Here is a 113,419-nt window from a genome sequence, read left to right as displayed (position 1 = left end):
CGCAGGGTCACCTCCCGCAGCAGATGAACCAGGTCCATCCCCGCCGGTTCCTCCGCCAGTTGCTCCCCCGATTCCTCCGCCGGTTCCTCCCCCGGTTCCCCCGCCGGTTCCTCCGCCGCTTGCTGCCGCGCCATCCACCGCCGCCCTTCTTTCCGGTCTTTCCGGACTCCCGCATTATTACCTCGCTCAGCGAGATACTTGCCGAGCGAGGCAGTAGCCATGGGCCTCGTGCGTCTCTTCGTCCCGTTCCGGAGGTGCACCATGACAGCAGACACCCCTGCGCACACCCCCACCGCGGCCTTTCGCGAGGCCTACGAGCAGGCCATGGCGCTGTGGCCGGTCCCGGTGGAACGGCTCGATCTGCCGTCGGAGTTCGGCAGCACCCGGGTCAATGTCTGCGGCCCGGCCGACGGCCCGCCGCTGGTGCTGCTGCACGGCGGCGGCACCACCTCGGCCGTCTGGTACGCCCTCGCCGCCACGCTCGCCCGTACGCACCGGGTCCATGCCGTGGACCAGATGGGCGGGCCGGGGCTCAGCGCGCACACCGGGCGGGCGCTGCGGCGGCCGGAGGATCTGTTCGACTGGCTCGACGGCGTGTTCAGCGGGCTGGGGCTGTCGTCGGCCGCGCTGCTCGGGCACTCGTACGGCGGCTGGCTCGCGCTGAGTTATGCCGTCCACACCGCCGGCGGGGGTTCCGCCCCAGGAGCCCGGGGGCGGGTGAACCGGCTGGTGCTGCTCGATCCGACCCAGTGCTTCGCGGGTTTCCGGCCGTCGTATCTGCTGCGGGCGCTGCCGCTGTTCGTACGGCCCGGGGAGCGGAGCACCCGGCGGTTCCTGGAGTGGGAGACCCGGGGTGCGCCGCCGGCACCCGCGCTGGTGCGGCTGATGGGCCGGGGCGCCGTCGAGTTCCGGGCCGCGAAGGTGGTCACCGGGCCGCGACCGGACGCCGCGCGGGCCGGAGCGGCCGTGCCGACCCTGCTGCTCCTGGCCGGGGACAGCCGGACGCACGATCCGCGCCGGGTCGCGGCGCGGGCCGAACGGACGCTGGCGAGCGTACGGATCGCGACCCTCGCGGGGACCACGCACCACTCCCTGCCGTACGCCGACGCCGACGAGCTCGGCCGCCAGGTGCTCGGCTTTCTGCCCACCCAGCTTCCCGGCGGGACGCCCTGACGGCCGGGCGCGGGGCCGGCCGCCCCGGAGGTCAGCCCTCGGCCCCCTCCGCGATGGCCGCCGCGACCTCCGCCGTACGGGCCTCCTCCTCGGCCGCGAAGCGCTCCGCGTCCAGCTTCTCGGCGAGTTCCTCGTCCTGGGCCATCAGCAGATCGAGGTTGGAGTCGCCCATCTCGAAGACGCCCATGTCCACATAGGCACGCTGAAGGCGTTCGCCCCACAGGCCGATGTCCTTCACACACGGCACGATGCGGCTGAACAGCAGCTTGCGGAAGAGATGCAGGAATTCGGAGCGCTCGGTGAATTCGGCGGCCTCCTCATGCGGAATGCCGAAGTTTTCCAGGACTTCCAGACCGCGCAGCCGGTCGCGCATCAAATAGCAGCCCTCGATGACGAATTCCTCGCGTTCGCGGAGTTCGGCATCGGTGAGCTGCTTGTAGTAGTCGCGCAGCGCCATGCGTCCGAAGGCGACGTGGCGCGCCTCGTCCTGCATGACATACGCGAGGATCTGCTTGGGGAGCGGCTTGGTGGTGGTGTCGCGGATCATGCCGAAGGCGGCCAGCGCCAGGCCCTCGATCAGGACCTGCATACCGAGATACGGCATGTCCCAGCGGGAATCCTTGAGGGTGTCGGACAGCAGCGCCTGGAGATTGTCGTTGACCGGGTAGAGCATCCCGATCTTTTCCTGGAGGAAACGGCTGTATATCTCGGCGTGCCGCGCCTCGTCCATGGTCTGGGTGGCGGAGTAGAACTTCGCGTCGAGATCCGGCACGGATTCCACGATCCGCGCCGCGCACACCATCGCGCCCTGCTCACCGTGCAGAAACTGGCTGAACTGCCAGGAGGTGTAGTGCTGACGCAGCTCACCCCGGTCCTTCTCGGTCATTTTGTCCCAGTACTTGGTGCCGTACAGGGACATGGACTCATCCGGGGTGCCGAGCGGATCCTGGGGGTCGACCTCCAGATCCCAGTCGATCCGCAGATTGGCGTCCCACTGCTTGTCCTTGCCCTTCTGGTAGAGCGCGAGCAGCCGTTCGCGGCCGTCGTCGTAGTCCCAGCTGAAGCGGGCCGCGCCGGAGGCGGGCACCTTCCACACGGGGTCGCCTGGGTCCTGTACGTAGAGATCTCGGGTCGACACGGACGCCTCCTCGGCTCGCCAAACGCCTTGTCATGGGCGGTCGTTGGCAGGCTCACACGTTCCTTACCGAAGGGTCAATAAGTCGTGCGCAGGGGATTGACGAGCTTGCTGACGCGCAGTCTCATAAGAGTTGACCGCGGGTAGGACCGGCCCCGACCCCAGTAGCGAGGTAGCCACAGCCATGACGAGCGCGCCCACCGCAATGACCGAGACGGACACCGACGTGCTGCGGGACGCCCTCGGTCTGCTCAAGGACCGCGAGCAGGTCGCCGAGCGACTGCTCGACTCCTCCGCCAAGCACTCCTTCGACCCCGACACCGAACTCGACTGGGACGCGCCCCTCGAAGAAGGCAAGTGGTTCTGGCCGCCGGAGCTGGTCTCGCTCTACGACACCCCGCTGTGGCGGAAGATGTCCCTGGAGCAGCAGCAGGACCTGTCGCGGCACGAGGCCGCCTCGCTCGCCTCGCTGGGCATCTGGTTCGAGATCATCCTGATGCAGCTGCTCGTACGGCACATCTACGACAAGCCGGTGACCAGCGCGCACGTCCGCTACGCGCTCACCGAGATCGCCGATGAGTGCCGGCACTCCAAGATGTTCGCGCGCATGATCCAGAAGGGCGGCGCGCCGGCGTACCCGGTCTCCCGCCTCAACCACAATCTCGCCCGCATCCTCAAGACGGTCTCCACCACCCCGGGGTCGTTCGCCTGCACCCTGCTCGGCGAGGAGATCCTGGACTGGATGCAGCGGCTGACCTTCCCGGACGAGCGGGTGCAGACCATCGTGCGCGGAGTGACCCGTATCCATGTCGTCGAGGAGGCCCGGCACGTGCGCTACGCCCGCGAGGAGCTGCGCCGCCAGATGGTCACCGCGCCGCGCTGGGAGCGGGAGTTGACGCGGATCAGCTCCGGTGAGGCGGCCCGGGTGTTCTCCGTCGCCTTCGTCAATCCCGCGGTCTACACGCAGGTGGGCCTGGACCGGCGCGAGGCCGTCGCCCAGGTCAGGGCCAGTGGCCACCGCCGCGAGGTGATGCAGTCCGGTGCCCGGCGGCTGACCGACTTCCTGGACGAGATCGGCGTACTGCGGGGTGTGGGCCGCAGGTTGTGGCGGAGCTCGGGCCTGCTGGCCTGAAGCGGGCGGCATGGACCCGGTAGACCCCGAGCACCTGTACGAGCCGACATCCGGGCCGGTTACGCTGCTGTTCATGAACGGCAGCGGCACCGCCCCAGCAGTACCCCGACCCGCCTATCGCAGGCTGAGCGTGGAGCAGCGCCGCAGCCAATTGCTCACCGCCGCGCTGGACCTGTTCGCACAGCGCGCGCCCGAGGACGTCTCCCTGGACGATGTCGCCCTCGCCGCCGGGGTCTCGCGGCCGCTCGTCTACCGCTACTTCCCCGGCGGCAAGCAGCAGTTGTACGAGGCCGCGCTGCGCAGCGCGGCCGACATCCTGGAGCGCTGCTTCGCCGAGCCGGACACCGGGCCGCTCACCCAGCGGCTGTCCCGCGCGCTGGACCGGTACTTGGCGTTCGTCGATGAGCACGACGCCGGGTTCAGCGCCCTGCTCCAGGGCGGCAGCGTCGTGGAGACCACCCGCACGACCGCGATCGTCGACGAGGTACGGCGGGCCGCGGCCGACCAGATCCTGCGGCATCTGGGCGAACCGGAGCCGGGCCTGCGGCTGCGGATGACCGTCCGGATGTGGATCACCGCGGTCGAGGCCGCCTCGCTGATCTGGCTCGACGAGGACAAGCAGCCGACCCTCGACGAGCTGCGGAACTGGCTGGTCGACCACTTCATCGCGCTGCTGACCGCGACCGCGGCCGGGGACCCGCAGACCGCCCGGGTGACCCGGGCGGCGCTGAAGCTGGAGACCTCCGACGGCCCGGCCGGCGATCTGGCCCGCCGTACCCTGCCCGTCGTGAGCGACGCCGCGCATCTGCTCTGAGCCGCCGGGCCGGGACGGTGTGACACTGAGACCGTGAGAAGCGAGAACACCCTCTTCGTCGGCGGCCCGCTGGACGGCCGGGTCCTGCCCGTCCTGCTCGGCATGACCGGCCAGCCACCCAAGACGTACGAGGTGCCGGTGCCGAACGACAACGACCGGCCGCCGACGGTCCACGTCTACCGCCGCATCCCGGCAAGGGTGAACCGCCTGGGCCTCCCCAGCGGCTGGAAGTACGAGTACGACCCAGCCGGCAAACCCTCCACCGGCCCTAAGTGGCCCTGGCGAAAGCCCCACTGACCACCGAAGCCCCGCAGAAACTCACCGGCCGCCACCCCATATGCCCCACTCCCCCACCAGGGACAGCCGCGGCAACCACATGAGGTGGCGGGCCGGAGGGGGTGGTGTGCGGGACGTAAAGCGAAGCAGTCCCGCACACCACCCCCGGAGGCCCGCCACCGCCACCACAACGAACCCCGCGCCGCGGCGGCATCCCGCAAAAAACAACCCTCCCCACCGAAGGTGGGGAGGGCCAAGCACGGCGGTGCCACCCGCCCACGTGGGAAGAAAGCCCCCACCGCAGGTGGTTTTCAGCCGGTCAACGAACCCAAATACGCATTCGTCTTCTCCGGCTCATAGAAGAAGTTCTCGAAGTCGGACGGATCGTTGAACCCGTTGGCGAAACGGTCGGCGACCGGCTGCAGCTGACCGGCCGCGCCGATGAGGTTCAGAATGTGCTCCGGCGGCGGCGCCAGCATCGCGTTCGTCCACTTGGTGACGTGCTGGGCGGTGGTCCAGTAGCGCTCGAAGGTGGTCCGCATCCAATCCCCGTCGAAGGGCCGGTCACCGCGCTCGACGATGGAGGCGAGGTAGGAGGCGGCACACTTGGACGCCGAGTTGGAGCCCTGGCCGGTGATCGGGTCGTTGGCGACCACGACATCCGCGACACCGAGCACCAGACCGCCGGAGGGCAGCGTGCCGACGGGGTTGCGCACGGTGGGGGCGTAGCGGCCGGCCAGCGTGCCGTTGGCGTCGGTCAGTTCGACCTTGGTGGCGCGGGCGTACTCCCAGGGCAGGAACTTCTCCATCAGTTCCAGCGTCGTGGCGAGGTGCTCATCGGGGTCCTTGACGCCCTGGAAGACATCCAGCGGGCCGCCGGGTATGCCCTCCCAGAAGAGGATGTCGGCGCGGCCGGAGACCGTGTACGTCGGCATGACGAACAGCTCACCGACACCGGGCACCAGGTTGCAGCGCACCGCGTCGTAGTCGGGGTGCTCGGGGCGCGGGCCCAGACCGTGGACGTAGGCGACGGCCAGTGCGCGCTGCGGGGCGTCGTACGGGGAGCGCTCGGGGTTCCGGCCGAACATGGACACCAGCTCGCCCTTGCCGGCCGAGACCAGCGTCAGGTCGTAGCGGCTCGCGAAGAAGTCGAGGTCGGAGACGGCCGCGCCATGGATGACGAGCTGACCGCCGCGCTGTGCGAAGGTCTCCATCCAGCCGGCCATCTTCACCCGCTGGTCGACGGACTGGGCGTAGCCGTCCAGCTTGCCGACCCAGTCGATGGCGCGCTGCGAGCCCTCGGGCGACTCGTGGCTGCCGGGCGCGGCGACCGAGACGCCGAGGCCCTCGATGCGCGGGGCCTGGCTCTCCCAGAAGTTGATCTGGAGGTCGCGCTCGTGCTGGAGCGCGGTGTCGAACATGCACTGCGTCGACATCACCCGGCCGGCACGGATCTCGTCGGCGGTGCGGTTGGACATGAGGGTGACCTCATAGCCCTGCGACTGGAGACCCAGGGCGAGCTGGAGACCGGACTGGCCGGCTCCGACGATGAGTATTTTCCGCATGGCGGGCTCTTCTCTATTACTGCTGGTTCTTCGGAGGTGAGTGTGGGGGGGGGGAGGGGCGCGACCCAACGGGTCCGGTTACTCCGGTGCGGTCTCCAGTGCGTGGCCGACCAGTGCGAGCAGCGACTCGATCACCGTGGTCCGCTTCCGCGCATCCATGATCACTACGGGTACCTGCGGCGGCACGGTCAGCGCGTCGCGGACGTGCTCGACGGCGAAGGACTCGGTCCCCTCGAAGTGGTTGACCGCGACGACGTACGGCAGTCCGCAGCTCTCGAAGTAGTCGAGCGCCGGAAAACAGTCCTCCAGGCGGCGGGTGTCGGCCATCACGATCGCGCCGATCGCGCCGCGCACCAGGTCGTCCCACATGAACCAGAAGCGCTGCTGTCCGGGCGTGCCGAACAGGTACAGCACCAGTTCCTGGTCGAGGGTGATCCGCCCGAAGTCCATCGCGACCGTGGTCGTGGTCTTCTCCGGGGTGGCGGTCAGATCGTCCGTATCGGCGCTGGCCTGCGTCATCACCGCTTCGGTCTGGAGCGGGGTGATCTCCGAGACCGATCCGACGAACGTGGTCTTGCCGACACCGAAGCCGCCCGCCACCACGATCTTGGTGGCGATCGGTGCCCGCGAACGGTCCGTCTGCCAGCTCTGCAGCCCCGCGTCGGCGGCCGTGGCCGCCGGGTCGGCCTGACCCACGGAACCGGCGGTCGCCGTCGATCCGGCCGATATCGTGTCAGAGCCTGTGAAGTCCACTCAGCACCCTTTCGAGCAGCGCGCGGTCGGGCCGGCCGGTGCCGTGCCCGGTGCCGTAGACGCGAATCTTTCCCTGGTCGGCGAGGTCGCTGAGCAGTACACGGACCACGCCCAGCGGCATCTTGAGGAGCGCGGAGATCTCCGCGACCGAGCGCATCCGGCGGCACAGCTCGACGATCGCCCGCATCTCCGGCATCACCCGGTCGCCCCAGCCGCCGGAGGTGAGCTCGCGGCGCTCCTCGGGCGCCTCCAGCGCGGCCACGAACGTCTCGACGAGCAGCACATGGCCGAACCGTGTCCGTCCGCCGGTGAGCGAGTACGGCCGCACGCGCGAGGGTTTCCGGTCCCCACGTACGGGGAGTTTTGGACTACTACTCACTGGGCGCTCTCCATCGACTTGCGCAATTCGCTGCGGAGTTCGGGGGTGAGGACATGGCCGGCCCGGCCGACGAACAGCGCCATGTGGTAGGCGATGACGTTCATGTCGCAGTCCGGGGTGGCATGCACACCGAGCAGCGAACCGTCGCTGATCGACATGACGAACAGGCTGCCCTCGTCCATCGTGATCATCGTCTGCTTGACCGACCCGCCGTCCATGAGCTTCGCGGCACCGTTGGTGAGACTGCCGAGCCCGGACACGATGGTGGCCAGATCCGCGCTGGATCCCCGCGGGCCGTCAGTCCCCGGCTGTGCCACCTCGTCCGCCCGGCCGGGGTCGGACGACAGCAGCAGCAGGCCGTCGGAGGAGACCACCGCGACCGAGCGGATACCTGGCACCTCGTCCACCAGGTTGGTCAGCAGCCAGTGCAGATTTCGTGCCTGGCTGCTCAGGCCTTGTCCGTAAGCAGTGGGCGCTTGCGCATTCAATCGCGTGCCTCCTCGACAACGTGGCTCTCTCCCGGGGCCCCCGCTCCGTCGGTGTCCGTCTGTGGGATGGTCTGCTCCGCTGTACTTCCCGCAATCTCGGCCTCGACTTCACGTCGGCCGACTCGCGCCCCCGCCTGAAAACCGCCGAGCCGGCGCCGCAGCGCCTCGGCGTTGGCCGCTCCGCTCTTGCGCGGGGCGGCGGGCGCCTGTTGCTGCGCCACGACCTTGGGCGTGCGCTTGGGCAGCCCCATCTCGGTCGTCCGCTGCTTCCCCGCGGGCGGGGCGGCAGCGGTCTGTGGGTCGGCCGGTGTGCCGGCCGGGGACGCGTCGGCCGGTGCCGCCGCGTCCGTGGGTGCCGCGTCCGTCCCGGCGCGCGTGTGCTGGTCCGGACCGATGGCGTACGGATCGGCCGCGGGCGCGTCGGACGTGTCGGGCCCGGAGGCCGGGGCGGCATGCCGTCCGGTGTCCGCGGGCGCCGGTTCCCCTGCCGGGAGCGGCTCCTCCTCGGGGCGCACATGCTCACCGCTGCCGCTGGTGGTCGCGCCGTACGGGCCGGGCGACCGCGGGCCGTACGGGCTCGGTTCGGACGCGGCGTACGTGGTGGGGCCGGACGGCTGCTGCGCGGCGGGCGCCGGTGCCGGTTCGGCCGGGGCGCCGAGCCCGGCGGCGTCGATCGCGCGTTCCGCGGCGGCGACGAACGGGTCGGCGGCGGGCGTCGGGTCCGCGTCCGCAGTGCCCTCCTGGCCGCTGCCCGGTACGGCGTCAGGCCGCTCACCGGCCCGGGGGGTGTCCTGGGCCGGGACCGCGGCGGGGGCCGCCGCGCCGTCCACCGCGGCCGCTTCGGCCCGCGACGCCCGCGCCGGCAGCGCGTTGGAGTTCGCCTCGGCGACCGAACCGGGCAGGCTCGGGGTGTGCGTCACCTCCCGGGACGCGGTGGCCGAGGAGGCCGTCGGACCCGGGCGGGTGGGCAGGATCGAGCCGGGCAGCACGATGACGGCGGTGACGCCGCCCTGCTTGGCGTCCCGCAGCTGGACCCGGACACCGTGCCGGGCGGCCAGCCGCACCACGACGTACAGCCCGAGGCCCAGCGCCTCGTCGATGGTCTCCGAGGACGAGGCGGCGTCGACGTCCGCCAGCCGCTCGTTGAGTTCGGCCATCCGCTCCGAGGTCATCCCTATGCCCTCGTCCTGGACCGAGAGCATGACCTCGCCGCTCTCCAGCAGCCAGCCGGACAGCTCCACATGGGCGTTCGGCGGCGAGAACGCGGTGGCGTTCTCCAGGAGTTCGGCGACCAGGTGGCTGAGGTCGTCCGCGGCGAACCCGGCGACCTGGGAGTGCGGCGGCAGCGACTGGATGCGCACCCGCTCGTACCGCTCGATCTCGCTGATCGCGGCGCGCAGCACATCCAGCAGCGGCACCGGGCCCTGGTGGTTGGTGCTGTGCTGTTCCGCGCCCGCGAGGACGAGGAGGTTCTCGCTGTTGCGGCGCATCCGCGCGGCGAAGTGGTCCAGCTTGAAGAGGGTTTCCAGCCGCTCCGGGTCCTGCTCGCTCTCCTCCAGCGACTCGATGACGTTGAGCTGGCGCTCCACGAGACCGAGGGTGCGCAGCGAGAGGTTGACGAACCGGCCGTGCACACCGTTGTGCAGGGCGGCCAGCCGCTCGGTGAGATCGGCGATCTCCTCCTTGAGCGTCTCGCCCTGCTCCTGGAGCACCTCGCGCTCGGCGACCAGCCGCTGCCGGCCGCCGATCAGCCGCTTGCGCTCGCCCTCCAGTTCGGTGGTGCGCCGCGCCAGCTCGCCGACCTGGGCGTGCAGCGCGTTGACGGACCGTACGGCGGCGGCGAATTCGTCGTTGCGGCCCTTGTAGGTGATGGGCTCCTCGTGCGCGGGGTCCGCGGCCACCCGCTTGGCGCCGATCCGCAGCGCCGCGAGCGGCTGGGTCAGGGAGCGGGCGGCCCAGACACCGACACCGACGGCCAGCAGCAGGCACAGCGCTTCCAGACCGATGCGGATCTCCAGCTCCGCCACCTCGTCGTCGCGCAGCGCGCCGAGCCGCTGGATGTCGGCGGTGGCCATGGCGGATTCGACGCCCCGCATCAGTCCGACGCGGGTGGTGAGGGTGCTCTGGACCCGCTGGCGGCTGAGCCGCAGATCGAGGGCGTCCAGCCGGGGCTGGTCGGTCAGCCGGGTCAGATAGCGCTCGGCGGTGTTGACCTCCGCGCCGTTGACGGTGCGGTCGTAACGGTCCTGGCCGGCCTGGCTCGCGGTCTGCCGGAAGTCGCCCAGCGCGCCCTGTTCCCGGAGGTGGGCGACCTGGGCGAGGGTGGTCAGCCGGGGCTGGCTGCCGCCCGCGTTGAGCCCGGCGAGCAGCAGGGCACGGGTGCCCGCGGCCTGTTCGGCGGCGCGGCCGAGGGCGGGCAGCGCGCGGGTGTCGGCGTCGGCGGAGTCCGCGCGGGCCGGCAGTCCACGGGCGATGTCGTCGCTGATCGCACCGAGTGCCTGGAGGGCCTCGGTGTAGGCGTTATAGGTCTGCTCGGCCGATCCGGGCCCCGACAGCGCCTTTTGACGGGTTTGCGGCAGTGCGGCCAGCAGCTTGGCGGCGGTCCGGTAGACGGCGGTGTCGCCCGAGGCGTCCTGGGCCTCGGAGCGCAGCTCGTCGATCTGCCGGTCCACACGGGCGCGCTGGGGCCGGGCGGCCGCGGCGCCGTCGGTTCCGGCGCCGCCCGTTCCCGCGGCGGTACGGCTGCCGCGTCCGGTGGCGGCATACGCGGTCATGGCGTCGCGTTCATCGGCGAGGGAGTGCGCGAGCGCGATGGCGCGGGCGTTCAGCTCGGCGAGATCGACCAGTTGCTGGCCGGTGTTGGCGTGGTCGGCCGTCGCCGCCAGGCCGGGGGCGCCGGCGCCGATGACGGCGGCGGCCACCACGGCCACCGCCCCGACCAGCCGGTTGCGCACTCGCGCGGGACGCCGTCCCGTGGGCTCCTCACTGCCCGTCGTGTCCGGGCCCTTACCAGGAGCCGAGCCCGTGCCCGTTCCCGGGATCGAACCGGCCGGTGAACCCGGCTTCCCTGCGCCGCCTCGAAGCCGCATCTTCCGCACCGCTGCTCGCATTCCTGTCTCGCCTGCTCACGCCCTGTGGCGTCGCGGACCCGGCTCGCTCTCCGCTCGCGGAGCGGACCTGCGCGAGGACCGCAGCAGCGCACACTTCCGCGAAGGGAAACAGCCCGGCTCTGCGCGTCGCGACGAATGTCCTGACCTCACCCCAATGATCCGGGCAACGACCATTCCACCGGCGCCGCGCAGTGGCTCGGCAACACATGCCCGGCCACCTGAAGGAGTGAACATCACTCGGAGTTTGACCATCAACTTCCGCGCACCCGCGATTTCTGCCGCAACCCCTAGCAACCCCCGAACGGGTTTGGAGATGCGTCCCGGTCCTGGAAGGATGCGCGCCCGCATGCCGCCGGCCCGCTGACCCGTACTCCCGGTAAGCCCCCCGGCCGACCGGGCGCCGACGCCGCCGCGGGCCCCCGCCGACCGGGGCGGGACCCCCGCCTCCGGCAGACTTCCGGCTATGCACATCGCACTCGCCACCGAGCCGGGCGATCCCCAACGCCCAAACGAGGACTACGCATCGGTAGCCCTGCCGGCCTCCGGTCAGGGCGGAGCTCTGGTCCTGCTGGACGGTGTGACACCGCCGGAAGGGGACTACGGATGTGCGCACGGGGTGCCGTGGTTCACCGCGCGGCTCGGTGGCGCAATGCTCGAACTGTCGGTTTCACACCGGGATATGACGCTCCCTGAGGCTCTCGCCGCGGCCATCTCCCGGACAGCTGACGGCCACCGGGGCACCTGTGACCTTTCTCACGTCCGCACTCCGCAGGCAACCGTGATCGCCGCGCGGTGGTCCGGGGTCACCGTGGAGTACCTCGTCCTGTCCGATTCGGTGCTCCTTCTGGAGCGGGCGGACGGCTCGGTGGATCCGGTGCTCGACTCCCGGCTGGACGAACTGCCGCCCGCGGTCCGGGACCTGCGGGCCGCCGTACGGGCGCTGCCCCGCGGTTCGGCGGAACGGGCCGCGGCGGGGCGGGAGTACGGCCGCGCGGTCGAGGCGCTGCGCAATGCGGAGGGCGGCTTCTTCACCGCTGCCGCCGATCCGGCGGTGGCCGCCCGCGCGGTGACCGGCAGTACCCCGCGCGCCGGCCTCCGCTCCCTGACCGCCCTCAGCGACGGCGCGAGCCGCTGGGTCGAGGTCTTCCGGGAGGGCTCCTGGGCGGGCTGTGTGGCCCTGGTGTCCCGGCAGGGTCCCCAGGCGCTGATCGACCGGGTGCGGGCCGCGGAGGCGGCGGACCCGGCGTGCGCGGCGTTTGCGCGCGGCAAGGCGCGGGACGACGCGGCGGTGATTTTTGTGGCGCCGTGACAACCACCGGCGGGCGGGTTTCCTTTCCTGTCGCGGGGGAACGGCCCCGCGGCGGTACGGTCCGGCGGCGGTCGCCACGGCTGCGACCAGGGGTTTCCGCGATGTCCCGCCGCTCTTGCGGGGCTGACGCGGAACCCGGTGAAACGGCGGCCGCTACGCCTCGTCGCCCTCCTGCTCCGCGTTCAGCCTGTGCAGCAGCCGGGCGAGTTCGGCGACCTCGCCGCGGTCCCAGGAGGCGAGGCGGCGGGCGTACCGGGCGCGGCGGCCGGTGCGGACGCGGGTGAAGCGCTCGCGGCCCTCGTCGGTGATGCGCACCAGGACCGCGCGGCCGTCCGCCGGGTCCGGTTCGCGGGCGACGAGTCCGAGCTTCTCCAGGGCGTGCAGCTGGCGGCTCATCGTGGCCTTGCCGACCCCGAAGTAGCCGGCGAGGTCGGTGGCGCGCTGGGAGCCGGCATCGGCCAGCCGCACGAGGAGGCCGTATGCGGCGGGCTCCAGATCGGGATGCACCTCTCGTGCCAATTCGCCGGAAGAGGCACGCGCCCGGCGGAGAAATACCGCCAATTCACGTTCCAGGGCGAGAAATACGTGGTCCACACCAGTCGGCTCGCCGTCCGCCGTCGTCCCGTCGGCTCCGGTGTTGTGCACGTCAGCGCCCATTCCCGTGTTTCCTCACCTGAAAGTTTCCGCCATCGGCGGCCGAAGCCGCAGCTCGGCCAGTATTTCGCAGGATTAGACCAACGGCAGCCCAGCGACCCTCTTTTGTCACGTCGGTCTACGCGCGTACCGTGATTTCTGGCATGGCCATACCAAGCGGCCCGGGTATCCGCCGCGTGTCATGCACCTCGCACATCGGTGTCTCTGCACGCCTGCGCCATGCCGTCAGCTCCTCTCTCCGCTCCTCCCCCCTCAGGTCATCCCCACCGAGATCTTCGGAGGCACGTATGTCCGTGCTCAGATCCGGCTCCCCCCACCGCCCCGCACGCTCCCTCGCGACCGTGGCCGGGATCCTGCTCACCCTCGTCTCCCTCCTCCTCGGCCTGCCCGGCACCGCCGGCGCCGCGGCCGTGAAGCGCGCACCGGAACCCACCCACCCCGGTCAGGACTGGGCCGGTTCCCAGATCGCCCGGCACGAGGGCACGGCGGCCGGCGGCGCACCGCCGGCCGCCGCGCTCGCCTCCGTCGAAGGGGTGGACGTCAGCAGCCACAACGGCAATGTCGCCTGGTCGACCCTCTGGAACAGCGGCGTCCGCTTCGCCTATGTCAAGGCGACGGAGTCCACCAGCTACACCAATCCGTACTTCGCGCAGCAGTACAACGGCTCCTACAACGCCGGGATGATCCGCGGCGCCTACCACTTCGCCACCCCCAACACCTCCAGCGGCGCCGCCCAGGCCAAGTACTTCGCCGACCACGGCGGCGGCTGGTCCAAGGACGGCAAGACCCTGCCCGGCGCGCTCGACATGGAGTACAACCCCTACGGCGCGACCTGTTACGGGCTGAGCGCGGCCGGCCTGGTCAACTGGATGAAGGACTGGTTCGCCACCTACAAGGCGCGTACCGGCCGGGACGCCGTCCTCTACACCTCCACCAGCTGGTGGAAACAGTGCACCGGCAACTCCGCCGCCTTCGGCGCCGTCAACCCGCTGTGGATCCCGCGCTACGGCTCCTCGGCCGGTGAACTCCCGGCCGGCTGGGGCTTCCACACCATCTGGCAGTACACCTCCACCGGCCCGACGGTCGGTGACCACAACCGCTTCAACGGCTCGATGGACCGGCTCCGGGCGCTGGCGAACGGCTAGCACACCCCGGCGAACGGCCAGGACGTCTCCGCACACGCGGACGCGCCCCGAGACCGGCGCGGCGGCCGGTCCGGCCCCTCTGCGGGAGCCGGACCGGCCGTCGTCGTCCTCACGCCGCGGCCGGGACCTCAGACGCCGCCCCGTTCGACGCCGGTGTCAGCGCCAGCTCCAGCACCTGGCGGACATCGGCGACCGGGTGGACCTCCAGGGAGGCGAGGATCTCGGCCGGCACATCGTCCAGGTCCGGTTCGTTGCGCCGGGGGATGATGACGGTGCCGATGCCGGCCCGGTGCGCCGCCAGCAGCTTCTGCTTGACCCCGCCGACGGGCAGCACCCGCCCGGTCAGCGAGACCTCACCGGTCATCGCCACATCCGGCCGGACCTGCCGGCCCGACAGCAGCGAGGCCAGCGCCGTCGTCATCGTCACGCCCGCGCTCGGCCCGTCCTTGGGGACCGCGCCCGCCGGTACGTGCAGATGCACTCCGCGCTCCTTCAGGTCGGCGACCGGGAGCTCCAGTTCCGCGCCGTGGGAGCGCAGGAACGACAGCGCGATATGCGCGGACTCCTTCATCACGTCACCGAGCTGGCCGGTCAGCTGGAGCCCGGACGCGCCGGTCTCCGGATCGGCGAGTGAGGCCTCCACATAGAGCACATCGCCGCCGGCGCCGGTGACCGCGAGGCCGGTGACCACACCGGGCACCGCGGTGCGCCGCTCGGCCGGGTCCTGGGCCGACTCGGGGGTGTGGTGCGGCCGCCCGATCAGCGGGCGCAGCTGGTCCACTCCGACCGTGAACGGCAGCTTCCGCTCCCCCAGTTCGTGCTGTGCGGTGACCTTGCGCAGCAGCCTGGCGACCGTGCGCTCCAGATTCCGTACGCCCGCCTCGCGGGTGTATTCGCCCGCCAGCTTGCGCAGCGTCTCGTCCTCCAGGGTCACCTCGCCGGGCTCCAGACCGGCCCGCTCCAGCTGGCGCGGCAGCAGATGGTCCCGGGCGATGACCACCTTCTCGTCCTCCGTGTAGCCGTCCAGCCGGACCAGCTCCATACGGTCGAGCAGCGGCTCGGGGATGGCTTCGAGGACGTTGGCGGTGGCCAGGAAGACCACATCGCTGAGGTCGAGTTCGACCTCCAGGTAGTGGTCGCGGAAGGTGTGGTTCTGCGCCGGGTCCAGGACCTCCAGGAGGGCGGCGGCCGGGTCGCCCCGGAAGTCGGAGCCCACCTTGTCGATCTCGTCGAGCAGCACCACCGGGTTCATCGACCCGGCCTCCTTGACGGCCCGGACGATCCGGCCGGGCAGCGCGCCGACGTACGTACGGCGGTGGCCGCGGATCTCCGCCTCGTCCCGGACACCGCCGAGCGCGACCCGGACGAACTTGCGGCCCATGGCCCGCGCCACGGACTCGCCGAGCGAGGTTTTGCCGACCCCTGGCGGCCCGACGAGCGCCAGCACGGCTCCTCCGCGACGGCCGCCGATGAGACCGAGGCCCCGCTCGGCCCGCCGCTTGCGGACGGCCAGGTATTCGGTGATCCGCTCCTTGACGTCCTCCAGGCCGGCGTGGTCGGCGTCCAGGACCTCCTTGGCGCCGGCGATGTCGTAGGCGTCCTCGGTCCGTTCGTTCCACGGCAGTTCGAGGACGGTGTCCAGCCAGGTGCGGATCCAGGAGCCCTCGGGGCTCTGGTCGCTGGACCGCTCCAGCTTGTCGACCTCCTTGAGGGCGGCCTTGCGGACGTCCTCGGGCAGGTCGGCGGCCTCGACCCGGGCGCGGTAGTCGTCGCCCTCGTCCTCCGGATCGCCGTTGAGTCCGGCGAGTTCCTTGCGGACCGCCTCCAGCTGCCGCCGCAGCAGGAACTCCCGCTGCTGCTTGTCGACGCCTTCCTGGACGTCCTTGGCGATGGACTCGGCGACGTCCTGCTCGGCGAGGTGCTCACGCAGCGCCTCGGTGGCGGACTTCAGCCGTGCGACCGGGTCGACGGTCTCCAGCAGCCGGACCTTCTGTTCGGTGGTCAGGAACGGCGAATAGCCGGAGTTGTCGGCGAGCGTCGGCACGTCCTCGATCTGCTGGACGCGGTCGACGACCTGCCAGGCGCCGCGCTTGCGCAGCCAGCTGGTGGCCAGCGCCTTGTATTCCGTGACGAGTTCGGCCACCGCTCCGGGCAGCGGATCGGGGACCTGCTCCTCGACGGTGGTGCCCTCCACCCAGAGCGCGGCACCGGGCCCGGTGGTGCCCGAACCGATCCGCACCCGGCCCAGGCCCCGGATCAGCGCGCCGGGATCGCCGTCGGACAGCCGCCCGACCTGCTCGATCCGCCCGAGCGTGCCGATCCCCGCGTACTCCCCGTCGATGCGGGGCACAAGCAGCACCCGCGGTTTGTTACCCGAGGAGGCGGCGGCCTGTGCGGCCTCCACCGCCGCCCGTACGTCCGCGTCGGACAGGTCCAGAGGCACCACCATGCCGGGGAGCACGACCTCGTCATCGAGGGGCAGCACGGGCAGAGTGAGCGATGTGGACGTCGAAGCCATGATCTCCCCTTCGGCAAGCAAGTTGAGCTTTACTCACTCAATGCCGTTGGGCCGGGGGATGTTCCCCCGGGTGCGTTCGCTGTGAGCGATCAGGGAGTTGCCGCCGCCGGGCGGGGCCGCGGCGATCCGGGGGCACGGCCGGGCGCGCACCCGTTGATCAACGACGGTCCGGCGGGGAGCGAGCCGGACCGCAGCGGGCTCGCTACCAGTGAGCGGGGCGGGTCAGGGTCTGCGGCAGCTCGGTGGCGGCGTCGCCCTTGGCCGCATTGAGCTGCGACTGGGTGAGGAAGAGGGCGCCGGTGAGATCGGCGCCGGAGAGGTCGGCGGCGCGGAGATCGGCGCCGATCAGGTCCGCGGTGCGCAGATCGGCGCCCTTGAGGTCGGCGGCGATCAGGTAGGCCCCACGGAGGTTGGCGCCCCGGAGGTTGGCGCCCTTGAGGCGGGCCCCCACGAGGTCGGCGCCCCGCCGCTCCTTCTTGCGGCCCGGGATCCCGGCCCGTACGAGTTCGCTGGTGCGCAGCAGGAGGGCGTTGACCTCGCCCCGGTGGGCGGGCACGTCCAGCCCGGTGAGCTCCTCGGCGCCGGCGCGGGTGAGGCGTTCGGTCTCCTCCAGGGCGGCGCGCAGATCGGCGTGGACCGGGCGGGCCGCCGGCCGGCTCAGCGCCTCGGCCAGGTACCAGAGGAGTTCGTGCAGCTGCCGCATGACGGGGAAGACGTCGAACATCTGCCGGGCGGTCCCCGGGGCCTGCCGCCAGTCCTGCCCGCCGAAGGTGACCTGGGAGACCTTCTGTCCGGCGCCGAAGCAGTCGAAGACGGTGCAGCCGGAGAAACCGCGCGGGCGCAGCTCGCTGTGGATACCGCAGCGGAAGTCCGTCCGCAGGTTCGGGCAGGGCCGGCCGGCGTCCTTGTCGATCGCGAAGTCCGCCGAGGCCGCGAACGGCAGCGCGACACAGCACAGCCCGAAGCAGCTGCCGCAGTCGGACTGCAGGCCGAGTTCCCCGACGTCCGGAATCGATGGCTTGCGTTCTGGGGACAAGGTGCGTGTACTCCTGCGACCGGCGGGCACCGCACGAGCCGTGCCCGGAAGGGACCGCCATTCTCCCAGCCGGCGCAGAGCCGCCGCGCCGGGCCGGTTCCTCTCGCTGCGGCCGGGGCCTTCCCGGCGCTCACCGGGCGTTGTCAGTGGTCGCCCCTAGCCTCGGGACCATGAGCATGATCGGAGAGTACGCGCGTGTCACTCCTGCCGAACTCGACCGCGCCCTGGGCGATCCGGAGTGGGCGCTGAAGCTGGTCAGCGGGCGGATGGAAGCCGAAGCCGCACAGTGCCCGGAGCCCGCGCCGGCGCGCTGCCTGGACATCGACAAGGCCTGGGACGCCCTCGGGTTCCTGCTGCGCCGCACGTCCTTCCCGGTGGACATCGTCCATGGCGAGGAGGCCGTCCCGGAAGCCGACGACTGGGGCTACGGTCCGCCCCGTTACCTCACCCCCGAGCAGGTGCGAGGCGCCGCGGAGGCGCTGGCGGGGATATCCGCGGAGAGCCTGACGGCCGGTGTCGGCCCGGCGGACCTCGCCGCGGCGGAGGTGTATCCGGTGATCGTCTGGGAGCGGGGCGAGCCACTGGACTATGTCAGCGCGCACTACGAGCTGTTGCGGCCCTTCTTCCGCGCGGCGGCGGACGAGGGGGACGGCATGCTCATGTGGCTCGGATAGCGGCGGACGGTCCGGGCGGATCCGCGCGGAAAGCCCGTCGCGACCGTCCTCACACCCCGTCATGACTGCTACCTTCACCGCATGTTGCAGCGGATGTCCGGAGTTTTCATCGGCGCATTCTTCGGGACGGTCTTCGTGGTCGCCAACGCCCACGACCCGCTGAATCCGGCGATCGGTATCGCCCTCCGGGTGCTCGCGGTGCTCACCTTCGCCGGGCTGCTCACGCTCGCGCTGCTGGCGGGGCGCCGCGGCCGGCCCGCGCCGGACGATGCCGAGGCACCTCAGGCGGACTGGTTCCGGGGGAAGTTCGCGTTCGTCGTGGGGGCCGAGGCGGTGCTGCTGATCGGCGGCAATCTCGCGCTGCGGGCGGCGGGCGCTCCCGAGCAGACCGCCGTGGCCTGGATCGCGCTGATCGTCGGTCTGCACTTCGTCGCGCTGATGGCGGTCTGGAAGCGGCGCAGCATCGCCGTCCCCGGCGCCACGCTGACCGCGCTCGGCGCGACCGGTCTGGGCATGGCGGCCACCTCCGCCGTGGCCTGGGTGCCGTTCGTCAGCGGAGTGCTCTCCGGTGTGGCGCTCCTGGGCGGCTGCGCCTACGCGATCACCCACACCTACCGGTCGACGGCGCGGCCGTAGCTCCTGCCGTCCGGACCGGCCGAGCCACGGGACGCCCGGCTTCCGCATGCTGCTGTCAAGCCGCCGGAATACGGCTCATTCGCCCAGGTGAGTACGGAGCCGCGTGCTCACCCGGCGTCGTTGTCTCCGGCCATGTCGTACTCGTCGACGTCGAGCGCGGCGCCGGTGGCACCGAGGAAGTCCAGGACCCTGCGGTCCAGATGCCAGCCGAGGAGGTTGGGGACATCGGCGGTGCCGGGCCGGGCGCGGTCGGTGTCGTTGAAGCGGCGCACCACTTGAAGCACTGCTCCGCCGCCGGTGCCGGCCAGATGCCGGGTGAGATCGGCGATGCGGTCCGTGTGGGCCTGGAGCCTGTCGAGAATGCGGGTGATCTGCTCGTCGACGCGCAGGCCCGGTTCCCGGCAGACGACCATCCACGAGTGATCGACCGGAACCGTCACCGGCTCGGTGAACCGGCTGCCGCGAACGGTTACCTCGTCAGGACTGATGCCCAGCTGGGAGGTCATGTCGTCCGCCGAGGTGTGCCGGCTGAACAGCGCGAAGTAGGCGTACTGGTCCGGTGCCATCCCGCAGAGGATAGCCGCGCGGGAAGTGGGCCGCCTGTGGTGATGCGTGCCCCGGCAGTCAGGCAGCCGCGGTGACCGGAGGTGCGCGCCACACCCAGCCCCCTGGGCGACCCCACCCTGCGCAGAGCTCGGCCAACTCGCACAAGGCAGAGCCGCCTGACGCTCAGTACGTCCGCGCGCCCCGCAGGGCGGGGTGGCCCAGATCGCCGAGGAGCGGCGCGGCCGCGGCACGGTGGTCGCGCCAGCGGCGCAGCAGCGGCCAGCTCGCCACGCCCAGGGCGAGCGAGAGCAGATGCCCCCAGTCGCTCAGCGGGTCCACGTAGGCGAGCAGATCCGTCAGGGCCACATAGCCGACGCCGGCCAGCAGAGGCCAGCGCGACCAGGCGGGCAGCAGGCCGGCGAGGGCTCCGGTGCAGGTCATCACGCCGAAGCTGATGCCGTAGTCGAGGCGGTGCAGCGAGCTCTCCGGCAGCCGGCCGGCGGCGACCGAGAAGGCGACGGGCAGTTCGGTGGCGAGGGTGGCGAGCACATGGCCGCCGAAGAAGACCGCGACGGTACGCAGCGCGCCGACCCGCCGCTCCAGCGCCGTCAGGACGAAGAGGAAGGCGACGGCGTACCCGGAGGCCATCCCGCCGGCGATCCACAAGGCGCTGGCGACCAGCACCAGCAGCGGGGCCTGGGCGAGATGGACGACATCGGTGCTGGAGCCGCGCAGGAGTTCGGAGACCAGCCCCGGGTCGGCGTACTCGGCGAAGAGCGAAGTGGCCGCGAGGAGCACGGCGTAGCCGAAGGTGAAGGGGGTGCCGAGGGGGGTGGGGAGCAGCCTCCAGGGCCGCCAACGCACCGCCGCATCAGGGGTGTTCGGCCCTTCCGCAACGGCGCCGGCCCGGGCCGTCCGGCCCCCGCGCTGCCGGGGGATGCCGGCCAGCAGGCCCGGCGTCCCGCCCGGACCGGTGTCCGGTCCCGGCGCGGCGGCCGGTTCACGACCGGTCCGTATTCTCCCTGCGGTTCCCAGCCAGCTCACAGTCCGAGGCCCCTTCCGTCCTGGCGCATCCGGTGAGCCACGCCCGTGTCCCTCGGCCGTGAATCTCTGCCCTGCTCTACGTCCCGGACCACCCTGCACGCTCAACCCATGAAGAACCTGTGAGAGTGATATCCATCACATGAGGCAACCGTCAGCAGATACTTCACGTCCGGGTATCCGGCGGCGAATACCGCCCAAAAGCGACCACCGAAGCGGCACCCGAGCGACCGCCCCAAAGCGTTGGACCGGCGCACCCCGTATTGGCCACCATGGCGCCATGGCTCCCGTGACACCGACGCAGGCAACGACCGGCGCCCCCGAGGCCCCGCGCACGCTCGACCGCCGCGAGGGTCCGTACGGCGAGGTGGTGCTGCGGCAACGGGCCGAACCCCCCGCAGCCCCCGGAACCGACGGCTCCGGCACCCCCGGGTCACCGGTGATCTACGAGATCATCGCCAACGGCTGCTTCCTGATGGACACCTCCGACGGCCGGTCCGAGCGGCTGCTGATCGACGCCGCGCTGGACGCGCTGCCGGCCGGCCGCCCCCGCCCCTCCGTGCTGATCGGCGGCCTCGGCGTCGGCTTCTCCCTGGCCCGTGCGGCCCAGCAGCCGCACTGGGGCCGGATCGTCGTCGTCGAGCGCGAGGAGGCGGTCATCGACTGGCACCGCACGGGCCCGCTGTCGGCCGTCTCGGCGGCCGCGCTGGCCGATCCGCGCAGCGAGATCCTGCACACCGACCTGGTCGCCCATCTGCGGACCGACGCGGACCAGGACACCTACGACGCCCTGTGCCTGGACATCGACAACGGCCCCGACTGGACCGTCACCGAGGACAACGACAGCCTCTACTCCCCCGACGGGCTCGCCGCCTGCCGCGACCGTCTGACGCCCGGCGGAGTGCTCGCCGTCTGGTCCGCGCAGCCCTCGCCGGCCTTCGAGGACGCACTGCGAAATGCCGGTTTCAGCGGGGTACATACGGAAGAGATCCCCGTTGTCCGAGGCGTCCCCGACGCGGTCCATCTCGCGCGGAAGGGCGCGTAGCCGACAGTCACACCATGCCCGTACGCTGCTGCCCAGCAATACGCGACCACGCAGGGGACATGCAGGGGCGGGCGATGGACCAGACTCAGACAACGCAGGGCGGCGCCGCCGCGGCCACGCCGGGAGCCCAGCGCCGGGTCCTGGTCGTGGAGGACGACCCGACGATCGTCGAGGCCATCGCGGCCCGGCTGCGCGCCGAGGGCTTCCAGGTGCAGACGGCCACCGACGGCCCGGCCGCCGTGGACACCGCCGAGGCCTGGCAGCCCGATCTGCTGGTCCTCGATGTGATGCTGCCGGGCTTCGACGGCCTGGAGGTGTGCCGCCGGGTCCAGGCGCAGCGCCCGGTGCCGGTGATGATGCTCACCGCCCGGGACGACGAGACCGACATGCTGGTGGGCCTCGGCGTCGGCGCCGACGACTACATGACCAAGCCGTTCTCGATGCGGGAGCTGGCCGCCCGGGTGCATGTCCTGCTGCGCCGGGTCGAGCGCGCCGCACTGGCCGCCCACACCCCCCGCAGCGGCATCCTCCGGCTGGGTGAGCTGGAGATCGACCACGCCCAGCGCCGGGTCCGGGTGCGCGGCGCTGACGTCCATCTGACGCCCACCGAGTTCGATCTGCTGGTCTGCCTGGCGAACACCCCGCGCGCGGTGCTCTCCCGTGAGCAGCTGCTGGCCGAGGTGTGGGACTGGGCGGACGCCTCCGGGACCCGTACGGTCGACAGCCACATCAAGGCGCTGCGCCGCAAGATCGGCGCCGAGCGGATCCGCACGGTCCACGGCGTCGGATACGCCCTGGAGACCCCGTCCGCATGACGCGGTGGCCATGCACCCCCCTGCGCGAGCTGTGGCAGCGGGTCTGGGAGGGCCTGCGCCCGCTGGACCCGTACCGCTCGGTCAAGGCCGCGCTCGGGGCACTGGTCAGCGTCTCGGTGATCATCACCACACTGCTGGTGTTCGTCGCGATGCACTCGGCGACCGAGCTGCGGGTGATCACGATCTTCTCGATCATCGCCTCGCTGCTGATCACCCAGTTCGTGGCCAACAGCCTGACCGCCCCGCTCGACGAGATGACGGACGTCACCCGGTCGATGGCGCACGGTAACTACAGCCGCCGGGTCCGCTCGGAGCGCCGTGACGAGTTCGGCGACCTGGCGAACGCCTTCAACCGGATGGCCGCCGACCTGGAAGCGGTGGACACCCACCGCAAGGAACTGGTCGCCAATGTCTCGCACGAGCTGCGCACCCCCATCGCCGCGCTCCGTGCCGTCCTGGAGAACGTCGTCGACGGCGTCTGCGAGCCGGACCCGGAGACCATGCGCACGGCGCTGAAGCAGACCGAGCGGCTGGGCCGCCTGGTCGAGCACCTCCTGGACCTGTCCCGGCTGGACAACGGCGTGGTGCCGCTGCACTCCCGCCGCTTCGAGGTCTGGCCGTATCTGTCCGGGGTGCTCAAGGAGGCCAACATGAGCCGGGGCGCCGCCACCCTGTCGGGGCTGTCAGGGGTGGCCGGCTCCGGCACCCACACCCGTACGGACGTCCATCTGCACCTCGATGTCTCGCCGCCGGAGCTGACCGCGCACGCGGACGCCGAGCGGCTGCACCAGGTCGTCGCCAATCTCATCGACAACGCGATCAAGCACAGCCCCCGGCACGGCCGGGTCACGGTGCACGCACGGCGGGGCGAGGGGCCGCAGAGCCTGGTGCTGGAGGTGCAGGACGAGGGCCCCGGCATCCCCGAGGCGGAGCGCTACCGGGTCTTCGAGCGGTTCAACCGCGGCGGTCCGGCCCCCTCGGGCCCCGGCACCGACGGCGGTACGGGCCTGGGCCTGGCGATCGCGCGCTGGGCGGTGGACCTGCACGGCGGACGCATCGGCGTGGCCGAGTCGCCGCGCGGCTGCCGGATCCGGGTCACTCTTCCGGGGCTGGAGTCAGCTCGAAGCTGACGGCCGCTGACGTAGGGTCGATGGTGGAAACACTCCGCAGCGGGTGTGGTGGCGATCACTCGTACCCGCACAGAGGCAAACTTCGTGTGTTTCCCGCCAAGTCATGCCCTGAAACCCGACCGGGAATGTGACGTACGCGACGAGTACCCCTCCCGGCCTGCACCAAGGGTCACAACAGGCGTAGCCTTTATTCCCGCTGTCCACCACCTTAGGAAGCGGAAGAGGGCGGTTGCCGCCGTGTCGCTACAGTCCCCCAACAGCTCGAGCATCTCGACCGACCAAGAGGGGCAGGGTAAGAACCCTGCTGCTGCGTTCGGTCCCAATGAGTGGCTCGTCGACGAGATCTACCAGCAGTACCTCCAGGACCCGAACTCGGTAGACCGAGCCTGGTGGGACTTCTTCGCCGACTACAAGCCGGGCGGCGCCACCGCGCCGAGCCAGCCGGCGGAGGGTGCTGCCCCCGCTCCGGCCGCCCCGGCGCAGGCGTCCGCGCCCGCAGCGGAGCCGAAGCCGGCCGCCGCCGAGCCGGCCACCCCGGCGAAGCCCGCTGCGAGCGCTCCGGCACCGGCCAAGGCCGCTCCGGCCAAGGCTCCGGCGAAGGCCGCTGCGGCCAAGCCCGCCGCGAAGCCGGCCGCCGAGGAGGGCCAGGCCCCCGCCGGTCCCGAGTTCATCACCCTGCGCGGCCCCTCGGCCGCGGTGGCGAAGAACATGAACGCCTCCCTGGAGCTGCCGACGGCCACGTCCGTCCGCGCGGTCCCGGTGAAGCTGCTCTTCGACAACCGCATCGTGATCAACAACCACCTCAAGCGCGCCCGCGGTGGGAAGGTCTCCTTCACCCACCTCATCGGGTACGCGATGGTGCAGGCCCTCAAGGCCATGCCGTCGATGAACTACTCCTTCGCGGAGAAGGACGGCAAGCCGACGCTGGTCAAGCCCGAGCACGTCAACCTCGGTCTGGCCATCGACCTGGTGAAGCCGAACGGTGACCGCCAGCTCGTCGTCGCCGCCATCAAGAAGGCCGAGACGCTGACCTTCTTCGAGTTCTGGCAGGCCTACGAGGACATCGTCCGCCGGGCCCGTGACAACAAGCTGACGATGGACGACTTCACCGGAGTCACCGCGTCGCTGACGAACCCCGGCGGCATCGGCACCGTCCACTCCGTGCCGCGTCTGATGCCCGGCCAGTCCATGATCATGGGCGTCGGCGCGATGGACTACCCCGCGGAGTTCCAGGGCACCTCCCAGGACGCCCTGAACAAGCTGGGTGTCTCCAAGGTCATGACGCTGACCAGCACCTATGACCACCGGGTGATCCAGGGCGCCGCCTCCGGCGAGTTCCTGCGCATCATGAGCCAGCTGCTGCTCGGCGACAACGAATTCTTCGACGACATCTTCAAGTCGCTGCGGATTCCGTACGAGCCCGTCCGCTGGCTGCGGGACATCGACGTCTCCCACGACGACGACGTCACCAAGGCCGCCCGGGTCTTCGAGCTGATCCACTCCTACCGGGTCCGCGGCCACGTCATGGCCGACACCGACCCGCTGGAGTACCACCAGCGCAAGCACCCCGACCTCGACATCACCGAGCACGGCCTCACCCTGTGGGACCTGGAGCGCGAGTTCGCGGTCGGCGGCTTCTCCGGCAAGTCCATGATGAAGCTGCGCGAGATCCTGGGCGTGCTGCGTGACTCGTACTGCCGCACCACCGGCATCGAGTTCATGCACATCCAGGACCCCAAGCAGCGCAAGTGGATCCAGGACCGGGTCGAGCGCTCGCACAAGTCGCCCGAGCGCGAGGAGCAGCTGCGCATCCTGCGCCGGCTGAACTCCGCCGAGGCGTTCGAGACGTTCCTGCAGACCAAGTACGTCGGCCAGAAGCGCTTCTCGCTGGAGGGCGGCGAGTCCGTCATCCCGCTGCTGGACGCGGTCATCGACTCCGCGGCCGAGTCGCGCCTCGACGAGGTCGTCATCGGCATGGCCCACCGCGGCCGCCTCAACGTCCTGGCGAACATCGTCGGCAAGTCCTACGCGCAGATCTTCCGCGAGTTCGAGGGCAACCTCGACCCGAAGTCGATGCACGGCTCCGGCGACGTGAAGTACCACCTGGGCGCCGAGGGCACCTTCACCGGTCTGGACGGCGAGCAGATCAAGGTCTCGCTCACCGCCAACCCCTCCCACCTGGAGGCCGTGGACCCGGTCGTCGAGGGTGTCGCGCGCGCCAAGCAGGACATCATCAACAAGGGCGGCACGGACTTCACGGTCCTGCCGATCCAGCTGCACGGTGACGCCGCGTTCGCCGGCCAGGGCGTGGTCGCGGAGACGCTGAACATGTCCCAGCTGCGCGGCTACCGCACCGGCGGCACGGTGCACGTGGTCATCAACAACCAGGTCGGCTTCACCGCAGCGCCGGAGTCGTCGCGTTCGTCCATGTACGCCACCGACGTGGCCCGCATGATCGAGGCGCCGATCTTCCACGTCAACGGTGACGACCCCGAGGCCGTCGTCCGCGTGGCCCGTCTGGCCTTCGAGTTCCGCCAGGCGTTCAACAAGGACGTGGTCATCGACCTGATCTGCTACCGCCGTCGCGGCCACAATGAGTCGGACAACCCGGCCTTCACCCAGCCGCTGATGTACGACCTGATCGACAAGAAGCGCTCGGTGCGCAAGCTCTACACCGAGTCCCTCATCGGTCGTGGCGACATCACACTGGAAGAGGCCGAGCAGGCGCTGCAGGACTTCCAGGGCCAGCTGGAGAAGGTCTTCACCGAGGTCCGCGACGCCACGACGGCCCCGGCCGTCCCCGAGGTGCCGCAGCCCAAGGCCGAGTTCCCGGTCTTCGTGGACACCGCGATCTCCCAGGAGGTCGTCAAGCGGATCGCCGAGTCCCAGGTCAACATCCCCGAGCGGGTCACCGTCCACCCGCGTCTGCTGCCCCAGCTGCAGCGCCGCGCGGCCCAGGTCGAGGACAACGCCATCGACTGGGGCATGGGCGAGACCCTCGCCATCGGCTCGCTGCTCATGGAGGGCACCCCGGTCCGGCTCGCCGGCCAGGACTCCCGCCGTGGCACCTTCGGCCAGCGGCACGCGGTGCTCATCGACCGGGAGACCGGCGACGACTACACGCCGCTGCTCTACCTCTCCGAGGACCAGGCCCGCTTCAACGTCTACGACTCGCTGCTCAGCGAGTACGCGGCGATGGGCTTCGAGTACGGCTACTCCCTGGCCCGCCCGGAGGCGCTGGTCATGTGGGAGGCGCAGTTCGGTGACTTCGTCAACGGCGCCCAGACGGTCGTCGACGAGTTCATCTCCTCGGCGGAGCAGAAGTGGGGCCAGACGTCCGGCGTCACCCTGCTGCTCCCGCACGGCTACGAGGGCCAGGGCCCGGACCACTCCTCGGCCCGCATCGAGCGGTTCCTCCAGCTGTGCGCGCAGAACAACATGACGGTCGCCGCGCCGACCCTGCCGTCGAACTACTTCCACCTGCTGCGCTGGCAGGTCCACAACCCGCACCACAAGCCGCTGGTCGTCTTCACCCCGAAGTCGATGCTGCGTCTGAAGGCGGCGGCGTCGCGGACGGACGAGTTCACGACGGGCGGCTTCCGCCCCGTCATCGGCGACTCCACGGTCAAGCCCGAGGATGTCCGCAAGGTCATCTTCTGCTCCGGCAAGGTCTACTACGACCTGGAGGCCGAGCGCGAGAAGCGTGGCGCGCACGACACCGCGATCGTCCGTATCGAGCGCCTCTACCCGCTCCCCGGCAAGGAACTGCAGGCGGAGATCGCCAAGTTCTCGAACGCCGAGAAGTACCTGTGGACCCAGGAAGAACCGGCGAACCAGGGTGCCTGGCCGTTCCTCGGCCTCAACCTGATCGACCACCTCGACCTGGCCGTCGGCGCCGATGTCCCGCACGGTGAGCGGCTGCGCCGGATCTCCCGGCCGCACTCCTCCTCGCCGGCCGTCGGCTCCGCCAAGCGCCACCAGGCGGAGCAGGCACAGCTGGTCGCGGAGGCCTTCGACGCCTGAGGCGTCGGGGCCGCCGGATGACCGGTGGTGAAACAGCGGAAGGGCCCGTCCCCGGTGGGGGCGGGCCCTTCCGCGTGCGTGGGGCGCCTGCGCGGCTCACTAGACGGGCTGCGGTTCGAAGTCCCAGTACGGGCGCCGGCGACGCCGCGCTGACAGGGTGTGCGGGTGCTCGGCGCCCAGGGTCTCGGAGAGCTGCTGGATCGCCTCCTGTTCGAGCTTCGCCGCCTCCTGGCCGCGGCGGAGCGCCCGCAGGTCCTCGGACAGCGCCGTCTTCGCGGAGAGGGTCAGCGGATGGGTGTCGCCCAGCGTCACCTTGGCCCGCTCCAGGGTGACGCGGCCCAGCTCCACCGCGCCCTCCTCGTCGTCCACCCGGTTGCGCGCGGCGGCGGCGTTCAGCGCGCAGCCCAGCGTCCAGGGATGGCCGGAGCCCATGGCCTCGGACATCCCGCTCAGCGCGCGCTCGGCGATGTCCAGCGCGTCCGCCGGGTCCCCGAACTCGCCGCGGACCAGCCCGACGTTCGCGAGGGTGCCGACGGTGTACGGGTGGCGCTCGCCGGCCAGGGCGCGATAGCGCTCGGCGACCTCCTCCGCCAGGTCGCGGGCGTGCCCGAGATCGCCGTGCTCCCGCAGGAAGGTGGCGTGGTCCGCGCGCACCATCAGGGTCTCGGGGTGGCGGGGCCCCAGCACCCGGCGGGAGCGCTCGACGAGATCGGCCAGCAGGGTGGCGGCACGGGTGACCTCGCCGGAGCGGCGCAGGCACAGCGCGAGATTGTGCTCGGCGCGCAGGGTCTGCGGGGTGTGCGGGCCCATCACCTGCAGATGCAGCCGGGCGTTGAGCTCCTGGCTGGAGGTGGCGTCGCGGTAGCGGCCGAGCAGGCGCAGGGTGCGGGCGTGGGCGGTGCCCGCGTTGAGCGTGAGGTGGTGGCGGGCGCGCAGCTCGCGCTCCCGGAAGGCCAGCACCTCGCGATGGGTGACCAGCGCTTCTTCGTACCGGCCGAGCAGCGCCAGGACGCTGCCGAGGTTGTGCCGCGAGGAGAGGGTGCGGGGTGCCTCCGGGCCGAGCAGCTCGGTGTAGGCCCGCCAGACGGCGTCGAAGAGGTCGTAGGCCTGCTCGTAGGAGCCCAGCGCGATCAGCGTGCCGGCCAGCCCGTCCTGCGCCCGCAGCAGATCGGCGTCGGAGGGGTCCCGCTCGGCGGCGAGCTGGTCGACGACGGCGCTGCCGACCGCCTCGGCCTCGCGGTAGCGGCCGAGCCGGCGCAGCATGTTGGCGTGCTGGTGGGTGAGGACGAGCATGGTGCGCTGGGTGGCCGCGAGGCGGGTGCGCCAGCGGGACATGAACTGTTCGCACAGCCGCAGGCCCATGCGGTACTCGCCGCGGACCCGCAGATACTCCACGCAGTTGAGCAGCAGCTGCTGGACCGCGGGCTCGGGGCTGTCGAGGACGCCGGCCGGCTCCAGATGCGGGATGAGCTCGGCGTAGCGCTCCCAGTAGCGGGTGTCGGCGGGGTTTTGCGGATCGGCGGTGACCAGCACCCGGCAGGCGCACGCCGACATCAGATCGCGCTCGTCCTCGGCCATGTCGCTGCGCAGGAACCGGTGGTAGAGCCGGTGCATCAGCGCGGTCTCCACGGCCGGGTCGGAGTCCTGGGAGACCTGGTAGTCGAGGCGTACGGCGGTGGACTCGGTCAGCCGGCGCAGCGCGGTGTTCCAGCTGATCGGCTCGGCGGCCAGGTCGGCGAGGTGTTCGGGCAGGTCGCCGCGGCGGGCCCGGGAGAGCATCGGGACGGGGATGGTGTCCGGGGCGAAGAACGCGAACAGCTTGAGGAGTTCGACTGCGGCCGGGCTGCGTTCGCGCAGCGTGTTGAGAGTTATGGCCCAGCTCGTCTGGAAGGCCATGGGGTAGTCGGAGGAGATCCGGATGCCGACGAGGCTGGGCTCACCGCGGCGGATCAGCTCGATGTACTCCTTGGGCGACATCGGGTTGGCGTCGAGCCAGGCGGCGGTCTGGGCGAGCAGCAGCGGCAGGTCCTGGACGGCGTCGGAGAGCAGATCGGCTTCCATCGGGGTCAGCCGTGGGGCGCGCCGCCGTGCGTAGGCGACGCTCTCGACGCGGTTGAAGGGCAGCACCTCGATCTCCTGGGCGCTGCCGGAGCCCGACCAGTCGCGGGTGAGGGTGGTGATCAGGACATGGCCGCGGCCGTCGGGGACCAGGTCCTCGATCTGCTCCATGTCGTCGGCGCTGTCGAAGATCAGCAGCCAGCGGCGGTAGGGGCGGCCGACGCGGAGCGCTTCGTGGACGGCGCGGATGCGGTCGCCCAGCTCCCGGCCCACGGGGAGGCCGAGCCGGGTGGCGAGTTCGGCGAGCTGTTCGCGGGCGGCGCCGCGGTTGGTGGCGCTGATCCACCACACCACGTCGTAGTCGTTGCCGAAGCGGTGGGCGTATTCGGCGGCGATCTGGCTCTTGCCGACGCCGGAGGTGCCGTACAGCGCGATCCGGGTCTCCAGCGGCGGGCCCGCGCCCGCACCGGAGCCGGCCAGCTTGCCGTGCAGCGCTTCGAGGACGTTGTCGCGGCCGGTGAAGCGGTTGTTGCGGCGCGGGATGTTCCACACCTCGGGCGGGTTGTTCGGGAAGCGGGGCGCGCCCGGCGCGTCCTCGTCCACGGCCCGGCCCGGTCCCCCGATGCCGAGGCGCTGCAGGACCCGGCGGTTGGCCTCCTGGGCGTCCAGGTCGCGCAGGTCGGCGGGGCGCAGCAGGGCCGCCGTGGCGGGCAGGCTCTGGGTGGCCACGCTCACCGCGGCGAACCGGTCGGCGTGCGCGGGCACCACCTCCCGCAGCGCGGCCGTCCACTCCTCCTGGGTCTTGGGGCCCAGCCGGAAATACCAGTCGTCCAGCACCATCAGCAGCCGGCCCTCGGCCTCCAGCAGCCCCGACAGCTCCTCCACCAGCGCGGTGTCCACCTTGGGGTCCCAGCGCAGCATGGTCGTGCCGTGGCCCTGCTGCTCCAGCTGATGGGAGATCCAGGCGGCCCAGGGCCGGGTGAACCCGGCGTAGCTGATGGTGATGTGTTCGTTGGAGCCGGTGGGACCGGAAAAGTGGGCCTGATCGACCATGCGACCGTCTCCCTGAGATGCGATGGTGCGCGCGTGGAGAGGCTGTCTCATCAGGCACGCCCTGGCTTTTTGGCACGATAGCCCAAGTGTCCCTCCATATGACGACAGTGCGTCAGGTCATCTCGGACGCCCGTCAGTTGAGGGCGACCGTGGCCTCCAGGCGGGCCGCGATGTGCCGGATCAGCCGTTCCAGGTCGGCGCAGTAGACGGACGGATTGCTGAATCCGCCGGCGTCCGCGCGATAGCGGTGGGCGTAATTGCCGCCGCCGCACACCTCCACCAGGGCGCAGCCGCGGCACTGTGCGCCGAGGCCGTCCCGGCCGCTGCGGCGGGCGGCCATGCCGGGGTGCGCCAGGGCGTCGTCGAAGCTGTGGTGGAAGACGTCGAGGCCGGTGGCGGCGGCGCCCTCGTAGGTGGATTTGAGCGAGTCGACCTGCTCGATGGCGCCGTCGGTGTCGACGACCAGGGCGACGACCGGGGAGAGCCCGACCGCCTCGCTGGAGCTGGGGCGGCCCAGGAGGAGGCCGAGGATCTCGGTGAAGACCCGCACCCGGGGACCGGAGCCACCGTCCCACCACAGGTCGAAGACGGTGCACAGCCAGTCGCCGTACGGGGCGCGGCCGGCCGGTCCGAGGGGGGCGGGCCGGGGGCCGGCGGCAGCCGGTGGAGGGCTGGACCAGTTGGCGTGCGGGAGGAGGAAGTCGACCATCGGGGGGTCCAGGGCGCGCAGTGAGCCGTAGACCTCGGCGGGGCCGGCGGTGATGTCGATGGTGCACAGGATGCCGGCGAACACCTCGGGCCGGTCGCGGAGCAGGCGTACGGCGCGGGAGACCGCGGGCCAGGAGGGCCGCCCGGCGTGGTCGACACGGCGGCGGTTGAGGCCGGGGGTGCCGCCGTCGAGGCTGAGGCCGAGCCGGAACCCCGCGGCGCCGAGGGTGTCGATCATGTCCCGGGTCAGGAGCGTCCCGTTGGTCTGCACCCCGAATTCGGCGGTGCAGCCGGCGGGCAGCGCGGCGCGGACGGCGGCGGCCTGGTCGAGCAGCGGTCCGGGGCCGGTGAGCAGCGGCTCGCCGCCGTGCAGATCGATCCGGACCTCGCGCAGCCGGTGGGTGCGGGCGTGTTCGGCGATGCGCAGGGCGGTCTGGCGCATGGTGGCGGCCGGAACCGTCGGCGGGCGCGCGCGCCAGCTGCGGTCGGGCCCGGCGTAGATGTAGCAGTAGGTGCAGGCGAGGTTGCAGCGGCTGTGGACCTTGAGCACGAACTGCCGGAAGGGCACGACAGCGGTCGGGCCGGTCTTCTCCCCCGCCACGGGTCGCCCCCTGCTCTCGTCTGCCTGCGTCGAGGTACGGGCTCGCCAACTCCCGCCCGTTGTCTGGTACATGGCTCCGCACCCGGGCGAAGAACCGAATTCCCCCAGCAACTGGCCGGTTCCCTTGCACGTTTGCCCAAAAACAACCGTTCTCGACGGTCAGCGCAAGACCTTCTCCGGACCGTCCTCGTAGTACGCGACGGCGTCCTCCGCCGACGGCCAGTTGCGCAGCAGCAGCGCCGCCACCTCTCCCAGCACCGCATGGTCCGTCCGTGCCGCCAGAACGCCCACGTCGACCCCGGCAAAATCCGGCAGCCGCTCGGCCGACGGCCCCGGCGGGGCGGCCACAGCCGGTTCGGTGCGGGGGGTAGTCGCCACGCTGCTCTCCTCAGGCCGGCTGGACGGGTGTGTTCCCGAACTGCCGTCCACAGAAACACGTCCCGCTGCGGACGGCCAGGCAGCCGGACGGGTGCTCGGGGCGGTCAGGCGGTGGATTCGAGGGCGCGCATACGGGCGCGGGTGCGCTGGGCCTCGGGGCCGGTGTCCTCGCCGGCCCGCTGCCACTGCTCCCAGCTCTCGCGGTAGGCGTGCAGCGCGGAGCGGGGGCCGGCGGTGACCTCCAGGACCTCGCCGCGGCGGTGGTGGGCGCGGGCGGCCGGCAGGGCGCTGTCGGCCCGCCGGGCGGCCGCGGCGGCCCGGCGGTAGCAGGCGGCGGCCCGGTCGTGGCGCTCACGGGAGTCGAAGCGGCGGTCCAGCAGCAGCTGCACATCGCCCACTTCGAGCCAGGCCTCGGCCGACACCGCGTCCGGTACGTCCGCGCCGCGGGCGGCCAGCTCCAGGATCCAGTCGGCCTCGTGCAGATCGGCGAGCGAGGGCTGGCGTTCGTAGCGCAGTCGCAGGGCGCGGCCGAACAGCAGACGGTGACTGCCCAGGTCGGGGTCGTGTGGCGCGACCCGGCCCAGTGCCTCGCGGAGCACGTGCACCGCCTCGTTGGCCAGCCGCTTGCCCGGCTCCTCGGCGGGCTCCAGCCGGGCGCGCAGCAGCAGTGCCGCACCGCGCTCGGCGAGCAGCGAGCTGTGCTCGGGCGAATCGGGGGTGGTCAGCCGGAGGGCGGCGGCCAGCGCGGCGATGGCGGCGTCGAGCGCGGTCAGGTCGCCGGTACGGGTGTGGACGGCGCGCTGGGCGGCGGCCGTACGGCGCAGGCTGTCCGCTTCCAGGGCCCGATCGTCGAGTTCATGGGCCAGCGCACGGGCGCGTTCGAGGGTGGGCAGCACGGACGGACGGCCGGCGCCGCCGTTGAGCTGGCGGGCCGCCGCGAGGTCGAGCAGGGTCTCGCAGACCAGCCGGTCGGCCGCGCCACCACGGCGGCGCAGCAGGACGGCGGCGGTGTCGAGATCGTCGGCGGCGCGGACCGCGAGCGCCTCGGCGGGGTGCGGCCCTCCGGCGTCGCCGCGGGCGGCCCGGCGGGCCTGGTCGAGGAGAACACCGCCGCGGGCGGCATAGACCTCGCCGGGCACCTGCTCCCCGCTGGGCCACTGGTCGAGGAGGGTGGTGAGGGAGCGTTCCGCCTCGTCGAGGGGGTCGGGGTCGGTCGCTCCGTCGGTGTCCGGTACGGCCGGCAAGGCGGCCAGGCGGCGCAGGACCTCGGTGCGTAACACCATGCTCTCCAGGACGCGGGGGTCCAGCAGGCTCATCAGCCCGCAGGCGGCGTGCAGATGACGGGCGGCGTCGGCGAGCGCGGTGCGCTCCTCGGCGGGGGTGCCGGCCGTCCGGCGTTCCCGGGCGCGGGCGTGGCCGACCCGGCCGAGCACGATCAGCGCCCGGGTGCGCTCGGCCTCCCGGCCGGCCGTGGCGCCTTCCTGGTCGTCGGCGGCCGGCTCGCCCGCGGTGGCCCGTTCCGCGGCGCGGGCCGCGCGCTCCGCCTCCTCCAGGGCGTCCGGCTGGCGCCATGTCGCCCAGGCGTGCAGCAGCGCGCGGGCGAGGTCGGTACCGGCCACCGGCAGGCGTTCGGTGGCGGCGCGCAGCAGTCGGACCGCCTCGATCAGATCCCGGACGGCGCGGTCCTGTTCGTAGCGCTCCAGGAGGGCCGCGCCCTCCGCGGCGGGTCCGTCGGAGGCGTACGGCCGGCGGACGGGCGGGCGCAGCGCCGGTTCGAAGCGGCGCAGCACGCGTTCCGAGACCCGGGCGAAGGGTTCGGGGACGGCCCGCCGGCCGGTCTCGGGCTCCCGGCCGCTGCCGGAGAGCATGGCGACCGCGACGGCCGGGAAGTTGCGGGCGCTGCGGCCGAAGGTGCGCTCGACGTAGAGCGAGCAGTGCTTGAGGACCAGGGCGGCCTCGCCCGCGCTGAGCCGGGCGAGGAGTTCGTCGCGCACCCCGGGCACGAAGTCGTACCAGGGGCCGCTCACTTCGGCCTGATCCCCCGACGGCCGCTCGTCCGGCGGGAGTTGGGTGACCAGCCCGCTGAGCAGCACCTCCGCCAGCTCGGCCGGGCCGGTCTGCGGCAGCATCGCGCGCTGGACGAGCTGGATGACGGGGAGGGCGAGCGGGACGGCGGAGAGGTGGACGGCGAGCAGCCGGGCGGCGGGCGAGGCCTGCTGGTCGAACTCGCGGACCATGCGGGCCGGCGCGGCGGGCCCGGACCCGGGCGCGGGCGGCGGCCCGGCCGGATGCTCGGTGCCGTGGTCGGCGCGTACGACGGAGGCCGCGCCGCGCAGCGCGAGACCGGCGTCGGCGGCGGCCAGCCGGGCCCAGGAGCCGAGCGCGGAGGGGGTGGCGGAGAGGACCGGAACGGCGCGCTCGCGGGGCGCCTCGGACGCGGTGCCCGGCGGCCCGGCGGGACGGCGCCGGCGCCGGGCCGGCCGGAAGTCGAGCGCCTGGTAGGGGCCCTGACGGCGGACGAGAGTGCCGGCGACGGCGGGCAGCAGGGTGCGTGCCCACATCCGCTGCGGCAGCGGCTGGACGACGGCGAGCGGGGCATCGGCCGCCCAGCGGTAGAGCAGCCGCTGCATCCGGCCGTCCCGCCAGAGGGGGCCCGCGCAGTCGCTGACGACGAGGGTGAGGTGATGGCCCGTCGGGTCGTGCAGCTGGTCGGCGGGGCGCAGCGGGCGGCCGGGGCCGGGGGCCGCCGCGACCCCCACGTCCGGGCCGTGCGGATGGAGGTAGTGCACCGTGACGTCGCGGAAGGCGCCCACGCGCTCGCAGACCTGGCGCAGGTCGTGCAGCATCTGCTCCCAGACGGCCATCGAGGACGAGCCGTCCATCAGGAGCCGCAGTCCGGCCGCCCGGCGGTGCACCCCGCGCAGCACCGGGATGATCATTTCGGCGTGGGCGGAGAGCTCGGCGGTGGCGGGCTCGTCCAGCTTCCGGGGGACCGGGGCGACCGGCGGGCGGTAGCGCTGGATGGGGCGCAGCGCGCGCTGCAGCGGCAGCAGTCCGGGGAACGCGGAGGCGATCGGGACGGCGACCTCGCCGAGGCGCTGCCGGTCGGGGTCGGGGAACCTCGTGGGCGTCTCGCCCAGGGCATGGCTGGGCAGCAGCTCCGCGACCCGGCGCCGGGCGCCGTCCTGGAGCACGGACGGCGAGGGGTCACCGTCCGCCGGTCCGTCCCCGCCGGCGGCCGCGGCGGTCCCGCCGGCGCCCGCGGGGTCGGCGGAGGCGGCCGGTCCCACCCGGAAAGTGGCCGGATCTGTACGGTCCGGACGGTCCGCGGGGGTGGGAACGGCGTCCGCGGAGCCCTCGGCCCGCGGTTCACCAGGAGTGATCCACTGGGCGAGCCACAAGGCGTCGGCCATCCCGCGGGCGTCGGCCGGCAGCCCCGCCGCGGTCAGCCGGGCGACGAGTTCGTCGAGGGGGCCTGGGCCTGGCTCCCCGGGGGGCACCGGGCTCACCTCGTCCGGTCAAGGGGCCGCATCAGCTCCGCCGTCAGACGCCGTCGCGTCTCCTCCTCGTCCTCGTCCGTCCAGCCCGCTCTCTGCGTCAGGTGGATGGCGTTGAAGAGCTGGTCGACGGCGCGGACATCGCCGGGCTCGCGGTCCAGGAAGCGGTCGATCACCGCCTCGTAGCGCTCGGCGGCGCCCTCGCCGAAGTGCGCCCGCACCATGGCGGCGAGCCGCTCCTTGTCGGGCACCGGGATGTGGAGGTGGATGCAGCGGCGCAACAGGGGCGCCGGGAAGTCCCGTTCGCCGTTGCTGGTGAGGACGATGAAGGGGAAGGCACGGCAGCGCACCCGGCCGTCGCGCACCGTCACCCGCGCGCCGTCGTCGCTGAGCACCTCCACCTCGGGGGCGGATCCGGCCAGCCTCTCCAGTTCCGGAATCCGGAACTCCCCTTCCTCCAGCACATTGAGGAGGTCGTTGGGCAGATCGATATCGCTCTTGTCGAGCTCGTCGACGAGCAGGACCCGGGGCCGGGCGGCCGGCAGCAGGGCCGTGCCCAGCGGGCCGAGGCGGATGTAGCGGCCGATGCCGCCGCCGGGTTCGTCGGTGGGGTCCGGGCCGGGCGCGGCCCCGCTCTCCGCGGCGGCCGGGGCGGCGCGGGCGATCTGGAGATCCTGGAGGCGGCCGATGGCGTCGTAGTCGTACAGACCGTCACGGAGCGTGCTGCGGCTGACGACCGGCCAGCCGAGCACCCGGCCGAGGCCGAGTTCATAGGCGACCGAATGGGCCAGGGTGCTCTTGCCGCTGCCCGGTGCGCCGGTCACCAGCAGCGGCCGGCGCAGATAGAGGGCGGCGTTGACCAGCTCGCGCTCGGTCTCGCCGGGGCGGTGGTGGCTGGCCTCCCGGTGCTGCACACCGAGCCTGCGCTCGGAGGACGGGTCGAGGGCGGCCGGCGGCGCCACGAGGGGGCCGCCGTCGAAATCGCGCCAGGGGGGTGGCGGCGGAAGATGCTCAATTCCGTCGTGCGGTGCCCCCGCGCCACGGTAGATGAGCCAGTCGCTCACGTCGGAACTCCTCGTCGCCGGCCAGGCCTCGGTCAGGAGCGATGGTCATGGCGGAGCGCCGGGGACATCGGCATCCGCTCGGCCTCCCCCCGCGTCCGCCACCCACAATCACGCAGTCGCGTCATCACGAACAAGTCTTCCACGACGCTATGACAGTACCCAGCCGGACGGAAGCGCACGGGGCGGTTTCCGGTCTCCCCCGCGGGCACCGTGGGCGCCCAAGTGCCAGGTACGGGGCGCGACTTGCCGCGGGAGGGGCGGATGCCGCGGGGGTGGGCACCGGGCGCGTGCGAGGCGTACGGGGGCGTGCGCGGCGCCCGGGAGGTCAGGGGGCGGCGCCCCGTACCGCTCAGCGCGGCGACACCTGGGGGCGGTCCGTGAAGAGCGGCGGAATCGGGTCCTCCGGGTCGTCGTAGAGGAGCACCAGATCGCGCGCCCAGTGCGTGCCCTCCTCCGCGGCCTCGGCTGCCTTGGCCCGCAACTGCCGGACCAGTTCGGGGAGCCGGGCCACCCCGCCCGACCCCTGGAGCAGCTCCCGCACCCCGCGGTGGAACTCCTCGCAGCCGGCATCGCAGTCCCGCTCCTCGCCGTGCCCGTGTGCGGGCCACAGACCGGCCGGGAAGCCGGTGTCCAGGGCGACCCCGACCGCGTCCCGGCCGAACCCGTCGGTGACGGTGTGGCACAGGGCCGGCAGCGCACCGTCGCCGGCCGTCTCCAGCAGCCGCCAGATCGCCTCGGCGGAGCCGCACCGGGCATCGGTACCCGGCCGCGGCGGGATGCGCAGGGCGTGCAGTTCGCGGGCGGCGGCGAGGCCCTGCCAGCGGCGCAGCCACGCCGGGTCGACCTGTTCCCGCCGTCCCTGGTCCCGCAGGATCACCGCGCGCCCGGGGCCCACCGGCCGCAGCCGGGCGGTACGCCGGGTCGAGGCCGCGACCTCCCACTGGCCGGCGGCGGTGTCCCAATGGCCTTCGGGGACGGCGACCTCCAGGCGTACCCGGGCGCCCGGACCGGCATCGCCGTCGGCCCGCAGCAGCCGCCCGCCGAGCCGCCGCAGCACCTGCTCCCGCGCCTGCTCGAACGGCACCCCGCCGGCCGACTCCTGGACGTCCACCCGCAGCCACTGCCCTTGGCCGTAGCCCTCGCTGACCGACCAGTTGAACAGCTCCTGCCCGCCCTCGTCGTAGAAGAGCGGCTCGAACTCGACGAGCACGGAGCGCGGCCGGCGGCGCACCGGGCCTATCCTCCGGCGGTCCTGCGGCTGCAGCACCACCGCCTTGGCCTGCACGAACTCCGCGAGACGGGCGGCCTGTTCGCGCACCCCGGCGGCCTCGTCGCCCGGTACGTCGCGCACCTCGTCGGCGGTCAGCTGCGCCACGATCCGCAGATAGTGCACAAAGGCGCGCAGTTCGGTGTACGGGTCGCTGCCCTGGTAGAGGGCGCCGTGACCGTCCCGCCAGGTACGCAGCGACCAGGCGCCGGGCCGGTCGCCGCGCTCCAGCACCTCGCCGACCGCGGCCTCCACGACCAGCGGATCGCGCGGTGCGGGCAGCCGGGCGAGCAGGTCCAGCGCCTGCAGCCGCTCCTGTACGCCCCACAGCCGGCCCCGGCCCGCCATGATCGCGTGCTGGGCGTCGAACCAGGTCGGGCCGACGGCGCTGCCGAGGTCCTGACCGGCCCAGTGCCAGCGGTCGTGCAGGCTCATCAGCGCGTGGTACGGGTCGGGCCCCAGGCCCTCGGCGCCGGCGACCAGGTGTTCCGGCCCCAGCCCGCGCAGCGCGGTGACCGGCACCGCCAGCCCGACGTGGTCCTGCTGGTGGCGCCCCTTGACGATGCCGACCACCTCGCCGCGGTCACAGTCGAGCAGCGGTCCGCCGGAGGCCCCGGGCGTGACCCGGACATCGCTGCCGAACTGCAGGCCCCGGGCGTCCCGGGCGCCGAAGCGGACCGCGATGAAGGGGTCGACGGGGGTGGTGGGGGCGCGCGGGCCGGTGGGCGCGTGCGGCCCGGTGGGCGCGCCGCGTCCCTCCCCCGGCACCCGGGGGCCGCCGGGCCCGTCGCCCGGCTCGGGCACGGTGCGCCCGTCCCGTGGGCCGCGTACGTCACCCGGATCACGTACCGCGCGCTCTCCCCGGCGGCCCGCGGCGGCGCCCCCGCTCACGCCACCGTCGCCGCTCACGCCACCGTCGCCGCTCGCGTCGCCCTCCCCGCTCGCCGCGCCGTCCCCCTCGGTGCCCGCGCCCGGCCGGTCGTGCCCGCGGAAGATGTACGCGTCCTCCAGGAGCGTCGCCGGCTGATCGCTGAGCCAGGCGCAGGGGTGCTCGGTCTCCGGGTCGAGCAGCCGGACCAGGGCGAGATCGGCGCGGGCGGCGGCGGGCCCGGCGTCCGGGTCGGGCCGGCTCAGGTCGTAGGCGAGCCGCGCGGGCACCACCCGGCCGCCGAAGGTGACCCCGAAGACCCCGTCCGGGCCCGTGTCACGGCGCCGCCCGTCGCTCGCCGCGAGCACATGGGCGCAGGTCAGCACCCATCCCGGGGCGATCAGTACCCCACTGCCCCACGGCCGGGCGCCGGCCCTGCCCGGCACGGCGCACAGTCCGACGGTGGTGCGTCCGGCGTGGTCGAGGAGCTGTGTGTAGCGGGCGCGGTCACCGCGGCCGGCGGCCCGGCCCTCGGAGGTCGACATCAGCGGCTCGAATCGTCCGGCTCCCGGCGGTCGGCGGTATGCAGCCCGTGCGGTTCGTCCCGGGCCGGCGCCCCGTCCTCGCGCCGCCAGGTAAGGGTGACGGAGAGGTTGGTCTTCGCCTCGCCGTCCGCGAGCAGGGCGACGGCCTTGCCCGGCTTGGCCGACAGCTCCACGCCGAAGGTCACGCTGGTCTCGTGCGGTGCGACCCGTTCGGTGGCCTGCCGGACGCTGGCGGCGACCCCGCCGATCACCTCGCGGAGCCCTTCGACCCTGGCCCCGAGCGCGTCCCAGGCACCGACGTCCTCGAATTCCCCGTCCGCGTCGTCCGCCCCGTCGGGTCCCGGGGCGTCGAGCCGGGAGACCCGGGCCCAGACTTCCGTACCGTCGGGAAGTTCGATGCGCTGTGCGCGATCTTGCATCACGGCCTCCTGCGCCCCGTGGGCGGCAATTTCCCAATTGCCGCAGGACCGTTGACAGGTGATCAGGCTAGCCGTCGGGCGTCTGTGGCGCGAGAGGTCCGTGAGCCTGCCTATCCTGGCTGGGAATGACCCATGACCCCTGGTGGAGAGCGCGTGTATTTCACTGACCGTGGCATCGAGGAGCTGGAGAACCGGCGCGGCGAGGAGGAGGTCACCCTCGCGTGGGTGGCCGACCAGCTGCGTACGTTCGTCGACCTCAATCCGGACTTCGAGGTACCGGTGGAGCGGCTGGCCACCTGGCTGGCCCGCCTGGACGACGAGGACGAGGACGAATAGGCCACCGAGGAGCGCTCCCGGGAACGGGGCCGCGGGGCTCCCGCTCCCAGGCAGCCGGGTCGTGCGCGGACGGCCCGCTCCCGGAAGGCGGCGGACCGTCGTGACCGATCCGGAGATCAGGAGTAGTGCAGCGCCTTGCGCAGGCGGCGCCGCACGTCGCACTCCTCGTTGAGGGCCGCCCGCCCGGCCCGCCGGTCGTGCTCGTTGTACGCCTTCTTCTCGATGTACGCCTTCTTGTTGTGGTGCTCGGCGGCCTCGGTCCCGTTGGCGGCGTCGTCGAGGGCTCCGCGGATCTCCTCCGCGGGGCGCGCGTGCGGCACACACCCCCGGCATTGACGATCTTCCCCCGAGCCGAGTGGCTGCACTTCGCGGCCTTCTTGTAGCTGCGCCCCCGGTCGGCCGAACTGGCCGTCTCGTTCAGCGAGTTGGCCTTCACGATCAGCCCGTGGCACGACGCGGCGGCGAAGGCGGGCCCCCTTTCCCCTACGACCGGTTGCGCCGCTCTTCCACGGCGACCGACTGTGCCCGGGGAGCAGCGGCTCCCCTCGGCACCAAGCGCTTGACTTCCCCCATCCGCGATATATCGTGTCTCCAAGAGACGCGATATGTTGCGTTGTACGGCTATCCAGGGGAGGCCAGGAATGTCAGCCCGGAGCGAGTGGTCGCAGCAACCGATACAGGTGGCCGAACCACGCACGCTGGAGATCTCCGACCCCCTCGACGCCCTGCACGTACGCGTGGTCGGCGGCACCGTCAACGTCGTCGGTACCTCGGACGGCGGTCCGGCCCGTGTGGAGATCAGCGAGCTGCACGGCCCGCCGCTGACCGTCTCGTGCGAGGACGGCACCCTCGCGATCGCCTACGAGGACCTCCCCTGGAAGGGCTTTCTGAAGTTCCTGGACCGCAAGGGGTGGAACCGCAGCGCGGTGATCTCGGTGACGGTGCCGGCCGCCACCCGCGTCGAGGTCGGCGTGGTCGGGGCCGGCGCGGTGATCTCCGGGATCTCGGGGCGCACGGACGTCCGCGGTGTCTCCGGTGACTCCACGCTCGTCGGACTGACCGGCAGGGTGCGGGCCGACACCGTCTCCGGCAATGTCGAGGTGCAGTCGGTCACCGGCGATCTGCGGTTCAACTCCGTCTCGGGGGATCTGACGGTCATCGACGGTGCGGGCGGGACGGTGCGCGCGGACTCCGTCAGCGGCGACATGGTCCTCGACCTGGACCCCGCCCAGGGCGCGGACATCGCCCTGACGACGGTCTCCGGGGAGGTCGCCATCCGGCTGCCCGACCCGGCCGACGCCAAGGTCGAGGCCAACACCGCGAGCGGCACGGTCTCCAACGCCTTCGACGATCTGCGGGTCACCGGCCAGTGGGGCGCCAAGAAGATCACCGGCGCGCTCGGCGCGGGCACCGGCACCCTCAAGGTCACCACCGTCTCCGGCGGTCTGGCCCTGCTGCGCCGCCCCGCCTTCGAGGACGGGGAGCACCGGCCGGGCGACCCCGGCGACGGCCCGGCCCCCGGCCCGCAGGGGGACTCCCCGACCGACCCGCCCGCAGAGAAGAAGGTGCTCTGAGCATGCCCCCCGTCTTCGCCCATGGCCGCCTCCGCCTCTACCTCCTCAAGCTGCTGGACGAGGCGCCGCGGCACGGCTACGAGATCATCCGCCTCCTGGAGGAACGCTTCCAGGGCCTCTACGCCCCCTCCGCCGGCACGGTCTACCCGCGGCTGGCCAAGCTGGAGGCCGAGGGCCTGGTGACCCACACGACCGAGGGCGGCCGCAAGGTCTACTCGCTCACCGACGCCGGGCGGACCGAACTCGCCGACCGCGGCGGTGAGCTGGCCGATCTGGAACTGGAGATCCGGGAGTCGGTCGCCGCGCTCGCCTCCGACATCCGGGAGGACGTGAGCGGTTCGGCGCGGGATCTGCGCCGCGAGATCCGCGAAGCCGCCCAGCAGGCCCGCAAGGACGCCCGGGGCGCGGGAAAGGCCGGGCGGACCGGCGACACGACCACGGACGCCGGGGCCGACGCCGGGGAGCGGCCGTTCGCGGACGCCGCCGACTACTTCGACGGCGCGTTCGGCGACAAGGAGTCCTGGCAGCAGGCGAAGCAGGAGTTCCGCCGCGCCAAGGAGGAGTGGAAGGAGCAGGCCCGCCGGGCCAAGGAGGAGAGCCGGCGCGCCAAGCAGGACGCCCAGCGGGCCCGTAAGCAGGCCAGGGACGCCCAGGTGTTCGCACGCGAGGAGGTCCAGCGGGTCCTCAAGCGCGTCCAGGAACAGACCCAGGGAGCGGTGCGGTCGGGCGACTGGTCGGGCGCGGTGCGCGAGGCGCTGTCCGAGGTGTCCCGCGAGGTCGGCCGCTTCACCAACGGCCCGTTCGACGCCCGGCGGAGCGAGGGCGAGCCGGGCGCGGCCGGGCGGGCCGGTGCGGACCACGGCACGAAGGTGACGGTCGAGCGCGTCGACGAGGCCGGGGAGGACCCCGGGGCGGACACGGCGGCCGAGGCCCCGCCGGCCCCGGAGTGGGCGGAGGAACCGGCCGGCGACAACCCTGCCCGGGACTTCGACCGGCTGCTGGACCGCTTCCGCGACGATCTGCGGGACGCGGCGCGCGACCACGGGGTCACGGCCGCACAGCTCAAGGAGTCCCGCCGCCGGCTGTCGACGGCCGCCGCCCATATCGGCGCACTGCTGCGCCACCCGGAGCAGTACGCGTCCCGCGCGGACCGGGACGACTGAGACGACTGAGACGGCTGAGACGGCTGAGACGACTGAGCCGTCGGGAACGGGGCCGACGGCTCGTGAGACCACCGCGGTGGGGCGGGCACCTCAGGGTGCACCCGCCCCACCGCGGCCGTCCGTGTCCGACTGAACTTCCGGTACGCGAGGCGCTCCGGGCCACCGGGCCCGTCGCGGCCGGAACCGGAATCCCCCAACCAGGCTTCTGTTACCCACAGTTGCCATCTGCGGTCTGGATTCACGCGGCGTAATCGGGGAAGTCACTACTTCGCACGGCTTTTCGTCCGGCGCCGGGTTCCAGGGAGCCCCAGCTGCCCGGTTCCGCGGGCCGACGGCCGTGTTCAGGACCACGGTCCACGTCTCCCGTCTGCGCACGCATCGTGAAGGCCATGAGGTAAAGCGATGTCGGAATACCTTTCGGTCGCCCGCCGGATGTGGCACCTTCTGGAGCCACTGCACGCCACGCTGTACTTCGCGCCTGAGGCACGCCAGGTCGCCGCCACCCTCGGCCATGACGTCGTCTCCCGCTGGCCCAGCTACTTCGCCTGGCGGACGGCTCCGCTGGGCGCCGCCGGGCCCGAGCTGGTCGCCGCGACGTACTACACCTTCAGCCCGCGGATGGTCACCCGGTACCTCCCGCGGATCTGGACCGTCGCGGACCCGGCCAAGGTGCTGGACGCCCGGCTGCTGGCCATGGACCGTGCGCTGACCGCCCTGATCGACGGCCGGCTGACCACCGCACAGCTCGCCGAGGCGGCGCGGCTCGCCCGCCAGGCCGCCGAGAACGCCGGGACCGCCGCCCGCCCGCTGGCCGCCGCCAACCGCGATCTGCCCTGGCCGGACGCGCCGCATCTGGTGCTCTGGCAGGCCGCGACCGTCCTCCGCGAACACCGCGGCGACGGCCATCTGGCGGCCCTGCTGACCTGCGAACTCGACCCCTGTGAGGCCCTGGTGTCGTTCGCCGCGATCGGTGCCGCACCGGCCGCCGATTTCGTGGGGCGCGGCTGGAGTGCCCAGGAGTGGAGCGATGCCCGGCACCGCCTCGCCGCCCGTGGCTGGATCGCTCCGGACGGCACCGCGACCGACCGCGCCCACAAGGAGCGCGAGGCGATAGAGCGGACGACCGACCGGCTGGCGGCCGGGCCGTGGCGGGCACTGGGCCACTCCCGCGCCGAACGGCTGGCGCAACTGCTCCACCCGGTACTCGGCGCGGTCTTCGAGGCCGGCTATCTCCCGCGGCACAGCACCCTGGGCATCGGGAGGGTGAAGGTCGGCTGCCCGTAGGGGCGGGCCCGGACGGACCCGCCGTAAGGGGATCCCGTTCCGCCGGACGGCCACGAGGCGGTCCCCTGCCCACGGAACCGCCCCGCCCGGCTCAACTCGCCTGCCGGCCCCGCGTCTTGTCGAGCAACCGCACCACCGCGTCGTAGGTCACCCCGTGGTCGGCGAGCACCGCCGCGGCCGGTCCGGGCCTGGTGGTCAGCGCGAGCAGCAGATGCTCATCGCCGAGGTGGCGCTCACCGCGGCCGGCCGCGATCCGCAGGGCGCGCTCCAGCACGGCCTTCGCCTCCGCGGTGAACGGCCGGCGCAGCCGCTTCCCCCGCCCGGCCGTCCCGTCGGCGGCCAGCGCGCCCACCCCGTGGGCCTCCTCCACCCGCGCCACGATCGCGTCGATGTCGATCCCCAGCCCGGCCAGCGCCGCGGCGTCGGCGGTCGAGACCCCACCGCGCCGGCGCACCGCCGCGAGGGCGTCCGCCACCGATGCCCGCCGCTCGTGGACACCGAGCGCGGCGAGCACCCCGGCGGCCGGTGACTCCGTCCGCTCCAGCAGCGCGAGCAGCAGCTCCGGTTCGCCGATCGTGCCGTTGCCCGTACGGTCCGCCTGCTCCGCCGCGCCACGCACCACCGCGCGCGCACCGGCCGTGAACTTCTCGAACATCAGCGCCTCCCGTGCTTCTTGTGCACTGCCTGTCTGCTGACACCCAGCTCCGCCGCGATCTCCTGCCACGACCAGCCCTGCGCGCGGGCGCTGCGCACCTGCACGGCTTCGAGCTGCTCCAGCAGCCGTCGGAGCGCGGCCACGGCGCGGAGCCCGACCCTGGGGTCCCGGTCGCCGGCCCGCTCGGCGAGATCCGTTGCTTCGGTCATGGTGTCAATCTAGATTGACACCCGGAGTGCGTCAACCTCAATTGACAGGTGTCTTCTCGCGGGATTCCGTCACAGGCGCTTGGCGCTGCGCAACGCCCTGGCGTAGTAGCCGTTTCCGTCCAGCCGCGACGTACCGCCCTTGTCCCCGATGGTCGGGCCGTTGACCTCTTGCCGGCTCGATATGAAGACCTGGTGCCCGTCGGAGTCGTTGCCCAGGTACATGCCGACGTGGTCGAGACGCTCCTCGGTGCGGGCCTCCAGCTTGAAGAACACCAGGTCGCCGGGCTGGAGCACATCGGTCGAGGCGGGCCTGGCAAAGGCCGGCGCGGAGCCGGTCAGCGGCACGACACCTACGCCGAGTCCGGAGCGGGCCATCCCGTTGGCCGTACGAGGCAGGCCGTCGCCCCTTCCGTCGTCCGCCCTCAGGGGGTAGCCGGCGCGATAGCCCAGCACCGCCCGGATGAAGCCGGAGCAGTCCATGGACCGCGCCCGCGCCCTCTCGGGCTGCATCGAGGTGCCGTCCCGGAAGGTGTACGGGATGCCCAGGTAGTCGTAGAAGTCGGACTCCTCGAGCCGCCGGCCGGCGCCGGACCCGCCGTGCGCATCGATCGGCCCGTAGTTCGCGTCGCCCGCGTACCTGACCCCTGCGGCGTTCTGCTTCACGGGGGCCTGGGCAACATATTGGAAGGCCATCGCGAAGAGATCGTCCTTCTCGCTGCCGAAGTTGTCCTTGAACCAGTCCTTGAACCACTTCTCCTTCTCGGCGCCCTTCCGCCAGGGTTCCGGCATCATCCGTACCCAGTTGTCGGTGACGATCCGGGACGTGGTGGCGGCGGGCTCGGTGAAGGTGCGGCTCCGGCCGGTGAGGGTGGCGGTGCGGGCCCCGTCGGTGAAGGTGGCGAACACCTCGCCCTTCTTGCCGCGCAGCACGGAGCGGGCCGGACTCCGGAGCCGCTCCCAGGTCAGGTCGCCGGAGAGCCCTCTCGTCAGGGACGACTTGAGGCCGGCTTCATCGGTGACCGCCGGTATGGCAGGTGTCGTGGTCTGCTCCTCCTGGCGAAGTGCCACGGTGAGGTACGCACTGCCGGCGAGCAGGGCGGTCACGATCACGGCGTGCAGAACGCGGCGACGGCCGCGCTGGGTCTTGGCGCTCATGGGATCGGCTCCGAATCGTTCGGTCAGGCGGACGGCATGACGCCGAGCAGAATTCCGGCGGCCAGCACGACATAGGCCATGAGCGTCACCGAGCCGGTGGCCAGCACGGTCGGGCCCTTCGGCTGGCGGGCCAGCTGGTAGGCGATCAGACCGGGGACGATGAACCCGAGGGTCTGATTCGTGTACATCAGCGGGAACTCGAGTTGCAGCACGATCATCAGCGTGCCGTTGATCACGACACCGATCAGCACGACGGCCGCGAACAGCCGCTTGCCGTAGAGGATCGCGACCCGCTGCACGAACAGGGTGGCCAGGTACGTAAGGACCGTCACGCCCACGACCATCGCGGCACGCTGGAGATCCTCCACCAGGGTCAGCGCAAGCCAGCCGGGGGTGATCATGCCGCCTGGTGAGAGGTTGGTCGTCAGGTAGCAGACGAGCGAGAACATGAGCCCGAGGGCGATGCCGATAGCGGCGATCTCGGGCGTGAGGACGGCGGGGATCAAGGGTGCTCTCCTGAGCTCTGCCACGAATCGGTGTGCGGGTGCTGCAGCGGTACGAACGGTTGGTGAGGGCGGGACTCGTGGGCCGGTGGGTGCCCGGTGGACAGGTCGGCCGGGGGTGCGGGGCGTTCCGCGGAGTCCGCCGGGCCGTCCTGGGGGTGCTGCGGAACGCCGTCGGGCCCTTCGTCCGCGGGAAGTTCGGCCAGCTGCTCCAGCAGGTGCTCGCCCTGGCCGTGGATGTTGCCGACGGCGACCAGCGACGAATCCGGACCGAGGTGGTTCACCATCCGATCCATGAACTCCTCGGGGTCGCGGCGGTCGCCGCCGAGGTCCACCGCACGGGAGCGCCACGCGGCGGGGATCGCATCGATCGCGCTCTTGGCCGGATGCCCGATCACGAAGACCTTGTCGGGTTCGAGTTCGGGGATGATCTCGCCCATCTGGCCGTTGCGCTCGACACGGTCCGGGCGGCAGTTGATCACGACGTTCAGGGGCCGGTGGACCGCGCCCAGATCGAGCAGCTGACGGATGTTCATCAGCGTCGACTCGGGGTCGTTCGCGGCGAAGACATTCGCGAACCGCAGCCGCTTGCCGTCGGGCGTGCGGTACCGCTCGACGGAGAGGACACCCGGGTCCGGCGGAGCGTCGTACATGCCCTGCAGCGCCGTCCCGCGGTCCACACCGAGCAGTTCCGCGACGGCCAGCGCGATGGCCACGTTCTCCTTGAAGGTGAACCAGCTGAAGCCGCGCAGCTCCTCATCGGTCACCGTCCCGGGGTCGGCGTAGATCAGCCGGCAGTCGCGGGCGTCCGCCTCCTCCTGGAGAATGTGGAACCGGTCCTGCTCGGCGGTCACACAGATACCGCCCTCCGGCATGGAGCGGGACAACGAGCGGGCGACATCGTCGAGGGTGGGCCCCATCTCGGCCAGATGGTCCTCGCGGACATTGCACAGGACACCGATGGTGGACCGGATCAGCTTGGACTGGTTGATCTCCTGCAGTGCCGGCATGACGGCCATGCACTCGATCACCAGGGCGTCCGGGTGGTACGCGGCGGCCCGCCGGACGATGCCGATCTGCTCGACCACGTTGGCTATGCCGAACTTGCGGTAGACCGGCTCCTCGGTGGCGTCCGGGTGGATGAACCGGGCCGCGGTGCCGGTCGTCTTGGCCACGGTGGCCAGGCCGCCGCCCCGCAGCGCACCCGCGCACAGCCGGGTGATGGAGCTCTTGCCGCGGATGCCGTTGACGAGCACCCGGGTGGGTATGTGCTCCAGATTGCTGAAGTGCCGTCGCTGCTCGATGATTCCGGCGATCAGCAGGATCGCGCAGCACACGACGAGAACGGTGTAGAGGAAGAGCACGGTCCGTCAGTTCCTTCCGGCCAGAGGGGCACTGTCCCGCTTGCGCTGCTCCTGGAGCTGCTGCCGGATCAGCTCCAGGCTGCGGACGACGGCGCCGACCTCGTCGTGATGGCGTGGGTAGAGCACGGTGCGACGGTCCCCGTCGGCGAGCGCCTCGGCCTGTGCGGCCAGGGTGCGCAGCGGGCGCGCCACCACGATGTGCAGCCAGCCGAGACAGGCGGCGGCAGCAGTGAGACCGAGCAGCCCGGCCAGCACGGTGTGGTTCTGCACGGTGTACTGGGGCAGGGCAAGCCCTTCAGCGGGCTTCCAGCTGACCACGGTCCAGTTCAGCGACTTCGCCACGCCGCCGCCGTTGAACGGGGCCGCCGCCGCGATCTGGACGCCGCTGCCGTTGCGGTGGAGGAGCGCGCCGGGCCGCAGGCTCGCGCCGGCTCTGGCGCCCGTCCCCTGCACCAGGGTGTCGAGCCGCTCCGAGGGCAGCTTCTCGAAGGCGCGGTAGCCGGTGTTGCCACCGAGTGTCCGGCGCTTGTCGTCGACCACCCGGACCTCGCCGAGGCCGGGCCGCTTGAGCAGTGAATTGAAGAAGTCGACCCGGAACTCACCGGCCACGGCGGCGCCCTTCCGGCCCGGCACCTCTGCATAGCCCGCCACGACCGGCTCCTTGCCCCCCTCGTTGAGCACGGTGACCGCTCGGGTGCCCGGGCCCTTGCCGGCCGGGTGATGCGGAGTGCCGCCGGCCCGGGCCAGTACCTTTCCGTCGGCACCGAGGATGTACAGGGACGCGTAACGCGGGTGCTCCTGAAGGGTGCGCTCCAGGACCTCGGCCATCTGGTCCGGCGAGGTGCGGTCGCCGATCAGGGACGCCACCGAGACGAGGTCGGTACGGCCCTCGTCGAGGGCTCGCCGGACCCGGTCGGCCAGGGTGTCGGTGCGCTCGCGCTGGTCGTTGACGAGCTGCTGCGGAATGACGGCCTTCGCGTCGGCGTGGTTCAGGGACAGCGCCAGTGGGGCGGACCAGGCGAGCAGGAGTACCGCACACGCGGCCGTCAGGCCCCGGACACCGATCCGGCGCAGCCGCCGCGGGGTGGCGGGGTCGCTCGTCCCGTGCGGCGCGCCGAGGAGCTGGCGCCGCAGACGTTCCAGTGCGTGGCCGACCCGGGCCGCCTCTCCGTTTGCGGGTACGCTCACGGGCCGCTGCAGCTCGCCTCCGGTGAGTCGGCGGCTCTCCAGGAAGAGCCGGAGCAGCGGGCGCTGCACGAGACCGAGAAGCAGAGCCACGACAGCCGCACCGATGACGAGCAGCGCGCCGGCCGCGGCGACACCGAAGAGCGGGTCGGCGCCCCGGGACGGGTCCTCGGCCACGTCGACCATCGTGACGACCGTCAGGCCGAGGCCGCCGGCGACGGTGCTCTCGCCGGGCCGGGCGGGAGCGAGGGTGGCATAACCGGCTGCGGCGCGCTCACCGTTGGACGCCCCGCCGGTGAGGCTCCCGCTCACCCCCGGAAAGCCCCCGGAACCTGGCTCCCTGGCCTTGAGGGGGTGCTGACGGGCCCTCTCGGCAGCAGTCCTGGCGAACGCCCTCAGCTCACTGTCCGCCCGCTTGGCCGCCTTCCGCTGCGGGTCGTCGAGGTCCTGCTCGGACTCGCGGCTGCCACCGCGGCTGAGAATCGCGCCCGTCGAGTCCAGCACGGCGATGGTCCGGAACTGGCCGAGGCTGATGCCGGGGACACGAAGGCTGCGGGAAGCGACGAGGAGCTGCTTCGGCCGGCCGTCCCAGGAGAGCAGGGCAAAGGAGAGCAGGCGGGTCTCACCGTTCGCCAGGCGGACCATGCGCGGGCCGAGCCCGTCCTTCTCGGACAGCTTTCCGCGGTCGATCGTCGCCAGTGGCAGGTTCTCGCCCCGTGCGGCGAGGAGCTTGCCCGACCCGATCTCGATGACGGCCGTGCCGCGCCACTTCTGGTAGACGCTGCCGACCTTGTCCAGCACGGCATCGGCCGGGACCGGGGCACCCGAACTGAGGAGTCCCGCCACGCGATGGAGGTCGGTGACGCTCTCGTCGACCGAGGAACGCATGGCGATGGCGCCGTCCTCGGCGAATTGCTGCTGAGACGTGAGCACCGCCTCGGGAATCCTGTCGTGGCCGACCCTGCCGAGGCCGAGGGCAGTGACGGCGGCCAGGGCGAGCAGCAGGGCCGACAGGACGGCGATGGGCGGGCGTACGCCGCCGAGCAGTGACATATCGGCCCGGCGCCGAGCCGTGTGCCGCAGCTTCGTCCGCGGCGCGGCCGGCGGGGAACTCCCCTCCTGGAGTGAGTCGTTGGTGTGTGGGGGTCGCGGGGGCACGTGGGGCAGCCCTTCCTGAGATCCGAACGGCTGAGACCGTCCGGTGTACGGCAGTGAGAGAGGGTGACGGCGAATCAGCCGGGGATGTCCTTCAGCGGCTTGAGAGCGCCTTCGGCGGCGCCGCGGTTCAGCATCGTGCCGCGGGTCCGCTCGAAGGCGAGCCGGTAGCGGGCCCGTTGCTGCGCGGTGAGCTTCTTGTGGCCACGCAGCGCAGCGGCCACGTCCACCAACCGGTGGTCGCGTTGCCCGCTCGCCTCGCCGCCCCCGCCGGCGACGGGATCTTTCTCCTCCGGCGGGATGTCGACGAGCGTCGGCACATAGCGGGCCCGGACGTCCCAGTCACCGCCCCGCTCGGTGAACTTGAACCAGCCGATCACGCCTTCCTCCGACAGGCCGGTCGGCGTCTCGTGGCGGGCAAGCTGGTTGCCGAGTCCATACGCGATCCAGGTTCCGTGCACTTTCTCCATCGGCTGCACGACATGGGCGTGATGGCCGATCACCAGGTTGATGCCGGTCTTCTCAGCGATCTCCCTGCCCAGGGCCAGCTGCGGGGTGCTCGGGTCGGGCCGGTGCTCCTGGCCCCAGTGGACGCTGAGGATGACCACGTCGGCCCCGGCCCTGCGGGCGGCCCGCTCCGCTGCTGCGATCCGCTCGACGCTGGTCCGGTTGACCAACCAGGGCTTGTCCCTCGGCGCTTTGCGGCCGTTGAAGCCGTAGGCGAAGGAGATCTGTGCGACCTTGACGCCCTTGACGTCCATGATGAGCGGCTTGCCCGCCTCCGCCCCGCTGCGGGCCGAACCGGTGTGCCGCAGACCGGCCTTGTCCATGGCCCCCAAGGTCCGTTCCACCCCTGCCGCACCGTGGTCGAGGGTGTGGTTCGAGGCGGTTGAGCAGGTGTCGTAGCCGACCTTCTTGATCGTGGTGGTGATCTGTGGGGGGACGAGAAAGTCCGGGTAGGACCGGAAGGGGCCTTCCGGCGTGCCCACGACGGGCTCGAAGTGGCAGATGCCCAAGTCCGCCTTGCTGATGACCGGTTTGATTCCGGCCATGATCGGGTTGAAGTCAATCCCCTTGACCCCACGGCCCGTTCTCTTGGCGTCTCTTTTTGCCTGCTCCGTCAGCTGCGGGTGAATCAGGATGTCTCCCGCCGCGGCCACCGTGAACGAACGTCCTTCCGCCCTGGGCGGATTGCTCTCTCCAGGGCCGGCACATGCCGCGGCGCACACCGCGAGTAATGCCAGCGCAGTGGTGCGAGCCGCGAAGCCCGCACGAAGGGTTATATGCACCCAAGTATTGTCATGCAGTTATGGCCGACACTTTCCCCGCAAAGATGAAATTTCCGAGAACGTTGCTGGTCAAAGCCATGATCGTATTCAGCATGGTGATCATCACGGCATGCAGCGGGCAACCTCCGAAGAAGCCTGACCATCCGGCCCCCACCCCGCGGGGCACCCTCGACCTGAAGCAGCACATCGCCGATTTCACCTCCGGGATGGGACCGCGCAGCGGCTACCGCGCACCCACCGGGCCACAGCAGCGGGCGGTGGCGGACGGCGTCGGTCTGTTCCTCGACGGCCGTCGCGCACAGGCCGGACAGCGCCTCGCCGACGTCGGGTTCCGCATCCGCACCCTGACCGACCAAGTCACCGGCCGCCGGTACGCCGAGCTCGCCGACGCAGCGGACACCGGCACCGCCACCCGCGGCTGGGGGCGCGTCTATGTCGACCTGACCGCCCCTTCGCGGTGGTCGGTGCAGGTCCCGCACCCGGTCGCCGACGCGCACAGCGAGGATCTCGGCGTCGCCATACTGCGCGGAACGCCCGGCGGTGTCCTGGTCCTGGCGGGTGCCCACCGCGCAGCCGGCCAGGGCCTCGCGGCCGACGTCGCGCACCGCCGGGACACGGTCTTCCACGCCGTCTGCGACGCCTTGCTCAAACGACGCCTTCCGGGCGTCCAGGTGCACGGGTTCGCGGACGATTCCGTACCCGGCTATGACGCGGTCACCTCCACCGGCGCCGGGAACCGGGGCCGCGCCACTGGCCGCGCCGTGGCCGACGCCCTGGACGACAGCGGCATCGACGCCTGCCGCGCCTGGGCCCGTGACTGTCCCCTGGAGGGCCGCACCAACATGCAGGGCCGTGCCGCGGCTGCCGCCGGAGTCCCTTTCCTGCACATCGAATTCAGCCGCGACATCCGAGGGAGCAGCAAGCGCATCTCCCGGGCCGCCGACGCGGCAAGAACAGCGACGGCGGCCTGGAGCACCACCCGGCAGTGAGGATGCGGACGCCACCACCGGGGCCCGGCCGTCCGTGCCGAGGACTCCAGCACGGACGGCCAGAGTTCGGCCTAAGGGGTGTCCATGAACCGACTCCGGGCCGGACCGGCGGACTCGACGGGGCCGGGGCCGGGGCCGGACAAGCGGATCACCGCCGCGACACCGTCCGTCCGCACCTCGGCAGGCACCGCCTCCGGCCCCGTCAGCAGCGCCGCGTCGAACCTCGCCAGCTGCACGGCGGACTCCCCGGCCGCCCCGCGCCCCACGAGCCGCGTGCTTCCCTCCACCGCCACCACGAGCACCCCGGACCCGGTGTCCTGGCCGCCCCCCGGCCGCGGCCCCGGCTCCACCACCCGGTGCCCCCGCACCATCTCCACCACCGCGTCCGCCCGCCCCTCCCGCAGCATCACATTGAGGTTGACGACGGGGCCGTCCAGCAGCCGGGAGCCGGTGTCCGCGCCGCCGGGGAAGGCGAACGGGCGGCAGCGGTCCGGGAGGAGACGGGTGGTGCCGTCCACCGTCAGCTCCAGCCCGGCGCCGTCGACGACGGTGAGGATCCGCCGGACGCCGGGCAGCGGCGAGTACGGCCCGTCCCGGGTGACGTCCGCGAGGCTGACCCGCCAGGCGAAGGTGTCCCAGCCGGCGCCCGGCGGGTGCACGGCGACCTCCCGGGTCACCCCGCCGCCGTTGCTCCATGGCGCGGCGGGGCGCCCCTCCGCCCGCAGGATCCGCACGTTCACAGCCTTCCGATGAAGAGGTGGCAGCCGTCAGGCCGTCAGACGGTCAGCACGATCTTGCCGAACAGCTCGCCCTCCGCCATCTTGGTGAACCCCTCACGCGCCCGGTCCAGCGGCAGCGTCGAGTCGATGACCGGCCGGATGCCCTTGGCCGCGCAGAAGCTGAGCAGCGACGCCAGCTCCTCCTTGCTGCCCATCGTGGAGCCGACGATCTTCAGCTCCAGGAAGAAGATCCGGTTGAGCTCCCCGCTCTTCGGCGTGAAGCCACTGGTGGCGCCCGAGATGACCAGGGTGCCGCCGGGGCGCAGCGACTTCACGGAGTGGGACCAGGTGGCGGCGCCGACCGTCTCGATCACCGCGTCCACCCGCTGCGGCAGCCGCTCACCGGTCGCGAACACCGCCTCGGCGCCCAGCTCCAGGGCGCGCTTGCGCTTGGCCTCGTCCCGGCTGGTGGCGAAGACCCGCAGCCCGGCCGCGGCGCCCAGCACGATGGCGGCGGTCGCCACACCGCCGCCCGCGCCCTGCACCAGGACGCTGTCCCCGGGCCGTACACCGCCGTTGGTGAACAGCATCCGGTACGCGGTCAGCCAGGCGGTCGGCAGACAGGCGGCCTCCGCGAAGGACAGCTCCTTCGGCTTGGGCAGCACATTCCAGGAGGGGACGGTGACCTGCTCCGCGAACGTGCCCTGATACCGCTCGGTGAGGATGGAGGGCTTCTCCTTGGGGCCGACACCGTGGCCGGTCTGCCCGATGACGGAGTGCAGGACGACCTCGTTGCCGTCCGCGTCCACCCCGGCGGCATCGCAGCCGAGGATCATCGGCAGCGCCTCCTCGGTGATCCCCACCCCGCGCAGCGACCACAGGTCGTGGTGGTTGAGGGAGGCGGCCTTGACGTTGACGGTCGTCCAGCCGGGACGTACGTCGGGGGCCGGGCGCTCCCCCAATTCGAGGCCGTTCAGCGGCTGGTCACGGTCGATGCGGGCGGCATAGGCAGCAAACATGATCCCAACGTAGGCCGCGGCAGGGCGCTGCGGTACCGCGTACGGGTGTGACACGCACCGCGCCGCCCCGGCCGCGCCCCGCTACGCCGACGGGCCGGGCCCGCACCCGAGAGAGGGTGCGGGCCCGGCCCGTCGGCGTGGAGCGCGAGGGTGCGGTCAGCGGCGCGCCACGCCCTCGGCGCGGGCGGCGGCCGCGACGGCGGCGGTGACGGCCGGGGCGACCCGCTCGTCGAACGGCGAGGGGATGACCCGGTCGGCGCTGAGTTCGTCGGCGACCACGGCGGCCAGCGCCTCGGCGGCGGCGAGCTTCATGCCCTCCGTGATCCGCGAGGCCCGCACCTGCATGGCACCGGCGAAGATGCCCGGGAAGGCCAGCACGTTGTTGATCTGGTTGGGGAAGTCGCTGCGCCCGGTGGCGACCACGGCCGCGTACTTGTGCGCGACATCCGGGTGGATCTCCGGGGTGGGGTTGGCCATCGCGAAGATCAGCGAGTCCTTCGCCATCTTCGCCACCGCCTCCTCCGGCACCGTGCCACCGGAGACACCGATGAAGACATCGGCACCGTCCAGCGCGTCCTCCAGCGAGCCGGTCAGCCGGCCCTTGTTGGTGAAGCCGGCCACCTCGCGCTTGACGTCCGTGAGGTCGCTGCGGTCGGTGGAGACGACGCCCTTGCGGTCACAGACCGCGACGTCTCCGATGCCCGCCTCGATGAGGATCTTGGCGATGGCGACACCGGCCGCACCGGCACCCGAGATGACCGCCCGCAGCTGGCCGAGCGAACGGTCGGTGAGCTTGGCGGCGTTGCGCAGGGCGGCCAGGGTGACCACGGCGGTGCCGTGCTGGTCGTCGTGGAAGACCGGGATGTCCAGCCGCTCCTGGAGCCGGCGCTCGATCTCGAAGCACCGCGGCGCCGAGATGTCCTCCAGATTGACGCCGCCGAAGGACGGAGCCATCCGGACGACGGTCTCGATGATCTCGTCGGTGTCGGTGGTGGCGAGCGCGATCGGCACCGCGTCCACACCGCCGAACTGCTTGAAGAGGATGGCCTTGCCCTCCATCACGGGGAGGGAGGCCTCCGGGCCGATGTCGCCCAGGCCCAGCACCGCGGTGCCGTCCGTGACCACGGCGACGACCTGGGACTTCCAGGTGTAGTCGTGCACCAGCTCGGGCTGCTCGGCGATGGCGCTGCACACCTTGGCGACGCCCGGTGTGTAGGCGAGGGACAGGTCGTCCTTGTCCCGGACCGGCACGGTCGCCTGAATGGCCATCTTGCCGCCGCGATGCAGCGCGAACGCCGGATCGAAGGCGTCGTCGGGCGCACTGCCCGCGTCCGCACCGGTATTGCTGTCGCTGCGAGGATTGACGATCTCCGCTGCCACTTGTCTTACCCCTTTTATTCGTAAATCTGCTGAGGGTGGCCACTCCCTGGTTGAGGGGTGGGCGGGCACCGCGTCCGCGCCCTGCGCAACAGATGACTGCCGCGCGGGGGGAGGTGCGGACGCCGGGCGCGCCGCACACGCGCCCTGAGCCCCGGATGAGGGGTGTAACGCACCTTTCTACCTGACGGGCGCGCGCCCCGACGAGTCAGATTCATTACTCTCGGGTTGAGAGTTCCGACAATAACCGCGAAATGCACAAAAAACCCAGAAGAGCCCTCCCCCTCCCCTCCGGAACCCGGGATGCCCGGAGCGGACCGGGCCGCCGGTGCCGTCCGCCGGCACGGAACCTCCCTTGCGGCATCTGCCCGCCACCTCGCCGTCCCCGTCCGTTATCCGATTTTGACCTGAACGACAGTCCGAATACCGGAGTCCGGATGGCAGGATTCCGACACCAACCGAGGTCGCGACGCTCGAAGGTGTGCCCCGGCCCTTTTGTCACGTCGGCTTCTCCATCCGCAGGAGGATCAGCATGACCGCAAGCACCACCCGTCGCTCGGCCGCCGGCAGGTCTCGCACAGCCGTGGCCGCAGCGACCGCGGTCGCCGCCTCGCTGCTGTTGCTCAGCGCCTGCGGCGACCAGACGAATGAGGCCATCGCCAAGCGCGAGGCGAAGAAGAGCCGCAACGTCAACGCCCCGCTGTTCAAGCTGCTGCCCAAGGACGTCCAGGAAAAGGGCTTCCTCCAGGTCGGCTCGGACATCACCTACAAGCCGGTGGAGTTCCGCTCCAACGGGAAGATCGAGGGCATCGACCCGGATCTCGCGGCGGCGATGAGCAAGGAGCTGGGCATCAAGCTCAACTTCAACAACGCCACCTTCGACACCCTCATGGGCGGCCTGAAGTCCAAGCGCTACGACATCGCGATGTCGGCGATGACGGACACCAAGGAGCGCCAGGAGGGCATCGACAGCAACACCGGCAAGAAGATCGGCAAGGGTGTCGACTTCATCGACTACCTCAACGTCGGCGTCTCGCTCTACACCCGCAAGGGCAAGACCAACGGCGTCGACGGCTGGGAAACGCTGTGCGGCAAGAAGATCGCGGTGCAGCGCGGCACGGTCTCGCACGACCTGGCCAAGGACAAGTCGAAGGCCTGTGAGTCCAACGATTCCGAGCCGATCTCGATCGAGGCGTTCGACAACGACTCCGAGGCCCAGACCCGGCTGCGTACCGGCGGTGTGGACGCCGTCTCCAGCGACTACCCGGTCGCGGCGTACGCGGTGAAGGTCTCCGGCAAGGGCAAGGACTTCCAGATGGTCGGCGGCGCGCCGCTGAAGGCGGCCCCGTACGGCATCGCGGTTCCCAAGGGCCAGGACCGGCTGCGTGACGCACTGAAGGCCGCCGTGGAACGCACGATCAAGAACGGCTCGTACGCCAAGGTCCTGGACAAGTGGGACGTCAAGGACGCCGCGGTCAAGAAGGTGCAGCTCAATGGCGGCTGATGAGCCGCTGTACGCCGCCCCGTCCGCCCCGCGCACCTCCCGCCGAATGCTGAAAGGCAACACCCGTGTCAGTTGACGTCGACAAGTCGGCCCAGCCGCCGGCCGATGCTCCGCCGCCCGAGTCCATCAAAGCCATCCCGGTGCGCCATTACGGGCGCTGGGTGGCGGCGATCGTCGTCATCGGGGTAATCGCCGCCCTGGGCAGGGCCTTCGCCACCGCGGACGTCAACTGGGACGCCATCCCCCAGTACATGTTCAACGCGGACATCCTCAAGGGCCTGCGCAACACCCTGCTGATCACCGTGCTCTCGATGATCATCGGCATCGTCGGCGGTGTGATCCTGGCCGTGATGCGCCAGTCCAAGAACCCGGTCACCTCGACGGTCGCCTGGTTCTACGTCTGGTTCTTCCGCGGAACGCCGGTCTACGTCCAGCTGTTCCTCTGGTTCAACCTGGGCCTCGTCTTCCAGTACATCGACATCATGCCGATCTACAAGGACGAGTGGTCGGACTTCATGACCCCGTTCCTGTGCGCGCTGCTGGGCCTGGGGCTCAACGAGGCGGCGTACATGGCGGAGATCTGCCGGGCCGGCCTCAACGCCGTCGACGAGGGCCAGACCGAGGCGGCGCACGCGCTGGGCATGAGCCACGCCAAGACGCTGCGCCGGATCATCGTGCCGCAGGCGATGCGGGTGATCGTGCCGCCGACCGGCAACGAGGTCATCAACATGCTGAAGACCTCCTCGCTGGTCATCGCCGTCCAGTACTACGATTTGCTGCAGGCCGCGCAGAACGTCGGACGGGACTCCGGTGTCGTCGTGGAGATGCTGATCCTCGCCGCCGCCTGGTACCTCATCGCCACCACGGTGCTCAGCATCGGCCAGTACTACCTGGAGCGCTACTACGCCCGCGGCTCCAGCCGCCAGCTTCCGCTCACCCCGCTGCAGCGCGCCAAGTCGAGGCTGTCCGGCGGCTTCAACCGCCCCGGAGGTATGGGATGACCAGCAAGATCACGACGAGCAAGGCGGCCGGCACGAGCGGCGGCCCGATGGTCAAGGCCGAGGGCGTCCACAAGTCCTTCGGCGCGGCCCACATCCTCAAGGGCATCGACCTGGAGGTCGCGCCGCGGGAGGTCTTCTGCCTGATCGGCCCGTCCGGCTCCGGCAAGTCGACGTTCCTGCGCTGCATCAACCACCTGGAGAAGGTCAACGCCGGCCGGCTGTCCGTCGACGGCGAACTGGTCGGCTACCGCGAGCACAACGGCAAGCTCTACGAGCTGCGCGACAAGGAGGTCGCCGCCCGCCGCCGCGACATCGGCATGGTCTTCCAGCGCTTCAACCTCTTCCCGCACATGACCGCGGTGGAGAACATCATGGAGGCGCCGATCCAGGTCAAGGGCGAGTCCAAGGGCGCCGCCCGGGAACGCGCGACCAAGCTCCTGGACCGCGTCGGCCTCGCCGACAAGGCCGGGAACTACCCCTCGCAGCTCTCCGGCGGCCAGCAGCAGCGCGTGGCCATCGCCCGTGCGCTGGCGATGGAGCCGAAGCTGATGCTCTTCGACGAGCCGACCTCGGCCCTCGACCCGGAGCTGGTCGGTGACGTCCTGGACGTCATGAAGGACCTAGCAGCGGACGGCATGACGATGATCGTCGTGACCCATGAGATGGGCTTCGCCCGGGAGGTCGGCGACTCGCTGGTCTTCATGGACGACGGTGTGGTGGTCGAATCCGGCCACCCGCGCGATGTGCTCGGTAACCCGCAGCACGAGCGGACGAAGTCGTTCCTGTCGAAGGTGCTGTAGCGCTCCTTCTGAGGACGCGGTGCGCGCCGCCCCGGTGGAGGTTCCGCCGGGGCGGCGCGCGTACGTGCTGCCGGGACGGTCTACTTCAGGCCCAGCACCAGCGCGTCGGTGGGTGAGGCCCACACCGGCCGGGCCTCCGCGAAGCCCGAATCGCGCAGCACGGCGGCGTGCCACGCGGCCGACGGGGTGTCACCGTCCGCATGCTCGCCGTAGATCTCGAAGCGCTCGGCGGTCGGCGCGGCCAGCCGCGGGTCGGCGGCCGCCAGCTGCCACCACTCGGCCCAGTCGACGGCGCCGGACGCCTTCGCCGCGTCCATCCGCGCATGCCGGAAGGCCCGCTCGGCGGCGTTGATCCGCGGGGTGCCCTCCTCGGGCATGTGGTCGGCGTTCATGAAGACCCCGCCGTCCCGCACCAGGGTGCCGAGCTGCCCGTACAGCGCGCGCAGGTCCTCGGTATGCAGCCAGTGCAGCGCGGTGGCGGTGAGCACCGCGTCGTACGAGTCGTGCGGCAGCTTCTCCGTCCACCGCGGGTCCTTGAGATCGGCCCGTACGAAGCGGACCCGGGACTCGCCTTCGAAGTACCCTTCCGCGATGGCCAGCAGCGCGGGATCCAGATCGACGCCCACACTCTCGGCCCCGGGGAACCGCTTCAGCAGCCGGTCGGAGATACTGCCGGTGCCGCATGCCAGGTCCAGCACCCGGGGCTCGGGGCCCACCAGCGCCTCGACCATGTCCAGCATCACCCGGAACCGCTCCTCGCGGTCGGGGAGGTACCACTCCTGCTGGCGGTCCCAACTGTTCTGCCACGCTTGCCAATCGGCGCCGACGACGGTCTCGGTCATCGCTTCCCCTTCAGGCCGTAATACCCTCGTAGTGAGGACACCCCTTACTACAAGCACGTATCCGTACCCTAGCCTCCGCCCGTAAGGACTACAAGTGGAACTGGCCTATTACTCGGACTATGCCGTGCGACTGGTCAACACCGAGCAGCCCGAGCGCGGCACGGACACCCTCACCTCGGTCGATGTCGTACGGGAACTCTTCGGCCCCGCCCAGCAGGCCGCCCGGCGCGCGACGGACAGCGACGTCACCCGGCTGCGCACGGTCCGCGCCCGGCTGCGCGCCGTCTTCGAGGCCGCCGACGCCGGTGACGAGGTGCTGGCCGTGGACCTGCTGAACGCCCTGATGATGGAGTTCCCCGTCAGCCCGCAGATCTCCGGCCACGAGTACCGGGACGACAACGGCCGCCCCGACTGGCACATGCACATCGCCGACCACGCCGCCAACGCGACCGCCGGCTTCACCGCGACCGCCTGTATGGGCCTGGCCTTCCACCTCACCGAGCTGGGTGTGGACCGGCTGGGCATCTGCGAGGCGCGGCCCTGCCGCAACGTCTACCTGGACACCTCGACCAACCGCTCCCGGCGCTACTGCTCCGACCGCTGCGCCACCCGCGCCAATGTCGCCGCCTACCGCGCCCGCAAGCGCCTGGAGAGCGAGCGCGCGGCCCGCACCGGCCGGACCGCCGACACGGCCCAGGACAGCACCCCGGCGACCGACCGCTGAATCCCGCGCGGCGGCCGCACCCGCACCCAGGCGCGGGCGATGACCAGTTCGTCCGGGACCACCCCGAATTCCCGGCTGTCGTTCTCGACGAACGGATTGTCCCCCTGGACCCACCAGCCGCCGTCGCGCCGCCGCACGGCCCGCTTGACGATCAGCAGATCCTGCCGGAACGGATGCCGCAGCACGACCACGTCACCGGGCCGCACCGCCGCCCCGTACCGCACCACCAGCTGGTCGCCGGGCTGCAGCGTCGGCACCATCGACGGGTTGTACACCTCGGCCAGCCCGAAGGCGCGGAGGAGCCCGCCCCGCTCATGCCCCGCGTCCGCGTCCGCACCCCGCTCCGGCTCGCGCTCGTGCACCCGCTCCGGCATCCCGTACCTCCCGGTCCAGCCCCGGTCCGACCCGCTCACCGGCCCATCCTCCAACAGTCCCAGCGTGACACCGGACTTTTGCCCTAAGACCCCCGGCCCGCCCGAGAAAAGCCTTCCCGCACCGAGTAATCTCGCACCTGAGAAGACGATCACGAGGAAGGACTGAACATGCTTTCGCGCCTGTTCGCCCCCAAGGTGAAGGTCAGCGCCCACTGCGACCTGCCCTGCGGCGTGTACGACCCGGCCCAGGCCCGCATCGAGGCCGAGTCGGTCAAGGCCGTCCAGGAGAAGTACCAGGCCAACGAGGACGCGGACTTCCGCACCCGCGCCGTCCTGATCAAGGAGCAGCGCGCCGAGCTGGCCAAGCACCACGTCTCGGTGCTGTGGAGCGACTACTTCAAGCCGCCGCACTTCGAGAAGTACCCGGAGCTGCACCAGCTGATCAACGACACTCTCAAGGCCCTCAGCGCCGCCAAGGGTTCCCACGACCCGGCCACCGGCCAGAAGGCGCTGGACTACATCGCCCAGATCGACAAGATCTTCTGGGAGACCAAGAAGGCCTGACCCGGGCCCGGCGTCCCGGCCCGCGTGCGCGCGGGGCGTACCGCCTCTCCGAGTGTCCGCACCCGTTCCGACGCCCTCCGCCGACCGTGGAGGGTGACGGGCCGGGTGCGGTCTTCTTTGTGCGGGACCGGGAGACGCACGAACGGTTCCGTCTCTCGACCGACTCGTTCCCCTCATTGTTCGAATTCACGGGGGCCGAGCTTTCACATATGAACATTATGCGGCACAATCAACCCTTCCTTAAAAGCGGCGCGGGGATTCGAGTAACCTCACCCCGTGGACATGGAATCCTTGATCACCGCATTATCCGCGGGTACCGTACTCGCCACTCTGGTCAGATCGGTGGCGACTTTTCTGGGGGCGAAACGGAAACGCACCGTCAAGGTTCAGCGTAACGGCCTGACCATTGAAGTGAATTTGGAAAAGCCGGATCAGGCGGAGGCTTTCCTCAAAGAATTCCTGTCCCAGCACCCCGGCGAGGGCAGGGGGCGGGAAAATGACTGAAGCCCGAGTCCCCGCGCAACGCGCCGCCCGGAAGCAGAGCAGAGGCCGCAGTACCCCACAGAACTCGATCAACGCAGGTCTCGGCGGGGTCGGTGGCGGTACGGGGATGGTCGCCATCGCCCATTCGGTGGGAGTGGACACCGCCCTCGGCCAAACTCTTCTCTATGCGGCGCCGGCGGTGTCCGTAATTGCCGGCAGCCTGTTGTACAACCTCAAGCTGCAAGCGGAGTGGTACACCGAGCGCTGGCAGGTGGGCAGGGCCCGCAAAACGCTGGAAAAGCAGCTCAAATATCCCCACACCTCAACCGAACACAAAACAGAGATCAAGGCGCTGCTGGAAGAGCTGGACCATGCCGCCGCAAACGCCGAGCTGGAGCGCATCAAACTGTTCTCCGGAAATCGGCGCTGACGCATCGGCCGGTGGCCGTCAGGACGGGGCCGGGCCGCCCCGTCCGTGGCCGCGTCCGTGGCCGTGGTGCAGACCGCCGGCCGCCATTCCTCTGACGGGCAGTTCCTCCGCCGCGGGACCGGCCGGGCCGATGCCCTTGGCCGCCGCCGCCCGTCCGTAGCGGTTCGCCAGAGGGGCGGAGGTGAGGCCGTGGGCGAGGACGCTGAGGAGTACGGTGCAGGCGATCGCCGGGAGTACCGGGCGGGCACCGGCGGGGGTGAGTTCCTCGACCGCGAGCAGGCCGAAGATGATCGAGGCCAGTCCGCGGGGGCCGAACCAGCCGATGAAGCCCACCGTCCGGGCGTCCAGCCCGCTGCCGGCCAGGCACAGCGCCACCGGCACCATGCGGATCACCGTCAGGCTCAGTACGGCGTAGACCACGGCCTGCCAGGTGACATGGGCGAACACCTCGGGAAGCAGCACGGCGCCGAAGACCAGCCACACCAGCACGGACAGCAGCGCCCCGGACTGCTCGACGTACAGCAGCACCCGCGGGGGCGCCCCGTGCGCCGTGCCGAATGCCAGGCCGGCGACGAAGGCGGCGACAAAGCCGTTACCGCCGATCGCGAGGGCTGAGGTGTAGCCGAGGAGGGAGAGGGCCAGGACGCCCGCGCCGGCGAAGTCCTCGGCCGCCCAGCCGTTGCGGAGGGTGGTGCGCAGCAGCCATCCGGCGGCCAGCCCGATCACCGCGCCGTACGCCGTACCGATGGCGAGCTGCACCAGGGCCTGCCCGGTGGCGTCCGGTCCGGCGGTGTGCTCGGCCGCGGACACCCCGGCCAGGGCGAGCACCACCAGCGGGGTGACGATGCCGTCGTTGAGGCCGCTCTCCACGTTGATGACCCGGCGGATCTTCGCGGGCACCACGGGGTTGACCATCATCGTGGCGCCGAGCGCGGCGTCCGTCGGAGCGAGCGCGGCTCCGACGTAGAGGGCGGACCAGCCCGAAACGCCGGGCAGGAGGGCGGCCGCCAGCAGCGCGCCGAGGCCCACGCACAGCGGCAGTCCGATCGCCAGCAGCCTTACGTAGATGCCGAGTTCCGGGCGCAGGGCGCGGAAGGAGAGCCGTGCGGCGTCGGTGAAGAGCACCCAGACCAGGGTGATCTCCGCGAGCATCTTGACCGTCTCGTGCGGGAGGGCGAGGTCGAGGACCCCGGTGCCCTCGCCCAGCAGCAGGCCCAGCAGGACGAAGGCGGCCGGTGCGGTGAGTTCGAAGCGCTCCATCCGCCGTGAGCACAGGCACCACAGGAACAGCAGGAGCAGGACCAGGGAAAGGGTGCCGTCCACAGGGTCTCCAGGCTTGGCCGCGCGGGCGCTCGGGCGTCCACTCTCGGCCATCGCCCCGCTGCCAGGCCGTTCCCGGGAGGCCGGGCCCGTGCCTTTCACGCGGTTGGCGGAGACGGGTACGCCGGGCCGCCCCCCCGGCACGGTCGTCCGGCAGTCCGGCCCCGGGCACACCGGCCCCGGGCAGACCGGCCCGGAAAGAATTCCAGGAAAATCTCCCGGTGGTGTCGATCCGGGTGACGGGCGTTCGTCGCGTTAGTAAGAGGGCGGGTTCGGGCGCCGGCGGTCCGGCTCTCCCCCCCCGCCCCGCTACGACGGACGCATCTACACCGAGGAGATGACCATGCGCTTCATGATGCTGCTCAAGATCGACGAGAACACCGTGCCGGCCGGCGGGCCCAGCCCCGAACTGATGGCGGAGATGGGCAAGCTGCTCGACGAGATGACCAAGGCCGGGGTGCTGCTGGACACCGCGGGGCTCACACCGACCGCGCAGGGGACCCGGCTGCATCTGTCGGGCGGCAGGATCACCGCGACCGACGGGCCGTTCACCGAGGCCAAGGAGGTCATCGGCGGATATGCCCTCATCCAGGCCGCCTCGAAGGAGGAGGCAATCGAGTGGGCGACGCGTTTCCTGCGGACGCACGGGGACGAGTGGACGCTGACCTCCGAGATCCGGCAGGTGGAGGAGCCGCCGGGGGCCGGTGCGTGAGACAGCCTGCCCGGGCCCCCGTTTCCGCGGCGTCGGATTGCCGCGGCGGGGGCCGGGTGCTCTGATGGGTGCCCGTGACGGCCGAAGACACCACGGATGAGGCGCACCGCGCGATCGAGGCGGTGTTCCGGATCGAGTCGGCGCGGCTGATCGCCGGGCTGACCAGGGTCGTGCGCGATGTGGGGCTCGCCGAGGAGCTGTCCCAGGACGCCCTGGTGGCCGCGCTGGAGCGGTGGCCGGAAACCGGTGTCCCGGACAATCCGGGGGCCTGGCTGATGGCCACCGCCAGGAACCGGGCCATCGATCTGCTGCGCCGCCAGGAGCGGCTGGCCCGCAAGGTCGAGACGCTCGGGCGGGACGCGGAGCGCGAACCCGGGCCCTCCGAGGCGGCGTTCGACCGGGTCCTGGACCGTGCCGGGATCGAGGACGATCTGCTGCGGCTGGTCTTCCTCGCCTGCCATCCGGTGCTGTCCACCCAGGCGCGGGTCGCGCTGACCCTGCGGCTGGTCGGCGGTCTGCGGACCGATGAGATCGCCCGCGCCTTCCTGACGTCAGAGGCGACCGTCCAGCAGAGGATCGTCCGGGCGAAGAAGCGGCTCGCCGAGGCACGGGTGCCGTTCGAGGTGCCGGCCAGGGCGGAGTGGGGCGAGCGGCTCTCGTCGGTGCTGGAGGTCATCTACCTGGTCTTCAACGAGGGGTACGCGGCGACGGCCGGGGACGACTGGATGCGGCCGGCGCTGTGTGAGGACGCGCTGCGACTGGGGCGGATGGCGGCGGGGCTGCTGCCGGAGGAGCCGGAGGTCCACGGGCTGGTGGCCCTGATGGAGATCCAGGCCTCGCGGTCGGCGGCGCGGACCGGGCCGAAGGGGGAACCGGTGCTGCTGCTGGAGCAGAACCGGTCACGCTGGGACCGGCTGCTGATCCGGCGCGGACTGGCCGCGCTCGCCCGCGCCGAGGAGCTGGGCGGCACGGTCGGCCCGTACGCCCTGCAGGCCGCGATCGCCGCCTGCCATGCGCGGGCGCGTACCGCGCAGGAGACGGACTGGCCGCGGATCGCGGTGCTGTACGGGGCGCTGGCGCAGGTCGCGCCGTCGCCGGTGGTGGAGCTGAACCGGGCGGTCGCGGTGGGGATGGCGTTCGGGGCCGAGCAGGGCCTCGCCGTCGTGGACGGGCTGGCGGCGGAGCCGGCGCTGGCGGGCTATCACCTCCTGCCGAGCGTCCGTGGTGATCTGCTCGCCCGGCTGGGGCGGGCGGCGGAGGCCCGGGAGGAGTTTCTGCGTGCCGCCGCGCTGACCCGCAACACCCGTGAACAGGCCCTCCTGGAGGAGCGGGCGGCGGAGCAGGGGGAGGACGGGCGGGCCTAGTAGGCGCGGAGTCCCTGCCGTTGGCCGCTTTCTGCCGTTGGCCGTTCCTGCGGCTTGCCGTTTCTGCGGCTTGCCGTTCCTGCGGCTTGCCGTTTCTGCGGCTGGCCGTTCCTGCCGTGGGCCGTTCCTGCGGCTGACCGCTGCCTGCCGTCGCCGTCCCTGCCCCGCCCGCTCCGTCTAGGTCCCTACGGGCAGCGGTCCGTCATGGCGTACCAGCCACGCCCGGTAGGCCTCGCTCGCCCAGGCGATCTCCATGTACGAGGCGGTCAGGTCGGCGAACAGGTCGTCCGCGGAGGCGGCGGCGGTGTCGTCCTGACGGCAGGCCATGAACAGGCGGACGGCCAGCGGATCGCCGTACAGGGGGCGGATCGCCATGCCGTGGCGGGAGCGGGCGGTCGGCTGGCAGGGGGTGACCACCTCGCCGGCCGTGACGAGGTCCACGGTGGTGAGGTAGTCGCCGTGCACGACCCGGGGGTTGATTCCGGCCGCGGCCCAGATGCGGCGCAGTCCGGCCCATTCGCCGTCCACGGCCGGGTCGACCATCCACTGGTCGTCGGCGAGGTCCGCCACCCGGATGACCTCCCGGGCCGCCGCGGGGTGGGTGTCCGCCAGGGCGATGAACTGCGGTTCCCGGGCGATGAGTTCGTGTTCCGCCAGACCGTCGGGGACCCGCAGGGGCGCCCCCTCGACCTCGTGGACGAAGGCGGCGTCGAGCTGTCCCGTCGCGACCATGTGCAGCAGGGCATTGGCGGACACATCGGTTCTTATCGTGGTGTCCGTCTCCGGCAGCCGTACCCGTAGCCGGCGCAGCCAGCCGGCGACGGCGGGGCTGTTGGTGCTGCCGATGTGCAGCCGCGCGCCCTGTTCGCGCTGCGAGGCCGAGGCAACCTCGTCAATAAGTGCCCGCATTTCGGCCACTATCGGCCGGGCCCGGCACAGGACCGAATGCCCCAGCGGCGTCGGCCGGCTGCCGCTCGGTTCACGGAAGAAGAGCTGGCCACCCAGGGCTTTCTCGATGCGGTGGAGCTGGGTGGTCAGGGAGGGCTGGGTCATGCCGAGTTGCCGGGCAGCCTTGCGTACGCTGCCGGTGTCGGCGATGGCGCACAATGCGCGAAGATGCCTTACCTCGAGCTCCACGTCCGGAGCATAACGACGCAGGCACACGTCACACCAGACTCTCAAACCCGTCTGAACTCCGTTTTTTTCTCAGGGTATTGGCTGGTGCTATCGCCACCTAACATCTCCGTCTTCCGGGCGAACTCCGTCCAGACTCAACGGCACCAAGAAATCCGCAGGGCCCCGGTCGCCGCCCCACACGGCGACCGTACGGCCCTCGGAAATTAAGGAGCCCCCACATGAGATCTCCCAAGACGGCGCTGTCGGCGGCGCTCGGACTGGGCCTTGTCGCCGCGCTCGCAGCCGCGGCGCCGGTTTCGGCAGCTTCCCCCTCCCCCACCAACTCCTCCCACAGCAGCGCCGCTTCGATCGCGGCGTACAACGGCTCGGCCGCCGAGAAGGCCGACACCAAGGCGTTCTTCGAGGCCGTGATCAAGTCGGCCAAGGCCAAGATGAAGGCGCACCCGGACGCGGCCTCGGTCACCGTCACCTACGACGCCAGCAAGGCCCCGAAGTTCGCGGACCAGATAGCGCAGAGCACCTCCATCTGGAACGGCTCCGTGCAGAACGTGAAGCTGCAGGAAGGCAGCGGCGGCGACTTCGAGTACCGCGAGGGCAACGACCCGCGCGGCTCGTACGCCAGCACCGACGGTCACGGGAAGGGCTTCGTCTTCCTGGACTACCAGCAGAACCAGGAGTACAACTCCACCCGCGTGACCGCGCACGAGACCGGCCACGTGCTGGGCCTGCCGGACCACTACGAGGGCCCGTGCAGCGAGCTGATGTCCGGCGGCGGCCCCGGCACCTCCTGCCAGAACGCCCAGCCGGACGCGAACGAGAGCGCCAAGGTGGACCAGCTCTGGGCCAACGGCCTGGCGGGCATCCGCTTCGGCAAGGCCTCCTGACGTACCCGACGGACCCGCTGAAGTAACGAAGTTCGGCGGAGGCCCGCGGACCCGGCCCGGCTGACGGTGGCCGGGTCCGTGAACGGCCTGGGGCTGTCGAGTGCCGGAACCTGGCGGCCGGCCCTCGTACCCCACCAGCCCCCGCCTCTTGTGCGCCGCCCATGCGGTGGGGCTCCCCCGGAGCCCCACCGCTTTCGTCTGCCGTCCGGCCGCCCGGGTCAGCCCCACAGCGCCCGGGCGGCGGCCACCCCGGCGAACGCGGCCGCGAGCGTGGCGAGCACGCTCAGCACGGCATTGGCGGCGGCCCAGCCCCGCGCCCCGTCGGCCGCCAGCCGGAGCGTCTCGTACGAGAAGGTCGAGTAGGTCGTGAGCGCTCCGCACAGGCCGGTGCCGAGCAGCAGTTGGGCGTGCGAGGAGGCGGCGCCGGCGGCGACCGCGCCGGTCACCAGGCCGAGGATCAGACTGCCGGCGACATTGACGGTGAACGTCCCCCAGGGGAAGACCGTGTCGTGCCGGCACTGCACATAGCGGTCGGTGAGGAAGCGCAGCGGCGCCCCGACCATCGCCCCGGCCACCACCAGCAGCCAGTTCACCCGCGGCCGCCCTCCTCCGGAGCCGTACCGCCCGTGCGGGGGTAGGTGATCCGCTCGCACGGTTCGAGGGTGACCGTGCCGCCGTCCGTGAGGAGTTCGTCCAGATGCGGGAGGAAGGAGCGGATCCGCTCCTCGGTGTCGACGGCGACGATCGCGACCGGCAGCTCCTCGCTCAGCGACAACAGCCGCTGGGTGTGGATGAGGGAGGTGGCGCCGAAGCCCTCGATGCCGCGGAAGACACTGGCACCGGCCAGTCCCGCCTCGCGGGCGCGGTGCACGACCTCCGCGTACAAGGGCTTGTGGTGCCAGGCGTCCTGCTCGCCGACGAGGACCGTGAGCCGGAGCGCCGGGGTGCCGCCGGGAGATGCCGTGCTGTCTGTCATGCCGTCCGCCGCCTCAGTTCGAGAAGTGCACGTGTGCCGGTCACCGCGCACCGTACGGCCGCGAGCGCGGCGAGCACGGTGCCCGCGAGGTAGGCCATGGCCGCGGCCGGGTGCCGGGCGTCGATCAGCCGCTGGATGTCCACGGCGTAGGTGGAGAAGGTGGTGAAGCCGCCGAGGATGCCGGTGCCGAGGAACGGACGCACCAGCCGGCGGGCGGGCCAGACGTCGGTGATCATGACCATCAGCACGCCCATCAGCGCACAGCCGACGACGTTGACGGCCAGGGTCGTCCAGGGGAAGGAGCCGTTGCCGGTGGGCCAGAGGAGGGCGGCGCCGTAACGGGCCGCGGCGCCGATGGCACCCCCCACGGCCACCACGCCGATCACCGGCCACTGCCCTTGCCAGGGCGCCGCCCGGCGGGGTCGCTCGTTCATGTGTCTCCCGAGATCATCGGCGATCTCAGGCTACCGCCGCTCCGCCGCCGGTGCCGGTGCCGCCGCCCGCCGCCCGCCGCCCGGATCACACCGGGACGGCCCGGCGTCCGGGGTGGTGCCGGCTGAGGTTCCGGGCCAGCAGCTCGGTGGCTTCCCTGACCCCGATCTCACCGCCGGGCTCCCCGGTGGCCGGCAGCCGCCCGTCCGCGTACTTCAGCTCGGCCAGCGCGGTCTCCATCGCCCGGTGCGCCGCGAACAGGCACGGCGTGCTGTAGATCGCCACATCGACACCCAGCGCGGTCAGCTCGGTCAGCGAGAGCCGCGGGGACTTCCCGCCCGCGATCTGGTTGAACAGCAGCGGCTTGTCGCCGACGACCTGACGGATCCGGCGGATCCCGTCGACGCTGCGCACCCCGTCGACGAGCACCACATCCGCCTCGGTCCCGGCCAGCGCGGCCGCCCGCCGCAGGATCTCGTCCTCCTCCGTGGCGTCCGTACGGGCCACGACGAGCAGATCGGTACGGCTGGCGAGCACCAGGTCGAGCTTCTCCAGGTACTCCTCCAGCGGCAGCACCAGCTTGCCGTCCGCGTGCCCGCACCGGCGCGGCCGCTTCTGGTCCTCCAGGATCACCCCGGACGCCCCGGTCCGCTCCAGGCGCCGCACCACATGGCAGGCCACCTCGGGATCGACATAACCGTCGTCGATGTCCACCAGCAGATGGTGGTGCGGGAAGGCCCCGCGCAGCCGCTCCACGAAGGCGGCCATGTCGGGCCAGGCGATGAAGCCGATGTCCGGCAGCCCGTAGTACGACGCGGCGAAGCCGAAGCCGGAGACGAAGAAGCCGTTGTAGTGGCCGGCGGCGACCGAAGCCGCATACATGTCGTGGACGCCGATCAGTGGCGTCGTCCCCTCGGCCGCGATCTCGTCACGCAGTGCTTGTCCGTACCGCAATGTGCTGCTCCTGTCAGAACCGGCGGGGACCGCGGTCCGGCGTCCGGGCGTGCTCAGGGGCGCGCGGGTGGTCCCGGCGCCGCGACCACCCGTTACCGGGGAATCGGTCAGGGGCATAGTTATCCGGCGTTCCACCGAAATCCCCTCAACACGCCATGACCTGCCGTGACTTTCTCGACGGCCGGGGCGGGAGGGCGCCGCTGGGGGAGGCTAGAGCCAGCCGTTCCGCTTGAAGCCGCGGTGGATCACCCAGCAGATGCTCACTATCACGGTCATCACCAGCGGATAGCCGAATGTCCAGTGCTTTTCCGGCATATGGTCGAAATTCATGCCGTACACACCGCAGACCATGGTCGGTACGGCCAGGATCGCGACCCAGGCACTGATCCGGCGCATGTCCTCGTTCTGGGCGACGGTGACCTGGGCCAGATGGGCCTGCAGTATGGAGTTGAGCAGTTCGTCGAAGGCGGTGATCTGCTCGGTGACCCGGTCGAGGTGGTCGGCGACATCCCGGAAGTACGTCGTGATCCGGGAGTCGACCTCGGACATCGGCCGGGTGGCCAGCTCCTGCATCGGCCGGTCCAAGGGGGCCACCGCGCGCTTGAGTTCCAGCAGCTCGCGCTTGAGCTGGTAGATCCGGCCGGCCCCGACGCTGCCGCGTACCGAGAAGACCTCGCTCTCGACATCGTCGATATCGTCCTGGACGGCGGCCGTGACATCGAGGTAGTCGTCCACGACGAGGTCGGCGACGGCGTGCAGCACGGCGGACGGGCCGAGTGCCAACTGCTCGGGCACAGACTCCAGTTGCTCACGGAGCGGACCCAGCGAACCGTGCCCGCCGTGCCGTACCGTGATCACGAAGTCGGTGCCGGTGAAGACCATGATCTCGCCGGTCTCCACGACTTCACTGGTGTCGGTGAGCCGGTCGTGATCGACATAGCGGACGGTCTTGAAGACGGTGAAGAGCGAGTCGTCGTAGTGCTCCAGCTTCGGCCGCTGATGCGCGTGGACCGCGTCCTCGACGGCAAGCGGATGGAGCCCGAACAGCTCGACAATTCCGGCAAATTCCTTCTCGGAGGGCTCATGCAGCCCGATCCAGACAAATCCACTGCCGGATTTCCGGACCCGGTGGATCGCCACATCGGCCGGGTGGTCGCCCTCCTGCCGCACGCCGTCCACGTACACCGCGCAATTCACCACGGCGGTGCCGAGGGGCGACCGCGCCGGGTGGCTGAGGTCGACTCCCCGGGTGCGCGGCTGCGGCAGCCGGACGGCCTTGCGGAGGTTGCTGATCATCGACACCCGGCCAGTATGGCCCGCGGGAGGCGGTGAACGGTACGGCGAAGCGGCCGTTTTTACGCAGCGGGGCGGAGCGGAAACCCTGGGTCGCAGGGCCCGCTCCGGGGTGCGGCAGGCAAGTGCGGGCTAGGCGTGCGGCCCCACGCTCACCGTACCGATCGTCAACTCCGTGGTGCCCTGGAGGATTTCGCCGACGCGCTCCACCTGGGCGTCCAGACCGCGCCGCTGCCGGGCGGTCAGCGGGGTCAGCGGCTCGACCGTGAGCTGAATCATCCGGCGGCCGGAGCGGCGCTGGTGCCAGACACCGGCGACCGTGCCGTCGATCAGCAGCACGGGGAAGTTCCCGGCCTGCCGCCCGGCCAGCGCGCGCTCGGCCGCCCGGCCGGGGAAGAGCAGATCGCGCGGCCGGCAGGCGATGCCGTAGGCGTCGAAATAGGGCAGCAGACGGACGCCGGAGGGTTCGGTGGCGGGTGTGTCGGTGTCGCCGGCCAGGATCCAGGCGGGTGAGCCCGCGAAGTCGACCTGCTGCAGTTCGCCGGCGAGGGAGGCGAAGAGCCGGGCCGCCCAGCCGGACGGGGCACCGGCCCAGGTCGCGAAGTCCTGCGGGGTGGCCGGGCCGTACGCGTACAGATAGCGCCGTACGAGCGCGGCGAGGGCGGTCGGGCCGTCCGCCGGGCGGAATCCGGGCAGGGCGCGCCGCGGGCTGGTGTAGGTGACCTTGCGGCCCCGGTTGGGGCCGAAGCAGAGGGCGCCGCGCTGGCCGGCCCGGTGCATCACCTGCCGCCAGCGCGGCCACTTCCCCTGGAAGGCGGGCATCACCGGATCGCCGGCCCAGGGCCCGGTGGCGGCGACCACCGCCTCGCCCAGCTCGTCGACGGTCAGCTCGGCGCCGGCCAGCGCGTCCTCGATCGCCGCGAGCACCTGCTCGGTCTGTGCGGGCGTGAGCCGGACGTCCGGGGCGAAGGGGCTGCTGCCGGCCGGTACGGCCGCCAGCGCGCCGGTCCACATCGGCAGCTCGGCGGTGGGCAGCAGATGCACCGTGCCGCGCGGCCCGTACGTCTTGACCAGGCTGCGGTCGCACCACAGGGCGTCCTGGACGGCCGTGCGGGTGCCGTGGTCCGTCCGCAGCATGAGCGAGAGCTCCGCCGCGGACAGCACCTGGGCATGGGCCCCGCACAGCGCGGCGGCGATCCCCGCGGGGTCCTGCGCCACCGGCTTCCCGGCGAGCCCGGAGCGCTCCAGGCGGCGGGCGCTCGCCTCGTTCCAGGTGAAGGTTCCGTTCGGCACGGCGGGGCTCCTCGGCTCGATGGTGCGGTTCCGGGCGGGGTGCGGGGGCTGTGCTGCCTTGATGCGGGGGTGTTCCGTCAGGAGACGAGGACGGGCTGCTGCTCCGCCTCCGCGCCGTCGCGGTCCGTCCGCTCCGGTGCCTCCGGGGCGGACACCCGTCGCGGCATCAGGAACAGCAGGCCGAAGATGAGGACCAGGCCGCCGGAGATCCACCACAGGGCGTGGGTGGTGGCGTCGACGAAGGCGGGCCCGAGCCCGGCCGCTGCCGCCGCGCCGCCCGGCTCCCCCGTACCGCCGACGACGCCGAAGAAGGCCACCGACGACAGGCCGAGACCGAGCGCCATGCCCAGCTGGCCGGTGGTGTTGAAGATGCCGGAGGCCGAGCCGGAGTGCTCGGCCGGGACCTCGGATATCGCCGCGTCGGTGATCGGGGCGACGATCAGGCCCATCCCGGCCCCCATCAGCAGCATCGCCGGTGCCATCTGCCAGGACTGCAGGGCGGTGCCGTAGTGCCCGGCCTCCCAGAGGTAGAGCAGCGCACCGGAGAGCATGATCAGCGCGCCGGCCTGCAGCACCGCGCGTCCGAACCGCGGCACCAGCTTCTGTACGGACATCCCTGCCGCGGTGGAGCAGGCGAGCGAGAACGGCACCCCGGTCAGCCCGGCGTGCAACGGGCCCCAGCCCAGCCCCAGTTGCATATGGAGCGTCCAGACCAGGAAGAAGAGGCCGCTGACCACGCCGAAGGTCAGCTGGACGCCGGCACCCGCCGCGAAGGTCCGCACCGAGAAGAGGGAGAGTTCGACGAGCGGGGAGCCGTCCTTGCGGGCCCTGATCCGCTCGTAGCGGACGAAGACCGCCAGCACGAGCGGGCTGTGGGCCATCGAGACGAAGCCCCACAGCGGCCAGCCGGACTCGCGTCCCTGGGTGAGCGGGTAGAGCAGCATCAGCAGGCCCACGGTGGCCAGCGCGGTCCCGATGAGGTCGACGCGCAGGGCCTGCGTGGACCTGGACTCGGTGAGGAAGCGGCGGCCGAGGAGGATGCCGATGATCCCGACCGGCAGATTGATCAGGAAGATCGGGCGCCATTCCAGGCCGAGGAGGTTGCCCTCGGTGAGCAGGGCGCCGATCAGCGGGCCGCAGACCGCGCCGAGGCCGATCACCGCGCCGAACATCCCGAAGACCTTGCCGCGCTCGTTCGCCGGGAAGCTGACATGGATGATCGACAGCACCTGCGGCACCATCAGCGCGGCCATCGCGCCCTGCAGCACCCGCCCGCCGACCAGCATCCCGGGGTCCGTCGCGACACCGCACAGCGCGGAGGCGAGGGTGAAGCCGCCCATGCCGAGCAGGAACAGCTTCTTGCGGCCGTAGATGTCGCCGAGCCGGCCGCCGGTGATCAGGCCGAGGGCGAAGGCGAGGGCGTAGCCGGCGGTGACCCACTGCACGGCGCTGAAGCCCGCGCCGGTGTCCCGCTGGATGCTCGGGATGGCGATATTGACGATGGTCGCGTCGACCAGGTCCATGAAGCTCGCGGTCAGCAGGACGGCGAGCGCGATCCAGCGTCTGCGGCCGGCCGCCGCGGGGGCCGGGACGGCCGCCTCGTGGGCCGCGGGCACGGTCGTGGTCATGGGCGTTCTCCAGGGGAAACCGGTACGGAAGGGAGCGGAGGCCGACGCCGGGACCGCCGGGCGGTGGCCGGCCGTGGCGTCGAGGTCTTCGACACTAGGGCCGCTGTAGGACAGCTCCGGTCCTACTTGGAGCGGCATCATCGATCCCATGAGTGAGACATCGGCGCGACTGCTGAATCTGCTGTCCCTGCTGCAGACCCCGCGCGAATGGCCCGGCAGTGAGCTGGCCGGGCGGCTGGGGGTCACCACCCGCACGATCCGCCGCGACATCGACCGGCTGCGCGAGCTGGGCTACCCCGTGCACGCCACGATGGGCGCGGAGGGCGGCTACCGGCTGGCCGCGGGCGCCGCGATGCCGCCGCTGCTGCTGGACGACGACGAGGCGGTGGCCATCGCGGTCGGTCTGCGCTCGGCCGCCGGGCACACCGTCGAGGGCATCGAGGAGGCGTCCGTACGGGCGCTCGCCAAGCTGGAGCAGGTGCTGCCGTCCCGGCTGCGGCGGCGGGTGGGCACGCTCGGCACCGCCACCGTGTCCCTGCCGTCCGGCGACCACCCGACCGTCGACCCGGAGCATCTGACGGTGCTCGCCGCGGCGATCACCAACCAGGAGCGGCTGCGCTTCCGCTACCGGGCCGGTGCCGGCGACCGCAGCAAGCGCCTGGTGGAGCCGCACCGCCTGGTCGCGTCGGGGCGCCGCTGGTATCTCGTGGCGTACGACAACGACCGCGAGGACTGGCGGATCTTCCGGGTGGACCGGCTGAGCGAGCCGTTCCCCACCGGCGTCCGGACCCCGCCGCGCACCCTGCCGGCCGCCGACGCGGGCGCCTACGTCCGGGAGCGGATGCAGGGGAGGGCCACGACCCACCGGGTGGTGGCGACCGTCTACGCACCGGCCGCGGAGGTGGCCGCCAAGCTGGGCGGCCCGGCGGCGGGCGAGGTAGAACCGGTCGACGAGGCGTCCTGCCGCTGGCACAGCACCCCCGATGCGCTGGAGTGGCTGGCGGTCCGGCTGGCGCTGCTGGGGCACGAGTTCACCGTGCACGAACCGCCGGAGCTGGCCGCGTATTTGCGGGCGATGGGCGGCCGGGCGAGCCGGGCGGCGGGGGCGGCGGCGGGCGAGGAAGAGGACGCGGCGCCGTGACGCCCCTCGCCGGGAATACCCTAGGGGGGTATATGGTTCTCCTTGGAGACACGCACTCCCAGCAGACCGAGGAGCAGGTATGACCACCGCGATCGGAGCGCACGGCGTCGAGTTGGAGATCGGCGGGATGACCTGCGCCTCGTGCGCCGCCCGCATCGAGAAGAAGCTCAACCGCATGGAGGGGGTCACCGCCACCGTCAACTACGCCACCGAGAAGGCGAAGGTGACGGTCGCGGAGGGCAGCGGCATCGCGGCCGCGGACCTGATCGCCACCGTGGAGAAGACCGGCTACACCGCGACGGTCCCGGAGCCGCCGGCCGCCGAACCGCCGGCCGACGACGCCGGGGGCCCCGCGGACGACCGGGACGGCGAGACGCACACCGCGCTCCGGCAGCGTCTGCTGGTCTCCCTCGCCCTCACCGTCCCGGTGGTGCTGATGGCGATGGTGCCTCCGCTGCAGTTCACCAACTGGCAGTGGCTCTCGCTGACCCTGGCCGCCCCGGTGGTCGCGTACGGCGCCTGGCCGTTCCACCGGGCCGCCTGGACGAATCTGCGGCACGGCGCCGCCACGATGGACACCCTCATCTCGATGGGCACCCTCGCGGCGCTGGGCTGGTCGCTGTGGGCGCTGTTCTTCGGCACCGCGGGCATGCCGGGGATGACCCACCCCTTCGAGCTGACCCTGGCCCGCACCGACGGCAGCGGCGCCATCTACCTGGAGGCCGCGGCCGGGGTCACCACCTTCATCCTGGCCGGCCGCTCCTTCGAGGCACGCGCGAAGCGGAAGGCGGGCGCGGCGCTGCGGGCGCTGCTGGAGCTGGGCGCCAAGGACGTCGCGGTGCTGCGGGACGGCCGCGAAGTCCGTGTCCCCATCGGCGCGTTGCGCGTCGGGGACCGCTTCGTCGTACGGCCCGGCGAGAAGATCGCCACCGACGGGAAGGTGGTGGAGGGCGCCTCCGCCGTGGACGCCTCGATGCTCACCGGCGAGTCCGTCCCCGTCGAGGTCTCCCCCGGCGACACCGTCACCGGCGCCACCGTCAACGCGGGCGGCCGGCTGGTCGTCGAGGCCACCCGGGTCGGCGCGGACACCCAGCTCGCCCGGATGGCGCGGCTGGTCGAGGACGCCCAGAACGGGAAGGCCGCGGCGCAGCGGCTGGCCGACCGGATCTCCGCGGTCTTCGTCCCGCTCGTGATCGCGCTCGCCCTGGGCACCCTCGGCTACTGGCTCGCCACCGGCGCGGGCGCGGTGGCCGCCTTCACCGCGGCCGTCGCCGTCCTGATCATCGCCTGCCCCTGCGCCCTGGGGCTGGCCACCCCGACCGCCCTGATGGTCGGTACCGGACGCGGCGCCCAGCTCGGCATCCTGCTCAAGGGGCCGGAGGTGCTGGAGTCGACCCGGCGGGTGGACACCGTCGTCCTGGACAAGACCGGCACGGTCACCACCGGAGTGATGACGCTGACCGAGGTCCACCTCGCCGAGGGAGTGTCGGAGCCGGAGGTGCTGCGGCTGGCCGGCGCGCTGGAACACGCCTCCGAGCACCCCATCGCCCGCGCCGTCGCCACCGGGGCCGAGTCCCGTGGCGCCACCCTGCCGGCCCCGGAGGACTTCGTGAACGTCCCGGGCCTGGGCGTCCGGGGAGTGGTCGAGGGCCGTACCGTCCTGGTGGGCCGCGAGCAGCTGCTGAACCGGTGGAACCAGTCCCTGCCGCACGGGCTGGCGGCCGCCAAGGCCGCGGCCGAGGCCCGGGGCCGTACCGCCGTCACCGTCGGCTGGGACGGCGCGGCCCGCGCGGTGCTGGTCGTGTCCGACGCGGTGAAGCCCACCAGCGCCGAGGCGGTGCGCCGGCTGCGCGCCCTGGGGCTGACCCCGGTCCTGCTGACCGGCGACCACGAGGCCGTCGCGAAGGCGGTCGCCGCCGAGGTCGGTATCGACGAGGTGATCGCCGAGGTGCTCCCCGAGGACAAGGTCGCGGTCGTCGCCCGGCTCCAGTCCGAGGGCCGCTCGGTCGCCATGGTCGGCGACGGCGTCAACGACGCGGCCGCGCTGGCCCGCGCCGACCTGGGGCTGGCCATGGGCACCGGCACCGACGCCGCCATCGAGGCCGGTGACCTCACCCTCGTACGGGGCGATCTGCGCACCGCGGCGGACGCCATCCGGCTGGCCCGTGCGACGCTCGGCACCATCCGGACCAATCTGTTCTGGGCGTTCGGCTACAACGTCGCGGCGCTGCCGCTGGCCGCGGCCGGACTGCTCAACCCGATGATCGCCGGTGCCGCGATGGCCTTCTCCTCGGTCTTCGTCGTGGGCAACAGTCTGCGGCTGCGGCGCTTCCGGGCACTGCCCTGACGGAGAGTGTCCGGAGGGTGCCCCAACGGGAGCATCCGGACTCCGGGCGGCTGCCGGGACGCGCCCGCGGGCGGAGCAATACCCGTGCGACGGCCCGGCTCTGCCGTTGGATCGGGCGGGCTGCTGCCCCCGCGCGGGCCGTCCCGCCGCCCGCGGGCGCCCCCTCGGCGGGGCCGCCCGCGGGCCCGGCACAGGGGGCCGGCCACCCCCGGTTCTGACAACAGTCTCCAGTTCTGGCGACCGAACCTTGGCAGTTCACGCAGCCGCCGGGCGGCACCGAGGGGTGAGACTGGTGGCCATACCGCCCACCCACGTACAGGGGAACTCATGACCGGGTCACGCGTCCTGGCCCTCGGCCATTACCAGCCCTCCGGCGTGCTCACCAACGACGATCTCGCCAAGATCGTCGACACCGACGACGCCTGGATCCGCAGCCGCGTCGGCATCCGTACCCGCCATGTCGCCGCCCCGGACGAGACCGTGGACTCGATGGCGGCCGCCGCCGCGGCCAAGGCCCTGGCCGCCAGTGGCCTGGCCCCGCAGGACATCGACCTGGTACTGGTCGCCACCTGCACCGCCCACGACCGCAGCCCGAACGCCGCGGCCCGGGTCGCCGCCCGGCTCGGCCTGGACGCGCCCGCCACGATGGACCTCAACGTCGTCTGCTCCGGCTTCACCCATGCGCTGGCCACCGCCGACCACGCCATCCGGGCCGGTTCCGCGACCCACGCACTGGTCATCGGGGCGGAGAAGTTCACCGACGTCGTCGACTGGACCGACCGCTCGACCTGTGTGCTGGTCGGTGACGGGGCGGGCGCCGCGGTGGTCGGTGCCGCGCCGGAGCCGGGGATCGGTCCCGTGCTGTGGGGCTCGGTCCCGCAGATGGGCGGTGCGGTACGCATCGAGGGCGAGCCGGCCCGGTTCGCCCAGGAGGGCCAGACCGTCTACCGCTGGGCCACGACCCAGCTGCCGGCCATCGCCCGCAAGGTGTGCGAACGCTCCGGGATCACCCCCGCCGATCTCGCCGGTGTGGTGCTGCACCAGGCCAATCTGCGGATCATCGAGCCGGTCGCGGAGCGGATCGGCGCGGTCAACGCGGTGGTCGCCAAGGACGTCGTCGACTCCGGGAACACCTCCGCGGCCTCCGTCCCGCTCGCCCTGTCCAAGCTGGTCGAGCGGCGCGAGATCGCCTCCGGGGCCCCGGTGCTGCTGTTCGCCTTCGGCGGCAACCTCTCGTACGCGGGACAGGTCATCCACTGCCCGTGAGACGGGCCGGGCCGGTGTCCGATTCGTTCAAGACCCGGCCCCGCGGGCTGCCTACGCTCGCCGTATGACCACTTCTCCCTCACCCACCACACCCTCCGCACCGCGGTTCGCGGCGATCGGCATGGTCGTCGCCGACATGGCCGCCGCCCTCGCCTTCTACCGCCGCCTCGGTCTGGACATCCCCGCCGAAGCGGACACCGCCCCGCACGCCGAGGCGCCGCTCCCCGGCGGGCTGCGGCTGATGTGGGACTCGTACGAGACCGCGCGGGCCATCGATCCGGACTGGACCCCGCCCCAGGGCGGCACCCCCACGGGGCTGGCCTTCGAGTGCGCCGGTCCCGCCGAGGTCGACAAGCTCTACGCGGAGCTCACCGACGCCGGCTACACGGGCGAGAAGCCGCCCTGGGACGCGTTCTGGGGACAGCGTTACGCCGTCGTACAGGACCCGGACGGCCATGGGGTCGACCTGTTCGCTCCGCTCCCCTAGGAGGACACACCCCCTGGGAGCAGGGGCCGGGGGCGCGCCAGGAGGAGCGGCCGGGGCGCGCCCGGCTAGCCGATGTCGCCGGGGTGCTCGCGCAGGTACAGCGCGCCGCAGGTGTGACAGAACGGCTCGCCCTTGGGCGTGCCCCAGACCTCGGCCGTCTGGGTGGCGGCGGCCGGGGCCAGCTCCCGTCCGCACATCGCCGTGGTGCCGTCCAGCCGCACCATGTGCCAGATCTTCACCGGCGTGTCCGCGTGCGGCAGAACGCCTTCCTCGTACTCAGCGCGCATCTCGTGCTCCATGGCGGTGCACCTCCTACGCCCACGATGCGCCAGCGGTTCGGAGGCCACAACGGCAACCGCAGGCGGGGCGCCGGGCCCCCGCGCCGCCGGTCAGAACACCGACCACCCGGTCAGCGTCGTGCTGCACCCCCCGGGGACAACCCCCGGACCCCCGGCCGGAAACCCCCGCAACCCCCGCAACCCCGTCAGAACACCGACCACCCGGTCAGCGTCGTGAAGTGGTCCAGGGCCGCGGCGCCCGCCACGGAGTTGCCGCGGGCGTCGAGTCCCGGGCTCCAGACGCACAGCGTGCAGCGGCCGGGGATGACGGCGATGATGCCGCCGCCCACCCCGCTCTTCGCGGGCAGCCCGACGCGGTAGGCGAACTCCCCCGCCGCGTCATACGTCCCGCAGGTCAGCATCACCGCATTGATCCGCTTGGCCTCGCGGGCCTCCAGCAGCCGGCTGCCGTCGGCGCGCAGCCCGTGGCGGGCCAGGAATCCGCCCGCCACGGCCAGATCCCGGCAGCTCATCTCGATCGAGCACTGCCAGAAGTAGTGCTCGATGACGCTGGGGACGGGGTTCTCCAGGTTGCCGAAGGACGCCATGAAGTGCGCCAGGGCGGCATTGCGGTCACCGTGTTCGGCCTCGGAGTCGGCCACCGCCTGGTCGAAGGCGAGATCCGGGTTGCCGCTCTCCTCCCGCAGGAAGTGCAGCATCGAGGTGCTGGCATCACCGGTGAGGGTCTGCAGCCGGTCGGTGACCACCAGCGCGCCCGCGTTGATGAACGGGTTGCGCGGGATGCCGTTCTCCGCCTCCAGCTGGACCAGCGAGTTGAACGGCGTACCGGACGGCTCGCGGCCCACCCGCTGCCAGATGTTGTCGTGGCCGTCATGGCTCTGCGCCATCACCAGCGCCAGCGAGAAGGCCTTCGAGATGGACTGGACGGAGAACGGGATCTCCCAGTCGCCGACCCCGTACACATCGCCGTGGATATCGGCCACCGCGATCCCGAAACGGTCTGCTGACACCCGCTCGAGCGCCGGTATGTAGTCGGCGACCCGCCCCTGTCGCACGAACGGCCTGGCATGGGCCGCTACCTCCTCGAGAACGGCCTGGTAGTCCATGACGGACACGCTAACCCGGGGCGAGCAGCACCCCCATCGGGGCCCCCGCCAGCGACTTCACCTCGCGCGCGAGGTGCGCCTGGTCCGCGTACCCGGCGCGCGCCGCGACCTGTGCGTAGGGCATCCCGGAGCGCGCCAGGTCGAGCGCGCGCACCAGCCGGAGCACCCGGGCCAGGGTCTTGGGGCCGTAGCCGAACGCGTCCAGGCTGAGCCGGTACAGCTGGCGTTCGCCGAGCGCGACGGCTCCGGCGACCTCGGCGACGGGGCGGCCGCGGGCGAGCGCCGCGGCGACGGCGGCGGTCCGGCCGTCCTCCCCGGTGCCTTCCCGGAGGCGGGCCGCGGCGGTCTCCTCCAGAAGGCGGCCGGCACCGGTCGCACTGCCCAGTGCCCCGGCGGCGGCCAGCCGCTCGGTCAGCTCCCGTACCCGGCCGGCGGGCCACAGGTCCGCCAACGGCACCCGCCGGTCGCGCAGTTCCCTGGCCGGTACGCCGAAGACAGCGGGACCCTGGCCGGGCGCGAAGCGCAGCCCGACAAGGGCGGTACCGGGCGGCATGCCCTCCACGGACTGCGGCCCGGTGTCCGGGCCCGCCACCAGGAGCCGGCCCCCGCTCCAGATCAGATCCGTACACCCGTCGGGCAGCACGGGCCGGGCCGGGGACTGCAGGGTGCGGGTCCACAGCACCGCCCCGGCCACCCGGGAGGCACGCTCCCGGTACCCGCCGGATACGCCGGGTGGCCCCTTCGTGTCGCGCGATTCGCCCACATGCTCCAGCCTGGCACGGGAACCCCACGGCCGTCCGCGCCGTTGATCCCTTACGACACGGACCTCACGGAGGTGGCACATGTCAGGGTTTCTCGACCGCGCCAAGGAACAGGCACGGCAGGGGCTTGCACAGGGCAAGCAGAAGGTCGACGAGGTACAGCAGAACCGCGCCGGCAGCGAGCTGCTGAGAAAGCTGGGTGCCGCGTACTTCGCCGAGCGGCGGGGCAGCGGATCACCCGAGGCGACCCAGGACGCACTCAACACACTGGAAGCGCACGTCAACGCCCACGGGGACGCGTTCCTGCACGACAAGGGCGCGCCTTAGGAGCAGGGCAGGCAGGGCTGGCAGGGCAGGCCCTGCGCGGACCGCCGCGGTTCCCCGGTGCGCGTCGCGCGCGACGCCGGGGCCGCCGGGCCGCCGCCGCCCCGACGAGCGGCCGAAACCGCTCGCACATTCCCCGAACGACTGGTCCGTTTTATGCCGTTCGGCTCCCTCCGTCCGGCCCCGTCCCGTACAAGCGAGACAGGAGGCGGCCGACGGGCGGCCGCCGTGTCCGCATCGGAGTGGGCCATGTCCGAACCACTGTCCGCCGCCCGGTTCCACCGGGCGCTCACCGCTGAGGGACTCCGGGTCGCGGAGATCGACGGCTGGGAGACGCACAACCGCAACGAGAAGGGGCCGTGGGGCCCGGTGCACGGGGTGATGGTGCACCACACCGCCACCTCCGGCGCCGAGAGCACCGTCCGGCTCTGCCACGACGGCCGCCCCGATCTGCCGGGCCCTCTGTGCCACGGTGTGATCACCAAGGACGGCACCGTGCATCTGGTCGGCTACGGCCGCGCCAATCACGCGGGCCTCGGCGACAGTGACGTCCTGCGCGCGGTGATCGCCGAGAAGCGGCTGCCGCCGGACGACGAGGCCGACACCGACGGCAACCGCGCCTTCTACGGCTTCGAGTGCGAGAACCGCGGCGACGGCACCGACGACTGGCCGCCGGCCCAGCTGGACGCCCTGGAGAAGGCCGCGGCCGCGCTGTGCCGGGCGCACGGCTGGACCGGACGCTCGGTGATCGGGCATCTGGAGTGGCAGCCGGGCAAGGTCGATCCGCGCGGCTTCCCGGTGGACTGGCTGCGCGACCGGATCACCGCCCGGCTGAAGTGAGCGGCGCGGGGACGGGCCGGGCCCGCTCCCGGGCACCCGGGACAATGGACCGCGTGACCAGCACCGCCCCCGGCCCGCCGCCGGACCCGCGCACCCTGCGCCCGCGCCTACCCTCCCCCGTCCAGGAGGTCGAGGACGCGGCGTTCACCCGTCGCGGGGTACGGCTGCTGCTGAAGCGGGACGATCTGATCCACCCGGAGCTTCCGGGCAACAAATGGCGCAAGCTGGCGCCGAATCTGCGGGCCGCGGCCGCGGCGGGTGAGCGTGCGCTGCTCACCTTCGGCGGCGCGTACTCCAACCATCTGCGGGCCACCGCCGCGGCCGGCCGGCTGCTGGGCTTCGCCACCATCGGCGTGGTCCGCGGCGACGAGCTGGCCGGCGCACCGCTCAATTGGTCGCTGGCCCGCTGCGCCGCCGACGGGATGCGGCTGCACTTCATCGACCGGGCCCGCTACCGCCGGAGGACCGACCCGGAGGTGCTCGCCGAGCTGCACGACCGCTTCGGCGCCTTCCTTCTCATACCCGAGGGCGGCAGCAACGCCCTTGCCGCACAGGGCTGTACGGAGCTGGGCCGGGAGCTGCGCGGGGCCGCGGACACGGTCGCGGTGGCCTGCGGAACGGGCGGCACCCTCGCCGGGCTCGCCGCGGGGCTGGGGCCGGGACAGCGTGCCCTGGGCTTCCCCGTACTGAAGGGCGGCCGGCCGCACTTCCTCCAGGAGACGGTCGAGGACCTGCAGCGCGCGGCGTTCGGCGGACCGCGCGGCGACTGGCGGCTGGAAGACCGCTTCCACTGCGGCGGATACGCCCGCCGCACCCCGGAACTCGACGCCTTCGCGGCGGCCTTCGAGGACCGGCACGGGCTGCCGCTGGAGCGGATCTACGTCGCCAAGCTGCTGTACGGGCTGACGACGCTGGCCGAGGAGGGCGCCTTCACCCCCGGCAGCACCGTGGCCGCAGTGATCACCGGCATGCCCTGAACGGACGCCGACCTCCTCCGCCGCCGACCACGGCCCCTGACCCGCCCCGGATCACCTCGCCCGTCCGGACACCCCCTAGGCGGCACTCTCCCGGTAGGCCGTCGCCTCCTCCAGGTCCAGCCTGCGCAGCAGCGTCCGCAGCATCTCGTCGTCGATCCGCCGGGCGTCCCGCAGCTGGACGAACACCCGGCGCTCGGCGTCGATCATCTCCCGGGCCAGCCGCCGGTAGGTCTCGTCGGCGGACTCCCCGGTGATCTCGTTGGGCGCGCCGAGCCGCTCCCACACGGAGTTGCGGCGGCGCTCCATGACGCTGCGCAACCGGTCGACGAGGGGCCCGGGCAGGGCGTTGCGCGGGTCCTGGAGGAGCGCGTCCAGGCGCTCCTCGGCGGCCCGCGAGGCCTCGTTCTGCGCCTGCGCCTCGGCGAGCGTCTCGGCCTGGGTGTCCCGGCCGGGCAGCTTCAGCGCGCGGATCAGCACCGGCAGCGTCAGCCCCTGGATGACGAGGGTGGCGATGACGGTGGTGAAGGTCAGGAAGAGCACGAGGTTGCGCGCCGGGAAGGAGCCGTCGCCGTGCAGTGCGGAGGGGATGGAGAACGCGATGGCCAGCGACACCACCCCGCGCATCCCGGCCCAGCCGACGATGACCGGTGCGGTCCAGGTGACTTCCGGTTCGCGGGTACGGATCCGGGCCGACAGCAGCCGCGGCAGAAACGTCGCGGGAAAGACCCACACGAACCGCGACAGGACCACGACGACGAACATCACGGCCGCGTACCAGAGGGCCTGCGCCGCGCCGAACTCCTCCAGCCCGCGCACCACGACCGGCAGCTGCAGCCCGATCAGCGCGAAGACCGCGGACTCCAGGATGAAGGAGACCATCTTCCAGACGGCGTCCTCCTGCAGCCGGGTCTCGAAGTCGACCTGCCAGGAGCGGTGCCCCAGGTAGAGGGCGACCACGACGACGGCGAGCACCCCGGAGGCGTGGAGCTGCTCGGCGGCCGCGTAGGCGACGAACGGGATGAGCAGCGAGAGGGTGTTCTCCAGCAGCGCCGACTCACGCAGCCGGACGCGCAGCCAGTGCAGCGGCACCATCAGGACGAGACCGACCCCGATGCCGCCCACGGAGGCGACGGCGAACTGCTTGACCCCGTCGCCCCAGGTGACGCCGGCCCCGATCGCCGCGGCCACCAGGACCTTGTACGCGGTGATCGCGGTGGCGTCGTTGAACAGCGATTCGCCCTGCAGGATCGTGGTGATCCGGTGCGGCAGCCCGAGTTTGCGGGCGATGGCGGTGGCCGCGACGGCGTCCGGCGGGGCGACGACGGCCCCCAGCACGAGGGCGGCGGTCAGCGGCAGCCCCGGGATGACGAGATAGGCCGCATAGCCGACCACGAACGTCGCGAACAGCACATAGCCGACCGACAGCAGCGCCACCGGCCGCAGATTGGCCCGCAGCCCCAGATACGAGCTGTCCAGCGCCGCGGTGTGCAGCAGGGGTGGCAGCACCAGCGGCAGCACGATGTGCGGATCGAGGGTGTAGTCCGGGACACCGGGGATGTAGGAGGCCGCGAGCCCCGCGGTGACCAGCAGCAGCGGGGCGGGGACCGGCGTGCGGCGCGCCAGGCCGGCGACCGCCGCGCTCCCCGCGACCAGCAAAAACAGCGGCATGACAGCCATCGGCCCGTCCCGTCCCCGTACCCTTCACCGACCATCCCGGCGATCTAACCTGGCCATCATGAGCGAGTGCACGCACGTTGCCGAACTGCCGCGCCCCGAGCCGGTCCCGCAGAGCGCCACCTGCCTGGAGTGCCTGGCCGTCGGCAGCCACCCCGTCCAACTGCGGCTGTGCCTGACCTGCGGCCATGTCGGCTGCTGCGACTCCTCGCCGTTCCGGCATGCGACCAGGCACTTCGAGGAGACCGGCCACCCCGTGATGCGGTCGCACGAACCGGGGGCCTCCTGGCGCTGGTGCTTCACCGACCAGAAACTGGTGTGAAGCGATCAGCGGTGTGCGCTTAGCCTTCACACATGATCCGCGAAGCGACTCCCGGCGATGTCCCCGCCATCCTGGCCATGATCGGCGAGCTGGCCGCGTACGAACGTGTCCCCGAGGCCGCGCAGGCCACCGAGCCGCAGCTCAAGGAGGCCCTCTTCGGACCGCAGCCGGCCGTCTTCGCACTGATCGCGGAGGCCGATGACGCCCCGGTGGGCTTTGCCCTGTGGTTCCGGAGCTTCTCGACGTGGACGGGCACGCACGGTGTCCATCTGGACGATCTGTACGTCCGCCCCGAGGCGCGCGGCGGCGGCCACGGCAAGGCACTGCTCGCGGCCCTCGCGGAGATCTGCGTGGACCGTGGCTATGAACGTTTCGAGTGGCCAGTCCTGGATTGGAATGAACCGTCCATCGGTTTTTACCGGTCGATCGGCGCTCAGCCCATGGACGAATGGACGGTCTTCCGGCTCACTGGAAAGGCACTGCACAACCTTGCCGACACCTCGCGGGTCAACGGAGCGTAATCGGCATCGATTTGACAGTGCACACCCCTAGCCACTGTCCGTACCCGTGGCTTTACAATCAGTAACAGCGAGGGTGAAGGGCGACCGGGGCCGGATCGCCGTCCGGATGACAGCCGTGCTCCTTCCGGGCGACACCGGCCCACAGATCGCGATAGCGTCACAGCCGAACCATGTGCCGTGCCGAATCGTTCTCCTTTCGTCCGAGAGGAGAAAAGTCCGGCGCGAATATCCCGAACAACGCGAATATCGCGCATTCCAGCTCAACCAGCTTGTGCCACCTTGGAGGTGAGGGTGTCCCAGATCGCAGGCGAGCCCGGGACTCAGGACTTCGTGGAAGTCCGTCTGCCCGCTGCGGGTGCCTACCTGTCCGTGCTGCGTACGGCCACGGCCGGGCTCGCAGCCCGCTTGGACTTCACCCTCGACGAGATCGAGGATCTGCGCATCGCGGTCGATGAGGCCTGCGCGATCCTCCTGCAACAGGCCGTCCCCGGCAGTGTGCTGAGCTGCGTCTTCCGTCTCATCGACGACGCACTGCAGGTCACCGTGTCGGCTCCGACGACCGACGGCCGCGCCCCGGAGCGCGACACCTTCGCCTGGACGGTGCTCTCCGCACTGGCCGGCAAGGTCGATTCCACCGTCGCCGAGGATCAAACGGTCACTATCAGTCTGTACAAGGAGCGCGGCGCCGGTCCCGGACCGTCATGACCGAACAGGGGGCCCCGTGAAAGATCTCGAACGCGGCGGGAGGATGGCGTCCAGTGCGACCATCCCCGAGCAGCAGGCCCGGCCGCATCCGGTGGGCGTAGACGACCACGGCGGCCGGTTGGATGCGGCGGAGCAGGCAGAGCGGGCGGACCACATGGAGCAGAGCGAGCAGCCGGGACAGCAGGCGCATCAGCACGATGCGCCGGCCCCCGACGACAAGCTGCAGGAACAACAGCATTCCCCGGAGCCGCAGGACCGCAGCGGCGCCCGGGCGATGTTCTACGAGCTGCGCAAGCTGCCCGACGGCTCCCCGGAGCGCGCGGAGCTGCGCAACACCCTCGTTCGTATGCACCTCCCCCTCGTCGAGCATCTGGCCCGGCGGTTCCGTAACCGCGGCGAGCCGCTGGACGATCTGACCCAGGTCGCCACCATCGGCCTGATCAAGTCCGTCGACCGCTTCGACCCGGAGCGCGGCGTGGAGTTCTCCACGTACGCCACCCCCACCGTCGTCGGCGAGATCAAGCGGCACTTCCGCGACAAGGGCTGGGCGGTCCGCGTCCCGCGTCGCCTCCAGGAGCTGCGGCTGTCGCTGACCACCGCGACCGCCGAGCTGTCCCAGCGGCACGGGCGCGCGCCCACGGTCCATGAGCTGGCCGAGCATCTGGCGATCTCCGAGGAGGAGGTCCTGGAGGGCCTGGAGTCCGCCAACGCCTACAGCACCCTCTCCCTCGACGTCCCGGACACGGACGACGAGTCCCCGGCCGTCGCCGACACCCTCGGCGCCGAGGACGAGGCGCTGGAGGGCGTGGAGTACCGCGAGTCCCTCAAGCCGCTGCTGGAGGACCTCCCGCCGCGTGAGAAGAAGATCCTGCTGCTGCGCTTCTTCGGCAACATGACCCAGTCGCAGATCGCCCAGGAGGTCGGCATCTCCCAGATGCACGTCTCCCGCCTGCTGGCCCGCACCCTCGCCCAGCTCCGCGACAAGCTGCTCGTCGAGGAGTGATCGGCGCATGAAAGAGGTGGGCGGGGCCTTCGAAGGCCCCGCCCACCGTGCGTTCCAGGGGTCCGAAGGACCCGGGGCGGCGCGTCCGCCCTGCCGTCAGGGCGTCTCCCGCGGCCCGATACCCAGCGCTTCGGTGGCCGTCGGGTTGACCAGCAGAACGAGCACGACGAGCGCGGCCACCGCCAGCCCGATGCCGGCCGCGATCAGCGCACCGCCACCGTTGACCAGCGTCCAGGCCACCGGCAGCGCCACGATCTGGGTGATCAGCGAGGGACCCCGGCTCCAGCGGCGGCGCAGCCACAGACCCCGGGCGGCCACCAGCGGCAACAGGGCGAGCGCGAGGACGGTGAGCCCGCCCATCTCCGCCTGCTGCGGACTGTCCGGCGAACCGGCGAGACCCATGATCAACATGTAGGCGCCGAGGGCGGCCAGGGCGAGCCCTTCGACCGCGGTGAGCGCCGCAGCGGCGCTCAGCCGGGCGGGCCGCGGGCCGGTCGGCTCGGCCGCGGCGGGGGCCCCGGCGGCTCGGGACGCGGACTGCTTCTGCTGACTGCTCACCCCAGCAGGGTAGCGCCGGCCCTCCCCGCCTCCGGCGAGGCCCCGGAGCCGGACGGGGCGTGAGGCCGGTACCAGCAGGTAGGTACGCTGCTGCATATGCGCGCACTTCTCGTGGTCAATCCCGCAGCAACCACCACCAGTGCCCGCACCCGTGAAGTACTGACCCACGCACTCGCCAGCGACCTCAAGCTGGAGGTCGCACAGACCCAGTACCGCGGGCACGCCCGTGATCTTGCCCAGGAGGCCACCGAGGGCGGGGAGACCGACCTGGTCGTGGCGCTCGGCGGCGACGGCACGGTCAACGAGGTGGTCAACGGGCTGCTGGCCGGCGACCCCGATCCGGACTCCCACCCCCGGCTGGCGGTCGTCCCCGGCGGCTCCACCAATGTCTTCGCCCGCGCCCTCGGCCTCCCCAATGACGTCGTGGAGGCAACCGGCGCCCTGCTGGACGCGCTGCGCGACGGGAGCGAGCGCACCATCGGCCTCGGCCTGGCCGCGGGCACCCCGGGCAGCGTGGACGAGGGCGTACCGGATCGCTGGTTCACCTTCTGCGCGGGCTTCGGTTTCGACGCCGGCGTCGTCGGCCGGGTGGAGCAGCAGCGCGAACGCGGCAAGCGTTCGACCCACGCCCTGTACGTGCGACAGGTCGTACGGCAGTTCCTGGTCGAGGCGAACCGCCGGCCGGGCGCCCTCACCCTCGAACGCCCGGGCGGGACCGAGGGCACCACGGAGTCCGTCGAGGACCTGGCGCTGGCCATAATCTGCAACACCGCGCCGTGGACCTACCTGGGCAACCGTCCGATCTACCCGTCCCCCGACGCCTCGTTCGACACGGCCCTGGATCTGTTCGCACTGAGCAAGCTCTCGCCGCCCGCAGTGGCCCGGTACGCGACCCAGTTGCTGACGTCAACACCCCAGCGCGGGCCCCACGGCAAACACGCCCTCTCACTTCACGACCTCACGAACTTCACCTTGCATTCGCAGGTTCCCCTGCCCTTCCAGATGGACGGCGACCACCTGGGACTGCGTACGAGTGTGACGTTCACAGGCGTACGCCGTGCACTGCGTGTGATTGTGTGAGCAGTAGGGCCTAAAGTCCTTTCACTCGAACGTTTAGACTGGTTTCCACCCCCTGGAATGACGGCTGTGAGCTAGGCGACACCAAGGATTCAAAAAAAAGTTTCCGGAAGGGGTTGTATCCGCAGCCGAGGTTTGCGAGTCTCTTCATGGCGATCGGGACGGCCGCTTTACCGGCCCCCTTGAGAGCCCGAATCCTCCTCCTCATTCCACAGGACCGCGCCAGTTCATGACTGGAGTTCGGCCCTTCACTTGTGGAGGGATTCGTGAAAGCGTTCACATTCACAAGCAACGATCCCGTCACACGAGGAGATGGAGCAGCCATGGACTGGCGTCACCGCGCCGTTTGCCGCGAGGAAGACCCCGAGCTCTTCTTCCCTATCGGCAACACCGGTCCTGCGCTGCTGCAGATCGAGGAAGCCAAGGCCGTCTGCCGCCGCTGCCCCGTCATGGAGCAGTGCCTGCAGTGGGCGCTCGAGTCCGGCCAGGACTCCGGCGTCTGGGGTGGTCTGAGCGAGGACGAGCGCCGCGCGATGAAGCGCCGTGCAGCTCGCAACCGGGCGCGCAACGCCAGCGCCTGAGCCAGTAACCCCGTGGCCCCCGAGCCGCAGCGCGCAGTACACCCGATGCATCTCCGGCGCTGACAAGCCCCGTCGTTATCGCATCGCAACAGCTTTGAGCCCCGGACCGCATGGTCCGGGGCTTCCTGCTGTTCAGGGCCGGGCCGGCGGCGGCCGCCCCGCGCCGGCCCCGGAGCTCAGTGCTGCTTCTCGGCGCGTACGGGGACGTCGAGGATGACCTGGGTACCGCGCTCGGGCGCCCGCACCATGTCGAACTTTCCGCCCAACTCCCCCTCCACCAGGGTCCGTACGATCTGCAGCCCCAGGTTTCCGGCGCGATGCGGATCGAATCCCTCGGGCAGACCGCGCCCGTTGTCCTGGACGGTGACCAGCAGCCGCGGCTCGGTACGGCTCCCGCCGCGCACCGCGCCGACCTCGACCACGCCGCGCTCCACCTGGTCGAAGGCGTGCTCCAGGGCGTTCTGCAGCACCTCGGTGAGCACCATCGACAGCGGAGTCGCCACCTCGGCGTCCAGGATGCCGAAGCGCCCGGTACGGCGGGTGGTCACCTTGCCCGGGGAGATCTCCGCGACCATGGCCAGCACCCGGTCCGCGATCTCGTCGAACTCGACCCGTTCGTCGAGGGTCTGGGACAGCGTCTCGTGCACGATCGCGATCGAACCGACCCTGCGCACGGCCTCGTTGAGTGCCTCGCGGCCCTGTTCGGAATCCATCCGGCGGGACTGCAGCCGCAGCAGCGCGGCGACCGTCTGCAGGTTGTTCTTCACCCGGTGGTGGATCTCCCGGATGGTGGCGTCCTTGGTGATCAGCTCCCGCTCGCGACGTCGCAGTTCGGTCACATCGCGCAGCAGGACCAGTGAACCGATGTGGGTCCCCTTGGGCTTGAGCGGAATGGCGCGCAGCTGGATCACGCCGTCCTCGCCCTCGACCTCGAACTCCCTGGGGGCCCAGCCGCTGGCGAGCTTGACCAGCGCCTCGTCCACCGGGCCGCGGGCGGGGGCCAGTTCGGCGGTGGCCTGGCCCAGGTGGTGGCCCACCAGGTCGGCGGCGAGACCGAGCCGGTGGTAGGCGGAGAGCGCATTGGGGCTGGCGTACTGGACGACACCCTCCGCGTCGAGCCGGATCAGCCCGTCACCGGCGCGCGGCGAGGCGTCCATGTCGACCTGCTGGCCGGGGAAGGGAAACGTTCCGGCAGCGATCATCTGGGCGAGGTCGGAGGCGCTCTGGAGGTAGGTGAGCTCCAGCCGGCTGGGGGTGCGCACGGTCAGCAGGTTGGTGTTGCGGGCGATGACGCCGAGCACCCGGCCCTCGCGGCGTACCGGGATGGACTCGACCCGTACCGGGACCTCCTCCCGCCACTCCGGGTCGCCCTCTCGTACGATGCGGCCCTCGTCCAGGGCGGAGTCCAGCATCGGGCGGCGGCCGCGGGGAACGAGATGGCCGACCATGTCGTCCTGGTAGGAGGTGGGGCCCGTATTGGGCCGCATCTGGGCCACCGAGACATAGCGGGTGCCGTCGAGGGTGGGGACCCACAGCACAAGATCGGCGAAGGAGAGGTCGGAGAGCAGCTGCCACTCCGAGACCAGCAGATGGAGCCACTCGAGGTCGGTGTCGCTCAGAGCGGTGTGCTGGCGTACGAGATCGTTCATGGAGGGCACGTCTTGGAGCCTACCGGCGTACGGTGTATGTGTTGTGTCTGCACGGGCATGGACAAGTAAGAATGGTCTAGTCCAGAATTCAGCAAAGACCTCCGCCCTCCCCGCACAGGAGGGCGGAACGAGGCCGAAGCGCTCTCTGCCCTGACTGCGCCGAGGCCTCCGATCGACCGGTCCCAGGACGGGTCTGTGCCCCTACCGCACACAGGGGCGCCGCCCGCCCGCAAGACGGGACCGGCCGATGTCAGCTCCGGGCTGCGGTGCCGGACAGGTTGAGGGTCCTGTCCCGGCGCCGCGGCCCGCGGGTGCTTCTGGGGGTCTTCAGCGGGACGCCCCGCTCGCCTTCCGCGGCCACGCCTTGAGCGCCAGCTCGGCGATCGCCTCCAGCTCCGTCCGCTCCGCACCGTCGCGCGCCTGTTGGGACATGCCCTGGATGACGGCGCCGGTGAAGGCGGCCAGCGCGCCGGCGTCGGTATCAGGGGGCAGCTCACCGGAGGCGATGTCCGCACGGATGGCGGCGGCGATCGCCCTGACGTTCGTCAGCCTCATCTCCCGCAGGGAGTCGGCGACTTCGGCCGAGGCGGGCGAGATGTTCAGGGCGGCGCTGATGACCAGGCAGCCGCGGGGGCGGCCGGGCAGGGTGTATTCGGTGGCGGCCTCGCGCAGCGCCCTTTCGACGCCCCGGCGGGCGGTCGGCTCCTCGGCCACGGCGCGGGAGAGGAAGCCTCCGTAGAGCCGCCCGTACTCGACCACGACCTCGTCGAACAGGGCCCGCTTGTCGCCGAACGCGGCGTAGAGGCTCGGGGCGCTGATGCCCATGGCGCGGGTGAGGTCGGAGATCGAGGTGGCTTCGTAGCCCCGCTCCCAGAAGGACCGGACCGCCTGCTCCAGGGCCGTCTCGCGGTCGAAGGACCGGGGCCGCCCGCGCTGTTTCGTCTCCTTGGTCGCCATGGCAGAAATTTTATAGCGGTCGGTACGGAAGGCGTGCTACGGTTTTTCTGTAGCGAGCGATACATAAATAGCTCGGTGCGGGGGCGCGTGCGTCGGTGCACGTCGGCGCGCATCCATGTACGTCCGGGACATCCGCATACGGATCGGGGAGGGGCACTGCCATGAGTGCGCTCAGCGGCAAGACGGCACTGGTGACGGGAGGCAGCAGAGGGATCGGCCGGGCCATCTCGGAACGGCTGGCGAGGGAGGGCGCGCGGGTCGGTGTGCATTACGGCCGGGACGGGACCGCGGCCAAGGAGACCGTCTCGGCGATCGAGGCGGGCGGGGGCCAAGCCTTCGCGATCCAGGCCGAGCTGGGGGTACCAGGAGACGCCGAAGCGCTGTGGGCCGCATTCGACGAGCAGGCCGAGGGCCTGGACATCCTGGTCAACAACGCCGGGATCAACAAGGCCGCCGACGGCACGCTGAAGCGGATCGAGTCGGTGACGGCGGAGGATTTCGACCTCCTCTTCGCGGTCAACACCAAGGCACCGTTCTTCATCGCCCAGCAGGCACTGCCCCGGCTGCGGGACGGCGGGCGGATCATCAACACCTCGACCGGACTGACGCGGGGCGCGGCCAAGCCCGAGTTGATCGCCTATGCCATGACCAAGGGCGCGATCGATGTGTTCACCTCGACGCTCGCCAAGGATCTGGGCCCGCGCGGGATCACGGTCAACGCGGTGGCGCCCGGGGCGGTGAACACCGATATGAATGCCGCATGGCTGCAGGGCGAGTCCAATGCCGAGGCGCGACAGCGGGTCAGGGAGATATCCCCGCTGGGCCGGATCGCCGACCCCACCGATATCGGCGACATCGTGGCCTTCCTCGCCTCGGACGACAGCCGTTGGGTGACGGGGCAGTGGATCGACGCGACGGGTGGCGCGCTGCTCTGACGAAGCGCCGTCCGGCGGGGCGGCCAGACGGCCGGTCGGACACCGGGCGGTCGGACACCGGACACGGGGCGCCGGACACGGGACGCCGGACACAAGGCACCAGGCTCCCGGGCACCAGGCTCCCGGGCACCGGGCACCGGGCACCGGGAAAACTTGACCGGCCGTTCGGATGTGCCAACGCGTTCCAGGGGTCACCCTCTGCTAGATTGGTCTATACCACATGGACCATTCTCCAGAACGGCAGGCCAAGCGTGGAAGTTGTCATCGTTCCGGATGCCGTGGCGGGCGGCGAGCTGATCGCGGAGGCCATCGCCACCCTGGTGCGCCGTAAGCCCGACGCGCTGCTCGGTGTGGCCACCGGCTCCACCCCGTTGCCCATTTACGAGGCGCTGGCGGCGAAGGTCCGGTCCGGTGCGGTGGACGCCTCACGGGCGCGCATCTGCCAGCTCGACGAGTACGTCGGACTGCCGGCCGGGCACCCTGAGTCCTACCGTTCGGTGGTCCTGCGCGAGGTGGTCGAGCCACTCGGCCTCGATGAGCAGTCCTTCATGGGCCCCGATGGTGCGGCCGAGGATGTCCAGGCCGCCTGCGAGGCGTACGACCGTGCGCTGCGCGAGGCGGGCGGTGTGGACCTCCAGCTGCTCGGTATCGGCACGGACGGGCACATCGGCTTCAACGAGCCCTGCTCGTCGCTCGCTTCGCGTACCCGTATCAAGACGCTGACCCAGCAGACCCGGGAGGACAACGCCCGGTTCTTCGACAGCCTCGACGAGGTGCCGCACCACGTCATCACCCAGGGCATCGGCACCATCCTGGAGGCCCGCCATCTGGTGCTGCTCGCCACAGGCGAGGGCAAGGCCGACGCGGTGGCCCATGCCGTCGAGGGCCCGGTCGCCGCACTGGTCCCGGCCTCAGCACTGCAACTGCACCCGCATGCGACGGTCGTCGTGGACGAGGCCGCCGCCGCCAAGCTGAAGCTCGCCGACTACTTCCGCGCCACCTACGCGGCAAAGCCGGACTGGCAGGGCCTCTAGGTCTGCCCGGTACGCCTGGCCGGTCCTGGCCGGTGTACGCCTGGCCGGTGTACTCCTGGCCGGTGGGATCAGGGTCGGACCGCCCCTGGGGAGGTTTCGGCCGCCGCCAGGCGCGGAGTCGCGGCCCGGGCTTGCGCCGGGTGGCGGACTCCGGCGTCCGTAGAGGCCGCGTGGTCTTCCGCCGGGCACCGGGCTCCGCCCCGTGGAGACAGGGGGCCATGTGCTGGAGGACGGTCTCCGGCGCGAAGCGGCAGTGGCATCACTCGCCGGGCGAAAGCCGCTGGTCCGTGAGGGCTTCGGCGGCGGCTTGGGCGCAGACTCGGGCGGCGCCGTGGGTGGCGAGGTGGAGGGCGCCTTGGGGTGGGGCCTGGGGGACGCCCATTTCGACGACCGCGGTGTCGGGGCGGGCGGCGAGGAGGGTGCTGAGCGCTTCGGCCATCCAGGGGTGGCGGTGGACGTCGCGGACCACGGCGACGACGCGGCGTCCGGCGGCCGCGGTGAGCAGGCCGTCGACCAGCGCGGCGGTGCCGGCCGCGGCGGCGGCTTCGGCGGTGCAGGTGGCGGTCTCGGTGCCCGGGAGGAGGCGGGCGAGTTCGGCGGCGACGCCCCAGGGCGTCTCGTCACCCACGGCGATATTGGCGAGGGGGGTGAAGGCGGCGACGTAGGCGGGCTCAGCCAGGGGCGCGTATGGGCCGGCGGCGGTGAGGCGCAGGGCGCGCCGGGCCGCGGTGAGGCCGATTCCGGGCGCGGGCGCGGCCCCCTCCTGCTCCCCCTCCCCCACATCCGCGCTCCGGGTCCGGCCCGCCAGGGCGCGCACCCGTGCCGCGGCGTCGGCGAGCCGCTGCTCCGGCAGTTCGCCGTCGCGCACCGCCCGCACCAAGGCGTCGCGCAGTCGCAGCACGATGTCCTCGTCCGCCAGTCCGCCGCCCACGCAAATGGCGTCGGCACCGGCCGCGAGAGCCAGTACGCTGCCGCGCTCGATGCCGTAGGTGGCGGAGATGGCCTGCATCTCCATCCCGTCGGTGACGATCAGCCCGTCGAAGCCGAGGCCGCCCTCGGTGGCGGGGGCCCGCAGCAGACCGTGCAGCGCGGCCGGGCTGAGCGTCGCCGGGTGCTCACCGTCCAGCGCGGGCAGCAGGATGTGGGCGCTCATCACGGCGCGGGTTCCGGCAGCGACGGCGGCGCGGAACGGCACCAGTTCGCGTTCCTGGAGGGTGGGCAGATCGGCGGCGATACGCGGCAGGTCGTGATGGGAGTCGACGGCGGTGTCGCCGTGGCCGGGGAAGTGCTTGGTGCAGGCAGCGACGCCCGCGGACTGCAGGCCCTCGACATAGGCGGCGGTGTGCCGCGCGACCAACTGCGGATCGGCACCGAAGGAGCGGACGCCGATGACCGGATTGCCGGGGTTGGAGTTGACGTCGGCGGAGGGGGCCCAGTTGAGGTTGATGCCGCAGTCGGCCAGCCGTCGGCCGAGTTCGCGGGCCACCGCGCGGGTCAGGGCGGTGTCGTCGACGGCACCGAGCGCATGGTTGCCGGGGAAGGAGGAGCCGCCGCGTACTTCGAGGCGGGTGACATCGCCGCCCTCCTCGTCGATGGCGACGATCAGTTCCTCGCGTTCGGCGCGCAACCGGCCGGTGAGTGCGGCGAGTTGTGCCGGATCGGCGACATTGCGGCCGAAGAGGCCGACCGAGACCAGGCCCTCGCCGAGCCGGCGCAGCAGCCAGTCGGGCGCGGTGGTGCCGGTGAAGCCGGGCTGGAGGACGGCGAGCGCATCGCGGGTGAGGGTGTCGGCGGAGCGTACGGAGCGTACGAGGGGCGTCATGAGCTGCGTTATCCCTTCACGGCGCCGGAGGTGAGACCGCCGACCGCCTTGCGTTGCAGGAACAGGAAGAGCACCAGGATCGGGACCGCGAAGATCGAGGCGGCGGCCATGGTGGCACCCCAGTCGTCCCCGAACTGGGTCTGGAACTGCGAGAGCCACAACGGCAGGGTGCCCATGGCCGGTTCCTTGTTGAGGACCAGCACCAGCGGGAACTCGTTCCAGGCGGTGATGAACCCGAAGAGCGAGGTGGCCATCAGGCCGGGCGCCAGCAGCGGGAAGACGACCTTGAGGAACGCCTGGCGGCGGGAGCAGCCGTCGACCATCGCGGACTCCTCAAGCTCCTTGGGCACTGCGGCGACATAGCCGCGGAGCGTCAGCAGGGTGAAGGGCAGCACCATCAGCATGTAGAAGAAGGTGAGCGGCAGCAGGCTGTTGAGCAGGTCCGCGTCCCGGACGATCAGGTAGATCGAGATCACCATGACCTCCCAGGGAGCCATCTGGGCGACCATGAAGGTCAGCAGGATGCCCTTACGCCCCCCAAAGCGCATCCGGGTCAGGGCGAACGCCCCGCAGAGGGCGATCACCAGCGAGAGACCGACGGCGAACACGGTCACCAGCACCGAATTCCCCGCCAGGATCCAGAAGTCCGGGGCGTTCACGGCCGTCGCGAAGTGTTCGAGGGTGCCGTGGACGGGGAACCACACGGGGTCCTCGGTGATGATGTCCCGGGTCGGCTTGAAGGCCGTGCTGAACATCCAGTAGACGGGGAAGACGAAGCCGAGGGCGAGCACGGCCGCCGTCGCGTTGGGCCAGACACGGCCGGCGAGAGAGCGCTTCACAGCTCGTTCTCCTCTTGCTGTTCCTGCTTGACCGTCAGACGCAGGTAGTACGCGGTCATGACCAGCAGCACCACGATCGTCAGCAGGGAGATCGCGGCCCCCATGCCGAAGTGGAGGTTGCCGACGCCCTCGGTGAAGGCGTAGATCGGCAGGGTTTCGGTGAGCCGGTCGGGGCCGCCCTCGTTGATGGCGAAGATCTGCGGGAACGCCTTGAAGACCCAGATGATCTCCAGAAACGTCGTCGCGAGGAAGAACGGCCGCAGGAAGGGGAAGGTGACGGAGGTAAAGACCTTCCAGGTGCCGGCGCCGTCCATCCTGGCCGCTTCGTAGAGCTCATTGGGGATGGTCGTGGTGGCGGCGTAGAGGTTGAGGGCCACGAACGGCAGCGACTGCCAGACGATCAGTACGGTGATGACGAAGAACGTCGACAGCTGGCTGCCGACCCAGTCGTAGTGGGCCATGGAGTGCGCACCGAGCCTGTCCAGCAGCCAGTTGACGACGCCGTAGCGGGAGTCGAAGAGCCACTGGAAGACGGTGGTGGCGGCGATCACCGGCATCGCCCAGGTCAGCACCAGTGCGAGGGACAGCGTCAGCCGCATCTTCTTGCCGAGCCGGGCCAGCAGCAGACCGATCAGCACACCGAGGACCATGATCAGGACAACATTGACCGCGGTGAAGACGAGGGTGCGGAGGGTGACCCGCCAGAACTGCTCACTGCCCAGGATCTCCTGGTAGTTGCCGAACCCGCGCCAGTCGGTGAGGTGCTGGATCAGCTCCTTCATATTGAGGTTCTGGAAGGAGAGCAGGATGTTGCGGACCATGGGCCAGCCCAGGAGGACCGCGGTCGCGAGCAGGGCCGGCAGCAGCAGGAGGTAGGGGGCGCCGCGCGCGGCCCGCCGGCTGCCTCCGCCGCGCCGGGTGGGCGGTGCGCCGCCCTTGCCGGTCCGCGGCGCGGGCCGGTCCACCACGCCGTCGAGCTGCACTGCCATGGCCCCTGCTCCCCCTCGTATCCCGTCAGACCTCGGTGCCTCCGCGGTGCACACATGCCGGCCGCGGACGGCCGGCCGGCACACCGCCCGGTGGTGCCGGTGGGCGGGTCCGCGCGCGGGCCCGCCGGGCGTCCGTTACTGCTTGGCGAGTCGCGCGTTGATCTCGGACTCGATGTCCTTGGCGGCATCGGCCGGGGACTTACCGCCCAGCACGGCGGTCATATAGCTCTTGATCGGGTTCGGCAGGTTCTCCACCGCGGCCCACTGGGGAATCAGCGGGGTGGTGCCCCCGGACTTCTCCGCCGCGGGCGCGGCGGCCGCCACGGCCGGATTCTCCTTTCCGGCATCGGCCAGGTCAGGGGATTTCGGAGTCCAGCCGGATTCCTTCACCATCTGCCGGTCGTTCTGCTTGGACAGCGCGACCTTCAGGAATTCCTTGGCGAGTTCCTGCTTCTTGCCCATTCCGGCGACGGCGAAGTTGGAGCCGCCGAGGAAGACGCCCTCCGGCTTGTCCGCGGTCTCCCCGGGGATGGTGAAGAAACCGATGTCCTTCTTCATCCCGGGGTTGGCCTTGAGGGCGGTGGCGGCCTCGTAGCCCATGGCGATGACGGCGCCGGTCCGGCCCTTGGCGAAGACCTCACCCTGCTGCGGGGTGGCCTCGTCCTTGTTCTTGGGGGCGGTGCTGAAGGCCTGGTACTGCTTGTAGATGTCCATGGCCTTGGCGACCTTGGGGTCGCCGAGGTTGGAGACCCACTTGCCGCCCTGCCGCTTCACCAGGTCGGCACCGGTGCCGAGGGTCAGGCCGTCGAAGAAGTACCAGTTCTGGCCGGGCAGATACAGCGGCGCGGCGTCGGTCTTCTTCTTGATGGCGTCAAAGGCCTTGAAGAGCTCGTTGCGCGTCTTGGGGGTGCCCTTGAGGCCGGCCTCGGCCCAGATCTTCTTGTTGTACATCACCACACGGTTTCCGGCGAACCACGGCAGTGCGTACTGCTTTCCGTCGACGAGCGACGACTTGTTGAAGGCCTCGTTCCAGTCGGCGCCGATCTCCTTCTTCAGATCGCCGAGTTCGGCCAGGGCACCGGCCTGGGCATAGGCGGCGGTCTGGGTGTTGCCGATTTCGACGACGTCCGGCGGGGTCTCCTCGGAAAGGGCGGTGCTCAGCTTCTGCTGAATTCCGTTCCACTGCTGGACCTTGAACTCGACGGTGGCGCCGGTCTTCTTCTTGAACTGCGCGGAGACCTGCTCGGTCCACTGCGCCGGATTCGAACCGCTCATCACCCAGACGGTCAGCTTCTGGCCCTTGAAGCCGTCCGCGCCCGTCTTCTCGCCGCCGCCGGACCCACAGGCAGCGACACCCACCAGCATTCCCGCGACCGCCGTCGCCGCTATGAGCCCACGCTTCATTGCGCTCTCCCCCCAAGGCCGGGTGTGGTCTTTAATGGTTTAGACCAGTGCCCGCAGCTTGGCCTAGACCTTTTGGGGTGTCAAGGGTGTATAAGAGTCGCTGTCAGGTCCGTTACCGGACCGACATCTGGCGGGCCGGGACCTGCAAGGGAGCGCGGGAAACCCACCCGTGCCACGATGTGAGCCGCTACGTACGGAGGAGCCGGTGACGGCAGCACGACAGGAGTCGGAGAGGCGGGTCATGGACACGGACGGGGGCAGTAGTGCCGAGAGCGGCGGCACACGGACCGCACGGGTGCCCAAGTACTACCGCCTCAAGCGGCACTTGCTGGAAATCACCGAGACCCTGCCACCCGGCACCCCGGTACCGCCCGAACGCACCCTCGCCGCGGAGTTCGACACCTCGCGCACGACGGTGCGTCAGGCCCTGCAGGAGCTGGTCGTCGAGGGCCGGCTGGAGCGCATCCAGGGCAAGGGCACCTTTGTCGCCAAGCCCAAGGTTTCCCAGGCCCTGCAACTGACCTCCTATACGGAGGACATGCGGGCCCAGGGCCTGGAGCCGGCCTCCCAGCTGCTGGACATCGGCTATGTCACGGCGGACGACCGGCTCGCCGGCCTGCTGGACATCGCCGCCGGCGGCCGGGTGCTGCGCATCGAACGGCTGCGGCTGGCCAGCGGCGAGCCGATGGCCATCGAAACCACCCATCTGTCGGCGAAGCGCTTCCCCGCCCTGCGCCGGAACCTCGTCAAATACACCTCCCTCTACACCGCACTGGCCGAGGTGTACGACGTCCGTCTGGCGGAGGCCGAGGAGACCATCGAGACCTCCCTCGCCACCCCGCGCGAGGCCGGTCTGCTGGGCACGGATGTCGGACTGCCGATGCTGATGCTCTCCCGGCACTCGCTCGACGCGCAGGGGCAGCCGGTGGAGTGGGTGCGCTCGGTCTACCGCGGCGACCGTTACAAGTTCGTCGCCCGGCTGCGCCGCCCCACGGACTGACCCGTTACCCGGGCCGGGCGGAGCGCCCGCCGCCCGGGCCGCCCCCTGCCCTGCCGCCGCCGGATCCGCCCCCGCGGGGACCGGCGGCGCAGGTCGCGGCTGTGTGGATTCTTGATACCGATATGCGGACAGCTAGTGACGCGTGCCACTGCCCTGCCATAGATTTCCAGCCGATTGCACAGGAGACAGCCAGGGGACGGAGCCACGGTCATGTCACAGTCAGCCGCATCACCGGATCGCAGACAGGTCGTCACGCCCACGCGTGTGGTGGCCGGTCTCTGCCTGATCGCTCCGTTCGTGGCGATGCTGTGGGTGAGCTCGTACGCCAGGATCGAGCCGACGTTCATCGGGATCCCGTTCTTCTACTGGTACCAGATGCTGTGGGTGCTGATCTCGACCGCGCTCACGACCCTCGCCTACAAGCTCGTGCAGCGTGAGCAGCGCGCCCGCAAGGGCGGTGCGGCCCAGTGACTGTCACCACGACCGCAACGAGCGCTCCGGGCGCTCTCGCCGCTTCCCAGACACAGGGCGTGAACGGCGTCGCACTGGCCGTCTTCGTCTTCTTCTTCCTGGCCGTGACGGTCATGGGCTTCCTGGCCGCCCGCTGGCGCAAGGCCGAGCAGTCCGCCAACCTCGACGAATGGGGCCTGGGCGGCCGCAGCTTCGGCACCTGGGTGACCTGGTTCCTGCTGGGCGGCGACCTCTACACCGCTTACACGTTCGTGGCCGTCCCGGCGGCGATCTACGCGGCGGGCGCGGCCGGCTTCTTCGCCGTGCCGTACACGATCCTGGTCTACCCGCTGATCTTCACCTTCCTCCCCCGCCTGTGGTCGGTCTCGCACAAGCACGGGTACGTCACCACCTCCGACTTCGTCCGCGGCCGCTTCGGCTCCAAGGGCCTGTCGCTGGCCGTGGCGCTCACCGGCATCCTGGCCACGATGCCGTACATCGCCCTCCAACTGGTCGGCATCCAGGCCGTCCTGGACGTGATGGGCATCGGCGGCGGTGAGCACACCAACTGGTTCGTCAAGGACCTGCCGCTGCTGATCGCGTTCGCGGTGCTGGCCGCCTACACCTACTCCTCCGGGCTGCGCGCCCCGGCACTGATCGCCTTCGTCAAGGACGGGCTGATCTACCTGGTCATCGCCGTGGCGATCATCTACATCCCGATCAAGCTGGGCGGCTTCGACGCGATCTTCGACTCGGCCGGCAAGGCGCTGGCCGAGCCCGGCCCCGTCCCCGGCAAGCCGCGCGGTGAGCTGACCAGCGGGCCCAACGCCCAGTGGGCGTATGCGACCCTGGCGCTCGGCTCGGCGCTGGCGCTCTTCATGTACCCGCACTCGATCACCGCGACGCTGTCCTCGCGCAGCCGCAATGTGATCCGCCGCAACACCACCATCCTGCCGCTGTACTCCCTCATGCTGGGCCTGCTGGCGCTGCTGGGCTTCATGGCGATCAAGGCCGGTACGGACATCCAGGGCAATCCGCAGCTGGCCATCCCGCAGCTGTTCGAGGACATGTTCCCGAGCTGGTTCTCCGGTGTGGCGTTCGCCGCGATCGGCATCGGCGCGCTGGTGCCCGCGGCCATCATGTCGATCGCCGCGGCCAACCTCTTCACCCGCAACGTCTACAAGGACTTCCTCAAGCCGGCCGCCACTCCCGAACAGGAGCACAAGGTCGCCAAGCTGGTCTCGCTGCTGGTGAAGGTCGGCGCGCTGGCCTTCGTCCTCACCATGGACAAGACGGTCGCGATCAACTTCCAGCTGCTGGGCGGCATCTGGATCCTGCAGACCATGCCGTCCCTGGTCGGCGGGTTGTTCACCCGCTGGTTCCACCGCTGGGCGCTGCTGACCGGATGGGCGGTCGGCATGCTCTACGGCACGCTGGCTGCCTACGGCGTCGCCAGCCCGACCCAGAAGCACTTCGGCGGCTCCAGCGCGGAGATCCCCGGCATCGGTGAGATCGGCTACATCGGTCTGACCGCCTTCGTGCTGAACGTGGTGGTGACGGTCGTTCTGACCTTCGCCCTGAAGGCCCTCAAGGCCCCCGACGGCATCGACGAGACCAGCCCCTCCGACTACACGGCGGACGCCGGCGACAAGGACGTCACCGTCGAACTGCCGCCCGCCACAGCGGGAGCGGGGGCACCGGCCGGACACTGAACCACCGGCCGTCCGGCTTCCCGCCTCGGGCCGTCGCATCCTTCGGGACGCGGCGGCCCGTTGCTCTGCGCGGGTTCAGCTCACCCAGTCCTTCAGCTGCTCGGTCTCCAGGGTGATGCCGACGGGGTCGGGAAGGCGTATCCGTCTTCCGTACGACACGCTGTGCCTGACCGCGTGGCGACCGCCGTCGGGCTCACTGTGAACCAAAACCTGACGGGATTCCCGATCGACCAGCAGATAGAGCGGAATGCCGGTCTCCGCGTACACACGAGGCATCTCCACCCGATCGCGCTGATCGGTGTCCGCATCATGGGAGGTAACCGCGACGACCATGAGCGCCGGGTCAGGATCCGCCCATTCCCCTCGGCCCGCGAAGGCACCGCTGGGGGCCAGTTCGCCATCAGGGCGGGCGCGGCCGACGCGATGTGCCTGCACCTTGAGTCCCTGGTCCCGATACAGCCACAGCTCGGGGCGCGCCTGAACACAGCGGCGCGTCAGCCACTCCATGATGCGACCGTGGCTCCCGTCCGGTACAGCCTTGCTCCTGATCTTCCCGTCGGTGAACTCGAGCCGCGCGCCCTTCTCCAGGCGGGCAAGTATCTGGGCGACCTCTTCGAAATGCCCGGTCTCCATGATGTGCGGCCGGTCGACGAGTGCGGTCATGGAGCCTCCTTCTGCTTCTCCCGGCAAGGCCGAGACCGTGCAACCGACCATAGCCGAGGCCACTGACAGACACCGTGTGATCACTCACGACACACTAGATATGGGGGTGCACTTGAGGGGCCACCACCACATGTATGCTCGTCCTCGCTGTCGCCGCAGGGGAATCCGGTGGGAATCCGGAACTGTCCCGCAACGGTGTAGGAGCGCGCTCGGCCGGCCGATCCCGGCCCTGGGCGCGCGCCCGTGTAGTCCGAGGACCTGCCGACGGTACGCCCGCACCGCCATGGGTGCGGACGTCGATACGTCCGGGCCCCGAGGGTTGGGCCGGTGGACGCCGCGCGGTGTGCCCGCGCACCCCTGACGTCACGGGGTGCCGCATGCCCGCGTGCGCCCGTCGTGCCCGCCCCTCCCGGCCCCCGCCGACTGAGGGAGAGCACCACGTGACCATCGCGCCAACGGAGCCCGCGTCAGACGCCGAGGTCGTGCCGCCCGTGGTGGCCACGCCTCCCGGTTCCGCCGACGGCGGACCGGGCGAGGACGGGCCGGGGGTCGCGCTGCTGCGCACCCTGACCCAGCTGACCGAGGACCTGACCGCGACCGACCCCGGGAAGGTGGCCGCCGCCGCCCTGCGGGGCCGGCACGCCGGCTCCGACGAGGCCGAACTGCGGTCGCTGGCCACGGATGCCGCGGCCGGTCTGATCGGTGACGAGCCGCAGTACTCCAAGCTCGCGGCGCGGCTGCTCACCCTCGCCATCGCGGAGGAGGCGGCCGGACAGGGGGCGGTCGCCTTCTCCGCCTCCGTCGAGGTCGGCCACCGTGAGGGGCTGATCGCCGACGAGACCGCGGAGTTCGTACGGACCCACGCCGCCCGGCTGGACGCGCTGGTCGACCAGGCGCTCGCCGACGGTGCCGACGACCGCTTCGGGTACTTCGGGCTGCGGACCCTGCACTCGCGCTACCTGCTGCGGCACCCCACCACCCGTCAGGTCATCGAGACCCCCCAGCACTTCCTGCTGCGGGTGGCCTGCGGTCTCGCCGAGGACCACAGCGACCGCGCCCTGGACGATGTCGCCGAGCTCTACCGGCTCACCAGCTCGCTGTCCTACCTCCCCTCCTCCCCCACCCTCTTCAACTCCGGCACCCGCCACCCGCAGATGTCGTCCTGCTATCTGCTGGACTCGCCGCTGGACGAGCTGGACTCGATCTACGACCGCTACCACCAGGTCGCCCGGCTCTCCAAGCACGCGGGCGGCATCGGCCTCTCGTACTCCCGTATCCGCGCCCGCGGTTCGCTGATCCGCGGCACCAACGGGCACTCCAACGGCATCGTGCCGTTCCTGCGCACCCTGGACGCCTCGGTCGCGGCCGTGAACCAGGGCGGCCGGCGCAAGGGCGCCGCCTGTGTCTACCTGGAGACCTGGCACGCGGACATCGAGGAGTTCCTGGAGCTGCGGGACAACACGGGTGAGGAGGCGCGCCGTACGCACAACCTGAACATCGCGCACTGGATCCCGGACGAGTTCATGCGCCGGGTGGAGGCGGACGCCGACTGGTCGCTGTTCTCGCCCTCGGACGCCCCGGAGCTGGTGGACCTGTGGGGCGACGCGTTCGACGCCGCCTACCGGAAGCTGGAGGCCGAGGGCCGGGCGCTCAAGCAGATCCCGGCCCGGGTGCTGTACTCCCGGATGATGCGCACCCTGGCGCAGACCGGCAACGGCTGGATGACGTTCAAGGACGCCGCCAACCGCACCGCCAACCAGACCGCCGAGCCCGGCCAGGTCGTGCACTCGTCCAACCTGTGCACGGAGATCCTGGAGGTGACGAACGACGGGGAGACCGCGGTCTGCAACCTGGGTTCGGTCAACCTCTCGGCGCACCTGGGCGAGAACGGTGAGATGGACTGGGAGCGGCTGGACGCGACCGTCCGCACCGCCGTCACCTTCCTCGACCGCGTGGTGGACATCAACTTCTACCCGACCGAGCAGGCCGGGACCTCCAACTCCCGCTGGCGCCCGGTCGGCCTGGGCCTGATGGGCCTGCAGGACGTCTTCTTCCGGCTGCGGCTGCCCTTCGACTCGCCCGAGGCGCAGGAGCTGTCGACCCGTATCTCCGAGCGGATCATGCTCGCCGCCTACGAGGCGTCCGCCGATCTCGCCGAGCGGCACGGCCCGCACCCGGCGTGGTCCGCCACCCGCACCGCCCGCGGGGTGCTGCACCCGGACCACTACCCGAACGCCGAGCCCCGCTGGGCGGACCGCTGGGCGGCGCTGCGCAGCCGTATCGCCGAGACCGGGATGCGCAACTCGCTGCTGCTGGCGATCGCGCCGACCGCGACCATCGCCTCGATCGCGGGCGTGTACGAGTGCATCGAGCCGCAGGTCTCCAACCTCTTCAAGCGCGAGACGCTGTCGGGCGAGTTCCTGCAGGTCAACGCGTACCTGATCGAGGAGCTCAAGGCCCTGGGGCTGTGGGACGCGCGGACCCGGGACGCGCTGCGCGAGGCCAACGGCTCGGTGCAGGACGTCGAGTGGATCCCGGAGGAGGTCCGGGCGCTGTACCGCACGGCGTGGGAGATCCCGCAGCGCGCGCTGATCGACATGGCCGCGGCCCGTACGCCCTACCTCGACCAGAGCCAGTCGCTGAACCTCTTCATGGCGTCGCCGACGATCGGCAAGCTCAGCTCGATGTACGCCTACGCCTGGAAGCGCGGCATCAAGACGACGTACTACCTGCGCTCCCGTCCGGCGACCCGGATCGCCCAGTCGGCGCGCGGCACCGCGGCCGCGGCCGCCCCCGTACCGCAGCAGGCCACCGACCCCGAGGCGGTCGCCTGCTCCCTGGAAAACCCCGAGTCCTGCGAGGCCTGCCAGTAATGACCACCGAGACCCCCAACGCCTCCGCCGCGCACACCGCCACCACCGGCACGAAGAACCTCCTCGACCCGGGCTTCGAGCTGACCCTGCGTCCGATGCGGTACCCGGACTTCTACGACCGCTACCGGGACGCCATCAAGAACACCTGGACCGTGGAGGAGGTCGACCTCCACTCCGACGTCGCCGACCTCGCCAAGCTCTCCCCGGGTGAGCAGCACATGATCGGCCGGCTGGTGGCGTTCTTCGCGACCGGCGACTCGATCGTCGCCAACAACCTCGTGCTGACGCTCTACAAGCACATCAACTCCCCCGAGGCGCGGCTGTACCTGAGCCGTCAGCTCTTCGAGGAGGCCGTGCACGTCCAGTTCTATCTGACGCTGCTGGACACCTACCTCCCCGACCCGGACGACCGCGCCGCGGCCTTCGCGGCGGTGGAGAGCATCCCGTCCATCCGCGAGAAGGCGGAGTTCTGCTTCAAGTGGATGGACTCGGTCGAGAGCATCGACCGGCTGGAGTCCAAGGCCGACCGGCGCCGCTTCCTGCTCAACCTGATCTGCTTCGCGGCCTGCATCGAGGGGCTGTTCTTCTACGGCGCCTTCGCGTACGTGTACTGGTTCCGCTCCCGCGGGCTGCTGCACGGGCTGGCCACCGGCACCAACTGGGTCTTCCGTGACGAGTCCATGCACATGGAGTTCGCGTTCTCGGTGGTGGACACCGTCCGCGAGGAGGAGCCCGACCTCTTCGACGACAAGCTGGAGCAGCAGGTCACCGAGATGCTCAAGGAGGCCGTCGAGGCGGAGCTGCAGTTCGGCCGCGATCTGTGCGGTGAGGGCCTGCCGGGCATGAACACCGCGTCGATGCGCGAGTACCTGCAGTGTGTCGCGGACCAGCGGCTGCAGCGGCTCGGTTTCGCGCCGGTCTACGGGTCGGAGAACCCGTTCTCCTTCATGGAGCTGCAGAACGTCCAGGAGCTGACCAACTTCTTCGAGCGCCGGGCCTCCGCCTACCAGGTCGCCGTCGAGGGTTCGGTCTCCTTCGACGACGACTTCTAGCAGCATCCGCGACGCCCCTTCGCCCTGGCGACACGCCGTTTGTGAGCGTTCTGTTACCTCGGCAACCGGAGCCAGGGCCGCCACCTCTAACGGGGCATGAAGGGAACGAAGGGGCATCGCCGGTTCCTCGACTATCCGCGGCAGGGGCGGGAGGGCCCACGCCGCTGGCTGCCGTCATGGCGCCAGTGGCTCGGAGTCCTCTCGCTCGGCATCCTGGGCCTGGCCGGGCTGTTCGCCGTTGTGTACGCGAAGATCGACGTGCCCGACGAGAACGACCTGGCGGGCCAGGAAGCCACTGTCTACCACTGGGCGGACGGCAGCGAGATGGTGAGCGTGGGTGCCGTCAACCGACAGAACGTCAGCCTCGACAAGGTGCCCGACTCCGTCGAGAACGCCGTCATCGCCGCGGAGAACGCCACGTTCTACACCGACTCCGGTGTCTCGTTCAAAGGCATCGGCCGCGCCGTCGTCGCCATGCTCACCGGCGGGGAGACCCAGGGCGGCTCCACCATCACCCAGCAATATGTGAAGAACACCTATCTCTCGCAGGACCAGACGGTCACCCGCAAGCTGAGGGAATTCATCATCTCGCTGAAGGTGAGCAACCAGAAGTCCAAGCACGACATTCTGCGCGGATATCTCAACACCAGCTGGTTCGGCCGCGATTCCTACGGGATCGAGGCCGCTGCCCATGCGTATTACGGCATTGACGCCAGAGAACTGAACCCCAGCCAGGGCGCCGTACTGGCCGCCGTGCTGAAGGGGTCGGAGCAGTTCGACCCGGGGCTGAGCAAGGCCAATCACGCGCGGGCCGAGGCCCGCTGGGCGTGGATACTCGACCGGCAGGTCGCCACCGGGAAGATGAGCCAGAAAGAGCGGGCGAAGTACCGCACCTTCCCGGAACCCCGGAAGTTGTCGAAACCCACCAGCCAGGCCGGCCAGACCGGCTATCTCATCGATGTCGCCAACAAGTTCATCAAGGCCGACACCGGGCTGACCGCAAAGGACCTGGCGCGCGGCGGCTACCAGATTCACACCACCTTCGACAAAAAGCGCACACACCGCCTGGAAAAGGCGGTCAACGAAGTGCGCCGGGACAAGATCGATCCAAAGCACCGCGCGTCCGACACCTTTGTGGAGTTCGGCGCGGCCTCCGTGCGCCCCAAGGACGGGGCGCTCGTCGCGCTGTACGGCGGCGCGGACGCCACCAAGCACTTCAGCAACAACGCGGACACCACGGCGGTCCCGGCCGGCTCCGCCTTCAAGCCGTTCGTGCTGGCGGCCGCGCTCCAGGAGCAGGCCTACGACACCGACGAATCCGAGGACCTCGCGAAAGCGCGGGCGGACGGCCAGAAGACCGCCGCCGAGGAACTGGGCGGGGCCCTGCTGAAGGCCCAGAACCCGCCGTTCGTCCAGGCCGGGCAGCGTATCGGGCTGGAGCGCATCCGGGATCTCGCAGTGGCCGCGGGGCTGCGCAAGGGGAGCATGGCGCGCCTGGAGCAGACCTTCCCGCTGGGCACCTCCGCGCCCAGCGCGATCCGTATGGCGAGCGCCTACGCGACCTTCGCCAACGGCGGGCTGCACACCGAGCCGTACGCGGTGTCCGAGATGACCTACAACGGCAAGAAGGTGCCGGGCCTCGGCCGCCCCGAGGCCGAGCAGGTCCTCGACGCCGGGGTCGCCCAGGAAGTGTCGTCCGCCCTGGAGATGGTGGGCTGGCGCACCCTGAGGCCGGCGGGCGGGGCGGCGGCTCAGCGGCCGGTGGCGGCCGGCAGCACCGAGCCGGGCGACCGGATGAAGTCGGCGTGGTTCATCGGCAGTCCGCCGGCCGGCGGCCCGGACATCGGGCCCGGCACCGGGACCGACGCGGAGAAGTGGCAGTGGGCCCGCCCCGGGCAGCTGCCCGGCGCCGGTGACGGCGACGAGCCGACCACCGCCGTCACCATGTTCCGCAACAAGGCGGGCGCCCCGGAGCTGCTGCCGATGGAGGGCGTCGGCGGTACCGGGAGCAAGCTGGGGACGACCATCCCGCCGAAGATCTGGCAGGCCTACCAGCAGGGGTCCTGACGCGGACGGGCGCCCGGCCGGCAGCCGGGCGCCCGCTCGCCTCAGTCGTTGGCGACGACGGGGTAGCGGGGCTCCCGCTCGGCCATCTGCTTCAGCGCGTCCTTGCGGTCCCGCTTGCTGAGCCGGTCGATGTAGAGGTAGCCGTAGAGGTGATCGGTCTCGTGCTGCAGGCAGCGCGCGAAGTAACCGGTGCCCCGGACCGCGATCGGCTCGCCCTTGGCGTCCTGGCCGCGGACCACGGCGTAGTCGGGGCGGGCCAGCTCGGCGTAGGCGCCGGGCACCGACAGGCAGCCCTCGTTGGAGTCGTCCAGGATCCGGCGCTCGGCGGGCAGCTCGTCCAGGACGGGGTTGCAGATCGCCCCGACGTGCCGGACGCCCTCGTCGTCCAGGCAGTCGTAGACGAAGACCTTCAGGTCCACACCGATCTGGTTGGCGGCCAGGCCCACGCCCTCGGCGGTGCGCTGGCTGGCGAACATGTCGTCGATGAGCCGGCCGAGGTCGTCGTCGAACGCCGTGACGTCCTTGCACTCCTTGTGGAGCACCGGGTTGCCGACGACCGTGATCGGCCGCGAGGCGCCGCGCTCACGATGGGCGGTCTCCCGCTCCTCGGCGTCCGTGACGTCGTCGATGAACTCCTCGTCCACGCGCCGGTCACCGTCTTGATCAAACACAGGCTGCTGGGCCATCTCCGCCGTACGCCTTCCTGAAAACCCTGAATAGTCGCCCTACAGCCTACGGGGACGCGGCCGGGCCCTCAGCAGACCTCTTCAAGATCACGCCATTCCCGGGTGTCCGGGCTGTCCGCGACCCAGCCGTCCAGCAGGCCGCGTACCAGGGCGGACGGCGCCGCGATACCGCACTCCCGCTCCGGTACCCACAGCGAACCGGAGCCCGCGGTGCGGTGGCCGAGCGGTCCGGGGTGGCCGGGCTCACTGTGATCGTGCGGGTCGAGATGCTCGCCCTCGCCCTCGTCGCTGGGCATCCGGCTCTCCGAGCACGTACGGCACAGCAGCCGCACGGAGGACGACCAGTCCTCGGCGGCGAAGCCCGCATCGGCCGCCAGCCGCTCCAGGGCGTCCCGGTCGGCCTCCGTGGCGGCCTCCAGGAGCACCACCCAGGTGGGGACCGGGGAGGGCGCCCACAGCTCGATCTCGTCGAAGACCGGGTACGAGGGGCCCGCCGCGGTGGTCCGCTCGCCGTGCGGAACGCCGTCGTGCAGCACCACCTCGCCCCAGCGCCGCCCGGAGGACGGCAGCGGGATGGACAGCACCTCGATACGGGCCGGGTCCAGCCGGCGGCCCCAGACGACCTCGGCCTCGCCCTCCGGGGAGAGCCGGACCGCGGCGCTGCCCAGGGCCATACCGAGCGGTTCGCCGGACGGTGAGCCCCCGCCGGGGACCTTGAGGCCGTACGCCTGCCAGGCACGGCGGGCCAGCGGCCAGTCCTGGAGAGCGGTGGCGGCGATGCCGACGTTCCACCAGTCGGGCGCCCCGGTCTCGCGGTCCAGCAGCGCGACCGCGCGCAGTCCGGCGGCCCGGGCCTGCTCCCAGTCGTGCCGGAACTTGTGCAGCAGGGCGAGGTTGAACCAGGACTCCGAGAGCCACGGCTCCATGTCCGCGGCGCGGGTCAGCAGCGCTCCCGCGTCCTCGTAACGGCCGTCGCCGATCAGCGTGAAAGCGCGGTCGGTCGCCTGCCGCCACGAGGCGGAGGGCCGGTGCCGTACCTTGCCGAAGATCCTCACGATTCCCGCCTGCTGGTTGCTCTTGATGCCGCTCCGGAGGTGTCCCGAGAGGCGCCCGGGGCCATCTGAGGGGCCCACTCGACAACCTGCCACAGATTGCCGCCGGGCTCAGCCCGGTTTGCCGGTCCCCTGCGGCTCCTTGCCCTTCGCCGACCCCCTGAATCCCCTGAGAGGGGCTCCCTTCGCATCCAACCATGCCCATCTCGGAGGCCGCTCATTACCCATGGGTTCCACGACCTCCGGGGCCTTGCGGAGGCTCCACCGCGGGGCTGTGACGGCTGGGGCGGGTGGGGTGTCTCCAGGGGCCGCCGCGCGTCGGCCATCGCCCGTTTCCGGCATTGTCGGGACATAGGCACCCGGGAGAGCATTCCGCACGGGGAGAGCGGGCACGGCCGCCGCGCGCCCCCTCGGCCCGACGTCTCACACCGCCCGGCCGCCGCAGGCCAGGACCCTGGCCAGCGCCTCGACGACCCGGGGCTCGTGGTCCCGGGCGGTGGACAGCCGCAGCTGCTCCAGGGCGCGCAGCGGGCCGCCCGGTCCCGCGGACTCCCCCGACAGGTCGTCGTAGGCGTTGACGGTGCGGACGATACGTGCCGTGACCGGCTGCTCGCGGTACGGATCGGCCTGCCGCTCGACGATCACCGCGACCTCCGCGGGGACGCCGGTCTGCCGGACCACGGCGCCGCCCAGCAGCGCGATCCGGCGCTGTTCGGCGGGCGGCAGCGGCGCGGTCGCCCCATACGGCACCGGGTCCAGCAGCGAGAGCTGGCCGATGTCATGCATCAGCGCGGCATGTTCGAGCACATCCAGATCCGGTGCGTTCAGGCCGAGTTCACGGCCCACGGCGCGGCTGAGGGCTGCCACCCGGCGGGCGTGGCCGTGCGGGGTGTAGCCGGCGATCTCGGTGGAGCGGGCCAGCGAGGCGATGGTCTGGCGGTAGGTGGCGCGGACGGCCGCGAACCGCCGGAAGGCGAACTGGGTCAGCAGCAGCGGCAGACAGAACACCGGCAGCGCCCACAGACCGGCGACCGCGGTGGCCAGCGAGATGACCACGCCGGTGGCGCAGATCGCCGAGCCGATACCGGGCAGCGCCCGCAACTCGTCGCGCAGCAGCGGACCGTACGGCCAGCCGGTGCGGGCCCGGGCGAGCGCGGCCACCAGGACCGCGTCGCACAGCGCGGTCAGCACCAGCAGACCGATCAGGAAGAACGGGTAGACCGGACCGGAGGCCACCCAGGAGCCCAACGTCCCGGTGTTGTAGAGGGGCTGGAAACAGGTGGCGGCGAAGCCGGTGGTCAGCACCCGGCGGGCCAGAGGGTCGAGCACCGGTCCCTGGCCGCGGGCGAGCTGCGGGACGGTGCCGACCAGGCCGGCGGCCAGGACCACGGCCACGGTCTGGGTGACGCCATGGGTCGTCGGCCGTCCGCCGGCCTCCCCGAGCAGGGCGTAGGCGAGGGCGCCGGCCGCGGCGAGCGGTGCGCCTTCGCGCGCCCCCGGCACCCCTGCGCACCCGCCCGCCGGGGCGGGCCCCCGGCCCACCAGCTCGCCCACCGTGATCAGCACCCCGAAGGCCAGCGCGATCCCGGGTTCGGCCAGGCCGTCCCACAGCGTCCGGCCCAGCGACCAGCACGCCAGCGCGGCGGCCGGGGCGTAGACGGCGGCGACGACGGCGCTGCCGGAGGCGCACGGCGCCGCGG

104 protein-coding genes (2 of these 104 only partly in view) are annotated in these 113,419 nt (G+C 71.4%); 48 read left to right on the top strand and 56 right to left on the bottom strand.

What is annotated here, in order from left to right; all coding sequences use genetic code 11:
• Positions 1-134, bottom strand: partial view of a MarR family transcriptional regulator gene (locus NUT86_RS27895; RefSeq protein WP_274738154.1) — the start only. It extends 394 nt beyond the left edge of the window; 134 of the gene's 528 nt are visible here — the first part of the coding sequence; its start codon is at positions 132-134; its stop codon lies off the left edge, out of view.
• Positions 135-261: 127 nt separating this feature from the next.
• On the opposite strand from NUT86_RS27895, the gene NUT86_RS27890 reads away from it, so the two are divergent.
• A complete protein-coding gene (locus NUT86_RS27890; RefSeq protein ID WP_274738153.1) occupies positions 262-1,173 on the top strand; it encodes an alpha/beta fold hydrolase in 912 nt (303 codons plus the stop codon).
• Between the two features lie 31 nt (positions 1,174-1,204).
• Here NUT86_RS27890 and NUT86_RS27885 read toward each other — a convergent pair whose 3' ends face one another.
• The gene (locus tag NUT86_RS27885; RefSeq protein ID WP_274738151.1) at positions 1,205-2,311 is read right to left on the bottom strand and encodes a ferritin-like domain-containing protein; all 1,107 of its coding nucleotides are present in this window, start codon (positions 2,309-2,311) and stop codon (positions 1,205-1,207) included.
• Positions 2,312-2,492: 181 nt separating this feature from the next.
• Here NUT86_RS27885 and NUT86_RS27880 point away from each other — a divergent pair, with 181 nt between their 5' ends.
• The 3 genes from NUT86_RS27880 to NUT86_RS27870 all read left to right on the top strand — a co-directional run bounded on the left by NUT86_RS27880 (position 2,493) and on the right by NUT86_RS27870 (position 4,551).
• A complete protein-coding gene (locus NUT86_RS27880) occupies positions 2,493-3,440 on the top strand; it encodes an AurF N-oxygenase family protein (RefSeq protein WP_148588646.1) in 948 nt (315 codons plus the stop codon).
• A 73-nt stretch (positions 3,441-3,513) separates the two neighbouring features.
• On the top strand, positions 3,514-4,254 hold the full coding sequence (locus NUT86_RS27875) for a TetR/AcrR family transcriptional regulator (RefSeq protein WP_051104009.1): 741 nt from the start codon (positions 3,514-3,516) through the stop codon (positions 4,252-4,254).
• 33 nt (positions 4,255-4,287) lie between these two features.
• Entirely contained in the window at positions 4,288-4,551 is a 264-nt protein-coding gene (locus tag NUT86_RS27870; protein ID WP_266450294.1) for a hypothetical protein, read from the top strand.
• A 290-nt stretch (positions 4,552-4,841) separates the two neighbouring features.
• Here NUT86_RS27870 and NUT86_RS27865 read toward each other — a convergent pair whose 3' ends face one another.
• The 5 genes from NUT86_RS27865 to NUT86_RS27845 form a co-directional block, all read right to left on the bottom strand.
• Positions 4,842-6,095 carry a styrene monooxygenase/indole monooxygenase family protein gene (locus tag NUT86_RS27865; RefSeq protein ID WP_159486173.1) on the bottom strand — a complete coding sequence of 418 codons (1,254 nt, stop codon included), beginning with the start codon at positions 6,093-6,095 and terminating at the stop codon, positions 4,842-4,844.
• Positions 6,096-6,173: 78 nt separating this feature from the next.
• Positions 6,174-6,791 (bottom strand): GTP-binding protein, encoded by a 618-nt coding sequence (locus NUT86_RS27860; protein ID WP_018087441.1) that lies wholly within the window; start codon positions 6,789-6,791, stop codon positions 6,174-6,176.
• Positions 6,792-6,828: 37 nt separating this feature from the next.
• The gene (locus NUT86_RS27855; protein ID WP_026169253.1) at positions 6,829-7,227 is read right to left on the bottom strand and encodes a DUF742 domain-containing protein; all 399 of its coding nucleotides are present in this window, start codon (positions 7,225-7,227) and stop codon (positions 6,829-6,831) included.
• A complete protein-coding gene (locus NUT86_RS27850; RefSeq protein WP_266450226.1) occupies positions 7,224-7,715 on the bottom strand; it encodes a roadblock/LC7 domain-containing protein in 492 nt (163 codons plus the stop codon). Before NUT86_RS27850 ends, NUT86_RS27855 begins: the two co-directional genes overlap by 4 nt.
• Positions 7,712-10,669, bottom strand: coding sequence for a sensor histidine kinase (locus tag NUT86_RS27845; RefSeq protein WP_274738146.1), 2,958 nt, complete (start codon positions 10,667-10,669; stop codon positions 7,712-7,714). Before NUT86_RS27845 ends, NUT86_RS27850 begins: the two co-directional genes overlap by 4 nt.
• A 619-nt stretch (positions 10,670-11,288) precedes the next feature.
• Here NUT86_RS27845 and NUT86_RS27840 point away from each other — a divergent pair.
• Entirely contained in the window at positions 11,289-12,134 is an 846-nt protein-coding gene (locus tag NUT86_RS27840) for a hypothetical protein (protein WP_274738144.1), read from the top strand.
• 153 nt (positions 12,135-12,287) lie between these two features.
• On the opposite strand, the gene NUT86_RS27835 is transcribed toward NUT86_RS27840, so the two are convergent.
• Positions 12,288-12,791, bottom strand: coding sequence for a MarR family winged helix-turn-helix transcriptional regulator (locus NUT86_RS27835; protein ID WP_018087446.1), 504 nt, complete (start codon positions 12,789-12,791; stop codon positions 12,288-12,290).
• Between the two features lie 284 nt (positions 12,792-13,075).
• Between NUT86_RS27835 and NUT86_RS27830 the strand changes: the two genes are divergently transcribed.
• Positions 13,076-13,933 (top strand): lysozyme, encoded by an 858-nt coding sequence (locus tag NUT86_RS27830; protein WP_159486179.1) that lies wholly within the window; start codon positions 13,076-13,078, stop codon positions 13,931-13,933.
• Positions 13,934-14,042: 109 nt separating this feature from the next.
• On the opposite strand, the gene lon is transcribed toward NUT86_RS27830, so the two are convergent.
• Both lon and NUT86_RS27820 read right to left on the bottom strand, forming a co-directional pair.
• Positions 14,043-16,451, bottom strand: a complete 2,409-nt coding sequence (lon, locus tag NUT86_RS27825) for an endopeptidase La (protein ID WP_274738142.1) — start codon at positions 16,449-16,451, stop codon at positions 14,043-14,045.
• 202 nt (positions 16,452-16,653) lie between these two features.
• Positions 16,654-17,487 (bottom strand): pentapeptide repeat-containing protein, encoded by an 834-nt coding sequence (locus NUT86_RS27820; protein ID WP_266450219.1) that lies wholly within the window; start codon positions 17,485-17,487, stop codon positions 16,654-16,656.
• A 176-nt stretch (positions 17,488-17,663) separates the two neighbouring features.
• Between NUT86_RS27820 and NUT86_RS27815 the strand changes: the two genes are divergently transcribed.
• Positions 17,664-18,161: a YfbM family protein gene (locus tag NUT86_RS27815; RefSeq protein WP_159489042.1), complete on the top strand. Its 498-nt coding sequence runs from the start codon at positions 17,664-17,666 to the stop codon at positions 18,159-18,161.
• An 81-nt stretch (positions 18,162-18,242) separates the two neighbouring features.
• Positions 18,243-18,797 (top strand): hypothetical protein, encoded by a 555-nt coding sequence (locus NUT86_RS27810; protein WP_018087451.1) that lies wholly within the window; start codon positions 18,243-18,245, stop codon positions 18,795-18,797.
• A 107-nt stretch (positions 18,798-18,904) separates the two neighbouring features.
• Here the strand turns inward: NUT86_RS27810 and NUT86_RS27805 are convergent, their stop codons facing one another.
• Both NUT86_RS27805 and NUT86_RS27800 read right to left on the bottom strand, forming a co-directional pair.
• Entirely contained in the window at positions 18,905-19,363 is a 459-nt protein-coding gene (locus tag NUT86_RS27805) for a DUF4279 domain-containing protein (RefSeq protein WP_266450217.1), read from the bottom strand.
• Positions 19,364-19,526: 163 nt separating this feature from the next.
• Entirely contained in the window at positions 19,527-20,387 is an 861-nt protein-coding gene (locus NUT86_RS27800) for a rhomboid-like protein (protein WP_274738140.1), read from the bottom strand.
• A gap of 277 nt (positions 20,388-20,664) precedes the next feature.
• On the opposite strand from NUT86_RS27800, the gene NUT86_RS27795 reads away from it, so the two are divergent.
• The 4 genes from NUT86_RS27795 to NUT86_RS27780 all read left to right on the top strand — a co-directional run bounded on the left by NUT86_RS27795 (position 20,665) and on the right by NUT86_RS27780 (position 27,397).
• Positions 20,665-21,429: a spermidine synthase gene (locus NUT86_RS27795; RefSeq protein ID WP_266450215.1), complete on the top strand. Its 765-nt coding sequence runs from the start codon at positions 20,665-20,667 to the stop codon at positions 21,427-21,429.
• Between the two features lie 74 nt (positions 21,430-21,503).
• Positions 21,504-22,244 (top strand): response regulator transcription factor, encoded by a 741-nt coding sequence (locus NUT86_RS27790; RefSeq protein ID WP_018087455.1) that lies wholly within the window; start codon positions 21,504-21,506, stop codon positions 22,242-22,244.
• A complete protein-coding gene (locus NUT86_RS27785) occupies positions 22,241-23,374 on the top strand; it encodes a HAMP domain-containing sensor histidine kinase (RefSeq protein WP_018087456.1) in 1,134 nt (377 codons plus the stop codon). Before NUT86_RS27790 ends, NUT86_RS27785 begins: the two co-directional genes overlap by 4 nt.
• Positions 23,375-23,611: 237 nt before the next feature.
• Positions 23,612-27,397: a multifunctional oxoglutarate decarboxylase/oxoglutarate dehydrogenase thiamine pyrophosphate-binding subunit/dihydrolipoyllysine-residue succinyltransferase subunit gene (locus NUT86_RS27780; RefSeq protein WP_018087457.1), complete on the top strand. Its 3,786-nt coding sequence runs from the start codon at positions 23,612-23,614 to the stop codon at positions 27,395-27,397.
• A gap of 99 nt (positions 27,398-27,496) precedes the next feature.
• Here NUT86_RS27780 and fxsT read toward each other — a convergent pair whose 3' ends face one another.
• The 7 genes from fxsT to NUT86_RS27745 form a co-directional block, all read right to left on the bottom strand.
• Positions 27,497-30,508, bottom strand: a complete 3,012-nt coding sequence (fxsT, locus tag NUT86_RS27775) for an FxSxx-COOH system tetratricopeptide repeat protein (protein ID WP_274738136.1) — start codon at positions 30,506-30,508, stop codon at positions 27,497-27,499.
• A gap of 133 nt (positions 30,509-30,641) precedes the next feature.
• Positions 30,642-31,817 (bottom strand): FxsB family cyclophane-forming radical SAM/SPASM peptide maturase, encoded by a 1,176-nt coding sequence (locus tag NUT86_RS27770; protein ID WP_018087459.1) that lies wholly within the window; start codon positions 31,815-31,817, stop codon positions 30,642-30,644.
• Between the two features lie 159 nt (positions 31,818-31,976).
• On the bottom strand, positions 31,977-32,195 hold the full coding sequence (locus NUT86_RS27765; RefSeq protein ID WP_018087460.1) for a YxD-tail cyclophane-containing RiPP peptide: 219 nt from the start codon (positions 32,193-32,195) through the stop codon (positions 31,977-31,979).
• Positions 32,196-32,299: 104 nt separating this feature from the next.
• Positions 32,300-35,695 carry an SAV_2336 N-terminal domain-related protein gene (locus NUT86_RS27760; RefSeq protein ID WP_274738133.1) on the bottom strand — a complete coding sequence of 1,132 codons (3,396 nt, stop codon included), beginning with the start codon at positions 35,693-35,695 and terminating at the stop codon, positions 32,300-32,302.
• Between the two features lie 5 nt (positions 35,696-35,700).
• Positions 35,701-36,756, bottom strand: coding sequence for an AAA family ATPase (locus tag NUT86_RS27755; protein WP_018087462.1), 1,056 nt, complete (start codon positions 36,754-36,756; stop codon positions 35,701-35,703).
• Between the two features lie 349 nt (positions 36,757-37,105).
• Positions 37,106-39,436: a VMAP-C domain-containing protein gene (locus NUT86_RS27750; RefSeq protein WP_274738132.1), complete on the bottom strand. Its 2,331-nt coding sequence runs from the start codon at positions 39,434-39,436 to the stop codon at positions 37,106-37,108.
• Complete coding sequence (locus tag NUT86_RS27745) at positions 39,436-39,855, bottom strand: CU044_2847 family protein (RefSeq protein ID WP_018087463.1); 420 nt, start codon at positions 39,853-39,855, stop codon at positions 39,436-39,438. The genes NUT86_RS27750 and NUT86_RS27745 overlap by 1 nt, the downstream gene beginning before the upstream one ends.
• Positions 39,856-40,008: 153 nt before the next feature.
• Between NUT86_RS27745 and NUT86_RS27740 the strand changes: the two genes are divergently transcribed.
• Positions 40,009-40,191: a DUF6104 family protein gene (locus NUT86_RS27740; protein ID WP_018087464.1), complete on the top strand. Its 183-nt coding sequence runs from the start codon at positions 40,009-40,011 to the stop codon at positions 40,189-40,191.
• Between the two features lie 116 nt (positions 40,192-40,307).
• Here the strand turns inward: NUT86_RS27740 and NUT86_RS27735 are convergent, their stop codons facing one another.
• Entirely contained in the window at positions 40,308-40,511 is a 204-nt protein-coding gene (locus NUT86_RS27735; protein WP_274738130.1) for a hypothetical protein, read from the bottom strand.
• Between the two features lie 321 nt (positions 40,512-40,832).
• Here NUT86_RS27735 and NUT86_RS27730 point away from each other — a divergent pair, with 321 nt between their 5' ends.
• From NUT86_RS27730 to NUT86_RS27720, 3 genes are all read left to right on the top strand, one after another.
• The gene (locus tag NUT86_RS27730) at positions 40,833-41,765 is read left to right on the top strand and encodes a DUF4097 family beta strand repeat-containing protein (protein ID WP_274738129.1); all 933 of its coding nucleotides are present in this window, start codon (positions 40,833-40,835) and stop codon (positions 41,763-41,765) included.
• A 2-nt stretch (positions 41,766-41,767) separates the two neighbouring features.
• Positions 41,768-42,928 carry a PadR family transcriptional regulator gene (locus NUT86_RS27725; protein WP_159486201.1) on the top strand — a complete coding sequence of 387 codons (1,161 nt, stop codon included), beginning with the start codon at positions 41,768-41,770 and terminating at the stop codon, positions 42,926-42,928.
• A gap of 402 nt (positions 42,929-43,330) precedes the next feature.
• On the top strand, positions 43,331-44,212 hold the full coding sequence (locus tag NUT86_RS27720; RefSeq protein WP_018087468.1) for an SCO6745 family protein: 882 nt from the start codon (positions 43,331-43,333) through the stop codon (positions 44,210-44,212).
• Positions 44,213-44,303: 91 nt separating this feature from the next.
• On the opposite strand, the gene NUT86_RS27715 is transcribed toward NUT86_RS27720, so the two are convergent.
• The 7 genes from NUT86_RS27715 to NUT86_RS27685 form a co-directional block, all read right to left on the bottom strand.
• Positions 44,304-44,867: a Clp protease N-terminal domain-containing protein gene (locus NUT86_RS27715; RefSeq protein WP_018087469.1), complete on the bottom strand. Its 564-nt coding sequence runs from the start codon at positions 44,865-44,867 to the stop codon at positions 44,304-44,306.
• Complete coding sequence (locus NUT86_RS27710) at positions 44,867-45,076, bottom strand: helix-turn-helix domain-containing protein (RefSeq protein WP_018087470.1); 210 nt, start codon at positions 45,074-45,076, stop codon at positions 44,867-44,869. Before NUT86_RS27710 ends, NUT86_RS27715 begins: the two co-directional genes overlap by 1 nt.
• A gap of 69 nt (positions 45,077-45,145) precedes the next feature.
• Positions 45,146-46,231 (bottom strand): C40 family peptidase, encoded by a 1,086-nt coding sequence (locus NUT86_RS27705; protein ID WP_274738126.1) that lies wholly within the window; start codon positions 46,229-46,231, stop codon positions 45,146-45,148.
• Positions 46,232-46,254: 23 nt separating this feature from the next.
• Positions 46,255-46,737, bottom strand: a complete 483-nt coding sequence (locus NUT86_RS27700) for a poly-gamma-glutamate biosynthesis protein PgsC/CapC (protein ID WP_274738124.1) — start codon at positions 46,735-46,737, stop codon at positions 46,255-46,257.
• The gene (gene pgsB, locus NUT86_RS27695; protein ID WP_274738122.1) at positions 46,734-48,098 is read right to left on the bottom strand and encodes a poly-gamma-glutamate synthase PgsB; all 1,365 of its coding nucleotides are present in this window, start codon (positions 48,096-48,098) and stop codon (positions 46,734-46,736) included. The genes NUT86_RS27700 and pgsB overlap by 4 nt, the downstream gene beginning before the upstream one ends.
• 6 nt (positions 48,099-48,104) lie before the next feature.
• Positions 48,105-50,336: a HAMP domain-containing protein gene (locus tag NUT86_RS27690; protein WP_159489044.1), complete on the bottom strand. Its 2,232-nt coding sequence runs from the start codon at positions 50,334-50,336 to the stop codon at positions 48,105-48,107.
• Positions 50,337-50,515: 179 nt separating this feature from the next.
• Complete coding sequence (locus NUT86_RS27685; protein WP_446750837.1) at positions 50,516-51,682, bottom strand: CapA family protein; 1,167 nt, start codon at positions 51,680-51,682, stop codon at positions 50,516-50,518.
• A gap of 137 nt (positions 51,683-51,819) precedes the next feature.
• On the opposite strand from NUT86_RS27685, the gene NUT86_RS27680 reads away from it, so the two are divergent.
• The gene (locus NUT86_RS27680; RefSeq protein WP_274738121.1) at positions 51,820-52,716 is read left to right on the top strand and encodes a hypothetical protein; all 897 of its coding nucleotides are present in this window, start codon (positions 51,820-51,822) and stop codon (positions 52,714-52,716) included.
• Between the two features lie 71 nt (positions 52,717-52,787).
• Here NUT86_RS27680 and NUT86_RS27675 read toward each other — a convergent pair whose 3' ends face one another.
• The 3 genes from NUT86_RS27675 to NUT86_RS27665 form a co-directional block, all read right to left on the bottom strand.
• The gene (locus tag NUT86_RS27675; protein ID WP_274738119.1) at positions 52,788-53,456 is read right to left on the bottom strand and encodes a HutD/Ves family protein; all 669 of its coding nucleotides are present in this window, start codon (positions 53,454-53,456) and stop codon (positions 52,788-52,790) included.
• A gap of 35 nt (positions 53,457-53,491) precedes the next feature.
• Positions 53,492-54,454 carry a zinc-binding dehydrogenase gene (locus NUT86_RS27670; RefSeq protein WP_018087478.1) on the bottom strand — a complete coding sequence of 321 codons (963 nt, stop codon included), beginning with the start codon at positions 54,452-54,454 and terminating at the stop codon, positions 53,492-53,494.
• Positions 54,455-54,610: 156 nt separating this feature from the next.
• Positions 54,611-55,834 (bottom strand): NAD(P)-dependent malic enzyme, encoded by a 1,224-nt coding sequence (locus tag NUT86_RS27665; RefSeq protein WP_018087479.1) that lies wholly within the window; start codon positions 55,832-55,834, stop codon positions 54,611-54,613.
• Between the two features lie 529 nt (positions 55,835-56,363).
• Here NUT86_RS27665 and NUT86_RS27660 point away from each other — a divergent pair.
• The 3 genes from NUT86_RS27660 to NUT86_RS27650 all read left to right on the top strand — a co-directional run bounded on the left by NUT86_RS27660 (position 56,364) and on the right by NUT86_RS27650 (position 59,136).
• Entirely contained in the window at positions 56,364-57,335 is a 972-nt protein-coding gene (locus NUT86_RS27660; RefSeq protein WP_026169259.1) for an ABC transporter substrate-binding protein, read from the top strand.
• A 65-nt stretch (positions 57,336-57,400) separates the two neighbouring features.
• Positions 57,401-58,336: an amino acid ABC transporter permease gene (locus tag NUT86_RS27655; RefSeq protein WP_018087481.1), complete on the top strand. Its 936-nt coding sequence runs from the start codon at positions 57,401-57,403 to the stop codon at positions 58,334-58,336.
• Between the two features lie 47 nt (positions 58,337-58,383).
• Positions 58,384-59,136, top strand: coding sequence for an amino acid ABC transporter ATP-binding protein (locus NUT86_RS27650; RefSeq protein WP_026169260.1), 753 nt, complete (start codon positions 58,384-58,386; stop codon positions 59,134-59,136).
• 80 nt (positions 59,137-59,216) lie between these two features.
• Here the strand turns inward: NUT86_RS27650 and NUT86_RS27645 are convergent, their stop codons facing one another.
• Positions 59,217-59,978 carry a class I SAM-dependent methyltransferase gene (locus NUT86_RS27645; RefSeq protein WP_018087483.1) on the bottom strand — a complete coding sequence of 254 codons (762 nt, stop codon included), beginning with the start codon at positions 59,976-59,978 and terminating at the stop codon, positions 59,217-59,219.
• Between the two features lie 94 nt (positions 59,979-60,072).
• Between NUT86_RS27645 and NUT86_RS27640 the strand changes: the two genes are divergently transcribed.
• On the top strand, positions 60,073-60,702 hold the full coding sequence (locus NUT86_RS27640) for a CGNR zinc finger domain-containing protein (RefSeq protein WP_018087484.1): 630 nt from the start codon (positions 60,073-60,075) through the stop codon (positions 60,700-60,702).
• On the opposite strand, the gene sodX is transcribed toward NUT86_RS27640, so the two are convergent.
• Entirely contained in the window at positions 60,606-61,076 is a 471-nt protein-coding gene (sodX, locus tag NUT86_RS27635) for a nickel-type superoxide dismutase maturation protease (RefSeq protein ID WP_018087485.1), read from the bottom strand. The two genes, NUT86_RS27640 and sodX, sit on opposite strands and share 97 nt — an antisense overlap.
• A 168-nt stretch (positions 61,077-61,244) precedes the next feature.
• Here sodX and sodN point away from each other — a divergent pair, with 168 nt between their 5' ends.
• The 3 genes from sodN to NUT86_RS27620 all read left to right on the top strand — a co-directional run bounded on the left by sodN (position 61,245) and on the right by NUT86_RS27620 (position 62,553).
• A complete protein-coding gene (gene sodN / locus NUT86_RS27630; protein ID WP_018087486.1) occupies positions 61,245-61,640 on the top strand; it encodes a superoxide dismutase, Ni in 396 nt (131 codons plus the stop codon).
• Positions 61,641-61,922: 282 nt separating this feature from the next.
• Positions 61,923-62,144 carry an effector-associated constant component EACC1 gene (locus tag NUT86_RS27625; protein ID WP_229838027.1) on the top strand — a complete coding sequence of 74 codons (222 nt, stop codon included), beginning with the start codon at positions 61,923-61,925 and terminating at the stop codon, positions 62,142-62,144.
• A complete protein-coding gene (locus NUT86_RS27620; protein ID WP_204165934.1) occupies positions 62,137-62,553 on the top strand; it encodes a hypothetical protein in 417 nt (138 codons plus the stop codon). Before NUT86_RS27625 ends, NUT86_RS27620 begins: the two co-directional genes overlap by 8 nt.
• Before the next feature lie 18 nt (positions 62,554-62,571).
• On the opposite strand, the gene NUT86_RS27615 is transcribed toward NUT86_RS27620, so the two are convergent.
• Complete coding sequence (locus NUT86_RS27615) at positions 62,572-63,876, bottom strand: cation:proton antiporter (protein ID WP_274738111.1); 1,305 nt, start codon at positions 63,874-63,876, stop codon at positions 62,572-62,574.
• Positions 63,877-64,216: 340 nt separating this feature from the next.
• On the opposite strand from NUT86_RS27615, the gene NUT86_RS27610 reads away from it, so the two are divergent.
• Entirely contained in the window at positions 64,217-64,585 is a 369-nt protein-coding gene (locus tag NUT86_RS27610; protein WP_266439454.1) for a YciI family protein, read from the top strand.
• A 68-nt stretch (positions 64,586-64,653) separates the two neighbouring features.
• Entirely contained in the window at positions 64,654-65,949 is a 1,296-nt protein-coding gene (locus NUT86_RS27605) for an RNA polymerase sigma factor (RefSeq protein ID WP_381682444.1), read from the top strand.
• Between the two features lie 177 nt (positions 65,950-66,126).
• On the opposite strand, the gene NUT86_RS27600 is transcribed toward NUT86_RS27605, so the two are convergent.
• The gene (locus tag NUT86_RS27600; RefSeq protein ID WP_037740464.1) at positions 66,127-67,086 is read right to left on the bottom strand and encodes a LysR family transcriptional regulator; all 960 of its coding nucleotides are present in this window, start codon (positions 67,084-67,086) and stop codon (positions 66,127-66,129) included.
• A 218-nt stretch (positions 67,087-67,304) separates the two neighbouring features.
• On the opposite strand from NUT86_RS27600, the gene snpA reads away from it, so the two are divergent.
• A complete protein-coding gene (snpA, locus tag NUT86_RS27595) occupies positions 67,305-67,970 on the top strand; it encodes a snapalysin (protein ID WP_018087490.1) in 666 nt (221 codons plus the stop codon).
• Between the two features lie 218 nt (positions 67,971-68,188).
• Here snpA and crcB (NUT86_RS27590) read toward each other — a convergent pair whose 3' ends face one another.
• The 7 genes from crcB (NUT86_RS27590) to NUT86_RS27560 all read right to left on the bottom strand — a co-directional run bounded on the left by crcB (NUT86_RS27590) (position 68,189) and on the right by NUT86_RS27560 (position 74,546).
• Positions 68,189-68,563: a fluoride efflux transporter CrcB gene (crcB, locus tag NUT86_RS27590; protein ID WP_093642583.1), complete on the bottom strand. Its 375-nt coding sequence runs from the start codon at positions 68,561-68,563 to the stop codon at positions 68,189-68,191.
• Positions 68,560-68,946, bottom strand: coding sequence for a DUF190 domain-containing protein (locus NUT86_RS27585; protein ID WP_159486218.1), 387 nt, complete (start codon positions 68,944-68,946; stop codon positions 68,560-68,562). Before NUT86_RS27585 ends, crcB (NUT86_RS27590) begins: the two co-directional genes overlap by 4 nt.
• Positions 68,943-69,380: a fluoride efflux transporter CrcB gene (crcB, locus tag NUT86_RS27580; RefSeq protein ID WP_274738106.1), complete on the bottom strand. Its 438-nt coding sequence runs from the start codon at positions 69,378-69,380 to the stop codon at positions 68,943-68,945. The genes NUT86_RS27585 and crcB (NUT86_RS27580) overlap by 4 nt, the downstream gene beginning before the upstream one ends.
• An 85-nt stretch (positions 69,381-69,465) precedes the next feature.
• The gene (locus NUT86_RS27575; RefSeq protein WP_274738104.1) at positions 69,466-70,332 is read right to left on the bottom strand and encodes an isocitrate lyase/PEP mutase family protein; all 867 of its coding nucleotides are present in this window, start codon (positions 70,330-70,332) and stop codon (positions 69,466-69,468) included.
• Between the two features lie 210 nt (positions 70,333-70,542).
• On the bottom strand, positions 70,543-71,628 hold the full coding sequence (locus NUT86_RS27570) for a magnesium and cobalt transport protein CorA (RefSeq protein ID WP_018087495.1): 1,086 nt from the start codon (positions 71,626-71,628) through the stop codon (positions 70,543-70,545).
• A 129-nt stretch (positions 71,629-71,757) separates the two neighbouring features.
• A complete protein-coding gene (locus NUT86_RS27565) occupies positions 71,758-72,918 on the bottom strand; it encodes a winged helix DNA-binding domain-containing protein (protein WP_274738102.1) in 1,161 nt (386 codons plus the stop codon).
• Between the two features lie 77 nt (positions 72,919-72,995).
• The gene (locus tag NUT86_RS27560; RefSeq protein WP_274738101.1) at positions 72,996-74,546 is read right to left on the bottom strand and encodes an MFS transporter; all 1,551 of its coding nucleotides are present in this window, start codon (positions 74,544-74,546) and stop codon (positions 72,996-72,998) included.
• A gap of 148 nt (positions 74,547-74,694) precedes the next feature.
• On the opposite strand from NUT86_RS27560, the gene NUT86_RS27555 reads away from it, so the two are divergent.
• The 4 genes from NUT86_RS27555 (at position 74,695) to NUT86_RS27540 (ending at position 79,787) form a co-directional block, all read left to right on the top strand.
• The gene (locus NUT86_RS27555) at positions 74,695-75,687 is read left to right on the top strand and encodes a helix-turn-helix transcriptional regulator (RefSeq protein ID WP_274738099.1); all 993 of its coding nucleotides are present in this window, start codon (positions 74,695-74,697) and stop codon (positions 75,685-75,687) included.
• 79 nt (positions 75,688-75,766) lie between these two features.
• Entirely contained in the window at positions 75,767-78,034 is a 2,268-nt protein-coding gene (locus NUT86_RS27550; RefSeq protein WP_274738098.1) for a heavy metal translocating P-type ATPase, read from the top strand.
• Between the two features lie 327 nt (positions 78,035-78,361).
• On the top strand, positions 78,362-79,300 hold the full coding sequence (locus NUT86_RS27545) for a beta-ketoacyl-ACP synthase III (protein WP_018087500.1): 939 nt from the start codon (positions 78,362-78,364) through the stop codon (positions 79,298-79,300).
• A gap of 64 nt (positions 79,301-79,364) precedes the next feature.
• Positions 79,365-79,787: a VOC family protein gene (locus NUT86_RS27540; RefSeq protein WP_159486232.1), complete on the top strand. Its 423-nt coding sequence runs from the start codon at positions 79,365-79,367 to the stop codon at positions 79,785-79,787.
• A gap of 65 nt (positions 79,788-79,852) precedes the next feature.
• On the opposite strand, the gene NUT86_RS27535 is transcribed toward NUT86_RS27540, so the two are convergent.
• From NUT86_RS27535 to NUT86_RS27525, 3 genes are all read right to left on the bottom strand, one after another.
• Positions 79,853-80,086 (bottom strand): hypothetical protein, encoded by a 234-nt coding sequence (locus tag NUT86_RS27535; RefSeq protein ID WP_018089514.1) that lies wholly within the window; start codon positions 80,084-80,086, stop codon positions 79,853-79,855.
• A 185-nt stretch (positions 80,087-80,271) separates the two neighbouring features.
• Complete coding sequence (locus NUT86_RS27530) at positions 80,272-81,192, bottom strand: glutaminase (RefSeq protein WP_018089513.1); 921 nt, start codon at positions 81,190-81,192, stop codon at positions 80,272-80,274.
• Positions 81,193-81,202: 10 nt separating this feature from the next.
• A complete protein-coding gene (locus tag NUT86_RS27525; protein WP_274738095.1) occupies positions 81,203-81,955 on the bottom strand; it encodes a helix-turn-helix domain-containing protein in 753 nt (250 codons plus the stop codon).
• 79 nt (positions 81,956-82,034) lie between these two features.
• Between NUT86_RS27525 and NUT86_RS27520 the strand changes: the two genes are divergently transcribed.
• From NUT86_RS27520 to NUT86_RS27510, 3 genes are all read left to right on the top strand, one after another.
• The gene (locus tag NUT86_RS27520) at positions 82,035-82,280 is read left to right on the top strand and encodes a hypothetical protein (RefSeq protein WP_018089511.1); all 246 of its coding nucleotides are present in this window, start codon (positions 82,035-82,037) and stop codon (positions 82,278-82,280) included.
• Between the two features lie 246 nt (positions 82,281-82,526).
• The gene (locus NUT86_RS27515; RefSeq protein ID WP_274738093.1) at positions 82,527-83,117 is read left to right on the top strand and encodes an N-acetylmuramoyl-L-alanine amidase; all 591 of its coding nucleotides are present in this window, start codon (positions 82,527-82,529) and stop codon (positions 83,115-83,117) included.
• Between the two features lie 44 nt (positions 83,118-83,161).
• The gene (locus NUT86_RS27510) at positions 83,162-84,094 is read left to right on the top strand and encodes a 1-aminocyclopropane-1-carboxylate deaminase/D-cysteine desulfhydrase (protein ID WP_274738091.1); all 933 of its coding nucleotides are present in this window, start codon (positions 83,162-83,164) and stop codon (positions 84,092-84,094) included.
• Positions 84,095-84,169: 75 nt separating this feature from the next.
• Here the strand turns inward: NUT86_RS27510 and NUT86_RS27505 are convergent, their stop codons facing one another.
• The gene (locus NUT86_RS27505) at positions 84,170-85,771 is read right to left on the bottom strand and encodes a Na+/H+ antiporter (RefSeq protein ID WP_274738089.1); all 1,602 of its coding nucleotides are present in this window, start codon (positions 85,769-85,771) and stop codon (positions 84,170-84,172) included.
• Positions 85,772-85,829: 58 nt separating this feature from the next.
• On the opposite strand from NUT86_RS27505, the gene NUT86_RS27500 reads away from it, so the two are divergent.
• The 4 genes from NUT86_RS27500 (at position 85,830) to NUT86_RS27485 (ending at position 88,319) form a co-directional block, all read left to right on the top strand.
• A complete protein-coding gene (locus tag NUT86_RS27500; protein WP_018089507.1) occupies positions 85,830-86,090 on the top strand; it encodes a UBP-type zinc finger domain-containing protein in 261 nt (86 codons plus the stop codon).
• Between the two features lie 32 nt (positions 86,091-86,122).
• The gene (locus tag NUT86_RS27495; RefSeq protein WP_274738086.1) at positions 86,123-86,611 is read left to right on the top strand and encodes a GNAT family N-acetyltransferase; all 489 of its coding nucleotides are present in this window, start codon (positions 86,123-86,125) and stop codon (positions 86,609-86,611) included.
• A 291-nt stretch (positions 86,612-86,902) separates the two neighbouring features.
• Positions 86,903-87,316 (top strand): anti-sigma regulatory factor, encoded by a 414-nt coding sequence (locus NUT86_RS27490; protein ID WP_006603191.1) that lies wholly within the window; start codon positions 86,903-86,905, stop codon positions 87,314-87,316.
• Positions 87,317-87,359: 43 nt separating this feature from the next.
• Positions 87,360-88,319, top strand: a complete 960-nt coding sequence (locus NUT86_RS27485) for an RNA polymerase sigma factor SigF (protein WP_018089505.1) — start codon at positions 87,360-87,362, stop codon at positions 88,317-88,319.
• A gap of 96 nt (positions 88,320-88,415) precedes the next feature.
• On the opposite strand, the gene NUT86_RS27480 is transcribed toward NUT86_RS27485, so the two are convergent.
• Positions 88,416-88,877: a hypothetical protein gene (locus tag NUT86_RS27480; protein WP_018089504.1), complete on the bottom strand. Its 462-nt coding sequence runs from the start codon at positions 88,875-88,877 to the stop codon at positions 88,416-88,418.
• A gap of 96 nt (positions 88,878-88,973) precedes the next feature.
• On the opposite strand from NUT86_RS27480, the gene NUT86_RS27475 reads away from it, so the two are divergent.
• Positions 88,974-89,957 (top strand): diacylglycerol/lipid kinase family protein, encoded by a 984-nt coding sequence (locus tag NUT86_RS27475; protein WP_093643141.1) that lies wholly within the window; start codon positions 88,974-88,976, stop codon positions 89,955-89,957.
• Between the two features lie 320 nt (positions 89,958-90,277).
• Positions 90,278-90,535, top strand: a complete 258-nt coding sequence (locus NUT86_RS27470; protein WP_003983230.1) for a WhiB family transcriptional regulator — start codon at positions 90,278-90,280, stop codon at positions 90,533-90,535.
• A 176-nt stretch (positions 90,536-90,711) separates the two neighbouring features.
• On the opposite strand, the gene NUT86_RS27465 is transcribed toward NUT86_RS27470, so the two are convergent.
• Entirely contained in the window at positions 90,712-92,184 is a 1,473-nt protein-coding gene (locus NUT86_RS27465) for a sensor histidine kinase (protein WP_018089502.1), read from the bottom strand.
• A gap of 327 nt (positions 92,185-92,511) precedes the next feature.
• Positions 92,512-93,141, bottom strand: coding sequence for a TetR/AcrR family transcriptional regulator (locus tag NUT86_RS27460; RefSeq protein WP_274738077.1), 630 nt, complete (start codon positions 93,139-93,141; stop codon positions 92,512-92,514).
• 161 nt (positions 93,142-93,302) lie between these two features.
• Between NUT86_RS27460 and NUT86_RS27455 the strand changes: the two genes are divergently transcribed.
• Positions 93,303-94,076 carry an SDR family oxidoreductase gene (locus tag NUT86_RS27455; protein WP_159486242.1) on the top strand — a complete coding sequence of 258 codons (774 nt, stop codon included), beginning with the start codon at positions 93,303-93,305 and terminating at the stop codon, positions 94,074-94,076.
• A 251-nt stretch (positions 94,077-94,327) separates the two neighbouring features.
• On the top strand, positions 94,328-95,110 hold the full coding sequence (gene nagB / locus NUT86_RS27450) for a glucosamine-6-phosphate deaminase (protein ID WP_274738074.1): 783 nt from the start codon (positions 94,328-94,330) through the stop codon (positions 95,108-95,110).
• A 259-nt stretch (positions 95,111-95,369) separates the two neighbouring features.
• Here nagB and NUT86_RS27445 read toward each other — a convergent pair whose 3' ends face one another.
• From NUT86_RS27445 to NUT86_RS27430, 4 genes are all read right to left on the bottom strand, one after another.
• Entirely contained in the window at positions 95,370-96,932 is a 1,563-nt protein-coding gene (locus tag NUT86_RS27445; protein ID WP_274738072.1) for a glycoside hydrolase family 3 protein, read from the bottom strand.
• Between the two features lie 8 nt (positions 96,933-96,940).
• Positions 96,941-97,771, bottom strand: a complete 831-nt coding sequence (locus NUT86_RS27440) for a carbohydrate ABC transporter permease (RefSeq protein ID WP_018089497.1) — start codon at positions 97,769-97,771, stop codon at positions 96,941-96,943.
• Positions 97,768-98,760: a carbohydrate ABC transporter permease gene (locus NUT86_RS27435; protein ID WP_274738069.1), complete on the bottom strand. Its 993-nt coding sequence runs from the start codon at positions 98,758-98,760 to the stop codon at positions 97,768-97,770. Before NUT86_RS27435 ends, NUT86_RS27440 begins: the two co-directional genes overlap by 4 nt.
• A gap of 135 nt (positions 98,761-98,895) precedes the next feature.
• Positions 98,896-100,164 (bottom strand): extracellular solute-binding protein, encoded by a 1,269-nt coding sequence (locus NUT86_RS27430; RefSeq protein ID WP_266439419.1) that lies wholly within the window; start codon positions 100,162-100,164, stop codon positions 98,896-98,898.
• A gap of 241 nt (positions 100,165-100,405) precedes the next feature.
• Between NUT86_RS27430 and NUT86_RS27425 the strand changes: the two genes are divergently transcribed.
• From NUT86_RS27425 to mctP, 3 genes are all read left to right on the top strand, one after another.
• Positions 100,406-101,164: a GntR family transcriptional regulator gene (locus tag NUT86_RS27425; RefSeq protein WP_018089494.1), complete on the top strand. Its 759-nt coding sequence runs from the start codon at positions 100,406-100,408 to the stop codon at positions 101,162-101,164.
• A gap of 210 nt (positions 101,165-101,374) precedes the next feature.
• Positions 101,375-101,635, top strand: a complete 261-nt coding sequence (locus NUT86_RS27420) for a DUF3311 domain-containing protein (protein ID WP_159486252.1) — start codon at positions 101,375-101,377, stop codon at positions 101,633-101,635.
• A gap of 59 nt (positions 101,636-101,694) precedes the next feature.
• A complete protein-coding gene (gene mctP / locus NUT86_RS27415) occupies positions 101,695-103,326 on the top strand; it encodes a monocarboxylate uptake permease MctP (RefSeq protein ID WP_018089492.1) in 1,632 nt (543 codons plus the stop codon).
• Positions 103,327-103,401: 75 nt separating this feature from the next.
• Here mctP and NUT86_RS27410 read toward each other — a convergent pair whose 3' ends face one another.
• Positions 103,402-103,989: a Uma2 family endonuclease gene (locus tag NUT86_RS27410; protein WP_159486254.1), complete on the bottom strand. Its 588-nt coding sequence runs from the start codon at positions 103,987-103,989 to the stop codon at positions 103,402-103,404.
• A gap of 440 nt (positions 103,990-104,429) precedes the next feature.
• Between NUT86_RS27410 and NUT86_RS27405 the strand changes: the two genes are divergently transcribed.
• From NUT86_RS27405 to NUT86_RS27395, 3 genes are all read left to right on the top strand, one after another.
• Positions 104,430-106,862: a ribonucleoside-diphosphate reductase subunit alpha gene (locus NUT86_RS27405; RefSeq protein WP_371874820.1), complete on the top strand. Its 2,433-nt coding sequence runs from the start codon at positions 104,430-104,432 to the stop codon at positions 106,860-106,862.
• A complete protein-coding gene (locus tag NUT86_RS27400) occupies positions 106,862-107,914 on the top strand; it encodes a ribonucleotide-diphosphate reductase subunit beta (protein ID WP_109892491.1) in 1,053 nt (350 codons plus the stop codon). The genes NUT86_RS27405 and NUT86_RS27400 overlap by 1 nt, the downstream gene beginning before the upstream one ends.
• 96 nt (positions 107,915-108,010) lie before the next feature.
• Positions 108,011-109,981, top strand: coding sequence for a transglycosylase domain-containing protein (locus NUT86_RS27395; RefSeq protein ID WP_274738065.1), 1,971 nt, complete (start codon positions 108,011-108,013; stop codon positions 109,979-109,981).
• Between the two features lie 41 nt (positions 109,982-110,022).
• Here NUT86_RS27395 and def read toward each other — a convergent pair whose 3' ends face one another.
• The 3 genes from def to NUT86_RS27380 form a co-directional block, all read right to left on the bottom strand.
• Positions 110,023-110,667 (bottom strand): peptide deformylase, encoded by a 645-nt coding sequence (gene def, locus NUT86_RS27390; protein WP_018089487.1) that lies wholly within the window; start codon positions 110,665-110,667, stop codon positions 110,023-110,025.
• A gap of 68 nt (positions 110,668-110,735) precedes the next feature.
• Positions 110,736-111,722 carry a tetratricopeptide repeat protein gene (locus NUT86_RS27385; protein WP_018089486.1) on the bottom strand — a complete coding sequence of 329 codons (987 nt, stop codon included), beginning with the start codon at positions 111,720-111,722 and terminating at the stop codon, positions 110,736-110,738.
• A 420-nt stretch (positions 111,723-112,142) separates the two neighbouring features.
• A protein-coding gene (locus NUT86_RS27380; protein WP_446750785.1) for an HD-GYP domain-containing protein crosses the window boundary here: on the bottom strand, positions 112,143-113,419 show its 3' portion. 19 nt of this gene lie beyond the right edge of the window; only the last 1,277 of its 1,296 coding nucleotides appear in the window; its start codon lies off the right edge, out of view — the gene reads right to left on this strand; its stop codon occupies positions 112,143-112,145.

Origin of the sequence: Streptomyces sp. G7(2002) (genome assembly GCF_028870195.1) — a bacterium.
GTDB lineage: Bacteria > Actinomycetota > Actinomycetes > Streptomycetales > Streptomycetaceae > Streptomyces > Streptomyces nigrescens.
The sequence above is the reverse complement of the archived record's forward strand: the minus strand, read 5'-3'. Positions and strand labels throughout refer to the sequence as shown.

Excerpts from the sequence above, each read along its gene's own strand:
- NUT86_RS27545 (WP_018087500.1), top strand. The coding sequence starts at position 78,362 with ATGACCGGGTCACGCGTCCTGGCCCTCGGCCATTACCAGCCCTCCGGC.
- NUT86_RS27500 (WP_018089507.1), top strand. The coding sequence starts at position 85,830 with ATGAGCGAGTGCACGCACGTTGCCGAACTGCCGCGCCCCGAGCCGGTC.
- NUT86_RS27830 (WP_159486179.1), top strand. The coding sequence starts at position 13,076 with ATGTCCGTGCTCAGATCCGGCTCCCCCCACCGCCCCGCACGCTCCCTC.
- NUT86_RS27495 (WP_274738086.1), top strand. The coding sequence starts at position 86,123 with ATGATCCGCGAAGCGACTCCCGGCGATGTCCCCGCCATCCTGGCCATG.
- NUT86_RS27515 (WP_274738093.1), top strand. The coding sequence starts at position 82,527 with ATGTCCGAACCACTGTCCGCCGCCCGGTTCCACCGGGCGCTCACCGCT.
- fxsT (WP_274738136.1), bottom strand. The coding sequence starts at position 30,508 with ATGGTCGATCAGGCCCACTTTTCCGGTCCCACCGGCTCCAACGAACAC.
- NUT86_RS27660 (WP_026169259.1), top strand. The coding sequence starts at position 56,364 with ATGACCGCAAGCACCACCCGTCGCTCGGCCGCCGGCAGGTCTCGCACA.
- NUT86_RS27445 (WP_274738072.1), bottom strand. The coding sequence starts at position 96,932 with ATGACGCCCCTCGTACGCTCCGTACGCTCCGCCGACACCCTCACCCGC.
- NUT86_RS27425 (WP_018089494.1), top strand. The coding sequence starts at position 100,406 with ATGGACACGGACGGGGGCAGTAGTGCCGAGAGCGGCGGCACACGGACC.
- NUT86_RS27535 (WP_018089514.1), bottom strand. The coding sequence starts at position 80,086 with ATGGAGCACGAGATGCGCGCTGAGTACGAGGAAGGCGTTCTGCCGCAC.
- NUT86_RS27470 (WP_003983230.1), top strand. The coding sequence starts at position 90,278 with ATGGACTGGCGTCACCGCGCCGTTTGCCGCGAGGAAGACCCCGAGCTC.
- NUT86_RS27420 (WP_159486252.1), top strand. The coding sequence starts at position 101,375 with ATGTCACAGTCAGCCGCATCACCGGATCGCAGACAGGTCGTCACGCCC.
- NUT86_RS27555 (WP_274738099.1), top strand. The coding sequence starts at position 74,695 with ATGAGTGAGACATCGGCGCGACTGCTGAATCTGCTGTCCCTGCTGCAG.
- NUT86_RS27815 (WP_159489042.1), top strand. The coding sequence starts at position 17,664 with ATGATCGGAGAGTACGCGCGTGTCACTCCTGCCGAACTCGACCGCGCC.
- NUT86_RS27810 (WP_018087451.1), top strand. The coding sequence starts at position 18,243 with ATGTTGCAGCGGATGTCCGGAGTTTTCATCGGCGCATTCTTCGGGACG.
- NUT86_RS27430 (WP_266439419.1), bottom strand. The coding sequence starts at position 100,164 with ATGAAGCGTGGGCTCATAGCGGCGACGGCGGTCGCGGGAATGCTGGTG.
- NUT86_RS27880 (WP_148588646.1), top strand. The coding sequence starts at position 2,493 with ATGACGAGCGCGCCCACCGCAATGACCGAGACGGACACCGACGTGCTG.
- NUT86_RS27395 (WP_274738065.1), top strand. The coding sequence starts at position 108,011 with ATGAAGGGAACGAAGGGGCATCGCCGGTTCCTCGACTATCCGCGGCAG.
- NUT86_RS27540 (WP_159486232.1), top strand. The coding sequence starts at position 79,365 with ATGACCACTTCTCCCTCACCCACCACACCCTCCGCACCGCGGTTCGCG.
- NUT86_RS27530 (WP_018089513.1), bottom strand. The coding sequence starts at position 81,192 with ATGGACTACCAGGCCGTTCTCGAGGAGGTAGCGGCCCATGCCAGGCCG.
- NUT86_RS27785 (WP_018087456.1), top strand. The coding sequence starts at position 22,241 with ATGACGCGGTGGCCATGCACCCCCCTGCGCGAGCTGTGGCAGCGGGTC.
- NUT86_RS27645 (WP_018087483.1), bottom strand. The coding sequence starts at position 59,978 with ATGACCGAGACCGTCGTCGGCGCCGATTGGCAAGCGTGGCAGAACAGT.
- NUT86_RS27680 (WP_274738121.1), top strand. The coding sequence starts at position 51,820 with ATGGTGATCATCACGGCATGCAGCGGGCAACCTCCGAAGAAGCCTGAC.
- NUT86_RS27455 (WP_159486242.1), top strand. The coding sequence starts at position 93,303 with ATGAGTGCGCTCAGCGGCAAGACGGCACTGGTGACGGGAGGCAGCAGA.
- snpA (WP_018087490.1), top strand. The coding sequence starts at position 67,305 with ATGAGATCTCCCAAGACGGCGCTGTCGGCGGCGCTCGGACTGGGCCTT.
- NUT86_RS27790 (WP_018087455.1), top strand. The coding sequence starts at position 21,504 with ATGGACCAGACTCAGACAACGCAGGGCGGCGCCGCCGCGGCCACGCCG.
- NUT86_RS27410 (WP_159486254.1), bottom strand. The coding sequence starts at position 103,989 with ATGACCGCACTCGTCGACCGGCCGCACATCATGGAGACCGGGCATTTC.
- NUT86_RS27465 (WP_018089502.1), bottom strand. The coding sequence starts at position 92,184 with ATGAACGATCTCGTACGCCAGCACACCGCTCTGAGCGACACCGACCTC.
- NUT86_RS27750 (WP_274738132.1), bottom strand. The coding sequence starts at position 39,436 with ATGTCGACCTCCGAGGGCCGGGCCGCCGGCCGCGGTGACCGCGCCCGC.
- def (WP_018089487.1), bottom strand. The coding sequence starts at position 110,667 with ATGGCCCAGCAGCCTGTGTTTGATCAAGACGGTGACCGGCGCGTGGAC.
- NUT86_RS27840 (WP_274738144.1), top strand. The coding sequence starts at position 11,289 with ATGCACATCGCACTCGCCACCGAGCCGGGCGATCCCCAACGCCCAAAC.
- NUT86_RS27620 (WP_204165934.1), top strand. The coding sequence starts at position 62,137 with ATGACTGAAGCCCGAGTCCCCGCGCAACGCGCCGCCCGGAAGCAGAGC.
- sodX (WP_018087485.1), bottom strand. The coding sequence starts at position 61,076 with ATGCCGGAGCGGGTGCACGAGCGCGAGCCGGAGCGGGGTGCGGACGCG.
- NUT86_RS27400 (WP_109892491.1), top strand. The coding sequence starts at position 106,862 with ATGACCACCGAGACCCCCAACGCCTCCGCCGCGCACACCGCCACCACC.
- NUT86_RS27805 (WP_266450217.1), bottom strand. The coding sequence starts at position 19,363 with ATGGCACCGGACCAGTACGCCTACTTCGCGCTGTTCAGCCGGCACACC.
- NUT86_RS27705 (WP_274738126.1), bottom strand. The coding sequence starts at position 46,231 with ATGAGCGCCAAGACCCAGCGCGGCCGTCGCCGCGTTCTGCACGCCGTG.
- NUT86_RS27435 (WP_274738069.1), bottom strand. The coding sequence starts at position 98,760 with ATGGCAGTGCAGCTCGACGGCGTGGTGGACCGGCCCGCGCCGCGGACC.
- NUT86_RS27795 (WP_266450215.1), top strand. The coding sequence starts at position 20,665 with ATGGCTCCCGTGACACCGACGCAGGCAACGACCGGCGCCCCCGAGGCC.
- NUT86_RS27625 (WP_229838027.1), top strand. The coding sequence starts at position 61,923 with ATGGAATCCTTGATCACCGCATTATCCGCGGGTACCGTACTCGCCACT.
- lon (WP_274738142.1), bottom strand. The coding sequence starts at position 16,451 with ATGGCTTCGACGTCCACATCGCTCACTCTGCCCGTGCTGCCCCTCGAT.
- NUT86_RS27710 (WP_018087470.1), bottom strand. The coding sequence starts at position 45,076 with ATGACCGAAGCAACGGATCTCGCCGAGCGGGCCGGCGACCGGGACCCC.
- sodN (WP_018087486.1), top strand. The coding sequence starts at position 61,245 with ATGCTTTCGCGCCTGTTCGCCCCCAAGGTGAAGGTCAGCGCCCACTGC.
- NUT86_RS27835 (WP_018087446.1), bottom strand. The coding sequence starts at position 12,791 with ATGGGCGCTGACGTGCACAACACCGGAGCCGACGGGACGACGGCGGAC.
- NUT86_RS27730 (WP_274738129.1), top strand. The coding sequence starts at position 40,833 with ATGTCAGCCCGGAGCGAGTGGTCGCAGCAACCGATACAGGTGGCCGAA.
- NUT86_RS27485 (WP_018089505.1), top strand. The coding sequence starts at position 87,360 with ATGGCGTCCAGTGCGACCATCCCCGAGCAGCAGGCCCGGCCGCATCCG.
- NUT86_RS27460 (WP_274738077.1), bottom strand. The coding sequence starts at position 93,141 with ATGGCGACCAAGGAGACGAAACAGCGCGGGCGGCCCCGGTCCTTCGAC.
- NUT86_RS27670 (WP_018087478.1), bottom strand. The coding sequence starts at position 54,454 with ATGTTTGCTGCCTATGCCGCCCGCATCGACCGTGACCAGCCGCTGAAC.
- NUT86_RS27865 (WP_159486173.1), bottom strand. The coding sequence starts at position 6,095 with ATGCGGAAAATACTCATCGTCGGAGCCGGCCAGTCCGGTCTCCAGCTC.
- NUT86_RS27720 (WP_018087468.1), top strand. The coding sequence starts at position 43,331 with ATGTCGGAATACCTTTCGGTCGCCCGCCGGATGTGGCACCTTCTGGAG.
- NUT86_RS27890 (WP_274738153.1), top strand. The coding sequence starts at position 262 with ATGACAGCAGACACCCCTGCGCACACCCCCACCGCGGCCTTTCGCGAG.
- NUT86_RS27510 (WP_274738091.1), top strand. The coding sequence starts at position 83,162 with ATGGACCGCGTGACCAGCACCGCCCCCGGCCCGCCGCCGGACCCGCGC.
- NUT86_RS27570 (WP_018087495.1), bottom strand. The coding sequence starts at position 71,628 with ATGATCAGCAACCTCCGCAAGGCCGTCCGGCTGCCGCAGCCGCGCACC.
- crcB (WP_274738106.1), bottom strand. The coding sequence starts at position 69,380 with ATGAACGAGCGACCCCGCCGGGCGGCGCCCTGGCAAGGGCAGTGGCCG.
- NUT86_RS27520 (WP_018089511.1), top strand. The coding sequence starts at position 82,035 with ATGTCAGGGTTTCTCGACCGCGCCAAGGAACAGGCACGGCAGGGGCTT.
- NUT86_RS27475 (WP_093643141.1), top strand. The coding sequence starts at position 88,974 with ATGCGCGCACTTCTCGTGGTCAATCCCGCAGCAACCACCACCAGTGCC.
- NUT86_RS27715 (WP_018087469.1), bottom strand. The coding sequence starts at position 44,867 with ATGTTCGAGAAGTTCACGGCCGGTGCGCGCGCGGTGGTGCGTGGCGCG.
- NUT86_RS27875 (WP_051104009.1), top strand. The coding sequence starts at position 3,514 with ATGAACGGCAGCGGCACCGCCCCAGCAGTACCCCGACCCGCCTATCGC.
- NUT86_RS27650 (WP_026169260.1), top strand. The coding sequence starts at position 58,384 with ATGGTCAAGGCCGAGGGCGTCCACAAGTCCTTCGGCGCGGCCCACATC.
- NUT86_RS27560 (WP_274738101.1), bottom strand. The coding sequence starts at position 74,546 with ATGACCACGACCGTGCCCGCGGCCCACGAGGCGGCCGTCCCGGCCCCC.
- NUT86_RS27550 (WP_274738098.1), top strand. The coding sequence starts at position 75,767 with ATGACCACCGCGATCGGAGCGCACGGCGTCGAGTTGGAGATCGGCGGG.
- NUT86_RS27690 (WP_159489044.1), bottom strand. The coding sequence starts at position 50,336 with ATGTCACTGCTCGGCGGCGTACGCCCGCCCATCGCCGTCCTGTCGGCC.
- NUT86_RS27505 (WP_274738089.1), bottom strand. The coding sequence starts at position 85,771 with ATGGCTGTCATGCCGCTGTTTTTGCTGGTCGCGGGGAGCGCGGCGGTC.
- NUT86_RS27725 (WP_159486201.1), top strand. The coding sequence starts at position 41,768 with ATGCCCCCCGTCTTCGCCCATGGCCGCCTCCGCCTCTACCTCCTCAAG.
- NUT86_RS27585 (WP_159486218.1), bottom strand. The coding sequence starts at position 68,946 with ATGACAGACAGCACGGCATCTCCCGGCGGCACCCCGGCGCTCCGGCTC.
- NUT86_RS27745 (WP_018087463.1), bottom strand. The coding sequence starts at position 39,855 with ATGCAAGATCGCGCACAGCGCATCGAACTTCCCGACGGTACGGAAGTC.
- NUT86_RS27610 (WP_266439454.1), top strand. The coding sequence starts at position 64,217 with ATGCGCTTCATGATGCTGCTCAAGATCGACGAGAACACCGTGCCGGCC.